Here is a 112,641-nt window from a genome sequence, read left to right as displayed (position 1 = left end):
GAGTGTGCGCGGGCGCATCCGCACGGCGAGGGGGCTGCCGGTCGGGTCCTTCTGCTGGCGTTCTTCTGCTGCGGCGGTGAACAGGTCGGGCTCCACGTCGGCAACCCTAAATGACCGCACCGACAACGCGGCGGGCCCGTCAGCTGGTCCAGAAATGCCACCAGCGGGTCAGGATCAGCATGCCGATGACGCCGATGTGCAACACCGGCATGACCCAGGTGAACTCGCCGAAGAAGCTCCTCAGCCAGCCGGGGGCGGGCAGGAAGCCCTTGCGGACGTTGAACGACGTCACGTACCAGAACATGATGATCGTGGCGACCCAGGCCAGGCAGCACCACAGGCACAGGGCGTTGATCCGGTACAGGGACTGGAACATCAGCCAGGCGCAGAAGCCGGTGCCGAACAGGGTGCCCGCGTTGAGGGTGAGCCAGTACCAGCGGGGGAAGCGGGCCCCGGCGAGCAGGCTCATGCCGACGCAGACGACGATGCCGTAGGTGACCAGGCCCAGCATCGGGTTGGGGAATCCGAAGACGGACGCCTGGTCGCTCTCCATCACGCTGCCGCAGGAGACCACCGGGTTGAGACTGCATCCGGGGACGAACGTCTCGCCCTTGACCTTGGCCTCGAGCAGCTTGAACTTGTCCAGCGTGATGACCCACGCGGCGAGTACGCCGGCCGCGCCGGTGATGACCAGGAGCAGGGCGAACGCACGGCCGGCGCCCTCGCGGGGCGGCCCGGCGGCGGGTCCCGCAGAAGACTCGGGCACGGTGGACACGTCCTTCACAGTCGTCTTGCTCATCACGCCGATTCCGTCGCTGGGGAGTGTGGACCTGCTTCGGGCAGGGCCATTGTGCCGTACCCACCCGTGCACCCACCGCCCACTGACCACAAGAACGTACGAGTCACCCCGGTGAGCGCTCGGTTTCGGCCGCCGTCTGTGCCATGACCGCACACACGCCCCAGCCGGCTCCCCCGTTCGGGCGAACCGGCGTTCCGGGGTTCCCGGGGTTCCCGGGGTTCTCGGGGTTCTCGGGGTTCCCGGGGTTCTCGGGGTTCCCGGCATTGACGCCGAAGGCGCCGGGTGCCGCAGGGGCACACCGGCACCTCCGTGGCGCGTGGTCCGCGCGTGGCCGCGTACGGAGATCAGCCGAGCCGTGCCTCCAGCTCGGCCACGATCTCGTTCACGCCGACCGCGGTCTGCTCGCCGGACTCCATGTCCTTGAGCTGGACGACGCCCTCGGCGAGGTCGCGCTCGCCGAGCACCAGGGCGTAGCGCGCGCCCGAGCGGTTGGCCGCCTTCATCGCCGCCTTCAGGCCCTTGCCGCCGTAGGCGAAGTCGGCGGCGACGCCGTTCTTGCGCAGTTCGGTGACCTTGGCGAACAGTACCCGGCGGGCCTCGTCGCCGAGCGGGACGGCGAACACGCGGGTGGTGGCGGGGAGCTCGAGTTCGACACCCTCCGCCTCCAGGGCCAGCACGGTGCGGTCGACACCGAGCGCCCAGCCGACGGACGGCAGCGCGGGGCCGCCGATCATCTCGGAGAGACCGTCGTAGCGGCCCCCGCCGCCCACCGCGGACTGGGAGCCCAGACCGTCGTGGACGAACTCGAAGGTGGTGCGCGTGTAGTAGTCCAGGCCGCGCACCAGCCTCGGGTCGTCCTCGAACGTGACGCCCGCGGCCGTGATCAGCTCGCGGACCTCCTCGTGGTACGTCTTGCAGGCGTCGCACAGGTAGTCGCGCAGCAGGGGGGCGCCGGTCAGCTGCTTCTGGACCGACTCGCGTTTGTCGTCCAGGACGCGCAGCGGGTTGATCTCCGCGCGGCGCAGGGTGTCCTCGTCCAGGTCCAGGCCGCGCAGGAAGTCCTGCAGCGCGGACCGGTAGACGGGGCGGCACTCCTTGTCCCCCAGGGAGTTCAGCAGGATGCGGAAGTCGCTGAGCCCCAGGGAGCGGTACGCCTGGTCCGCCAGGATGATCAGTTCGGCGTCCAGCGCCGGGTCCTCGGCGCCGATCGCCTCCGCGCCCACCTGGGAGAAGTGGCGGTACCGGCCCTTCTGGGGGCGTTCGTAGCGGTAGTACGAGCCGGAGTACCAGAGCTTGACCGGGAGGTTGCCGGCCTTGTGCAGGTTGGCCTCCAGGGCCGCGCGCAGCACGGAGGCCGTGCCTTCGGGCCGCAGGGCGAGGCGGTCGCCGCCCTTGGTCTCGAAGGCGTACATCTCCTTGGTGACGATGTCGGTGGACTCGCCGACACCGCGCGCGAACAGCTCGACGTTCTCGAAGCCGGGTGTCTCGATGTAGCCGTACCCGGAGTCGCGCAGCGGGGCGGCGATGGCCTCACGGACGGCGAGGTACTTGGCGCTGTCCGGCGGGATCAGGTCGTAGGTGCCCTTGGGGGCCTTGAAGGTGCTCACGGAAGGTCTTGTCACATTCCTCGTCGGGGAGCGTCCACATCCGCTCCCTGGCCGGCCGCCACCTGCCGCAGATACGGGTTGGTGGCGCGCTCCTGGCCGATGGTCGTCTGGGGTCCGTGTCCGGACAGCACCACGGTCGAGTCGTCGAGCGGCAGGCACACGCGCGCCAGCGAGTCGAGCAGGTCGGCCATGTCACCGCCGGGCAGGTCGGTGCGTCCGATGGAGCCGGCGAACAGCAGGTCGCCCGAGAAGAAGACCGGCGGGATGTCCGCCGCCTCGGGCAGGCCGAAGGTCACCGACCCCTTGGTATGCCCCGGGGCGTGCGCGACCGTCAGCTCCAGCCCGGCCAGTTCGAGTTTCACGCCGTCGGTCAGCTCCCTGACGTCGTCCGGCTCCCCCACGGTCAGCTCGCCCATCAGCGGCATCCCGATGGAGCGGCCCAGGGCCTTCTCGGGGTCGCTCATCATGTACCGGTCGTCGGGGTGGATCCAGGCCGGTACGTCGTGCGCCCCGCACACGGGGACGACGGAGGCCACATGGTCGAGGTGACCGTGGGTGAGGACGACGGCGACGGGCTTCAGCCGATGCTTGCGGACCGCCTCCTCCACTCCCGGGGCGGCCTGATGGCCGGGGTCGATGATCACGCACTCCTCACCGGCGGCGGGGGCGACGAGATAACAGTTCGTCCCCCAGGCCCCGGCGGGGAACCCGGCAATGAGCACGATCGTCCTTCGTTGTGTCGAGGGTCGTGTCGACGGTTGTGTCGATACGAGAGGCTTGCGACGGGCTCGCGCCCGTCGTCAGAGCCTACCGGCGCTGCCGATTCCACAGCGAACCCATATACGGTACGGGGCACACCCAGACGGTCGGTCCGCCGCAGGCACGCGTACCGGTCGGCACACGAGACGCATGAGGAGTGAACCCGGTGGTCAGCCAGGAACAGCGGCGGCGTCAGCTCGCGCGGGAGAAGTTCTTGCGGCAGCAGCAGCGGCGCACCCAGGCGCGACGCAAGGCGCGGATCCGCAACTCGGTGATCGCTTCCGCGCTCGGCGTGGTCCTGATCGGCAGCCTCGCGCTGTACACGACCGGGGCGTTCGAATCGGACGGGGACAAGGCCAACGCGAGCGCGGAGGTCACGCCGAGCGCCGAGGCGCCCAGCAAGGCGCCCGACCCGTGCGAGAAGCCGGCCGGGGGTGAGGTCGCGTCGAAGACCTGGAAGAAGGAGCCGGCGATCTCCATCGACAAGTCGGCGAAGTACACGATGACGCTCGAGACGACCTGCGGCACGATCGACATGGCGCTCAAGGCGTCGGCGGCCCCGCACACCGTCAACTCGTTCAACTTCCTCGCCGACAAGGGCTACTTCGACCACAGCAAGTGCCACCGGCTCACCACCAACGGCATCTACGTGCTGCAGTGCGGTGACCCGACGGGCACCGGCACCGGCGGTCCCGGCTACACGATCCCGGACGAGAACCTGAAGGACGAAAGCCTGAAGGACAACACGTACCCGGCGGGCACCGTCGCGATGGCGAACACCGGGCAGAAGGACAGCGGCGGCAGCCAGTTCTTCCTGGTGTACGAGGACAGCCCGCTCCCGCCGAGCTACACGCCGTTCGGCACCGTCTCGGAGGCCGGCATGAAGGTTCTGAAGAAGATCGCCGCCGCCGGTGACAGCACCGGAGCGGGTGACGGCGCGCCCAACGCGACGGTCGTGATCGACAAGGCGACCGTCACCGAATCCTGACCGCCCAACTGCGGAATTTCGGTCGCGCGGGATGCGGACAGGTGTCCCGTCGGTCGCCTATGTTGGCCGTGACGAAAACTGTGGACGATGCCCGGGGGCAGCAAAGCCCTCCGCAGGCATCATGTGGAGGAGGCGCTGTGAGCAGCGACCCGTGGGGCCGCGTCGACGAGACGGGCACCGTGTACGTGCGTACGGCCGACGGAGAGCAGGTCGTCGGTTCCTGGCAGGCGGGCTCCCCCGAGGAGGCACTGGCCTACTTCGAGCGCAAGTACGAGGGCCTGGTTGTCGAGATCGGCCTCCTCGAGAAGCGAGTGAAGACCACCGACCTGTCCTCGAAGGACGCCATGACGGCGGTCGAGCACCTGCGGGAGCAGGTCGACGCCCATCACGCGGTCGGTGATCTGGCCGCCCTCCGCGTGCGTCTGGACAAGCTCGTGGAGCTGGTGGACAAGCGTCGCGAGGAGCGCAGGGCGCAGCGGGCGAAACAGTCCGACGAGGCCCGTCAGGCCAAGGAGACGCTGGTCGCCGAGGCGGAGGAGCTGGCGGGCTCGGACCAGTGGCGGGCGGCCGGTGAGCGGCTGCGGGCGCTGGTGGACACCTGGAAGGGGCTGCCCCGGCTGGACCGCAAGTCCGACGACGAGCTGTGGCACCGCTTCTCGCACGCCCGGTCGGCGTTCTCCAAGCGGCGCAAGCAGCACTTCGCGCACCTGGACGCGCAGCGCGAGGAGGCCCGCAAGACCAAGGAGCGTCTGGTCGCCGAGGCGGAGGCCCTGTCGAACTCGACGGACTGGGGTGCGACGGCGGCACGCTACCGGGACCTGATGGCGGAGTGGAAGGCCGCGGGCCGCGCCCAGCGCGAGCACGAGGAGGACCTGTGGAACCGCTTCCGCGGCGCCCAGGACGTCTTCTTCGCCGCCCGCGGTTCGGTCTTCGCCGAGCGTGACGCGGAGCAGGCGGAGAACCTCAAGCTCAAGGAGGAGCTGGCCGAGGAGGCCGAGAAACTCCTGCCGGTCACGGACCTGAAGGCCGCCCGGGCCGCGTTCCGCGCGCTCAACGAGCGCTGGGAGGCCATCGGCCATGTGCCGCGGGACGCCCGGCCGAAGGTCGAGGGCCGGATGCAGACCGTGGAGCGGGCCATGCAGGAGGCCGAGGAGGCCGAGTGGCGCCGGACCAACCCGGAGGCACGCGCGCGTGCCGAGGGTCTGACCGGTCAGCTCCAGGCCGCCGTGGACAAGCTGAGGGGCCAGATCGAGCAGGCGCGGGCGCAGGGCAACGAGGCCAGGGCCCAGAAGCTCGAGCGGGAGCTGGAGGGCCGCCAGGCGCTGCTGGACCAGGCGCTGAAGGGACTCCAGGAGTTCGGCGGCTGACGACGGGCGCCGCGCGCTGAGAGGGGCTCCCGTACCGGGTGTACGGGAGCCCCTCTTCTGTGCTTTCCGTGCCTCGCGCTTCGTGCTTCGCGCCCCGTGGCTCGCGTGCCGTGCGCGTCCTTCGTGCGCGGCCGCGGGTCTACCGGTTGCGGGCCGAGGTCACCCGGTACACGTCGTAGACGCCCTCCACGCCCCGTACCGCCTTCAGGACGTGCCCGAGGTGCTTCGGGTCACCCATCTCGAAGGTGAAGCGGGAGGTGGCGACACGGTCGCGGGAGGTCTGGACGGCCGCGGAGAGGATGTTGACGTGCTGGTCGGACAGCACGCGCGTGACGTCCGACAGCAGCCTGGAGCGGTCCAGCGCCTCGACCTGGATGGCGACCAGGAAGACCGAGGACTGGGTCGGCGCCCACTCCACCTCGAGGATGCGCTCGGGCTCCCGGGACAGCGAGTCCACGTTCACGCAGTCGCTGCGGTGGACCGAGACACCGCTGCCGCGGGTCACGAAACCGATGATCGGGTCACCGGGGACCGGTGTGCAACAGCGGGCCAGCTTGACCCAGACGTCGTCGACGCCCTTGACGACGACGCCGGGATCGGCGCTGGTGCGGCGCTTGCGCCCGCGTCCGCGGGCCGGCGGCACCGACTCGTCGATCTCCTCGGTGGCCGCCTCCTCCCCGCCGAGGGCCTGCACCAGCTTCTGGACGATGTTCTGCGCGGCGACATGGCCCTCGCCGATCGCCGCGTAGAGCGCGGAGATGTCCGAGTAGCGCATCTCGTGCGCCAGCGTGACCAGCGAGTCGCCGGTGAGGATGCGCTGGATCGGCAGGTTCTGCTTGCGCATCGCGCGGACGATGGAGTCCTTGCCCTGCTCGATGGCCTCGTCGCGGCGCTCCTTGGAGAACCAGGCGCGGATCTTGTTGCGGGCGCGCGGCGACTTGACGAAGCCGAGCCAGTCCCGGGAGGGGCCCGCACCGGCCGCCTTGGAGGTGAAGACCTCCACCAGATCGCCGTTGTCCAGGGTCGACTCGAGCGGTACGAGACGGCCGTTGACCCGGGCTCCTATGGTGCGGTGGCCGACCTCGGTGTGGACCGCGTAGGCGAAGTCCACCGGGGTGGCGCCCGCGGGGAGCGCGATGACATCACCCTTGGGGGTGAAGACGAAGACCTCGTTGCGGGACAGGTCGAAGCGCAGGGACTCCAGGAACTCGCCGGGGTCCTCGGTCTCCTTCTGCCAGTCGAGGAGCTGCCGCAGCCACGCCATGTCGTTGATGGCGGCAGAATCCTTGCCGGCCTTGCCTGCCGCCTTGGGCGCGTCCGTGCGGACCTTTGAGGCTCCGGCGACGGCCTCCTGCTTGTACTTCCAGTGCGCGGCGATACCGTACTCGGCGCGGCGGTGCATGTCGAAGGTGCGGATCTGGAGCTCGACGGGCTTGCCGCCGGGACCGATGACCGTCGTGTGCAGCGACTGGTACATGTTGAACTTGGGCATCGCGATGTAGTCCTTGAACCGGCCGGGAACCGGATTCCATCGCGCGTGCACCGTGCCGAGGGCCGCGTAGCAGTCGCGGACGGTGTCCACGAGGACGCGGATGCCCACCAGGTCGTAGATCTCCGCGAAGTCCCGGCCGCGGACGATCATCTTCTGGTAGACGCTGTAGTAGTGCTTGGGTCGGCCGGTGACGGTGGCCTTGATGCGTGCGGCCCGCAGGTCCTGCTGCACCTCGTCGGTGACGACGGCGAGGTACTCGTCGCGTTTGGGGGCGCGCTCGGCGACCAGGCGGACGATCTCGTCGTACATCTTGGGGTAGAGGATCGCGAAGGCGAGGTCCTCCAGCTCCCACTTGATGGTGTTCATGCCCAGCCGGTGGGCGAGCGGCGCGTAGATCTCCAGGGTCTCGCGCGCCTTCTTCTCCTGCTTCTCGCGCTTGAGGTAGCGCATGGTGCGCATGTTGTGCAGGCGGTCGGCGAGCTTGATGACCAGGACGCGGGGGTCCTTGGCCATGGCGACGACCATCTTGCGCACGGTCTCGGCCTGCGCGGCCTCGCCGAACTTGACCTTGTCCAGCTTGGTGACGCCGTCGACCAGCAGGGCGACGGTGTCGCCGAAGTCGCGGCGGAGCTGCTCCAAGCCGTACTCGGTGTCCTCCACCGTGTCGTGCAGCAGGCCGGCCATCAGGGTGGCCGGGTCCATGCCCAGTTCGGCGAGGATCGTGGTCACGGCGAGCGGATGCGTGATGTACGGGTCGCCGCTCTTGCGCTTCTGGCCGCGGTGCCAGCGCTCGGCGACCTGGTAGGCGCTCTCGATCTGGCGGAGCGTGGCGTTCTCGATCTTGGGGTCGTTGCTGCGGACTATCCGCAGCAGCGGTTCCAGCACCGGGTTGTACGGGTTGGCGCGCTGCACACCGAGTCGGGCCAGCCGGGCGCGGACACGGTTGGAGGAGCCGGAGCGGGCGGGCTGCCCGGTGTTCGGGCGGACCATGGGGGCGGAGCGCTCGGGCGGCGGGGGTCCCCCCGCGCGAGCGGAGTCGAGCGGGGGGGCGGGCTTGGGACGCGGCTGCTCGGGCTTGTCCGCGGCGGCGGCCTGGGCATGCTGGACCGGCCCGCGCGTGTCGTTCTTCGCGTAGGGCGTGCTGAGCACGGGCTTGGCCGCGGCAGCCGAGTCGGACTCGGGCTTGTCTGCCGTCAGGTGCTGGGCCTCGTCTGGCAAGAGGACTCCTCGTGCGCTTTCCGGGTCCCCGGCAGGCTCCGGAGCCCCCATGGTAGCCATCCCCGGCCGGTGCCTGTCCTGCGGACCGGTGTGAGGACCGTCCACCCGTGAAACGCACGGGGCGGGCACCTGATTCCTCAGGTGCCCGCCCCGTGCGGTGTTCACCGCGCTCCACGCGCGTCCCGCGTCGCCGCTCAGAGCCTGAGCAGTGCCTCCAGCGGGGCCCCGGCCAGGGCCGGTTCCACCCTGGCCCGGCCTCCGAGGAAGCCGAGTTCCATCAGCACGGCGAAGCCCACGACCTCGGCGCCGGCCCTGCGGATGAGTTGCACCGACGCCTCGGCGGTGCCGCCGGTGGCGAGCACGTCGTCGATCACCAGGACGCGGTCGGCGGCGGTCAGGTCCTCGGCGTGCACCTCGATCTCGGCGGAGCCGTACTCCAGGTCGTACGCCTGGCTGAGGGTGGCTCCGGGGAGCTTGCCCGCCTTGCGCACGGGGATGAACCCGAGGCCGGCCTGGACGGCGACCGGGGCACCGAGGATGAAGCCCCGGGCCTCCAGGCCGACGATCTTGGTGGCGCCGGTGGCTTCGGCGATCCCGACGAGGGCGTCGCTGAGCACGGCGAACGCCTTGGGGTCGGCCAGGAGCGGAGTGATGTCCTTGAACAGCACACCCGGCTCCGGGTGGTCCTCGACGTCCCGGATACGGCTCAGCAGCAGTGCGGAGGCGTCGGTTGTTTCGGTCATCTGCGTTTTCCTGAGGGTCGGCCGCGCCCGCGGTTGCGGGACGCGGGTTGATGGCGTGGCCCCACGACGGCGGGGCCGGCGGGAACGGCGTCCGCCGGCCCGTCGTCGTGGCTGTCGTCGGGCACCCGGATCTCGGCCGGCTCGCCCGTGTCCGTGCCCTGGGCCCGCTTGGCCAGGACACGCTTCCTCAGGGTCCGCATCGACGGCTCGCGCTCCTTGAGGTCGGCGACGAGCGGCGTGGCGATGAAGATCGAGGAGTACGCGCCGGCGGCGAGACCGACGAACAGGGACAGCGAGATGTCGTTCAGCATGCCGGCGCCGAGGACTCCGCCGCCGATGAACAGCAGGGCACCCACCGGCAGCAGCGCGACCACCGTGGTGTTGACGGAGCGGACCAGCGTGCTGTTGATGGAACGGTTGGCGATCTCACTGTAGGTCCAGCGGGTCTGCTGGGTGATGTCGCGGGTCTGTTCCTTGAGGCTGTCGAACACCACGACCGTGTCGTAGAGCGAGTATCCGAGGATGGTCAGCAGACCGATCACCGTACCCGGGGTGACCTCGAAGCCCACGAGGGCGTAGATGCCGACGGTGATGGTGATGTCGTGGATCAGCGCGATGAACGCGGCGACGGCCATGCGCCACTCGAAGGCGACGGCCAGATAGATCACGACCAGGAACAGGAAGATGCCGAGGCCCAGCCAGGCCTTGTTGGCGATCTGCTCGCCCCAGCTGGGACCGACCAGGTCCGCGTTGATCTGATCGGGGTCGACCTTCAGGTCCTGGGAGAGCTCTGTCTTGATCTTGTCCGAGGTGCTGGTGTCGATGGCCGCGATCTGGATGCGCAGACTGCCGTCGCCGAGCTTCTGGACGATGGCGTCGTGGCCGGAGGCCTCTTCCGCGTAGGTCTCGGCCCGGGCGACCGAGGTGCTCATGTTCTTCGGGGTGGTGAAGACCGCCCCGCCCTGGAACTCGATGCCCATGTGGAGGCCGCGCACCGTCAGGCCGACGACGGCCAGGACGGTGATCAGGATGGAGATGCCGTACCAGATCTTGCGGCTCTTGATGAAGTCGTAGCCGACCTCGCCGTGGTGCAGCCGGGCGCTGAGATTACCGAGCTTCGACATCTCTCACGCCTCCTTCGGGTGGGAGGGGGCGGAGTGGTGGCGGGTGCGGCGCAGCGGCGGCTTGGCTCCCAGGGCCTTCGGGTCGAGACCGGACCACTTGTGACCGCTCGCGAAGAACTTCCGGCGGGCCATCAGCGTCAGCAGCGGCTTGGTGAACAGGAACACCACCACGACGTCGAGCACCGTGGTCAGCCCGAGCGTGAACGCGAAGCCCTGGACCTTGCCGACGGTGACGGCGAAGAGCACCGCGGCGGCGAGGAACGAGACGAAGTCGGAGACCAGGATGGTGCGCCGGGCGCGCGGCCAGGCCCGCTCCACGGCGGGGCGCAGGGTGCGGCCCTCGCGGATCTCGTCCCGCACGCGTTCGAAGTAGACGATGAACGAGTCCGCCGTGATGCCGATCGCGACGATGGCACCGCAGACGGCCGGCAGGTTCAGCGCGAAGCCGATGGTCGGGCCGAGCAGGGCCATGATCACGTAGGTGAGGGACGCGGACACCAGCAGCGAGGCGACGGCGATGAAGGACAGACCGCGGTAGTAGACCAGCAGGTACAGGACGACCAGGGCGAGGCCGATCGCACCGGCGATGAGACCGGCGTGCAGCTGGTCACCGCCGAGCGCGGCGGTGACGGTGGTGACGCTGTCCTCGTGGAACGTCAGCGGCAGCGCGCCGTAGGACAGCATGTTGGCGAGTTCCTCGGCCGACTTCTGCGTGAAGTTGCCGGAGATCTCCGCGTTGCCGCCGGTGAGGGCCTGGCTGACGTAGGGGGCGGAGACGACCTCGCCGTCCAGGACGATGGCGAACTGGTTCTGCGGGGACGGGTTCTGGGCCAGCTTGCCGGTGATGTCGGCGAACTTGCTGCTGCCCTTGTCCGTGAAGTCCATGGTGACGGTCCAGCCGGCACCGGACTGCGTGTTGAGGACGGCCTTGGCCTGGTGCACGTCCGTGCCGTCGACGGCGGCGGGGCCGAGGATGTACTTCTGCCACTGGCCCTGGGAGTTCTGGCCGCAGGCCACCGTCGAGTCGGTGGACTTGGCGCCGTCCCCGGCGGTGGCGCGGGCGCTCGCCCTGGTGCAGTCGAGCGCGGCGTACTGGGCCTGGAGCCTGCCGTCCGTCTCGCCCGGGGTACTACCCGTGGCGGACGGGGAGGGGGCGGCCCCGTCCTCGGCCGGGCCGCTGGGGGGCGCCGACGGCGTGGCGTCGGCCTTCAGGGCGTCGGTGACCGCGCGGCCCTGGCTGGTGGAACTCGCCGACGGGCTGGGGGAGGCGGACGGGGACCCCTCGTCGGTGGTCTTGTCCGTGGCCTTGTCGGTGGCCTTGTCCGCGCCGGTGCCCTGGCTCGAGGCGTCACCGGTGGTGCTGGGCGTGGGGGCGGTCTCTCCGGTGGCGAGCTCGGTCGCGAGGACCGGACGGAAGTAGAGCTTGGCGGTGGTGCCGACCTGCTTCCGGGCCTGCTCGGAGTTGGCGCCCCGGGGAATGTTGACGATGATGTTACGGTCGCCCTGCGTCTGGACCTCTGCCTCGGAGACGCCGAGACCGTTGACGCGGCGTTCCATGATGGAGACCGCGGTTGCCATGTTGGCGGGGTTGATCGCGGATTCCTGGCCGGCCTCGGGGACCGCCGCCAGTGTGATGCTGGTGCCGCCGGCCAGATCGATGCCCAGACGCGGGGTTTTGTGCCCGGAGGCGAACATGCCTCCGGTGAGCGCCACGATGGCGATCAGGATCAGGGTGAGCGAGCGCCACGGCTTGCTTGTGACGCTCGCTTTGTTTCCCTTTTTGAGTGCAGCCACCTTCGTACTCCCTCTCGGGCCGCCTCGGGCCCGGTCGATGGGCGGGCGGCCATGACTGGTCTGGGAATTCCGTGCGAACGGGGCGGGTCCCGGGGTGCGCGGACGGACCCGCGCACCCCGGGGATGGACTACTTCGTCCCGGAACCGCCCTCGGACTTCTTCGGCTGCTCGTCCGTCTTCGCCTTGTCGGCCGCGTCGGCGTCGGCCGGCTCGTCGGCCGTGTCAGCCGTTTCCTTCTCGTCTCCCTCGTCCCCCTGGTCCTTCTTACCGAAATCGACCGGCGTCTCGTCGGAGGCGGCAGCGCCGGGAGAGTCGTCGGTCTCGGTGAGGGAGGAGGCGTCGTCGGGGACGACGTCGGCGTCGGACTTCAGGTCGTGCTCGATGCCGTGGACGATGTGGTTGTACTCGTCGTCGCTCAGGACGGCACCGATGGAGTTCTTCGCGAACAGCAGTTCCACGCCGGGGCCGGCGTCGAGGAGGACCGTGTCCTCACTGACCTCCTTGACCGTGGCGTACATGCCCCCGATCGTGCGGACACCGGAACCCGGCTGCATCTGGTTCCGCATATCGATGGCCTGCTGCTGCTTCTTCTTGGCCGACCGGGTCATCAGGAACATGGCCCCGATGAGCACAATGAAAGGGAGGAGGGTCAGGAGACTCACGGGTCGGACTTCCTTCACATGACCGCGATGGTGAACGGCCTGTTGGTTGGGGGTATGTGATGCCGCCTCCAAGGGTGGCATCGGCGGAGTCTAGGCGAGTCCGCGCGCAGGGAACAACGCTCAGCGTGGCACCGGGGTTCCTCTCCCGGCCGGTGCCGACCCCTCATGCCCCGAACAGGTCCCCTTGTCCGTTTCCGGTTCCGCGGGAGCCGGGCGGGGTGAGGCCGAGATGCACCCACGCCGCCGGGGTCGCGACCCGGCCGCGCGGGGTGCGGGCGAGCAGGCCCTCCCGGACGAGAAAGGGCTCGGCGACCTCTTCCACCGTCTCACGTTCCTCGCCCACCGCGACCGCGAGCGTGGACAGGCCGACCGGTCCGCCGCCGAACAGCTTGAGCAGGGCCTCCAGCACTGCCCGGTCGAGCCGGTCCAGACCGCGGCCGTCGACCTCGTAGACCGCCAGGGCCGCCGTGGCGATCTCGCGGGTGATCCTCCCGTCGGCCCTGACCTGGGCGTAGTCCCGGACCCGGCGCAGGAGGCGGTTGGCGATGCGGGGCGTGCCACGGGAACGGCCGGCGATCTCGGCAGCGCCGTCGGTCTCTATCCCGACCTCCAGGAGGCCCGCCGAGCGGTGGATGACCCGCTCCAGCTCGGTGGGCTCGTAGAACTCCATGTGCGCGGTGAAGCCGAAGCGGTCGCGCAGCGGGGGCGGCAGCAGACCCGCCCGGGTGGTGGCGCCGACCAGGGTGAACGGGGGCAGCTCGAGGGGGATGGCGGTCGCGCCGGGCCCCTTGCCGACGATGACGTCGACGCGGAAGTCCTCCATCGCCATGTACAGCATCTCCTCGGCGGGCCGGGACATCCGGTGGATCTCGTCGAGGAAGAGCACCTCGCCCTCCTGGAGGGAGGACAGGATCGCCGCGAGGTCGCCGGCGTGCTGGATGGCCGGGCCCGAGGTGATGCGGATGGGGGCTTCCATCTCGGCCGCGATGATCATGGAGAGGGTGGTCTTGCCGAGGCCGGGGGCACCGGAGAGCAGCACGTGGTCGGCGGTGGCGCCCCGCGCGCGGGCGGCGCGCAGCACCAGGTCGAGCTGTTCGCGGACCTTCTCCTGGCCGATGAACTCGTCCAGGTCCTTGGGCCGCAGGGCGGCCTCGACGGCCTGGTCCTCCCCGTCGGCGACAGATCCCACCAACCGCTCCGCGGCGGCGGGGTCGGTCGTGTCGTCCCAGTTCACTGAAGTCTCCTAGCCGGGGTGGGGCGGGGCGGTACGAGGAATGCGGGGCTACGGGGGGGGGACGGCGGTGCGGGGCTAGCGGGCTCGGTTCAGAGTCTGCAGGGCCGCCTTCAGCAGCGGGCCCACCTGGGGGGTGCCCTCGGCCGCCTCGGCCTGCGGAGTGACGGCGGCGACCGCCTCGTCGGCCTCGCGCGTCGCGTACCCGAGGCCGATCAGTGCGGCGTGCAGCTGGTCGCGCCAGCCCGTGGTGCCGGGACCGGCCGTGGTCGCCGCCGCGCCCACCGGTGCGCCGAGGCGGTCCTTCAGCTCCAGGAACAGCTTCTGGGCGCCCTTCTTGCCGATGCCGGGCACGGCGGTGAGCGCCTTCTCGTCGGTGGTCGCGACGGCCCGCCGCAGCGCGTCCGGGGTGTGCACGGCGAGCATGGCCTGGGCCAGACGCGGACCCACGCCGCTGGCGGTCTGCAGCAACTCGAAGACCTGCCGCTCGTCGTCGTCCGCGAAGCCGTAGAGGGTGAGCGAGTCCTCGCGCACCACCAGGGACGTCGCGAGCCTGGCGGGCGCGCCGACGCGCAGCCCGGACAGGGTGTCGGGCGTGCACTGGACGGCCACGCCGACGCCGCCGACCTCGACGACCGCGGCGTCGGGGGCGAGCGCGGCGACCGTGCCGCTGACGAAGGCGATCATGCGGAGCGCCCCTTCGGTGAGTTCGGTGCTGTGGGTGTGTGCGAGGCGTGCAGTACGGCCGCCTGACGCAGCCGGTTCTGGGCCGGGGCCCGCCAGATGTGGCAGATGGCGAGCGCCAGGGCGTCGGCCGCGTCGGCGGGCTTCGGGGGCGCGTCGAGCCGCAGCAGCCGGGTGACCATCGCTCCGACCTGGTCCTTGTCCGCGCGGCCGGAGCCGGTCACGGCGGCCTTGACCTCGCTGGGCGTGTGCAGGGCGACGGGGATGCCTCGGCGCGAGGCGCACAGCAGGGCGACGGCGCTCGCCTGGGCGGTCCCCATCACCGTCCGGACGTTGTGCTGGCTGAAGACGCGTTCGACGGCGACGAGCTCCGGCCGGTGTTCGTCCAGCCACTGCTCCAGGCCCTGCTCGATGACGACGAGGCGGTGTCCGAGATCGGCGTCGGCGGGCGTGCGTACGACACCGACGCCGAGCATGGTGAGCGGTCGCCCGGCGACCCCCTCGACCACCCCGACACCGCACCGGGTCAGCCCCGGGTCGACCCCCAGCACCCGCACGCCGGCCTCCCCTCTCTCTGCGGCCCATCCGCCGCCGCTCTCGCGGACCTGGCTGATCGCCGTCGGGGTTCCTCGATCGAGGGTTGCGGTCCGCGTACGGTGATCTTTGACGTACGCCAGGCTATCGGCTGCCACTGACAGGGCTGCGGGCCGGTGAGGACATGCCCCCACCGGCCCGCTGGAATCGTCGCGCACGCAGCCGCGTCACACGTCGACCTTCTCCATGATCTCGTCGCTCACGTCGAAGTTGGCGAAGACGTTCTGCACGTCGTCGCTGTCCTCCAGCGCGTCGATCAGCTTGAAGATCTTCTTGGCGCCCTCCTCGTCCAGGTCGACCTGCATGGTCGGGACGAAGTTGGCCTCGGCGGAGTCGTAGTCGATCCCCGCGTCCTGCAGTGCGGTGCGGACCTCGACGAGGTCGGTGGCCTCGCTGAGCACCTCGAAGGACTCACCGAGGTCGTTGACCTCCTCGGCGCCCGCGTCCAGGACGGCGGCGAGGACGTCGTCCTCGCCCAGCTCACCCTTGGGGACGATCACGACACCCTTGCGGTTGAACAGGTACGACACCGAGCCAGGGTCGGCCATCGAGCCGCCGTTGCGGGTCATCGCGACCCGCACGTCCGAAGCGGCGCGGTTGCGGTTGTCGGTGAGGCACTCGATGAGCACCGCGACACCGTTGGGGCCGTAGCCCTCGTACATGATCGTCTCGTAGTCGGCGCCACCGGCTTCGAGACCGCCACCGCGCTTGATGGCGGAGTCGATGTTCTTGTTCGGCACCGACTGCTTCTTGGCCTTCTGCACGGCGTCGTAGAGCGTGGGGTTGCCGTCCAGATCGACACCGCCCATACGCGCGGCGACCTCGATGTTCTTGATCAGCTTCGCGAAGAGTTTGCCACGCTTGGCATCGAGGACGGCCTTCTTGTGCTTCGTCGTGGCCCATTTGGAGTGGCCGGCCATCTGACTCTCTCCTTCGCGTAACCCATCCCTGCAACAAACTCCCCCAGGGCTCGAAAGCCCGGGAGGTACCCAGGAATCCTACAAGGCGTCGGCCGCTCGGCACTCTCGTGTCATGGCGACGAACAGACCGTGCACGCGGTGATCGCCGGTCAGTTCCGGGTGGAACGACGTGGCCAGGGCATTGCCCTGGCGGACCGCGACGATGTGGCCGTCGTGCTCGGCGACCACCTCGGCTCCGGCTCCGACGGACTCGACCCAGGGAGCGCGGATGAAGACACCGCGCACGGGGCCGCCCACCACTCCCTTGACGTCGACCGCGGCCTCGAAGGAGTCGTTCTGCCGCCCGAAGGCGTTGCGGCGCACGATCATGTCGATCCCGCCCACGGTCTCCTGACCCGAGCGCGGATCGAGGATCTTGTCGGCGAGCAGGATCATCCCGGCGCAGGTGCCGTAGACGGGCATGCCTGCGCGCACGCGTGCGCGCAGGGGCTCCATCAGACCGAACAGGACGGCCAGTTTGGAGATGGTGGTGGACTCTCCGCCGGGCAGGACCAGACCGTCGACCTCGGCGAGTTCGTCGGGCAGGCGCACCGGCCTGGCCACGGCGCCGGCCGCGGCCAGGGCGACGAGGTGCTCCCGCACGTCGCCCTGGAGGGCCAGGACGCCTGTCACGACGTCGCTCATGCCTACCAGCCGCGGTTGGCGTAGCGCTCGGCCTCGGGAAGGGTGTCGCAGTTGATGCCGACCATGGCCTCGCCGAGGTTGCGGGACGCCTCGGCGATCACCTTCGGGTCGTCGTAGAAGGTGGTGGCCTTGACGATGGCGGCGGCACGCTTGGCCGGATCGCCGGACTTGAAGATGCCGGAGCCGACGAAGACGCCCTCGGCGCCGAGCTGGCGCATCAGCGCGGCGTCGGCGGGAGTGGCGACACCGCCGGCGGAGAACAGCACGACCGGCAGCCTGCCCAGCTCGGCGACCTCCTTGACCAGCTCGTACGGGGCGCGCAGCTCCTTGGCGGCGGCGTACAGCTCGTGGTTGTCGAAGCCGCGCAGCCGGGCGATCTCGTTCTTGATCTGGCGCAGGTGACGGACGGCCTCGACGACGTTGCCGGTGCCGGCCTCGCCCTTGGAGCGGATCATCGCGGCACCCTCGGCGATGCGGCGCAGGGCCTCGCCGAGATTGGTGGCACCGCAGACGAAGGGAGTGGTGAACGACCACTTGTCGGAGTGGTTGACCTCGTCGGCCGGAGTGAGGACCTCGGACTCGTCGATGTAGTCGACGCCGAGGGACTGCAGGACCTGGGCCTCGACGAAGTGGCCGATGCGGGACTTGGCCATGACCGGGATGGAGACGGCCCCGATGATGCCGTCGATCATGTCCGGGTCGGACATGCGTGCCACGCCGCCGTCCTTGCGGATGTCTGCGGGCACGCGCTCCAGGGCCATGACGGCGACGGCGCCCGCGTCCTCGGCGATCTTCGCCTGCTCCGGCGTGACGACGTCCATGATCACGCCGCCCTTGAGCTGCTCGGCCATGCCGCGCTTCACGCGGGCGGTGCCGGTCTCGGGAGCCTGGTTCTCGGAGAGCGTGCTGGACACGAATGACCTCACTGTGTACGAAGAGGGGATTTCTACAGCACTGAGGAAACGTGAACGGACCAGTCCACATCAAGAGCCAATGATGAGGCGGTGGATCCTTTTGGGCGGATCCTTCCGGACGGCTCCCCCGGTACGGCCCTCGGCACGACCGGCTCCGGGAGGGCTCCTGGTCTTCTCGGGCGGGGCCGCGCTAAGCGGCCCGCTCCGTCAGGGAGGCCGGTGGTTCGTCGTCCATTTCGAAGGCCATCGGGAACGGCGCGTGTCCCGCCAGCCGGAACCAGCGCACCTTGCGGTGCCGGCGCAGAGCACGTGCGGCCCGTACGGCGTCGTTGTGGAAACGCCGTGCCATGGGCACCTTGCGAACCGCCTCGGCGAGTTCCAGGGCCGCTTCCTCTCCCCCGGGCGCGTCCCTGACCGCGTCCACCTGCTGCGCCTCGGCGAAGACGGCGCGCAGCGCCTGGCTCAGTTCGCTCTCGGCGACCTCCCGTTGCTCCTCCACCGTCTGCCGCGCGGCGTGCGCGGCCTCGTAGAGCACGATCGAGGCGGCCGGGTCGAGCACCCCCGCGGTGGCCAGTTCCTGCGCCACCGAGGCGCGACGCAGCAACTGCGCGTCCAGCGCGGCGCGGGCGGCGTCGATCCGGGCGTGCAGCCGGTCCAGCCGCCCCGCCGTCCAGCTCAGATAGAGGCCGATCGCGGCGAGGACGACAAGGATCCAGATGAGGGTTGCGGTCACGGGCGGCAAGGCTACCGGGAGCCGCATCCGGACCCGAACGGGCCGGAGCCCGACCGACGGGTCGGGCCCTTCCCCGTCTCAGTCCCGCGTCAGGCCGAAGCGTGTCCACCGCTTCGTCGTCCGGTCGTCCGCCGCCACCGCGGCCGCGCCGGCGGTCACCGTCTCGTAGACGGACATGATGTCCGCGCCGACGGTCGACCAGTCGAAGCGGCGGACGTGGGCGCTGCCCCGTTCACGCAGCTTCGCGCGGCGCTCCGGGTCCTCCAGGAGGCGTATCGCGGCGTCGGCGAGCGCGTCGGCGTCCTCGTTGGGGAACAGTTCGCCCGCCGCCCCCCGGTCGAGGACCTGGGCGAAGGCGTCCAGGTCGGAGGCGAGCACCGGCGCCCCCGCGGACATCGCCTCGACCAGGATGATGCCGAAGCTCTCGCCGCCGGTGTTGGGGGCCACATACAGGTCGACGCTGCGCAGGAGTCGGGCCTTGTCCTCGTCGCTGACCATGCCGAGGAACTCGACCCGGGAACGGAGCTCGGCGGGCAGGCTCTCGACCGCCTCCTCCTCGTCGCCGCGTCCCGCGACCAGCAGCCGCGCCCGCGGGCGGGCGGCGAGGATCTTCGGCAGGGCCCGCATCAGCACCGGGAGGCCCTTGCGGGGCTCGTCGATACGGCCGATGAAGCCGATCGTCTCCCCCTGCCACCGCGGATCGGCCTCGGCGCGGGCGAAGAAGTCGACGTCCACACCGTTCGGGATCACCACGGCGTCCCCGCCGAGGTGTTCGACGAGCGTGCGGCGGGCGTACTCGCTCACCGCGATCCGTGCGCTGATCTTCTCCAGGGCCGCCTGCAGGATGGAGTAGGCGGCGATCATCGCCCTGGAGCGCGGGTTGGACGTGTGGAAGGTGGCCACGATGGGTCCCTCGGCGGCCCAGCAGGTCAGCAGGCCGAGCGAGGGGGAGGTCGGCTCATGGATGTGGATCACGTCGAAGGCGCCCTCGTGCAGCCAGCGGCGCACCCGGGCCGCCGACAGGAAACCGAAGTTGAGCCGGGCCACCGAGCCGTTGTACGGCACCGGCACCGCGCGGCCGGCCGAGACGACGTACGGCGGCAGCGGGGTGTCGTCGTCGGCCGGGGCGAGAACGGACACCTCGTGGCCGAGCCGGATGAAGTACTCGGCCAGGTCACGGATGTGGAACTGAACGCCACCCGGCACGTCCCAGGAGTACGGGCAGACGATGCCGATTCTCACGGAGTCGCCTCCCGTGCGGGATCGAGGTCCTTGAGCCACAAGCGCTGCAGCATGTGCCAGTCCTCCGGATGCTCGGCGATCCCCGCGGCGAAGGCGTCGGCCAGCGCCTGTGTCATCACGGACGTCTTCTCGGCGCGTGTGCCTGACTCGGGAATTGCGACCGGTGGATGGACCTGTCCCCGCATCACGGGCGAGTCGTCGTACCAGAGCGTCGCCGGCAGCAGCAGCGCGCCGGTCTGCTGGGCGAGCAGGGCGGGGCCGGCCGGCATCCGCGCGGTCTCGCCGAAGAAGTCGACCTCCACGCCGGAGGCCGACAGGTCGCGGTCGGCGACCAGGCAGACCAGTCCCCCGTCGCGCAGCCGCCGGGCCAGCGTGCCGAACGCGCTGCCGCCGTTGTGCGGGAGCACCTCCATGCCGAGGCCCTCACGGTAGGCGACGAACCGGTCGTACAGCGTCTCCGGCTTCAGGCGCTCGGCGACGGTGGTGAAGGGGATGCCGAGCCCGGTGGTGACCCAGGCTCCCGCCAGATCCCAGTTGGCGAGGTGCGGCAGTGCCAGGACGACGCCCTTGCCGGCCGCCATGCCGTCGGTCAGACGGTGGATGTCCTTGACGGCCACGCCGCCCGCTATGCGCTCCCGGCTCCAGGCAGGCAGCCGGAAGGACTCCATCCAGTACCGCAGGTACGAGCGCATGCCCGCGCGGGACAGTTCGGCGAGCCGCTCGGGGTCCGCGCCCGGCACCACGCGCGCGTAGTTGCCCTCCAGCCGCAGCACGCCCTTGCCCCGCCGCTTCCAGGCCAGGTCGGCGATGCTCCGGCCGAGTCGTACGGCGACGGGTTCGGGGAGTTTCCTGACGGTGGCCCAGCCGGCGCCGTACAGGGCGTCGGTCAGCCGCTCCTGGACGCTCACTTCGCGGTCTCGCTCCCCCTGGTGCGCTGGTCCTCGGCGGTCTCCCGCACCCCGGACTCCCGCGCTCCTGCCTCCCTCGCCCCGGACTCCCGTTCCGCGGCCTCGGCCTCGGCGGACTCCCGGCGTACGGTGACGACCCGCTGGATCAGCGTGATCAGGCTGCCGACGGCGACGATCCACAGGGCGATCGGCAGCAGGTACTGGATGCCGGGCACACCGAATGCGTGCAGGCCCGCCAGACCTGCCGCGACCAGCGAGATCACCAGCCGCTCGGCCCGCTCGATCAGCCCGTTCACGGCGACCGGCAGTCCGATCGACTCGCCGCGCGCCTTGGTGTACGACACCACCTGGCCGCTGGCCAGGCAGAAGATCGAGACGGCACACAGCACGAGGTCGTCGCCCCCGCCCGCGTACCACAGGGCAAGTCCGGCGAAGACGGCCCCGTCGGCGACCCGGTCGAGGGTGGAGTCGAGGAAGGCCCCCCAGCGGCTGGAGCGACCCAGCTGGCGGGCCATGTTGCCGTCGACGAGGTCGGAGAACACGAACAACGTGATGACGACCGTGCCCCAGAAGAACTCGCCCATGGGGTAGAAGACCAGCGCGCCCGCGACCACACCCGCGGTGCCGATGAGCGTGACCGTGTCCGGGCTGACCCCCCGCCGGATGAGAAACGCGGCGAACGGCGTGAGGACACGCGTGAAGAATGCACGCGCGTACTTGTTCAGCATGGCCTTCCCGACGGTCGGTGTGGCCGTGTGGCCCTGCTGGCCACCGGCTGGCCCATCGTAGTCACGCACGCGTACCGTCGTCGGCCGGGCACCCGAACGTCCGGCGCGCGGGCCGACGACGCACACGGTGGCGGACCGGGAGACGGGATCACGTCCCTCGTATGGACGCACCGTGACGGGAGTGCAAAGCTCGAAGGACCGCGGGCGTCGCCGGAGCCGTCACCGCTCGGGGTGCCCCCGGGTGAGCACCCGGAGGAGGATTCCGCGTGCCCGCGCCCACAGTGACCTCACCGTGCACGGGAGGCAGGACCATGGGCGACAAGGCGCACACACACCCCGGAGCCGCCGGAAGGGCACAGGCGGCCGACCATCCCACGTCCGTACGGAATGTGGTGCTGGTCGGTCACTCCGGATCGGGCAAGACGACCTTGGTGGAGGCTCTCGCGCTGACCGCGGGAGCGGTGAACCGGGCGGGCCGGGTGGAGGACGGCGGCACCGTCTCCGACTACGACGACATCGAGCACCGGCAGCAACGCTCGGTACAGCTCTCCCTGGTGCCCGTCGAATGGGACGACATCAAGATCAACCTGCTGGACACCCCCGGGTACGCCGATTTCGTCGGTGAACTCAGGGCCGGTCTGCGAGCGGCGGACGCGGCCCTTTTCGTCGTCTCGGCCTCCGACGGCGTGGACGGCTCGACCCGGATGGTGTGGGACGAGTGCGCGGCCGTCGGCATGCCCCGGGCCATCGTCGTCACGCACCTGGAAGCGGCGCGCGCGGACTTCCAGGAGATGACGCGCGTCTGCGCGGAGGCGTTCGGCGGGGACGACCCCGACGCCGTACTGCCGCTGTACCTGCCCCTGCACGGCCCTGCGGGGCCCGACGGGCACGCGCCCGTGACGGGGCTGATCGGCCTGCTGACGCAGAAACTGTTCGACTACTCCTCCGGGGAACGCGAGGAGTCCCAGCCCGGCCCGGACCGGCTGCCTCTGATCGAGGAGGCACGCAACCGGCTGATCGAGGGGATCATCGCGGAGAGCGAGGACGAGACCCTCATGGACCGCTACCTCGGTGGCGAACAGTGCGACGTCGAGACGCTGATCGAGGACCTGGAGCGCGCCGTCGCGCGAGGTGCGTTCTTCCCCGTCCTGGCCGCCGCTCCCGCGGCCGAGGGCGCCCGTCAGGGCCTCGGCACCGTCGAGCTGCTGGGGCTGATCACCGGCGGCTTCCCGACCCCGCTGGAGCACGTCACACCGCGGGTGACCACGGTCGACGGCACACCGCGCGAGCTGAAGCCGTGCGATCCCGACGCCCCGCTGGTCGCGGAGGTCGTCAAGACGTCGTCCGACCCGTACGTCGGCCGGCTCTCCCTGATCCGCCTCTTCTCCGGCACCCTGCGCGCCGACCAGACGGTGCACGTCTCCGGGCACGGACTGGCCGACCGGGGCCACGAGGACCACGACGTCGACGAGCGGATCGGCGCACTGTCCACGCCGTTCGGCAAACAGCAGCGGCCGGTGTCGCACGTCATCGCGGGCGATCTGGCGTGCGTGGCGAAACTGGGCCGTGCCGAGACCGGGGACACCCTCTCCTCCAAGGACGACCCGCTGCTCATGGAACCCTGGGAGATGCCCGACCCGCTGCTGCCGCTGGCCATCGAGGCGCACAGCAAACCCGACGAGGACAAACTCTCGCAGGGGCTGTCCCGCCTCGTGGCGGAGGACCCGACGATGCGCCTGGAGCAGAACCAGGACACCCACCAGGTGGTCCTGTGGTGTCTGGGCGAAGCACACGCGGACGTGGCCCTGGAGCGGCTGCGCAGCCGGTACGGCGTCCAGGTGGACGTCGTACCCCACCGGGTGCCGTTGCGGGAGACGTTCGGCGACCGGGCGGCCGGACGCGGGCGGCATGTCAAACAGTCCGGTGGCCATGGGCAGTTCGCCATCTGCGAGATCGAGGTGGAGCCGCTGCCGGGCGGCTCGGGCATCGAGTTCGTGGACAAGGTGGTCGGCGGCTCGGTGCCGCGGCAGTTCATCCCGTCCGTCGAGAAGGGCGTACGGGCCCAGGCCGCCAAGGGCGTCGCGGCCGGCCACCCGCTGATCGACGTACGGGTGACGCTGCTGGACGGCAAGGCGCACTCGGTGGACTCCTCCGACGCGGCGTTCCAGACGGCGGGCGCGCTGGCGCTGCGGGAGGCGGCCGCGGACGCGCGGATCCACCTCCTGGAGCCGGTGGCCGAGGTGAGCGTCCTGGTCGGCGACGACTACGTGGGAACGGTGATGAGCGATCTGTCCGGCCGACGCGGCCGAGTGCTCGGCACCGAGCAGTCGGCGGGTGGCCGCACCCTCATCCGGGCCGAGGTGCCGGAGATCGAGATCGGCCGGTACAGCGTCGACCTGCGGTCGCTCTCGCACGGCACCGCGCGCTTCAGCCGCCGGTACGCGCGGCACGAGCCGATGCCGCCGCAGGTCGCGGAGCGGGTGCGGGAGGAGGCCCGCAGCGCCTGACGGCGCCCGCGGTGCCCCGCCGGTCGGCGCCGGGCGCCCGGCGCCCGCCTTCACCCGCACGCGCCCCAGGAGCCCGCCGAACACGCCCTCGGAGCGTCGACCACCGCCCCGGCAGGCGGCTTTCGGCCGTCCACCGACGGACACCGGTGGCTGCCGATACTCTGAAGTCCAGATCAACAGGTGTGCGCAGCAAGGAAGTCGGGAAGGCCGCAAGACGACAGTCGCGGCGATCGGGGGCGGGAATGACCGTTGAGGGCGGTTACGCGGAGTTCTTCGGTCCGCAGGTGCCACGCACCGGTGACGAGGGACAGACTCCGACGTTCGCACTGGCCTCGGCGGCCTACCGGGACAACGAGGCCGAGGAGATACTCAAGGCCAACAACGAGTGGCACAAGTCGTCCGTGGACAAGCCCAGGATCGCGCTGTTCCGGCCGAACCTGGGCGAGGCGTTCTCCCGGGCGATCATCGACCGGATGCTGGGCTCCGGGCGGGCACCACTCATCCAGTCCTTCGGCGCCCACCCCCAGGTGGTGGTGGAGCACAGCCTCGCGGCGCACCGCATCCGGCGGGAGCGGGACAACTGGCTGAGTGCCGTGATGGTGCTGTGCGGCCTGCTGTTCCTGCCCGGACTGCTGGTGTGGCTGCTGGTATTCCAGATCCGCACCACCATCGCCAGACGCGAGGACAAACGGGCCGGCGCGCTCGCCACCACGCTCCTGGTCGCGGTGGGCGTCCTCGCGGTGATCTTCCTGCTCCGGATGCCCTTCGACGGGTTCTGGGGCTGGTACGCGCGCGCGTCGGTCGTCGCCCCGGTGGTGGGCTGGTTCTGGGCCAAGCGGATCTGCGAGCGCACGGCGCGGGACCTCAGGGAGCGCTGGAGCAGCCTGCTCTCCGGCGGCAGCGTGGGTGCCAAGGTGCCCGAAGCGGTGCCGAGCAGCCCCGGTGAGACGGCCGCCGAGCAGTTGCGTCAGTCGCTGGCCCGGCTCAGCGCCGAACAGCAGTCCAACTCCGTGTTCTACGCCGGCCCCAAGGGGATACTGGGCATGGGCACGCGCTGGGGCAGCTGGCAGCTCGCCGAGGAGCTCGTACCGATCGACCCGGACCGGGAGATCAACCCGTTCCGCAGCTGGGACGTGATCAAGGCCATCCACGACCGGCTGCGCATGCTGGAGCGCGGTCCGCTGCACACCGGCGGCTTCACCAAGCCGTCGGTACGGCACTGGATCGTCACCCCGATCGGGGAGAACGCGGACGGGGTGTCCCGGCCCGAGGGCACCGACGTCGAGGCGTACCAGGTCAAGCAGCACGCCATACAGGAGATCTGCAACAACCAGCAGTTCGGCGCGGGCGACCGGCACTACCTGGGCGTGCAGTGGACGCTGTGGGACGGCCAGTTGGTCCTCACCATGCTGATCACGGTGACGGTGCTGCACGAGACGCTGCGCATCGAGGTCACCGGGCATGCTCTGGGGCCGGTGCACTCCCTGTTCACGACCAAGCCGGCGGCCAAGGAGAAGACGGTCCAGAAGTCGGTCAGGTTCTGGGAGACCCGGACGGTGAAGCTCCCCCTGGTCGACGCGGACGAGGTGGTGCGCCTGGCCGCCCGGGCGCCGCTGACCTGGTACCCGCCGCTGCTGTACTGGCTGGGCGGAAAACTCTCGCTGCCCGAGCCCTTCGGCCTGCGGCACGCCTGGGCCGACAAGCCGTGGCGGCACCGTTTCATGGCCGACGACGCGCTGCGCGCCGCCACACCGGTCCTGCGGGCGGTGCACTCGGCGGCGATCAAGGTGCTGAAGGAGAACGGCGTGGACACGGAGAAGTTCGGTGCCCGCTCGGCGGGCCTGAGCGGAGTCATCCAGGAAGCGGTGCCCAAGAAGGCCGACGTGTACGACGCGTAGGTCTCCGGCGGTGCGGTCGGAGACGTACGCGTCCGCCGGTGCGGGCGTCCGCCGCGGATCAGTCCGTCGGCCAGGCTTCCGCGAGCATCTTGCGGGTGTCGCCCAGCAGTTGCGGCAGCACCTTCGTGTGGCCGACGACCGGCATGAAATTGGTGTCGCCGCCCCAGCGGGGCACGACGTGCTGGTGCAGGTGGGCGGCGATGCCCGCGCCGGCCACGGTGCCCTGGTTCATCCCGATGTTGAAGCCGTGGGCGCCGGAGGCACTGCGCAGGGCACTCATCGCCTGCTTGGTGAGCTCGGCGAGCTCCGCCGTCTCCCCCGCCGTGAGGTCCGTGTAGTCGGCGACGTGGCGGTACGGCACCGTCATCAGGTGACCGCCCGTGTAGGGGTACAGGTTGAGCACGGCGTAGACCAGCTCGCCGCGCTTGATGATCAGCCCGTCCTCGTCGGACTTGGCCGGGATGGAGCAGAAGGGACAGCCGTCGTCGGCACCCGGGCCGCTCGGCTTGTTCTCGCCCTGGATGTAGGCCATCCGGTGGGGCGTCCACAGACGCTGGAACGCGTCCTGCGTGCCCACTCCCAACTGCTGCTCCGGCTCACTCGTCATGCGTGCAGCATATGGCGTCGCCGTGGGGGAGCGGCAAAGGCCCCCGGGGGAACACCCGGGGGCCGATCCCCGCGCAGGTGGTCGGCAGGTGCGGACCACGGCAGAGGTCGGGACCATCCCCGCTCAGGCGGGGACCACGTCACACCTGAACGCGACGCTCCACCACGTCAACGAGCTTCGCCAGCGCTTCGTCACGCGGAATGCCGTTCTCCTGCGAACCGTCGCGGTAGCGGAACGACACCGTGCCCGCGTTCATGTCGTCGTCGCCGACGATGATCATGAACGGGACCTTGAGCTTCTGCTGCGTGCGGATCTTCTTCTGCATGCGGTCCGAGGAGGAGTCCACCTCGACCCGCAGGCCCTGCTTCTTCGCGTCGGCGGCGAACTTCTCCAGGTACTCCACGTGCGCGTCGCCCACCGGGATACCCACCGCCTGCACCGGCGCCAGCCATGCCGGGAAGGCGCCCGCGTAGTGCTCGAGGAGCACCGCGAAGAACCGCTCGATGGAACCGAACAGCGCGCGGTGGATCATGACCGGGCGGGTCTTGGAGCCGTCCGCGGCGGTGTACTCCAGGTCGAAGCGCTCCGGCAGGTTGAAGTCGAGCTGGATCGTCGACATCTGCCAGGTGCGGCCGATGGCATCGCGGGCCTGCACCGAGATCTTCGGTCCGTAGAAGGCGGCGCCGCCCGGGTCCGGGACCAGCGGCAGGCCCTGCTTCTCGGCGACCTGGCGGAGGGTCTCGGTGGCCTCCTCCCACGCCTCGTCCGTGCCGACGAACTTCGTCTCGTCCTTGGTGGACAGCTCCAGGTAGAAGTCGGTCAGGCCGTAGTCGCGCAGCAGGTTCAGGACGAAGGTGAGGGTCTTGTCGAGCTCCTCGGACATCTGCTCGCGGGTGCAGTAGATGTGCGCGTCGTCCTGGGTGAAACCGCGGGCGCGGGTCAGACCGTGCACGACGCCCGACTTCTCGTACCGGTAGACCGTGCCGAACTCAAAGAGCCTCAAGGGCAGTTCACGGTACGACCGGCCGCGCGCGTCGAAGATCAGGTTGTGCATCGGGCAGTTCATGGGCTTGAGGTAGTAGTCCACGCCCTCGTCGAGCTGCATGGGCGGGTACATGCCGTCGGCGTACCAGTCCAGGTGACCCGAGGTCTCGAAGAGCTTCCCCTTCGTCGCGTGCGGGGTGTAGACGAACTCGTAGCCCTCCTCCTCGTGCCTGCGCCGCGAGTAGTCCTCCATGACCCGGCGGATGATGCCGCCCTTGGGGTGGAAGACGGCGAGACCGGAGCCGATCTGCTCGGGGATGGAGAACAGGTCGAGCTCGGAACCCAGCTTGCGGTGGTCGCGCTTCTCGGCCTCGGCGAGGAACTCCAGGTGCGCCTTCAGCTCGTCCTTGGTCGGCCAGGCGGTGCCGTAGATCCGCTGGAGCTGCTTGTTCTTCTCGCTGCCGCGCCAGTACGCCGAGGCGTTGCGCATCAGCTTGAACGCCGGGATGTTCCGGGTGGTCGGCAGATGCGGGCCACGGCAGAGATCCCGCCAGCACAGCTCGCCGGTCTTGGCGTCCAGGTTGTCGTAGATCGTCAGCTCGCCGGCGCCGACCTCGACGTCCGCGCCGTCGTCGTGCGACGCGGCACCCTTGAGGCCGATCAGCTCCAGCTTGTACGGCTCGTCGGCGAGCTCCTCGCGGGCCTCGTCGTCGGTGACCACGCGGCGGGAGAAGCGCTGGCCGCGCTTCTGGATCTCCTGCATGCGCTTCTCGATGGCCTTGAGGTCATCGGGGTGGAAGGGCTTGTCGACGTCGAAGTCGTAGTAGAAGCCGTCCCGGACCGGCGGGCCGATGCCCAGCTTGGCCTCGGGGAACAGTTCCTGTACGGCCTGCGCCATGACGTGCGCGGTGGAGTGGCGCAGGATGTTCAGGCCGTCCTCGGAGGAGATCTCGACGCCTTCGACGGTCTCGCCGTCCTTGACCTCGTAGGCGAGGTCCTTGAGCTCACCGGCCACCCGCGCCGCGATGATCGAGCGCTCGCCTGCGAAGAGCTCGGCGGCCGTGGTGCCCGTCGTCACCACGCGCTCGTCCCGCTCGGAATCGCGTTGGATGATCACACGGACGTCTGACACCGGTCTCTCCTGACTGAAGGCTTTGGCTGCGGCGCCATACCTGAGCGCACGCACGGGTGCGATCGTACCGACCCGAACCGGTCGGGTGCGAAATCATTCCTCGCGGCCGGCCTGCTCGGCCTCGCCGGCCCGTACCGGGTGCGGCACCGGCCCTCACCGAGAGTGATCGGCGCGTATCCGGCCAGGATCCCGCGAGCGCCCACGGCCGCACGGAGCCGGGCGGCGACGGGCGGCGACGGGCGGCGACGGAGCGGTCGGTGCCCGCGTACGGCGCGCACCGACCGGGTATCACCGGAGCGGGCAGCGGACTGGGCGTCAACTGCCGATGGTGCGCGAGGGGTTGGTGGGTATGAGGTGCTGGTACGAGGGGCCGCTGGCCGCCTTCGACACGGAGACGACAGGGGTGGACGTCGAAACCGACCGGATCGTGTCGGCAGCCGTCGTCGTCCAGGACTCGCCGGGCACCCGGCCGCGGGTCAGCCGCTGGCTGGTCAACCCGGGGGTGCCGGTGCCGGCCGCGGCGACGGAGGCACACGGGCTGACGGACGAGCATCTGCAGCGCAACGGCCGCTGGCCGGCACCGGTGATGTACGAGGTGGCGGAGGCGTTGGCCGAACAGGCGGGGGTGGGCCGGCCGCTGGTGGTGATGAACGCCCCGTTCGATCTCACCCTGCTGGACCGGGAGTTGCGCCGCCATCGGGCCGCGCCGCTGAGCCGCTGGTTCGAGCGGACGCCACTGCTGGTGCTGGACCCGCAGGTCCTCGACAGGCAGCTGGACCGCTACCGCAAGGGCGGCCGCACGCTCACCGACCTGTGCGCGCTCTACGGCGTCCCGTCGGAGGACGCGTCCGGCGTGGAGGCGGGCGCGGCGGCGGCGCTGGAGGTCACCCGCGCGGTGGGCCGCCGCTTCGCGTCCCGGCTGGAGCGCCTGTCCCCCGGCGAGCTCCACACGTTGCAGGCGGTGTGGCACGCGGGCCAGGCCCGGGGCCTGACCTCCTGGTTCGCCCGTACCGGCACGCAGGAGGCGGTGGACCCGGCCTGGCCGCTGCGTCCGGACCTGCCGACGGCCGCGTGAGGCCCGGCCAGGAGCGCGTGAACACGGGTCGGGGCACACAAAAAGCCGGTCCGCCTGCGGCGGACCGGCTTTCCCGGTGGGCGATACTGGGTTCGAACCAGTGACCTCTTCGGTGTGAACGAAGCGCTCTCCCACTGAGCTAATCGCCCGGGAACGGACTGAACAATACAGGTCCGGGCGCGCTTGGTTCAAACCGCTTGCAGGTGGGCGGCCAGGCCGCGCCGCCCGGCCCGCATCATGAGTGCGTGGTTCGCGCGGAAGACGGGCCGTCCCGGCCTGGCGAGTCGGCGCAGCAGCGGTTTACGGACGTCGACCTCCTGGGCGTAGCGGGCGAGAGTGCCGCCGGAGCCTTGGGGGACGACGGTCCAGCGGGCCCAGCCGTCGATGTCCCCGGACAGGGCGACTTCCAGGAGTCCGGCCGCGGGGTGGCGCCTCGTCTCCCGCACGGTCGCCACCAGGGAGAAGGGCAGCACGGAGCGGATCCGGAGGATCCCGGCGCCCCCGCCGGCGGTGTCGGCGAGCCGCGTGGCCTCCTTCACCTGCGGCCACCAACGGGGATAGTCCTCGACGCGTTCCAGGGCGCGGTACACGGCGGGCGCGGGCGCCTGCGACAACGGCTGCCTTCGGGAGGGACCTGCGGGGACGGGGGGCATGGCCTTTCCTTTCCGTGCGGACGCATCGCAATGTCAAGGGCGTGACAAACAGAGACGCGACGCCGGGGTGTCGGCCCCGGCACGAAAGGCACCGCCGCGTCAGCGGTGCCGGTAGCGCTCTTCCGTGGCTATGACCGCCGCCGCGACGGCTCCCAGGACGGGGAGCGCGAGCGGCGCGCTGAGCCGGGCGGAGCAGACCACCACGGCCAGCCCGCCGACGATCAGGAAGGATCCGGCCGGGTCGAGCACGGTGCGGCGACCGGCCCGCGCTAGCAGCGACCGCCAGGGGGCGCCGGGTTGCCACTCGGCCGCCGCGCGCAGCCCGGCGACGACCGCCGCGATCAGGGCGAACACTCCGACGGCGGCCACGAGCGCACCACCGGGCAGCCCGGCCCGTACGGCCCGTACGTCCACCCACACCACGGCGAGGACGGCCCATCCGGCGAGTCCGACGAGCCACCCGCCGCGCAGTGCCGACCGGAAGTCGGCCGCGAACTCCCGCAGCCCGCCGCGCTCGTGGGCGAGCCGGCGCCCGAGGTGCCGCGCACCGGCCGCGAACGCGGCGGGCCAGGTGACGAGCGGCAGTGACGCCAGCGCGATCCACACTCCGGTGAGCAGACACTCGGCGAACAGGGCGAACCGGCCGGTGAACAGCGACTCGCCGCGTTCACGGAGGACCTCGGCCCGCGCCTTGGCCATGATCGGTTCAGTCATGCTCGGTTCACCTCAGCCCTTCAGGCCGGACGTGGCCATGCCGTCGATGAGGTAACGCTGGAAGGCCAGGAAGAAGGCCAGTACCGGCAGGAGCGCGACGAGGGACATGGCGATCATGCCGCCGTAGTTCGCCAGCGCCTCCTGGTCGACGAACATCTTCAGGCCGAGGGAGACCGTGTACTTGCCGGGCTCGTTGAGGTAGATCAGCGGGCCCATGAAGTCGTTCCAGGCGTTGATGAAGGTGAAGATGGCACTGGTGATCAGCGCGGGACGGCACAGCGGGAGCACGATCGACCAGTAGATGCGGAAGTGCCCGCAGCCGTCGAGGCGCGCCGCCTCGTCGAGTTCCCTGGGCAGGTTGCGCATGAACTGCACCATCAGGAAGACGAAGAACGCCTCCGTGGCCAGGTACTTCCCCAGCAGGAGCGGGGTGTACGTATTAATCATGTCCATGTTGCGGAAGAGCACGTACTGCGGGATGAGCAGCACGTGGTACGGCAGCAGCAGCGTGCCGATCATCAGTGCGAAGAGCAGATTGCGGCCGGCGAACCCGATCTTCGCGAAGGCGTAGGCGGTCAGCGAGCAGGACACCACGATCCCGATCACCGAACCGACCGCGAGGAAGAGCGAGTTGAAGAAGAACGTGGAGATCAGGATGTCCGCGATGCCGTCGGCGAGGCTGGTGTAGTTCGAGGTGGTCGGGTCGCCCGGGAAGAGGTCCAGGCCGCCGACGATGTCCTCGCTCTTCTTGAACGACCCGCCGATGACCCAGATCACCGGGTAGAGGATCACCGCGAGAATCGCCAGCGACCCGAGGTGCCAGGCCAGTGAGCCGGGCAGTCCGCGCCGGAAGGCCGTCGTCCGCGGGGAGCGGGCCGGTGTGCTGTCGGCGGTCGAGGGGGGCACCCCCTGATCGAGCGAGGTCGAGAGACCGGGGGAGCTCATCGGCCGCCCTCCTCGTAGTGCACCCAGCGTTTCTGGGACCAGAACAGCACCGCGGTGACCAGGGCGACCGCGACCAGCAGCATCCACGCCATGGCGGAGGCCAGGCCCATCCGGCTGTTCTCGAAGCCCTGGACGTACAGATAACAGGTGTAGACCATCGTGCCGTCCGCCGGACCGCAGGCGTTGCCTCCGGCGCCGCCGCCGACGATGTAGGCCGAGCTGAAGATCTGGAAGGAGTGAATGGTCTCCAGCAGGACGTTGAAGAAGAGCACCGGGGAGGTAATCGGCAGGGTGATGTTCCAGAACTGCCGCAGCCCGCCCGCCCCGTCGACGTCGGCCGCCTCGTACAGCTCGCGCGGCACCTGCTTCAGGCCGGCCAGGAAGATGACCATGGGGGCGCCGAACTGCCAGACGGTGAGCGCCACCAGGCTGTAGATGATCAGGTCCGGGTCACCGGTCCAGCCGCCGACGTCGATGCCGAAGAGCTTCTGCGTGCGGTCGACGATCGCGTCGTCGGAGAAGATCGCCTTCCACACGATGGCGACGGAGACGCTCGCCCCGATCAGCGACGGCGCGTAGAAGGCGGCCCGGTAGAAGGCCTGCCCGCGCCGCTTCTGGGCCAGCAGCAACGCCACCCCGAGCGCGGCGATCAGCTTGATCGGCGTGCCGACGGCCACGTACCAGAGCGTGACCTGCACCGAGTGGTGCCAGCGCGGGTCGGCGAACATCTCGGAGAAGTTGTCCAGGCCGATCCCCCGGGGGCGTCGAACAGGTTGTAGTCGGTGAACGCGAAGTACAGGGAGGCGATCATCGGGCCTGCCGTCAGCAACAGGAACCCGGCGATCCAGGGGGACATGAAGAGGTAGCCGGCCAGGTTCTCCCGGCGGCCCCGCTGCTTCAGGGCGGCGGGGCGCGGGGACTTCACCGGACCGTGCCGCGGCTCGGAGTCCCGGGTCGGGGCCTCCGGCGCAGGGGCGTGTGTCACGGCGGTTCCCATCAGCCGGCGAGAGCCGTCTTCGACTCGGTGAGGAACTGCTTGACCGCGTCCGCCACGGAGCGCTTGCCCAGGCCCAGTTCCTCCGCGATGCGCAGGAACGCGGCCTCGCAGATGTCGGCACCGTTCGGGTGCGGGGTGATGGGCTCCAGGACGCCCGCGTCGACGAGGGACTCCTCGTAGGCGGCGATCGCCTTGTTGACCGGGTCGGTCGGCCGGTACGCGTCGTACTGTGCCTGCGTGGTGGGCACACCGCGGTCGTATCCCATGATCTTGGCAACCTCGGGATCGTGCACCATGAAGTTGATGAACCGGGCGACCTCCTCGGGGTGCCGGGTGCGCTTGGACGCGCTCAACATCAGGGAGCCGAGGTACTGGCCGGTCCTCTTGCCGTCCGTGGTCGGAATGGGCGCGAGACCGTACTCGCTCTTGCCCTCGGAGGTGTAGCGCACGGTGAAGTTGTCCCAGGTGAACTCGGATCCGGCGAGTTCGGCGGAGAGCGCCGCCTTGGGCTTGATCTGGGAGACCTTCCTCGGGTCGGCGAACAGGCCGGACTTGACGCCCTTCTCGGCCTTGGTCCACCACTGGCTGAGATCCGCCTCGGTGAATCCCAGACCGTCCTCGCTGAAGAACGCCTTGCCGTTCTGCCGCAGATACAGGTCGTAGAGGTACATGACCCCGTACATGCCGCTGTCCCCGGCCCGTCCGGTTCTGTCACGGATCTTCGCCATCGCCTCGTCGAAGTCGTCCCAGGTCCAGCCCTGTTCGGGCTGGACACCGGCCCGGGTGAAGACGGGCTTGTCGATGGCCAGTGCCATCGAGTTCGAACCCACGGGCACGCCGAGGAGCTTGCCGTCGATCTCACCGAACTTCTCCAGGCCCGCCCGGAACCCGTCCATGGAGAGGTTGCCGGCCTCGACCTGCCCGCTGAGGTCGAGCAGAACGTTCTTTGCATCGTATTTACGCAGAAATCCGATGGCATTCTGGAAAACGTCCGGTGGATTCCCCCCGGAGGCCTGCGTGTTGAACTTCTTCCAGAAGTCGGTGTACGGCTGGAAGTCGGTCTCGATCTTCATCTTCGGGTGCTTCTCCTCGAAAAGCGCGATGGTCTTGTTGATGCGTTCGGCCCGGTCCTCGGCACCCCACCACGAGTAACGGAGCGTCACCGCCCCGCCTCCCGAGCTGCTGCCGCCACCGCAGGCGGTGGCGGTGGCACCCAGTCCCGCGACGGTCAGCGAGGCGCCCGCCGCCTTGAGGACCACCCGCCTCCCGACCCACCCTCCAGCCCGCCTTCCGACCCGCATCGCCGCGTTCTCGCCATTTTCGCCGTTCTCGCTCTGCTGCATACGAGCCTCCCCGCGACATCGAGTCCGCCCCGTGAATCGTTTCAAGTAAGCGCTTGCTGGCACAAGGTACGAAGGGCCCACGGACGCGTCAATGATTCGGACAGGAATTGCCGGGCGTGACGATCGGGCGCGGCCGGCGACGCCCCCCGGCTCCCCACGTGGGCGGGGGCGGAAAGGCCCAGGTCTGCGCGGGCGTGACCGACGGACCGAACGCCGGAGGGCCCACCGGAACACGGGCCCCGGAAGGTCACGGTTGAATGAAGGGCGCCGCAGACGACACGAACGGGACGGTCGCACCGCCCCCGTGCGCGAACGCGGTACGGCCCGACTCACTGTCTGCGAGTCGGGCCGTACCGCGATCCGGTGGGCGATACTGGGTTCGAACCAGTGACCTCTTCGGTGTGAACGAAGCGCTCTCCCACTGAGCTAATCGCCCGGACGCAGGAAGAACATTACCCCATGTCAGCCAGTGCCCGTGACGGGTGGGGGAACGGTCGCCGCGCCCCGCCCCGACTCACTGGTTCTCGATCTCCCAGGGCATCACCAGGCCGAACTTCCACAGGTAGGCCCCGGTCAACGCGGCCGCGATCAACAAGCCGATCGAGGTCAGGATGATGTTCCGGCGCCGCACCCGTGGATCGAGGGCGCGCTGCGCCGCCTCGGTGACCTTGCGCTTGGTCCACCGGAGCACCAGCTGGGCCCAGACGAACTCCGTCGCCCAGATCGCCATGCCGGCGAAGATCACCACCCACCCCGGCCCGGGCAGCACCAGCATGGCGGCGCCGGCCGCCACCACCGCGAGCCCCACGATGAAGACGCCGACCTGCCAGCTCACGTGCAGGGCGCGCCGCGCCTGGACGAACGCGGGCGCCCGCGAGCCCAGCGCGCGCTCGTCCTTCACCTGGTCCGCCCCGTCCGTCCCCGCCCGATCCGCCGTCATGGCCGCCTCGCCGGGTGAGTCACTCCCCGTGTTCATACCGCCAAACACTACCGGAGCCGATCCGGTCACCGGAACGGGCGCACCGGGCGAACAATCCCTCAGCCGGTTGAGTTACGTATACCGACGCAAAACACCCAGAGGGGTTTACAACGGCACCGTAGGTGGCATGTCGATTTCGCCGACGTGCGAATCCCCGAGCGCACACTGAGCGAAAGGCCCTGGCGCTTATGAACACCACGGTCAGCTGCGAGCTGCACCTGCGCCTCGTTGTGTCGAGCGAGTCCTCCCTGCCTGTCCCCGCAGGCCTGCGGTACGACACGGCCGACCCCTACGCCGTGCACGCCACTTTTCACACTGGAGCCGAGGAAACCGTCGAGTGGGTTTTCGCCCGCGACCTCCTCGCCGAGGGACTTCACCGCCCCACGGGCACCGGCGACGTCCGTGTCTGGCCATCGCGCAGTCATGGTCAGGGCGTCGTCTGCATCGCCTTGAGCTCCCCGGAGGGGGAGGCCCTGCTCGAGGCCCCGGCACGGGCTCTGGAGTCCTTCCTGAAGCGCACGGACGCCGCCGTGCCTCCCGGCACGGAACACCGGCACTTCGATCTCGATCAGGAGCTCTCACACATCCTGGCGGAAAGCTAGGGAGGGTTCACCGAACCGCCCGGCGCCGTCGACTCGGGGAGACGGCGCGGGCCCTGACAGCCGTGCGACGGCACACACCGGCGCCGACGCCGCGGGGCACCGCGGGCGGCGCCGGTGTGTTGCGCTCACGTCCCGGCCGAGCGGGTGATCGGGAGTCCCGGCTGGGTTTCCCTCGTTGCGTTTCGAAGCCATGTGCGGGCCGAACAGCGGTCGGGGGTCGCGGGAGCCACTACCATCGGCCAGCATCGACGGGCGCCCGCCCGACCCTCAGGCCAGGGAGCGAATCGTGCTGATCACCCACGACACCCGGTGCGCGCTGGACACCGTGGTGGATCTGGTGAACACCGCACCGGAGGAGGACGCGGCACCGGACGGGCTGCCGGACGTCGCGGCGCTCGAGAGCTTCGTGCACTCGCATCAGGTCAGTGAGGTCGGGGTACTCACGGAGTTCGACCTGTCGGCGGTGCGCAGACTCCGCGGGCGGTTCGCGGCGGTCTTCGCCGCTCCCGACGCCCACGCCGCCGCCAAACTGATCAACGAACTGGTCGCGGCCGCGGGCACCACGCCCCGGCTCACGAACCACGACGGCTACGACTGGCATGTGCACTACTTCGCCCCCGGCGCCTCGATCACCGACCACCTGGCCGCGGACTGCGGAATGGCGCTGGCCTTCTTCGTGGTCGCCGGTGAGCAGGAGCGGCTGCGGCGCTGTGAGGCCCCGGACTGCCGGCACGCCTTCGTCGACCTTTCCCGCAACCGTTCGCGCCGCTACTGCGACAGCCGTACCTGCGGCAACCGCCTGCACGTCGCCGCGTATCGCGCGCGGCGCAAGGAGGCGGCGAACTGACCGCCGGGCTCCCCGGGCCGGACGGGCGGCGGGCCCGGCACACGGGCGGGCCTGATGGACCCGGCAGGCCCGGCGTAGGGACGGGGAGGAGATCGATACCGTGCCGACGCGGTCCCGACGGGTGGCGCCGGGTACCGCGGGTACGGCTCACAGCCACAGCAGGTCGTGCAGGGCAGCCGTGAGCAGCAGACACCCGATCACCGCAAGGAAGATCATCAGCGGTGGCTGGGAAAGGGCGAAGAGGCATCCGCGCGGCTCTTCCTGCGGCGGCGCGGCCTCGCTCTGTGTCGTGTCCAGCATCTCGCGGCGATCATGACGCATCGGAAGCGCCCGACGCGATCACCACTCAGGGAGTGAACGCGAGTTCACCGATTCCGTGGCCTACAGCCCGAATCGCGATCGTTTACGGGCGCTCCGGGACTGACTGTGACGTTTCAACCGTCCCCCGACCCAGCCCCCCGCGTCGCACCCGTCACCTGCGGAGCGGCACCTTCATATGCCGTGCTTCTTGAGGATCGCCTCGATGTCGCTGAAGTCGTCGTCGCCCCCGGCCGCGGGCCGGGACGCCGGGCGGGAGCCCTGGCCCAGTGAGGGCGCCGAGGCCTTCGAGGCCACCGCCCCGGGCTGAGCGGCCGCCTCGGCCGAGCGGCGCTCCTTGCGGCCCTTCCGCTCCTCGCGTGTACCGCCGCGACGGCGCTCCACCGCTCGTGTGGTCATGAACAGCACCCAGGCCAGGCCCAGCAGCCCGAAGCCGGCCCAGGCCGTGGGGCTGAAGGCGGTGTCGGCCAACCACTCGACGACGCCTGTCATCACCAGGCCGATGGGAACGAGGGAGTAGGCGGCGATGCGGGTCGCGGCGAGGAAGCGCTTGCGCCACGCCGTGACCAGCGCGATGCCCAGGCCTGCCGCGGAGACGGCGGCACAGACTGTCTCGGCGATCATCCGGTCCTCCAGGCAGGGTCGGTTCGGTGGCGACGGGCACGTGACAACAAGCACTCCGTGCCCTTCCATCCTGCACCTTCCGGGCCCCGTCGGGCCATGTTCCGATCGCAGATCAGGGACATCTCCGGGTCGGCTCCTCCCCAGGTGCCGGTGCGCCGTACACCCTCGTCGGAGCCGGTACGGACGATCGTCCGAGGTCCGATTGGGTGCTGTGGGGCGGGGCTGGGAGACTGTCGGCCATGAGTGACTCCTCCCCCGACCGCGTCGCCGTTCCCGTTCTCGACGTGTGGTGCGAGCTGCAGTGCCCGGACTGCCGCGGTGCCCTCGACGATCTCCGCGCCCTGCGTGCCCGCTACGGCGACCGTCTGGAAGTGCGGCTGCGGCATTTCCCGCTGGAGAAGCACAAGCACGCTTTCGCCGCCGCGCAGGCCGTCGAGGAGGCGGTCGAGCAGGGGCAGGGCTGGGCGTATGTCGAGACCGTGCTGGGGCGGGTCGAGGAGCTGGCCCGCGAGGGAGAACCCTTCCTGGTCCAGGTCGCCCGGGAACTCGGACTGGACGCCGAGGAGTTCGACACCGCGCTGATCGACGGTCGGCACATCCTGATCGTGGACGCGGACCAGGCCGAGGGCAAGGCGATCGGGGTGACCGGCACTCCGACCTACGTCATCGGCGGCGAGCGCCTCGACGGCGGCAAGAGCCAGGAGGGCCTGCGCGAGCGCATCGAGGAGATCACGGACCGGCTGCTGGCCGAGCAGTAGGGGTGGACCGGGGCCGCTCGGCCTCCGCGAGCCGGCCCCACCTGCCACGTGGCCCCGTCACAGCAGGTGCTTGTACATCGCGTACCGCGTCGTCCGGTAGCCGAGTGACGCGTAGAGCCGCTCCGCCGGGGTGTTGCCCGTGAAGACGTTCAGTCCGACGGCCCGTTTCCCGGCGGCGACCGCCTGGGCCTCGGCGAGCCTCATGAGGGAGCGCCCGTGCCCCTGCCCGCGGTGCGCGGCGCCGACCTCGAGGTCGAACACGAACGCACGCTCCCCGCGCACCGCGAGCCACAGTGTGCCCACGGGTGCGCCCCGGTGTTCGAGGACGCTGAGGAGCATGCCCTCGGTCCTGAGCCCGTCGGGCAGCAGGGCGGCACGGTCCCCGGCCGCCTTGGCCCGCGCCTCGGCCTCCGGCAGGCCGCGCTCGGCCCAGCTCTGCGCGTAGTCCGCCTCGCTCTTGACGGACCACGGGCCGTACTCGGCATCGGTCATCGGCCGTGCGTGACTGCCCTCCGGCAGGACGGGCGGAGTGTCGCCCTGCCCCAGCACCTTCGCCATGGCGTAGTTGCGTACGACGTAGCCGAGCGCCGTGGCGAGGCGGAAGGCGGCGTCGGCACCGGGGTCAGCGGGGACGCTCGCCTCGATGCGGCGGCAGCCCCAGCTCCGTGCGATCTCCTCGGCGGCGAGCGCCGCCACCGTGCCCCGGCCGCGTCTGCGGTCCGGCTCCTCGATCCGCAGGCTCATGATCCGGGCCACGGCGTCACCGAAGACGGGCTCGGTGCCGAGTCGTACGCGGCCGACGGGACGGCTGTTCACGCACACCTGGTAGCGGCGGGAACGCGTGCCGTCGGGATTCTGCTGGAGCGGCTCGGCCGGCCGCAGGGTCGTGGTCATCACCGGTGTTCTACCCACTGCGGCCCGTCGGGTCAGCCGAATTTCCGCGCGCTCACGGATCGAGCTCGGCCGTGGCGTGCTCGTCGAAGATCCGCATGGCCTTGGCGGTCACCGGGCCCGGCGCGCCCGGCAGTTCACGGTCGTCGACACGGTGCACGGCCTGCACGTCCCGCAGGGTGGAGGTGAGGAAGATCTCGTCGGCCCGCTGGAGGACGTCCATCGGCAGATCGGTCTCGGCGGCTCCGGTCCACTCGACGGCCAGCGCCCGGGTGATGCCCGCGAGGCAGCCGGAGGCGACCGGCGGGGTGTGGATCTCGCCGTCCAGGACGACGAAGACGTTCGAGCCCGTGCCCTCGCAGAGCCGGCCGACCGTGTTGCCGAACAGCGCCTCGGAGGCACCTTGTTCACGGGCGCGGGCGAGGGCGACCACGTTCTCGGCGTAGGAGGTGGTCTTCAGGCCGGTGAGCGCGCCGCGTTCGTTGCGGGTCCAGGGGACGGTGATCACGGCGGTGGAGTCGGGGCGGCGGGTGGTGTCGCCCAGGGCGACGAGAAGCGTCGGGCCGTGTTCGCCGCGGTCGGAGCCGAGGGGGCCGCGGCCGCCGGTGTAGGTGATGCGCAGCCGGCCGAGCGGCATCGGGTTGGCCTCGAGGACGGCCGCGCAGGCGTGACGGACCTCGTCGGCGTCGGGTTCGGGCAGTCCCAGGCCGCGGGCCGAGCGGGCCAGCCGGTCCAGATGCCGGGTCAGCGCGAACGGCCTGCCGTTCACGGCCTTCACCGTCTCGAAGATGCCGTCGCCCACGGTCAGTCCGTGATCGAAGACGGAGACGCGGGCGGACTCGGTGTCCTGCAGCCCGCCGTCGAGCCAGATCTTCACCTCTAGGTCCCTTCACTCACCTCGTACCTGCCCGACGCTACCGCGAGCAGCCGGGACGCCTTCAGTTCGGTCTCCCGCCACTCCCTCTCCGGATCCGATCCCCAGGTGATGCCGGCGCCGGTGCCGAACCGGAGCACGGCGGCGCCGTCCGCCCGCCGGTCGATCCAGAAGGTACGGATGCCCACCGCCAGCTCGGCGGTGCCCCGGTCGGCGTCGACCCAGCCGATGCCGCCGCAGTACGGACCGCGGGGCGCCCGTTCCAGGGCGCCGATGATCCGCAGGGCGCTCGACTTGGGCGCGCCGGTGACGGAGCCGGGCGGGAACGCGGCGGCGAACAGGTCGGGCCAGCCGGCCCCGGGCCGCAGTTCGCCCTGCACCGTGGACACGAGGTGCACCAGCCCCGGATGCTTCTCGACGGCGCACAGGTCGGGCACCGTGATGCTGCCGGTGGTGCAGACCTGTCCGAGGTCGTTGCGGACGAGGTCCACGATCATCACGTTCTCGGCGTGGTCCTTGTCCAGGAGGTCGGCCTCGGTCCGCCCGGTGCCCTTGATCGGCCCGGACTCGACGGTCCGCCCCGCGCGGCTCAGGAAGAGCTCGGGTGACGCGGTGGCGATCTCCACACCGTGTCCGGGCAGGCGGATCGTTCCCGCGTACGGGGCCGGGTTGCCGCGTGCCAGCAGGGCGGTGAGGGCGTCCACGTCGGCGTCGGCCGGGACGGGGGCGGAGAGCACCCGGCAGAGGTTGGCCTGGTACACCTCGCCGGCGGCTATGTGCTCGCGGATGCGCCGGACGCCGGCCACGTACGCCCCGTGGTCGAGGGAGGACGTCCAGTCGCCGGCGGCGGGCCCCCGCCAGTCGCCGGGCACCGGCGCGGGCACCGGCTGCTCGCGGACGTCCCGGAAGCGTGCGCAGGTCAGACGGCCCTCGAAGTCCGCGCAGACGGCCCAGAAGCCACGGGAATCCAGTGCCGCGGGGTCGTCGGTGACGTCGAGGAGTCCGGTGGCCACGCGGCTGCCGAAACGGGCGAGGGGTGGGAGATCGAGCACGTCGTCGAGTCTATGGCGGGGACGCCGAGGTGGCCTGGCCGTGTCCGTGGGCGGGCGCAACGCAGCACGCTGCACAAACGGGTTTTTGTACTGGCCCCGGAATCCGCTAGAGTTCACCACGTCGCCGGGACGCGGAAGCGGACCGGACCGACAGGCGGACGTAGCTCAGTTGGTAGAGCGCAACCTTGCCAAGGTTGAGGTCGCGAGTTCGAACCTCGTCGTCCGCTCGAAGGAACGGGGGCCTCCCGGGCCCCCACGCTCCTGGTGGAGTGGCCGAGAGGCGAGGCAACGGCCTGCAAAGCCGTCTACACGGGTTCAAATCCCGTCTCCACCTCCATGGACGATTAGCTCAGCGGGAGAGCGCTTCCCTGACACGGAAGAGGTCACTGGTTCAATCCCAGTATCGTCCACTGGATCTTCGGATCCTCCGCGCGATTAGCTCAGCGGGAGAGCGCTTCCCTGACACGGAAGAGGTCACTGGTTCAATCCCAGTATCGCGCACGCACCGTCCATGATCCGCTCCTCGGAGCGATCGTGGCCCCGAGGACGATTAGCTCAGCGGGAGAGCGCTTCCCTGACACGGAAGAGGTCACTGGTTCAATCCCAGTATCGTCCACCACCCCGGAACCCCGGCCGCTGAGCGGCCGGGGTTCCGTCGTCCTCTGGGTGTGATCAGGACGAGAACAGCATGCGCCCGAAGCCCTTGTTCCGGTGGTGGCCGTAGTGGTGACCGCCGTGCGGGGCGCCCCAGGCGGGCTGTGGCGCCGCCGGGTACGCCTGCGGGGCTGCGGGCGGCGCGGGCGGCGGCGCGGACTGGGACCACTGGGCTTCCAGCCGGGTCAGCGACTCGAGTTCGCCGTAGTCGAGGAAGATGCCTCGACAGCCGCTGCACTGCTCGATCTGGACACCGTTGCGGTTGTAGGTGTGCATCGGCGCACGACACTTCGGACACTGCATGTTCGGTCAACTCCTCGCCGGTCGGCCCTGCTTCGTGTTTCGCCAGGACAGACTCTGTCCGGCTGCGGTCGGTTGCACCCTACTTCGTCGACTTGTGCGTCAACCGGCCCGGGATCGCGGCCATTCGCCGGCAGGCGTCGACCACGGCACGGTCCAGCTCGTCCAGGTCCCGCCCCTCCGCCACCGCCTTGGTGACCGTTCGCGCGGCGGTCTGCACGGTGAGGGCGCGGGCCGGGACGTCCAGGACGCTCCAGGGGTCGTCCCCCGGGCCGAGCGCGGTTCCGCCCGCGGCCCGGTAGGCGTCGAGGAACCGTGTCCATTCCTCCCCCGACAGCAGCCCGCAGGCGAACCAGGCCGCGGGGCGTGCGAGGTCCCAGGCCGGGACGCCCGCGCCCAGATCGTCGATGTCTATCAGCCGCCAGGGCCCCTCGGGCAGGCGTACCAGCTGGCCCAGGTGGAGGTCGCCGTGGCACAGGGCGGCCGGCTGCGGCATGGGGGCCTCGGCGCGCGCCCAGGCGGGCAGGGCCGCCCAGGCCCGCAGCACGGGAGCCGCGGCCGGGTGATCACCGACGGCGCGGAGCCCGGCGACGGCACGGGCCGCCTTGAGGGGACCGCGCATCTTCGGCGCCGACTCGGGCACGGGTGCGCGGTGCAGCAGGGCGAGCAGGGTGCCGACGGCCTCCCAGGGGGCGGCGTCGGGATCGTCCGGGTCGACCGGACTGCCGTACGGCCAGAAGGTCACGAGGCGTCCGCGCAGGTCGACCGGTGCCGGTCCCAGCGAGGGCAGGAAGACGTCCGGGAGCCCGGCGGAAATGGTGAGGCGCCGGGTCAGCTCACCGGCGTCGGCGTCCGGGGCATGGGCCTTCGCGACGGTGTCCGCGTGCCGGACGACGGTGCCGTCCGGGCGGTCGGCCAGGGTGCCGGCCGCCCCGCAGGGGCAGGTGAGGGTGCGGGTGTGGGCGATGTCTTCGGCCCGGGCGGCGAGTTCGGGAAGGAGGGTGGTGACTGTCACGGGACTCCCTGGATGCGGCCTGGGGAGAGGGTACGCGGGGGCGCGGCCGGCGTCGGCCCCGGTGGCGCGAGGGCGGAAGCAGAGAGAAGCAGAGACACGGCTCACCGCAGTGACGAGGCACCGACGAGCGGCGGCAGCTGCGCGAGCCGGCACGGGCGCAGAAAAGTGCCGGCGCAGCTCCCCAGCTGCGCCGGCATTTGTGCCGTCCGCCGCACCCCCGTCCCCACGGGGTTTCATGGGTGGATGTCCCCGCCCGGACCGCTCTTCCGGGCCTGGGGTCGCCGCTCAGCGCCCCAGCATCTCGCCCACGGACGACGCCTGTGTGGCCACCGTCTCCCACCCGTCGAAGACGAGGAGGAGCAGGACCGCCAGGGGCAGGGCCATGAGCGTCGCCACCACGGGGTGGCGACGGCCCTCGCGGCGCGGGCGGAACGCGGCGGTGCCCGCCTGCTGTACCCGCGTGCGGACGAGTGTCCGCGGTGCCGTGTGGGCCATGACCCCTCTCCTGACCGTTTCTGTTGTCGTGCTGCTTCAGGTGCCTTTGTGCGCCTTGGGCAGCGGCGGGTGTCCGACCTCGGGGGACGAGTACCGCACCCGCCGCTCGACTTCAAATCTAGGGGCCCGGCGCCGCCCGGACGTCATGCCCTCGTACCGATTACCGGGCCTCCCGGAGGATGAGCCATGCCCTGCGGTGTACTCCCCTGGGTGGAGACGGGCTCCTCCATGTCAGGGACATCCCCGAGGGGACGGCCGCTCCGGGCCGCCCCGCCCGTCCCTTCGCCTACTCGGAGTCGTCCACCCTCGGCACCGGCTGCTCGACCAGCGCGAGCACGCGGTTCGCCATGAAACGGGCGGTCCGCACCACCGATCCCGTACGCGTGACTTCACTCACCTCCACCACTCCCCGGCGCACCGCTGTCTCCACCCTGCGGCCCGCCCTGCTCGCCACCACCTCGTACGTCCGCGTCGTGTCCCCCGCGTCCACGACTATCTCCACACGATCACCCTTCACTTGATCAATCCCCCTTCGGCGTCAAGTGGTTGGGATCATGCTCGGGCGCGGGCCCGGCCTGCTCGCGCCTTTCCCGACCACTCTTCGAGTTTCCCACCCACCACTGACAATCCGTCGTCGCGAGAGGGCGCGGCCTCTGCGCACGGGCGCCCGGGGAAACGTAAGCTGAGGCACGTCACAGGACCGGGCAGCGGGGATGAACATGGCGATGATGCGCCTGAGGCGCGAGGACCCGCGCGTCGTCGGCTCTTTCAGACTTCACCGACGGCTCGGTGCGGGCGGGATGGGCGTCGTCTACCTGGGCTCCGACAAGAAGGGGCAGCGGGTGGCGCTGAAGGTCATCCGGCCCGATCTGGCGGAGGACCAGGAGTTCCGTTCGCGGTTCGCCCGCGAGGTCTCCGCCGCGCGCCGGATCCGCGGCGGGTGCACGGCCCGCCTGGTGGCCGCCGACCTGGACGCGGACCGGCCGTGGTTCGCCACGCAGTACGTGCCCGGCCCGTCGCTGCACGACCGGGTCGCCGACGAGGGGCCGCTCGGCGCGGCCGAGGTCGCCGCGGTCGGCGCGGCCCTGTCGGAGGGGTTGGTCGCCGTGCACGAGGCCGGGGTGGTGCACCGGGACCTGAAGCCGTCCAACATCCTGCTGTCCCCGAAGGGGCCCCGGATCATCGACTTCGGCATCGCCTGGGCCACCGGCGCCTCGACGCTCACCCACGTCGGTACGGCGGTCGGCTCCCCCGGCTTCCTCGCCCCGGAACAGGTGCGCGGCGCGGCCGTCACTCCGGCCACGGACGTGTTCTCGCTGGGTGCCACGCTCGCGTACGCGTCGATGGGCGACTCGCCCTTCGGGCACGGCAGTTCCGAGGTGATGCTGTACCGCGTCGTGCACGAGGAGGCTCACCTGCACGATGTCCCGGACGCGTTGGCGCCGCTCGTCCGCGCCTGTCTGGCGAAGGACCCCGAAGAGCGGCCCAGCACCCTCCAGTTGTCGCTGCGGCTCAAGGAGATCGCCGCGCGGGAGAGCCAGGGATTCGCCGACATCCGTCCGCCCGCACCCCGTGGCGCGGAGCCGGAGCGGATGACCGGGCGGCAGTCCGGCACCTATCCGGACCGCGTGCAGCGGCGGGCCCCGGGCCAGCAGGGCACGTCCGGGGGCCAGGCCACTCCCCCGCCGTCCGGGGCGTCCGCCGGACGCGGTGCCGCTCCGGCCGGGAGCGGGCCGTCGCCGCGGCGCGGCGACCGGCGGGTGCCCGCGGCGCGCGGGGGCGGCGCGTCACGCGGGGGCGCCTCGCGTGGTGGTACGCCGTCCCGGTCCGGCCCGCGGTCCACGTCGGGGGCGCGGAACCCGACCCGGTCGGGCACCGGCTCCCGTCGTCCCGGGCCCCGGACGGCGGGTGGCGGGCTGCGGCCGGCCAATCCGCGGCTGCTCCGGCAGCGGCTGTTCGTGTTCGTCGTGGTGACGCTGGTCGTCGCGGTCGGCATCGCCCTGGTCCAGGGCTGCCAGGGCTCGGCACACGGACTCGGTGACGACGGCAACAGCGGCGGCAACGGCGTGCGGGCCCAGCAGGAGCAGGGGCGGAGCGGCTAGGGCCTGTCCGGCGGATCACGTCGCAGGAAAGCGACGACGCCCTCATCAGCGCCGGTGAGCGGGGGCGATGGGGGTGCCCCCGCTCATGGGGTCCCCCCTGCTCGAAGAGCTTGGGGGAGTGCGTGCCAGAGCCCGCGTCCGCGGCATGACCCGCCGGACAGGCCCTGGAGCCGGCCGGTGCGGGGCGAGTTCGTGTCCGAGCGGTACGTGTCGAGGGCGGGCCGGGACGGCTGACCCGGCAGGGTTCCGGATCCGCGCTCGCCGAGTTCCCCGTCTTCGGATCGGTCCCCGGCTCGTGCTTCGGCATCCCTCACGGGACCGGTCGGCCCGTCGCCACCGCGTAGAAGGCGACCGCGGCCGCGGCGCCCACGTTGAGGGAGTCGACGCCGTGGGACATCGGGATGCGGACCCATTCGTCGGCCGCGACCAGGGCCTGGGTGGACAGCCCGTCGCCCTCCGCGCCCAGCATGAGGGCGACCCGCTCCATCCGGTGCGGGGCGGCCTCGTCGAGGCTTCGGGCCTTCTCGTCGGGTGTCAGGGCGAGGAGTGTGAAGCCCGCCTCGCGGACCGTTTCCAGGCCCTTGGGCCAGTTGTCCAGCCGGGCGTACGGGACGGAGAAGACCGCGCCCATGGAGACCTTGACGCTGCGGCGGTAGAGCGGGTCGGCGCAGTCCGGGGAGAGCAGGACGGCGTCCATGCCGAGGGCCGCCGCCGAGCGGAAGACGGCCCCGATGTTGGTGTGGTCGTTGACCGACTCCATGATCACCACCCGGCGGGCGGTGCGGAGGAGTTCGGCCGCCGTGGGCAGTGGCTTGCGCTGCATGGAGGCGAGCGCGCCGCGGTGCACGTGGTAGCCGGTGACCTGTTCGGCGAGTTCTGGGCTCACGGCGTAGACCGGCGCGGGGAGTTCGTCGATGACGTCGCGCATGACGTCGACCCACTTGGCCGAGAGCAGCATGGAACGCATCTCGTAGCCCGCGTCCTTGGCGCGTCTGATGACCTTCTCGCCCTCGGCGATGAACAGGCCCTCGGCGGGTTCGCGGGTGCGGCGCAACTCCACGTCGGTCAGGCCCGTGTAGTCGTGCAGGCGCGGGTCGTCGGGGTCCTCGAGGGTGATGAGATCGGCCACGGGGGTGATACTGCCTTGTCCTGGATGGGGTGCCAACGGCCGGGGCCGGCCATGTTACCGAAGGTTACTTCCGGAGGACTTTCCCGGGGTCACCGCGAGACCCGCGAAGGCTTCGGAACCTGCGCGGACGGGGGGCCGACGTTCACGACCTCCCCGATGACGATCACCGCCGGCGGTTTGACCTCCTCGGCGCGGACGGTCTCGGCGACCGTGGCGAGGGTGGCGTCGACGCGGCGCTGCGCCGCCGTGGTGCCCTCCTGGACCAGGGCGACCGGGGTGCCCGGGGACCTGCCGTGCGCCACGAGGGTCTCGGCGATCCGGCCGATCTTGTCGACGCCCATGAGGACCACCAGAGTGCCGGTCAGCTTCGCCAGGGACGGCCAGTCGACCAGGGAACGCTCGTCGTCGGGCGCGACGTGGCCGCTGACCACGGTGAACTCATGGGCCACACCGCGATGGGTGACCGGGATCCCGGCAGCGCCCGGCACCGAGATGGAGCTGGAGATGCCGGGGACGACCGTGCACGGGATGCCCGCCTCGGCGAGCGCCTGAAGCTCCTCCATGCCGCGGCCGAAGACATACGGGTCGCCGCCCTTGAGCCGGACCACCGACTTGCCCTGCCTGGCGTGTTCGATCAGCGCGTTGTTGATGGCCTCCTGCGCCATGAACCGGCCGTACGGGATCTTCGCCGCGTCGATCACCTCGACGTGCGGCGGGAGTTCGGCCAGCAGGTCGCGCGGGCCGAGCCGGTCGGCGATGACGACGTCCGCCTCGGCGAGCAGCCGGCGCCCGCGCACGGTGATCAGGTCCGGGTCGCCGGGACCGCCGCCGACCAGGGCGACGCCCGGGGTGCGGGTGCGGTGGTGCGGGGCGACGAGGGTGCCGTCGCGCAGGCCCTCGACCACGGCGTCACGGATGGCGGCGGTGCGGCGGGGGTCGCGGCCCTTGGCGTCCGTGGTGAGGACGGCGACGGTGACGCCCTCGCTGTGCCCGGTGGCCGGGGTCCAGGCGGTGGCCCGGTCCGCGTCGTCGGAACGGACGCACCAGACGCGGTGGCGTTCCGCCTCGGCGGAGGCCCGGGTGTTGGCCTCGTCGTCGCCGGTGGCGATCAGGGCGTACCAGGCGTCCGCGAGGTCGCCCTCGGTGTACCGGCGCCGCTGCCAGGTGATCTCGCCGGCGTCCGCCATCGCCTCCACCGACGGCGTCGCCTCGGGGGAGATCAGGAGGATGTCGCCGCCGGCCGCGATGAGGGCGGGCAGGCGGCGCTGGGCGACCTGGCCACCGCCGAGCACGACCACTCGGCGGCCGGTGAGGCGGAGGCCCACGGGGTAGGCGGGGTGTTCGGCCATGAGGTGCGGCTCCTCGTACGGGCGGCGTGCGCGGGCGCTACGGCACTGGAGCGGCCCTGACGTGCGGTGTGCGGATGGGGACTTCAGCGTACGGTGGGGGCGGGGCGGCGGTCGCCGCCCCGCCCCCACCGGGTGCCTGCTACTTCTCGGTGACGCCCGCCGAGTCGAACGTCGCCACCTCGTGCATGGCGCGCGCCGTGCTCTGCACCATCGGCAGGGCGAGCAGCGCGCCCGTGCCCTCGCCGAGTCGCAGGTCGAGGTCGACCAGCGGGCGCAGGCCCAGCTTGTTGAGGGCGGCCACATGGCCGGGCTCGGCGCTGCGGTGTCCGGCGATGCAGGCGGCCAGCACCTCGGGGGCGATGGCCCGGGCCACCAGGGCCGCGGCCCCGGCGCTGACGCCGTCCAGGATCACCGGCGTACGCAGCGACGCACCGCCGAGGAGCAGGCCGACCATGGCCGCGTGCTCGAAGCCGCCTACGGCGGCGAGGACGCCGAGCGGGTCGGCCGGGTCCGGCTGGTGCAGTTCGAGGGCACGGCGCACGACCTCGGTCTTGCGGACCAGGGTCTCGTCGTTGATGCCGGTGCCCCGGCCGGTGACCTCCGCCGGGTCCGCGCCGGTGAAGACCGAGATCAGGGCGGCGGACGCGGTGGTGTTGGCGATGCCCATCTCACCGGTGAGCAGGGCCTTGTTGCCGGCCGCGACCAGGTCGCGGGCGGTCTCGATGCCCACCTCGATGGCTTGCTTGGCCTCCTCGCGGGTCATCGCGGGGCCGGCGGTCATGTCGGAGGTTCCGGCCCGGACCTTGCGCGGCAGCAGTCCGGGGGTGGCCGGAAGGTCGGAGGCCACCCCCACGTCGACGACGCAGACCTCGGCGCCCACCTGGGTGGCGAAGGCGTTGCAGACCGCTCCCCCGCCGAGGAAGTTGGCCACCATCTGGGCGGTGACCTCCTGCGGCCACGGGGTGACGCCCTGGGCGTGCACGCCGTGGTCGCCCGCGAAGACCGCGACGGCCGCGGGCTCCGGGACGGGCGGCGGGCACTGGCGGGACAGCCCGGCCAGCTGCGCGGAGATGATCTCCAGCATGCCGAGCGCGCCGGCCGGCTTGGTCATGCGCTTCTGCCGCTCCCACGCCTCGCCGAGCGCCTTGGCGTCCAGCGGACGGATCTGCGCGACGGTCTCCGCGAGCAGGTCGTGCGGGTCCTCGCCGGGCAGCGCACGCCTGCCGTAGGTCTCCTCGTGCACGACCCAGGACAGCGGGCGGCGCTTGGACCAGCCCGCCTGCATCAGCTCGGGCTCGTCCGGGAACTCGTCGACGTAGCCCACACAGAGGTAGGCGACGACCTCGAGGTGCTCGGGCAGGCCCAGCGCGCGGACCATCTCGCGCTCGTCGAAGAAGCTGACCCAGCCGACCCCGAGTCCCTCGGCGCGCGCGGCGAGCCACAGGTTCTCGACGGCCAGCGCGGAGGAGTACGGCGCCATCTGGGGCTGGGTGTGCCGCCCCAGGGTGTGCCGGCCGCCGCGGGTCGGGTCGGCGGTGACGACGATGTTCACCGGGGTGTCGAGGATGGCCTCGATCTTCAGTTCCTTGAACTGCTTCGCCCTGCCCTTGGGCAGGGACCTGGCGTAGGCGTCGCGCTGACGCGTGGCCAGTTCGTGCATGCCGCGCCGGGTCTCGGCGGAACGGATGACGACGAAGTCCCAGGGCTGCGAGTGGCCCACGGAAGGCGCCGTGTGGGCGGCCTCCAGAACACGGAGCAGGACCTCGTGCGGGATGGGGTCGTCACGGAAGCCGTTACGGATGTCCCGGCGCTCTCGCATGACCTTCAGTACGGCCTCGCGCTCGGCGGCGTCGTAGCCGGGAGCGGGGGGACCGGTGGGACCGGCGGGCGGTGCGGTGTCGGGCACTCCGGCGCCCTGGGTGTCCAGTTCGTCCGGGTTCTGGGCCGGTTCGTTCAGCGCCGGTTCGTTCAGCGCGGGTTCGTTCTGGGCCGGCGTGGTGGGCACCACGTCGGTGTCGGCGGCATCGGCCGGGCGGGGTGCGGGCACCGGGGTGGCGGCTCCCGGCGCGGGCTGTTCCTCGGTGGGGAGGGTCAGGGTCTGCGGCGGCGTCGGCGCGAGGTGCGGGGTGGCCGGAACGCTCCCCTCCACGGAGGTGAGCTCCCCCGGTGTCTGCTCCGGCTGGGCCTCCGGGAGAACAGTGCCGTCGGGGGCCGCCCCGGGTCCGGCGGGAGGGGCCGCCTCCGCAGTGGGGGCCTCGGCGCCCGAGGGGGCCGGGGACCCGGAAAGCGGCGCCCACGCCTCCTGGACGGGCGGGGCGAAGGGGGCGGTCGGAGCCTGGGGCTGGGACACGACCGGGTGGTGCCCGCTGTTCGGGCTCTCGGCGGCCGGCTCGGCCTCCGTCCGCCCGAGGAGCGGTTCGGCTGCCGTGGCGGGAGGAGGCACCGTGGCAGGGGCGGGTGCGGCAGGTTCGAGGGCTTCGCCCGTCTCCGCCGGGCCGGGAGCGGGCGCGGGCGCCGGAACCGGCTGCTCCGTTTCCGTTGCGGAGATGTGCCCGGGTACCGGAACACTGTCAGCTGCGGCCAGGGGTACGGAGGCTGACGCCTCGTCGTCCCCGACAGCGGTCGCGGCAGGGGCGGCCACATGCGGGTCGGCCAGGTCGGCGACCGGGCCGTGGGGCTCGTGGGCCCCGGTGTCCGCCTCGCCGGTCGCTGCGGGGACGGCGGCGTCACCGGTCGTCGTCCCCGCCTCGGGGGCGGCGGCATCCGCTGCGCCCGCGTCGGGGGTGACGCTCTCCGGCGTCCGAGCGGACACGGGCTCCTGGTCCGGAGCTTCCGGCACCACGGCAACGACGGGGGTGAACGCCTCCTGCCCCGCGGCATCGGCCCCGGTGGCCACGGCGTCGGCCGCCTCGGCGGCCTGCCCGTCGACAGCCGGTGCCGGAACGGTCCCGGTGCCCTGCCCGGCCTCCGGAGCCACGGGAGGTACGGCGTCCGCGGCAGGACCCGCGCCGGACCCGTTCGCCTCGGCCGCCGTCGGTGCGGGCGCACTCTCAGCGCCCACAGCACCTTCAGCTCCCTCAGGACCCACAGCGCCCCCGGGGGCCTGTGCCCCCTGCCCGGAACCGGTGTCCGTGCCGGAGGCCACCGCGTCGCCCTGCCATGTCTCCGCGGCCGCTGCCGCCACTGGCGCAGGGGGCTTCGGCACCGCAGGGATCTCCGCCGCAGGCGCCGCCGGTGCCTGCGCCGTCGCCGGCACAACGTCCTGCGGCGTGACCTGCGCCCCGGCGGTGCCGTCCGCCTCCGTCGAGACGCGGGTGACGAGCGCCTGGGCGGCGCCCACCGGCAGCGGCGACGGAGCAACCGTTTCCGCTTGGGCCGCCGCGCCCGCGCCCACCGGCGCCGCGGCGCCCCAGGCCTCCGCCACCTGCGGGGCCGTCTCCCGGGGCCGCGGCACGTCGAGGTACTCGGGGCCGACGGTCGGCGGGCCGACCTGGCGCACCGGCACGTCGGCCGGGCCGCGGTCGGCGAGCGAGCGGACCGGGCCGGTGGTGGCGCTGGGGATGGGCGGGCCGAGGTGCAGCGGACGGCGCGGCGCCACCGGCTCGCGCGTGAACGCGCGGCCGGGTGCCTGCGCCCGCTCCGGTTCGGGGAGACGGACACCGCCGAGGTCGACCGAGCCGGTGTCCCGGCCGGCCGTCTCGTGCGGTCCCGGCTCGTGCACGGTCTCGACCACCGGCTCGGGCGCGGGTGGGGCGACCTCGTTGCCCCAGGCGCCCTGGGCGCCGGGCAGCAGCAGCTCTTCGTCTTCGACGGAACTCTCGGAGAGGTAGGCGTACGGGGCGGGCGCGGGGACGCCCGGCTGCTCCACCATGCCTGCGTTCTCCGGCAGTCCCTCGCCCGGGACCTGGCCGGTGTCGGTCATGCGTACCCCTCGCCCATCGGTTAGTGCTCCTACGACCAGCTCACCCGGAACGGCGCACCGACCGCCCCACACTGAAGAACGAGCGTGCGTCCCCAGCGGCACGAACGGCCTGCCGAGAAAAGGCGACAAAGCCATTCACTGGCATTGTCGCTGCCGTACTGCCGTCGCGTCAGCTTGATCGGCGACGGTTCCGCTGTGGACTGCGCCACGTTGCGCGTCCTTGGGTTCCGCCGTACCACACACACCCCGGAACGGGCGTGTTTTCGGGACATCGGCCGACGAATCGGCGAGCGTCCGAGTTGCGGTACAACGATCGGCCAGCCTACCGCGAGCGGTACGACAACCCGATCACGGGGACGGCATCGGAACCGGGGGACGCGATCAGGGGGTGCGCGCGGGCAGTACGCCGCTGAGCAGGAACGCGACGCTCCGCTCCGTCTCCGTCCAGGCCCTGGTGTCGAGTTCGACGGACTGCAGGAGGGCGCACTCCACGGTGTAGCCGTGTTCCGTCAGTTCCCGGCCGATGCGTTCGGCCGCGTCGCGGGTGGCGGCGTGCGTGACGATGCGCTGCGGGCGGCGGTCGGCGACCGCCGTGACCACGGCCGCTCCCCCGCCGCCGACCCGGACGACGTCCGGTTCGGGAAGGTCCTCCAGGACGTGCGGGGCGGTGCCGTGCACGACCTGGAGCTGGACGCCGTACCGGCGGGCGGTGGACTCGGTACGCGCGCAGGCCCGCGGGTCGCTGTCGACGGCGATGACCGCGGCACCGGCCCGTGCCGCCTCGGTGGCGAAGGCACCGCTGCCGCAGCCGATGTCCCACACGAGGTCGCCCAGCCGCGGTCCGAGCCGGGCGAGTTGGGAGACGCGCAGCGGCTCCCGCTCGCCCTCTCCGAGTTCACCGCCGTAGGCCTCGGCCGGCAGCGACCAGCCGCGCGGGCCGGCGGCGGGGTCGCGTCCGGCGATCCAGCCGCCGGACTCGCCGGCGGCGGCCGGGCCACCGATCACGATGACGACGTTGGGGTCGCGCCAGGTGTGGTCGGCGGCCTTGTCGGAGGTGACGACGCTGACCTGTTCGCGGGCGGTGCCGAGTTCCTCACAGATGACGAAGGTCCGGTGGACACCCTCCATGAGCAGGCCCAGTTCGGCGGGGCCTGCGCCGGGAGAGGTGAGAACCGCCACTTTGGTGTGGGCTCGGCATACGTTCACCGCGCGTCGCAGGGTTCGGGAGTGTGCGACGACCACCTGCGCGTCGTCCCAGGGCATTCCGGCCCTGGCGAAGGCGGCGGCGACCGAGGAGACGGCGGGGACGACCTCGACCTCCAGGCCGAACTCGGGTGCGCGCAGGGTCCGTACGACGCCGAAGAAGCCGGGGTCGCCGTCGGCGAGGACCACCGCCGTGCCGCGGTGGCCGGCGACCCGGCGGGCGGCCAGGGCGGCACTGCCGAGCCGGACGCGCTCGGCGCCCGCGGGTACCTCGGGGAGTTCCAGGTGGTGCGGGGCGCCCGCCACCAGGGTGGCGGCGCCCAGTGCGGCGCGGGCCGCTGCGGTCAGCGGCGAACCGTCCCAGCCGATCACCGTGACCCGGTCGGCCATCGTCGTCAGTCTCCTGGGTTGTGCTCGGATCGTCTGGGGAGTGTGCGCGGGTCCGTCGTCGGCCGCTCCGCCCGCGGACGGGCGGGCTTGGTGAGAGTACCTGGTACGGCCACGCAGTGAATGGACGGTACCGCCGGCCGCGGGTTCGCGGAGGATCAGCTCCAGTCGGTGAGGGTGGTGAACTCGCCGGTGTCGGTCAGGGGTCCGGACGCGCCCTCGAGGTCCTCCGGCAGCAGGCTCCAGACGATGAAGTCGGTGCGGACGTCCGTCCAGCCGCCGTCCTCGGTGCGGACGTGGGCTATGCAGGCGTTGCGCAGGACGCCCTCGCTGATGCAGCCGATCTTCTGGGCGACCTGTTGCGAGGCGGTGTTGTCGGCGGCGGTGCGCAGCTCGACGCGCTCCAGCTTCTGGTCGCCGAAGAGCCACTGGGCGGTGGCGAGCGCGGCCTCGGAGGCGTATCCCTCGCCCCGGGCCCAGGGGGCGACGATGTACGACAGTTCGGTGGACCGGATGTGCCAGTCGGTGCCGGTGAGCCGGATGACGCCGACCAGGCGCTGGGTGAGGAACTCGGTGACGGCGAGGTCGAGCCCGCGTCCGGCCATCCGTTCGGCGGGGGCCTCCTCGGTGATCCAGGTGCGGACGGCCGGTTCGGTGAAGGGCCGGGGAACGTCGGTCCAGGCGGCGACCTGTTCGTCGTTCATCATCTCGGCCAGGGCGGGGACGTCGTCCTCGTCGAGGGGACGCAGCACCAACCGCTCCGTGCTGATGGAGATGTTGGGGAAGGTGCTGCTCGTCATGCGCCGCTCCGTAACCTTCGAGACCTTCGAGACCATCAGGTCCTGCTGAACTGCCCAGCATGCAGCATGAAAGCACCGAACCGCACCACGGGGGCCACTCCGTGTACCGGAGTGGCCCCCGTGGGTGCCGGACGGGCCGTGCCCGTGGTGCTCGCGTCCCTCGGATCAGAAGGCGGCGACGACCGAGCCGGCGTACTTGTCGTCGATGAACTTCTTGACCTCGTCGGAGGTGAGGAGCTCGGCGAGCTTCTTCACGCGCGGGTCGTCCTCGTTGCCCTCCTTGACGGCGAGGAAGTTGGCGTGCGGGTTGCCCTCGGCGGACTCGAGGACGAGGGCGTCCTCGGCCGGCTTGAGGTCGGCCCCGATGGCGTAGTTGCCGTTGACGACCGCGGCGTCGACGTCGGCCAGGGCGCGCGGCGTCTGGGCCGCCTCCAGCTCCTTGAACTTGAGCTTCTTCGGGTTCTCGGTGATGTCCGAAGGGGTCGCCTCGAATCCGACGCCGTCCTTGATCGTGATGATCTTGTTGGCAGCGAGCAGCTGCAGCGCGCGTCCCTCGTTGATGGTGTCGTTGGGGATGGCGATGGTCGCACCGCTCTTCAGCTGGTCGGCCTCCTTGACCTTCTCGGAGTAGAGGCCGAGCGGCTCCAGGTGCACGTCGCCGGCGGGCACGATGTGCGTGCCGTTCTTCTTGTTGAAGTCGTCGAGGTACGCCTGGGTCTGGAAGTAGTTGGCGTCCACCGAGCCGTCCTCCGTGGAGGTGTTCGGCGTGACGTAGTCGGTGACTTCCTTGACCTCCAGGTCGAGCCCGGCCTTCTCGGCCAGGTTGTCCTTGACGAAGTTGAGGATCTCGGCGTGCGGCACGGGGCTCGCGGCGACGGTCAGCGTGCCGGAGGCGTCGGACCCGGATTCCTCCTCCGAGCCGCAGGCGGTGAGGCCGAGGCTGAGGGCTCCGGCGGCGAGGACAGCGGTGGTGATCTTGATGGTGTTACGCACGAAAAGTGCCTTTCCTTCAGGGTGGTGCGGCCCCGGCTCGGGGTGGTGCGGGGCCTTCGGTGAAGTGGGGATCAGGGGGCGGGAGGCCGAGGGCGGGCCGGGGTCACCCGGCCTTGCCGACGTCGGCCGCCGCCGGTTCCTCGGCCTTGAGCAGCCGCAGCTTCGGCCCGGCGCCCGGGCGTCCGCCGCGGTGGTGCAGGGAGCGGGCCGCGTAGTCGCCGGCGAACTGGATGAGGGAGATGACCACAGCGAGGATCGCGACGGTGATCCACATCAGCCCGGTCTCGAAGCGCTGGTAGCCGTAACGGACGGCGAGGTCGCCGAGGCCGCCGCCGCCCACGGTGCCGGCCATGGCCGAGTAGCCGATGAGGGCGATGATCGTGGTGGTGGTGCTGGCGATCAGCGAGGGCAGCGCCTCGGGCACGAGGACCCTGCGGACGATCGTCCAGGTGTTGCCGCCCATGGCCTGCACGGCCTCGACGAGTCCGTGGTCCACTTCACGCACGGCCGTCTCGACGAGCCGGGCGAAGAAGGGGATGCCGCCGATGGCGAGCGGCACGATCGCGGCCTCGCTGCCGATGGTCGTCCCGGTGATCCAGCGGGTGAAGCTCATCAGGGCGACCATGAGGATGATGAACGGCATCGAGCGGCCGACGTTCACGACCTGGCCGACAACCTTGTTCACCAGGCTGTTCTGCAGCAGCCCGCCCCTGTCGGTGAGGACGAGCAGCACGCCGATCGGCAGACCGACGACGACGGAGATCAGGGTGGACCAGCCCACCATGACCAGCGTTTCCCAGCACGCCTGTTCCAGCAGGGGCTGCATCTGGGACCAGGTCACTTGGCCGCCTCCTTCACCAGGGTCCGCGCGCCCGGTTCCGCCTGCGCCGCCCGTGCTGCCTGTTCGACGACGTCGATCTGCAGCCCCTGCTCCCGCAGGAAGCCGACCGGTACGACGTTGTCCTCGTAGCGGCCCGGGAGTTCGATGCGCATCCTGCCCACCTGGAGACCTCCGACGGTGTCGATGGCGGCACCGAGGATCGATATGTCGATGTTGTAGGTACGGGCCAGCTGGGAGATGACCGGCTGGGTCGCACTCTCGCCCTGGAAGGTGACGTCCAGAACGGTGCGGTTGTCGTCCGAGGCCTCACCGGCGACCGGGAACAGCGCGGAGGCCAGTTCGGAGCCGGGGGTGGCGAGGAGTTCGGTGACCGTGCCGGACTCGACGATCCGGCCCTTCTCCATCAGCGCGGCCGAGTCGCAGATCGTCTTCACGACGTCCATCTCGTGCGTGATGAGCAGGACGGTCAGGCCGAGCTGGCGGTTCAGGTCGCGCAGCAGCGCCAGGATCGAGCGGGTGGTCTCCGGGTCGAGAGCGCTGGTGGCCTCGTCGGACAGCAGCACCTTCGGGTCGCCGGCCAGCGCGCGGGCGATGCCGACGCGCTGCTTCTGGCCGCCGGAGAGCTGGGCGGGGTAAGCCTTGGCCTTGTCGGCGAGGCCCACCAGGTCGAGCAGTTCCAGCGCCTTGCGGGAACGTTCCTTCCCCGACCGCCCGAGGATCTCCAGCGGCAGTTCGACGTTGTCCTGCACGGTGCGCGAGGAGAGCAGGTTGAAGTGCTGGAAGACCATGCCGATACGGCTGCGCGCCTGCCGCAGTTCCCGTCCGGCGCGCGGGCCGCGCCCGGCCAGGGCGGTGAGGTCCTGCCCGGCCACGGTCACGGTGCCCGAGGTGGGGCGCTCGAGCAGGTTGACGCAGCGGATGAGCGAGGACTTGCCGGCGCCGGACTGGCCGATGACGCCGTAGACCTCGCCTTCGCGGACGTGCAGGTCGACGCCGTCCAGGGCGGTGACCTCGCGTCCGCGGGAGCGGTAGACCTTGGTGAGGCCCGAGGTGGTGATCACGTGAACATCCGTCACTGTCGAGTGCGCGACACGTCGTGGCGCCGGCACGAGGCATTCAGGGTCGAAAGCAGCCCGTACGCGACACGGCTTCTCCCGAGCTCGGCGGAGGTGAACCGTGGAGAGACGTGCGCGGGGGCGTGGTTCCGTGACGCATGCGGGACCCGGAGGACACGCGGGCGGACGGGAACCGGCTCTCGCTTCGGGGCGCGAGGCTCAAGTGGTGCGGGGGCCCTCTAGAAGGCGCGCATTCGGAGCGGACACATACAACCGGCGCCGGGCTGCATGTGCACCTCGGTCGCGGGGATGCTGTCGCTCATCGTGGTCATGCGGCCAGTAAAGCAGACCTTTACCGCTGACCGGACACCCATGTCCACATTCTGGACAGCCGTGGACACGAGTGACCGCACGTCAGGGGCGTACGGCGATCTCCACTCCCGCGTCCGTGACCAGTGCGGACAGGGCCGACAGGTCCTTCACCACCAGGTCGGCGGTCAGCTCGTGGGCCTGGTGGGTTGTGGCCAACGCCACGGTGGTCATGCCGGCGGCCCGGCCCGCCTGGAGCCCGGCGGGGGCGTCCTCGAAGACCACGCAGTGCGCGGGGTCCACGCCGAGGGTCCGGGCGGCGAGCAGGTAGGGCTCGGGGTCGGGCTTGCCCCGGGTGATGTCGTCGGCGGCCACCAGGGTCTTGGGCAGGATGCCGGCCGCGGCGAGGCGGGCTTCGGCCAGCCGCCGGGTGGCCGAGGTGACGACGGCCCAGCGCTCGGCCGGCAGCGCGTCGAGGAGGTCCCGGGTGCCCGGCAGCAGAACGGCCCCGCCGTTCGGCACGTCCTCCACCTCCAGGTCCTCGATCCGCGCGACGGCCTCCGGCACGACGTGGGCGGGCAGCAGGTCGGCGGCTATCTCGACGGCCGGCCTGCCGTGCAGCTCGACCCGTCCGAACTCCTCGGCCGTGATCCCGTACTCCACGGCCCACCGCGTCCAGCAGCGCCGCACGGATTCGAGGGAGGACACGAGGGTCCCGTCGTTGTCGAACAGGAGAGCCTGCGCATGGATGGTCATGCCATCGACCATACGGTGCAGGCGGGGCCGGGCACGGTGGGGCCGTTCCGGCGTAATAAGGTCGCTGACATGCTTGATGTCCTGACGCTGACGACCGGCGTCGCCGCGCTGCTGCTCGCCGCCTGGTGCGGCTGGGCCGCCTACCGGGATCAGCCGACGAAGGACTGGCACTTCATCGGCATGGCCGTGGTCACGCTGCTGACGCTGGTTCAGCTGATCGTCGGGATCGTGCAGCTGGCCCGGGGCGAGAAGCCGGAGCAGGGGACGACGATCTTCCTCGCGTATCTGCTGGGCTCGTTCGCGTGTGTCCCGGCGGCGGGCTTCATGTCGCTGGCCGAGCGCACCCGGTGGGGCTCGATCACGGTGGCCGCGAGCGGTGTCGTCCTGGCCGTGCTCGAGGTCCGGCTCTATGACATCTGGGGGGCCTGAGATGGCCGCGCCGGAACGGGAGCCGACCGGGACCCGGCTGATCGGCGGGCCCGGGCTGCTGCTGGTGTGGCTGTACGGGGTGATGGTGGTCGGTGCCGTGTCGCGCTCCGCGTACCAGATCGCCACCGAGTTCGACCGGGCACCGCTCGCCTACTCTCTCTCGGCGGTCGCCGGGGTGGTCTACGGATTCATCACGTACACCCTGGTGCGCGGCGGGGAGACGGCCCGCAGGGCGGCGCTGGTGTGCTGCGCCGCCGAGCTGGTGGGCGTCCTGACGGTCGGCACCTGGACCCTGGTCGATCCGTCCGCCTTCCCCGACGCGACGGTGTGGTCGGACTACGGGATGGGGTACCTGTTCATTCCCGTGCTGCTGCCCCTCACGGCCATGTACTGGCTGCGCAGGGCACGCACGGCGTGACGCCCCCCGGTCAGGCGGTGGTCGCGTACGTCTCGGCCGACTTCTCCAGGACGATCTGCGGTACGCCGTCCGCTCCCCGGGACGTCCCGACCCGCTGGTAGCCGACCCGGCTGTACAGCTGGAGGTTGCTCTCGCTGCGGTGCCCGGCGTGCAGACGGAAGGTCCTGGCGCCCCGCTCGTCGGCGAGGGCGGCTTCGGCGACCTTCAGGAGCCGGGCTCCGATGCCGTGCCCCTGGAGGCGGGGGTGGACACAGAGCTTGCCGATGGCCGCGGCGGCGTCCTCGGTGCTCCTGCCGTGCACCGAGCCGACGATCTCGTCACCGAGGCGGGCGACGAAGACCAGGTCGGCGGCGACCTCCTCGCGGACCGAGTCCAGACTCTGGACGAGCGGGTCGATGCGGTAATTGCCGTACAGCGCCGCTTCGCTCTGGAAGCACAGGTACTGCAACCTGAAGATCTGCTCGGCGTCCTGCTCGGCCGCCGCAGAGATGGTCACGCTCATGCCCATGTGCGCACGCCTCCCGCTCACCTGATCACCTGTGGTCCCTCACTCCTATCCCCGTCCTCAACGCGACGCAACCTCCGGCGCGAGCAATCGACGCAGACATCCCAGGCATCTGGAACGTTCCGGACCCATGCTGCCTTGTGAGATACCCAACTCCCCCGCGATTTCCCGGTATGTCGGGTCGTGCGGGGCCAGCAGCGCCTCCAGCAGCCGGGGACAGCGGCCGGGCAGCCGGCGCACCGCGTCCCGCAGGGCGCGGCGGCGGGCGGCGGCGACGGCGAGAAGTTCGGGGTCGCGGTCGCGGGGGTCGCCGGGATCGACGGGGTCACCGCCCCACGGCCTCTCGTGCCGGACGGCGCGGCGGCGGCGACGGGCCTCGGTGCGGACGGCCCTGCGGAGCCAGTCATGGGGGTCGTGCGGCGGGCCGTGGACGTCGAGGCGTTCCAGGAGGCGCAGCCAGACCGCCTGTTCCAGGTCGGCGGGTTCACCCCCGGACGCGTACGCCTCGGCGGAGGCCTCCGCGGTGAGCAGCGGACGGAGAGCGGCGACCAGGTCATGGGTCATATGCACAACGACACGGCCGCCTCGGGACCGGTTGCCCGGGGCGGCCGGAAATCACCCCGAACGGGGACGGAGAGTCTCAGCCGTTGACGAAGTCCTCACGGGCGAGCAGAGCGGTGTCCGGGTGGTCGGTGAAGACGCCGTCGATGCCGGTGGCGAAGTAGGTGCGGAAGGCGCCGAAGACGTCGCCGTAGGCGTCGGGGTCGCCGCCTCTGCGGAAGTTCGCCGGCAGGAAGGGGTTCTCGTTGCGCATCGTGTACGGGTGCAGGATCAGTCCGGCCCGGTGCGCGTCACGGACGAGGCCGGTGGGCTCGGTGAGGTTTCCGGCCGCGTCCCGGGGGATGACCAGGTCCAGGGTGGGGCCGATGCCCTGGGCGTAGGAGGCGATCTCCTTCAGGCCCTTCGGCGTGATGAGGTCGGCCACCGTGCGCGGGTCACCGTTCTCGACGAAGTCCCAGGGGCGGCTGTTCGCGCCGGAGAGCAGCACGGCGAGCGGGTTGCCGACGAGCCTGCTCATCCGCTGGATGCTGGTGGGTTCGAAGGACTGGACGATGACGGGCGAGTTCTTCTTGTCCTTGCCGTACGCGCGCAGCAGCCGGGCGAGACGCTCCTCGGTGCCCAGGCCCAACCGGCGGAAGTAGGTGGGGTGCTTGAGCTCGGGGTAGATCCAGACCTGCTTGCCGCGCTTGCGGGTCTGCTCGTTCTGCCAGCGCAGCACCTCTTCGAAGGTGGGGATCTCCCAGCGTCCGTCATAGAGGGTGTTGTGCGGGCGGTTGGCCGGGATGCGCTCGACGGCGCGGAGCGTCTTGAGCTCGGCGAGGGTGAAGTCCTCGGTGAACCAGCCGGTGACAAAGACGCCGTCGAGTCGCTTCGTGCGCTTGCGGTCGGCGAACTCGGGACGGCTCGCGACGTCCGTGGTGCCGCCGATCTCCGGCTCGTGCCGGCAGACGAGGTGGCCGTCCCTGGTGGGCACCAGGTCACCGGCCTCGACGATGTCGGCACCCATGTCGAGGGCCAGTTCGTAGGCGCCGAACGTGTGCTCGGGCCGGTGGCCGCTGGCCCCCCGGTGGCCGATGACGGTCGGGACGGGCAGGCCCTTGACGCCCCGTCCGCCGCCGCTGCGTCCCTCGGCGTGCCGGGCCTCGGCCGCTCTCGCCGTACCGCCCAGCCCGAGGACGGTGCCGCCCGCGCCGAGCACCGCCGCGCCCAGGAGCGCCCGCCGCCCGGTTCCGCCGTCCGCGGCCTTGCCCGTCCGCTCGTCCGACTCCTGCGTTCCCATGAGGTGCCTCCTGCCGTCGACCGTCAGTGCGGGGTGATCGTAGGGGCGCGAGCATGACGAACGGGAGACCGCGACCGGAACACGCGGGGGCCACCGGATGGCGTACGGCCCGGGCCCGGCGCGTCGGGCTCCGGACGGGTGTGCCGGGCGGGAGTCTGACGACCCGCCGGCTTCGGAGGCGCCGTACCGGGTACTCGTGGACATGCCGCCGACGGCGCGCCTCCCGCGGTCCGCGGGTCGCGCGTGCTTCGATCCGGCCGTGTCCGCACCCCGGACCGACGAGGCCGCGGACCGCCCTCCGCGGACGCGACGTGCCTCACATCACGTCGTGCGCGTCACGACCGTACGACACCACGTCACCGCAGGTGAAAATGTGCCTGCACCGCGTGACACCTCGGTGGACCCGACGTGCGCGTCCCCCTCGCCCGCGAGTAATGTCCTTACCTGCACAGACTCATACCGCATTCCCGACACCGGAGGACCCGTTGTCCCGCTTCGCGCTCATCAAGGCAGTGCTCGGCCCGGTCATGCGCCTGATGTTCCGCCCACGGGTGGAGGGTGCGGAGCACATCCCGGGTGACGGCCCGGTCATCCTGGCGGGCAACCACCTCACGTTCATCGACTCGATGATCCTGCCGCTGGTCTGCGACCGTCAGGTCTTCTTCATCGGCAAGGACGAGTACGTCACCGGCAAGGGCCTCAAGGGCCGGGTGATGGCCTGGTTCTTCACCGGCGTCGGCATGATCCCGGTCGACCGGGACGGCGGCCGGGGCGGGGTCGCGGCGCTGATGACGGGCCGTCGGGTGCTGGAGGAGGGCAGGATCTTCGGCATCTACCCCGAGGGCACCCGCTCCCCCGACGGCCGCCTCTACCGGGGCCGCACCGGTATCGCGCGGCTCACCCTGATGACCGGCGCGCCCGTCGTCCCGTTCGCCATGGTCGGCACCGACAAGCTGCAGCCGGGCGGCGCGGGCCTGCCCCGGCCGGGCAGGGTCACGGTCCGCTTCGGTGAGGCGATGGAGTTCTCCCGCTACGAGGGCATGGACCGCGACCGCTACGTCCTGCGGGCCGTGACCGACTCGGTGATGGCCGAGGTCATGCGCCTGTCCGGGCAGGAGTACGTGGACATGTACGCCAGCAAGGCGAAGGCCGCCTGACCTCGCCCGCCGCGAGGACCACGCACGCCGACGGCGGACCGCTGCTGAAGCGGTCCGCCGTCGGCGTGTCAGTGCCAGGCCAGTTGCCCGCGTCGTTCCCAGTACGCGTGCGGGTCCTCGGGCAGCGCGGCGAGGCGGGAGAGCTGGTCGTCGTCGAGGTCGACGGCCGCCGCTCGCAGGTTGGAGGCGAGCTGGACGACGGTGGCGGCACCGGAGAGGACGACACCGGCCCAGGGCCGGCGCAGCACGAGCGCGAGGGCGACGGCGTCGCAGTCCAGTCCGGTCTCCGCGGCGACGGCTTTGAGCGCGTCGGGCGCGTGCGCCGCGGCCAGCCGCCCGTTGGCCATGCCCTCCTTGACGATCACCGTGAGCCCGGCGTCGTGGGCCTCGGCCAGCGCGGGCTCGGCGGACGTCTCCAGCGCGTTGTACGTGGACTGGACGGTACGGAAGAGGGGTTCGCCCTCGACCGTGACGGCGAGCGCCGCCCGGACGGCGTCCGCCTGGGCCGGGCCGCTGGTGGAGAATCCGACCGTGAGGCCCTGGGCCGCCGCCTCGGCGAGCCGGGCGTGGAGGTCCTTGTCGGTGAGGGCGGGGCTGTCCGGGGTCACCGAGTGGATCTGGTACAGGTCGAGCCGGTCCCCGAGCAGTGCGTCGGACTCGGCGCGCTGACGCTCGTACGCGGCGAGGGAGTGCTCCTTGACCTCGTGCCGCTCTGCGTCGGTGGACCAGTCCGCGGTGTACGTGTAGCCCCATTTGCTGCCGATGACGACGTCGTCGGCGTCGGGCCTGCCGCTCAGCCAGTCGGCGAGGAACTCCTCGGACCGGCCGTAGGAGCGGGCCGCGTCGAAGTAGCGGACGCCCTGGGCGTAGGCGGCGTCTAGGAGGTCGTGGGTGCGGGTGCGCAGGGCCTCGACGCTGCGGTCGCCGCCGAGGTCGGTGTCGCGGTCCAGGTTGATGTAACCGGGCCGGCCGACGGCGGCGAGTCCCAGGCCGATGTGGCAGGTGGGGGTGGTGGCTGTGGCCAGACGTGCGAAGGGCATCGGGGCTCCGTTCGGTCGGCTCCTTGCGGCTGCCCGACCAACGTAACCCGCGATGCCCCTGCGACACCCGCTCCCTTACTTCTTGGCGTTCGCCCACGCGTGCTGGACGGCCAGGTCCGCCTTGACCTCGGTGAGCTGCGTGGCGACCGCGCTCGGTGCCGTGCCGCCGCGGCCGCCGCGGGAGGCGAGGGCACCGGGGACGTTGAGGACGGTGCGCACCGCGGGGGTGAGGTGGGCGGAGATCTTCGCGAACTGTTCGTCGGTCAGCTCGTCGAGCTCCTTGCCCTCCGCCTCGGCGGCCTTGACGCACTCCCCCGCCACCTCGTGCGCGACCCGGAACGGCACGCCCTGCTTGACCAGCCACTCGGCGATGTCGGTGGCCAGCGAGAACCCGGCCGGGGCCAGCTCCTCCATGCGCTCGCGGTGCACGGTGAGGGTGGCCATCATGCCGGTGAAGGCCGGGAGCAGGATCTCCAGCTGGTCGATGGAGTCGAAGACCGGCTCCTTGTCCTCCTGGAGGTCGCGGTTGTACGCGAGCGGGAGCGCCTTGAGGGTGGCCATCAGGCCGGTCAGGTTGCCGATCAGCCGGCCCGACTTGCCGCGCGCCAGCTCCGCGATGTCCGGGTTCTTCTTCTGCGGCATGATCGACGAGCCGGTGGAGAAGGCGTCGTGCAAGGTCACGAAGGAGAACTCCTTCGTGTTCCAGATGATGACCTCCTCGGCGATCCGGGAGAGGTTCACGCCGATCATCGCGGTGATGAAGGCGAACTCGGCGACGAAGTCCCGGGAGGCCGTGCCGTCGATGGAGTTGGCCGCGCTGCCGTGTTCGAAGCCGAGGTCGCGGGCCACCGCCTCCGGGTCCAGGCCGAGGCTGCTGCCGGCCAGTGCGCCCGAGCCGTACGGCGACACCGCGGTCCGCTCGTCCCACTGGCGCAGCCGCTCGGCGTCCCGGGACAGTGACTGGACGTGGGCGAGGACGTGGTGGGCGAAGAGCACCGGCTGGGCGTGCTGGAGGTGGGTGCGGCCGGGCATGGCCACGTCCGGGTGGGCCTCGGCGAGGCCGACGAGGGCGTCCTGGAGATCGGCGATCAGGTCGCCGAGCGTCCGGGCGTGATCCCGCAGGTACATCCGGAACAGGGTCGCGACCTGGTCGTTCCTCGAGCGGCCCGCACGCAGTTTGCCGCCGAGGTCGGGGCCGAGGCGCTCCAGCAGGCCGCGTTCCAGAGCGGTGTGCACGTCCTCGTCGGCGATGGTGCCCGTGAACGAGCCGTCGGCGACGTCCGCCTCGAGCCGGTCGAGGCCCTCGATCATGCGGGTGAGTTCGTCCTCGGTGAGCAGGCCCGCCCCGTGCAGCACGCGCGCGTGCGCACGCGATCCGGCGATGTCGTAGGGCGCGAGCCGCCAGTCGAAGTGGACGGACGCGGACAGCTTGGCCAGGGCCTCGGCGGGACCGTCGGCGAAACGGCCGCCCCAGAGCCGTACGTCACCGCTGTTGCTGCTCAATTGCGTTGCTCCTCGAAGACAGGCAGGTCGTGGATGTGCCACCGCCTCCTCACTCAGGCGCAGGGGAGTGAGGAGGCGGTGTCAGAGTAGTGCGTGACGGGCCGTCAGGCGGTCAGGCCGGCAGGGCCTGTCCGGCGGTCAGCCGAGGTCGCGCCTGGCGGCGATCTTCGACGACAGGCTGTAGATGTCGATGAAGCCCTTGGCCGCCGCCTGGTCGAAGGTGTCGCCGGTGTCGTAGGTGGCGAGGTTGAAGTCGTACAGGGACGACTCGGAGCGCCGGCCGGTGACGACGGCCCGGCCGCCGTGCAGGGTCATCCGGATGTCGCCGTTGACGTGCTGGTTGGCCTCGGTGATGAAGCCGTCCAGGGCACGCTTGAGCGGGGAGAACCACTGGCCGTCGTAGACCAGTTCGCCCCAGCGCTGCTCGACCTGCCGCTTGTAGCGGGCGAGTTCACGCTCGACCGTGACGTTCTCCAGCTCCTGGTGGGCCGTGATCAGCGCGATGGCGCCGGGCGCCTCGTACACCTCGCGGGACTTGATGCCGACGAGGCGGTCCTCGACCATGTCGATCCGGCCGACGCCCTGGGCGCCCGCGCGCTCGTTGAGCTGCTGGATGGCCTGGAGGACGGTGACGGGCTTGCCGTCGATGGCGACCGGCACGCCTTCCTTGAAGGTGATGACGACCTCGTCGGCCTCGCGCGCCACGGCGGGGTTCTGCGTGTACTCGTAGACGTCCTCGATCGGCGCGTTCCAGATGTCCTCGAGGAAGCCGGTCTCGACGGCGCGCCCGAAGACGTTCTGGTCGATGGAGTACGGCGACTTCTTCGTGGTCGCGATCGGCAGGCCCTTGGCCTCGCAGAAGGCGATGGCCTTGTCGCGGGTCATGGCGTAGTCACGGACCGGGGCGATGCACTTCAGGTCGGGGGCGAGGGCGACGATGCCGGCCTCGAAGCGGACCTGGTCGTTGCCCTTGCCGGTGCAGCCGTGGGCGACGGTGGTGGCGCCGTGCTTCTGCGCGGCGGCGACGAGGTGCTTGACGATCGTCGGCCGGGACAGCGCGGAGACCAGCGGGTAGCGGTCCATGTAGAGGGCGTTGGCCTTGATCGCCGGGAGGCAGTACTCGTCGGCGAATTCGTCCTTGGCGTCGGCGACCTCGGCCTCGACGGCACCGCAGGCGAGCGCGCGCTTGCGGATGACGTCCAGGTCCTCGCCGCCCTGGCCGACGTCGACCGCAACGGCGATGACCTCGGCGCCCGTCTCCTCGGCGATCCAGCCGATGGCGACGGAGGTGTCCAGACCGCCCGAGTAGGCGAGTACGACGCGCTCGGTCACGGGATTCTCCTTACAGTGCATTCGCTGATATGCATGAGTATGCAGGAGAGCGCATGATTCGTCAATCCACCTCCGCGTGAGTGTCGATTCCGGGTGCGATTGAACGCGGGAAACCGCTTTCCCGCAGCTCCGCAGGACGCAGGCGCCGCGTCGGCACGACCGAGACATCACGCGAGACCCGCGAAACCCGACCCCGCCCCCTCGATCCGAGTGAGGCATCCGCACGTCCTGGGCTCTTCCGAAGTGCGACAAGCGTCGCGTCGGCCTCATCGGCGGTGCCGCCGCCGTGGCGCTGTCCGGCGCGGTGACCGCCGGATCCGCCCTCGCCGGCGAGTCGTCCGAGGACAGCGCCGCGAACGCCCGGACATTCGCGGGCCCTGGCACGATCAGCTGTCCCGACGTCGCCCCGCGGCTCCCCGCCGTCCCCGCCTCCGCCCAGGCCGAGGTCGAGGTCGAGGTCGACCGCAACCTCGCCGACCTCGACACCCGGATCAACGAGGCCGACAAGCGACTCGTCGACACCGTCGGACAGGGCGGACCCGACTTCACCCAGAACGCCGTCCTCAGCCCCTCGAGGACAAGCGCGTCGCCGCCATCAACCGCATCGCCACCGCCATCGGCCGCACCGCCGAACGCCCCGCCGGACTGGACACGCCGGCCGCCTGCATGCTCCCGAAGTGACGTGACAGGCGCCGTGGCCGCCCCGTATTCGCGCCGGCCGGGGCGGCCGGGGCGGCCACGGACGATAATCCTTAGACAGGCGAAAGAAGTGCGCCCATAATCGGTGCCCATGGGAAAGACCTATGAGCGCATAGACGGCCGGCTGCGCACGTTCATCGAGGCGCAGCCGGTCTTCTTCACCGCCACCGCCCCCCTGTCCGCCGACGGCACGGTCAACCTCTCGCCCAAAGGCCTCAAGGGCTCCTTCGTCGTCCTCGACGAACTCAGCGTGGCCTACCTCGACTTCGCCGGTTCCACCGCCGAGACCATCGCCCACCTGCGGGAGAACGGCCGTATCACCCTGATGTGGTGCGCCTTCCAGGGGCCGCCCAACATCGTGCGCGTCCACGGCCGCGGTGAGCCCGTCTTCCGGGACGACCCCCGCTTTCCCGAACTGCTCGCCCGCTTCCCCGACATCGATCCGACGCTCCACGGCCTGCGCGCGATCGTCGTCGTGACCGCCGAGCTCATCCGTGACACCTGCGGCTACGCCGTCCCGTTCATGGCCTACGAGGCGGAGCGCGACCTGCACGGGAAGCGGTTCGCACGGGAGGACGACGCCTCGCTGGACGCGTACTTCACCAAGAAGGAACACGTCGCGACGAGCCTGGACGGCCTGCCCGGGCTGCCCTTGCCGCTGCCCCCGTCCCCGGCCTGAGCCGTCCGCCCGGACGCCTCGGTCTCCCGAGGAACGTCCCGGGGCGTTTTTCCTCCGCACGCCCCGCCTTTTCGCTGAACGCTCCCGAGTCACGGCACGTATGTGTGGGCCAAGGGTCAAGTCCCACGGAGGAACCGTGACCACCACGCTCGCAGGCGGACGTGCCGCCCGCCGTCAGACGATGCGCCGCATCCGTCCGCGCCGCTCCCCCGCCGTGCCCCTGCTGCTCGCCGTGGGGGCGGGCGCGGCGGCCGTGCTGTGGTTGTGGTGGGACAACACACCGTCCATCTCGGACACCACCGGAAAGATCGTCGCCGCGGGCCGCATCACCGGCCTGCTGGCCGGCTATCTGATGGCCCTCGTGGTGCTGCAGATGGCCCGGGTCCCCGCGCTGGAACGCCGGGTGGGCTCGGACCGGGTGGCCCGCTGGCACGCGATGAGCGGGCGCTACACCGTCAGCCTGGTCGTCGCCCACGTCTTCCTCATCATGTGGGGCTACGCCCTCCAGGCCGGCAAGGGCCTCGGCGACATCGTCCGGCAGACGATCACCTCCGTCGACCAGCTGCCGGACATGGGCAAGGCCGCCATCGGCACGGGCCTGCTGTTCGTGATCGCGCTCATCTCGATCGGCCCGATCCGCCGCCGGCTGCCGTACGACGGCTGGTACCACGTGCACCTGCTGACGTACGCGGCGATGTACCTGACGTTCTGGCACCAGATCACCACCGGCAACGAGTTCGCCGTCGAGCCGGCCGCGAAGACCTTCTGGTACGGGCTCTACGGCACCGTGACCGCGCTGGTCCTCTGGTACCGGGTGCTCACCCCGATCCGGCTGAACCTGCGTCACCGGATGCGGGTCGAGGCGGTCATCGAGGAGACGCCGGGCATCACCTCGGTGCTGATCAGCGGGCGCAAGCTGCACCGGATGGGCGCGGAGGCCGGTCAGTTCTTCCGCTGGCGGTTCCTGGCGCCGGGGATGCGGTTCAGCTCCCACCCGTACTCGCTCTCGGCGGCTCCCCGCCCCGACATGCTGCGGATCACCGTGAAGGCGATCGGCGACCACACCGCCCGGCTGCGCGAGCTGGAGCCCGGCACCCGGGTGTGGGCGGAGGGACCCTACGGGGCGATGACCGCCCAGCGCCGCAGCCGCGGCAAGGTGCTCCTGGTCGCGGGCGGGGTGGGGATCACCCCGATGCGGGCCCTGTTCGAGACGCTGCCCGGCGCCTCCGGGGACATCACCCTGCTGTACCGGGCCAACACCACCCAGGACCTGGCCCTGTGGGGTGAGCTGGCCAAGATCGCCGATGAGCGCGGTGCGCGCCTGATGTACGCGGTGAACAGCCCCGAGGGGGAACGCCCCGACATCTCGGCGGACAGCCTGCGGCGGAAGATCCCCGACATCGACGACCACGACGTCTTCATGTGCGGCCCGCCCGGGTTCGCCCAGTCGGTGTACGACGCACTGCGCGGCGCCGGGGTCCCCGCCCGCCGTATCCACCACGAGTCGTTCGAGATGTGAGCGACGGGTCATCCACACCCATCAGGAGCTTGAGAAACGATGAGGAAGAGTCACCCCGTCCGGCGTGCTGTGCTGGCCACCGCAGCCACCGTCTCCGGGATCGTGCTGCTGCTGACGCTGAAGCCGGATTCCGACCCGGGCGCGGCGGACGCGGTCGGCGGCACGGTCCCGCCCGCGGCCGCGCAGTCCCCGCAGGGCGGCGCCCAGGCCCTCGGCGACGGCACCGTCACCGGTGACGCGGCGCAGACCCAGTACGGAGCCGTGCAGGTACGGATCACCGTCCAGGGCGGAAAGATCACCGAGGCCGAGGCCGTCCAGTCCCCCAAGGGCGGCCAGAGCGACCAGATCAACGCCAACGCCGTACCCAAGCTCAACCAGGCCGTGATCGCCGCCCAGAGCGGCGAGATCGACGCGGTGTCCGGCGCCACCTACACCAGCACCGGATACAAGAAGTCGCTGCAGTCCGCGCTCGACAAGGCCAGGGCCGCCGCACCGGCCGGGAGCGGACAGGGCGCGGAAAACGCCCAGGCCCTCGGCGACGGCACCGTCACCGGTGACGCGGCGCAGACCCAGTACGGAGCCGTGCAGGTACGGATCACCGTCCAGGGCGGAAAGATCACCGAGGCCGAGGCCGTCCAGTCCCCCAAGGGCGGCCAGAGCGACCAGATCAACGCCAACGCCGTACCCAAGCTCAACCAGGCCGTGATCGCCGCCCAGAGCGGCGAGATCGACGCGGTGTCCGGCGCCACCTACACCAGCACCGGATACAAGAAGTCGCTGCAGTCCGCGCTCGACAAGGCCAGGGCCGCCGCACCGGCCGCGTCCGGCAACGGGTCCGCCGGGAAGAAGGAGTCCGCCGACGAGGAGCCCGCCGGGAAGGAGTCCGCCGGAAGCGGGCAGGGCTCGGGGGGCGGGCAGACCCTCGAGGACGGCACCGTCACCGGTGACGCGGTGCAGACCGAGTACGGGGCGGTACAGGTACGGATCACCGTCCAGGGCGGGAAGATCACCAAGGCCGAGGCGGTGCAGGCACCCAAGGGCGGTCAGAGCGACCAGGTCACCTTCTCGTCCGTGCCCCGGCTCAACAAGGCCGTCGTGGAGGCCGGCAACGCGGACATCGACGCGGTGTCCGGCGCCACCTACACCAGCGCCGGATACAAGAAGTCGCTGCAGTCCGCACTGGATCAGGCCGGTGGCTGACACCGTGGCCGAGTCCGCACAGGCTCCCGCCGCGGTGCGTCGTACGGAGGAGACGATGGGGACCGTCTTCTCCTTCGACGTCCGCGGCGGGGAACCCGCTGCCGTACACGCGGCACTGGAGGAGGCGGTCGCCGGGCTGCGCCGCGTCGACGAGGTGTTCAGCACGTACCGCGACGACTCCCAGATCTCGCGGCTGGCACGCGGCGACCTCACGGTCGAGGAGTGCGATCCCGAGGTCACCGAGGTGCTGGAGCTGGCCGCGGAGGCGGAACGGGTGAGCGACGGCTGGTTCAGCCCGCGCTACCGGGGCCGGCTCGACCCGACCGGCATCGTCAAGGGCTGGGCCACCGAGCGGGCCGCGCGGCGGCTCGCGGAGGCCGGGGCGGTCGGCGTGAGCCTCAACGGCGGCGGTGATGTTCAGTTGCTGGGCTCCCCGGGGGCCGGGCGGCCGTGGCGGGTGGGCGTGGCGGATCCGCTCCGGCCGGGCGGTCTCGCGGCCGTGGTCTCCGCGGCCGGCGTGGACGAACTGGCCGTCGCCACCTCGGGCACCGCCGAGCGCGGCGACCACATCGTCGACCCGCGCACCGGCCGTTCCGCGGTCACCGACCTGGTCTCGGTGACGGTGGTGGCATCCCGACTGGTCTGGGCCGACTGCTGGGCCACCGCCGCCTTCGCGATGGGCTCGCGGGAGGGGCTCGCCTGGCTGGAGACGCTGCCCGACGTGGAGGCGCTGCTGATCACGGCGGGCGACGAGGTGCGCTGCACGGGGGGCCTGGCGGACCGGCTGGGGTGATCGGGCTGCTCGGGCGCCGCGCGCCCCGGCCGGTCCGGCCCGCGCTCAGTGTCCGTTCTGGGCCAGCCGCAGCATGTGCTCGGCCAGGGCCGGCCCGCCCACCGGGTCGCGGCTGATCAGCATCAGCGTGTCGTCACCGGCGATGGTCCCCAGGATGTCGTGCAGTTCGGCCTGGTCGATGGCCGAGGCCAGGAACTGCGCGGCACCCGGAGGGGTGCGCAGGACCACGAGATTGGCGGACGCCTCCGCGGAGATCAGCAGCTCCTGGGAGAGCCGCCGCATCCGCTCCTCCTTCGCCGACTCCCCCAGCGGTGCCCGCGGGGTGCGGAAGCCGCCCTCGCTCGGTACCGCGTAGATGAGGTCGCCGTCGGTGTCGCGGATCTTCACCGCGTTCAGCTCGTCCAGGTCCCGGGAGAGTGTCGCCTGGGTGACGGTCAGTCCGTGGTCGGCGAGCAGCTTCGCCAACTGGCTCTGGGAACGCACCGGTCGCCGGTTGAGGATGTCCACGATCCGGCGGTGGCGGGCGGTGCGGGTCTGCGGTACGGCAGGCCCGACAGGCTGTCCGTGGTCCTGATCGTGGCTCATCGTCGTCTCATTCTCCGGTCGTCCTCGGGGCGTTCCCCGGCTCGTGGTCCGGTTCATCGCCCTGTTCGTCGTCCGGGTCTCGCCCGGCTCGTGATCCGGCTCACCGTCCGGCTCGCCCTTCCCCGTCCGCCGCCCGGCCGGCGGCGTCCAGGACGCCGGGCAGTGCCCCGAGGAAGGCGTCCACCGCGTCGTCCCCGAGGATCAGCGGCGGCATCAGCCGTACGACATCGGGGGCGGGCGCGTTCACCAGGAAACCGGCGTCCTGAGCCGCCTGTTGCACCCGGGGCGCGAGCGGCTCGGTGAGCACGATACCCAGGAGGAGGCCCGCACCCCGGACATGGCTGATCAACGGGCTGCCGAGCGCCTCGATTCCGTCGCGGAGCCGCTCGCCCTGCCGCTTGACGTTCTCGAGCAGTCCCTCGTTCTCGATGGTGTCGAGGACGGCGAGGCCGGCGGCGCAGGCGACCGGGTTGCCCCCGAAGGTCGTGCCGTGGTGGCCGGGGTGCAGCAGTTCGGCGGCGCGTCCGAAGGCGACGGCCGCGCCGATCGGCAGCCCGCCGCCGAGTCCCTTGGCGAGGGTGACGACGTCGGGCAGGACGCCTTCGTGAGCCTGGTACTCGAACCAGTTGCCGGTGCGGCCGATGCCGGTCTGCACCTCGTCCAGGACGAGCAGCGCGCCCGTGGCGGCCGTGATGGCGCGGGCGGCCTTCAGATAGCCGGGCGGGGGCACCACGACCCCGTTCTCGCCCTGGATCGGCTCGATGACGACCAGCGCCGTGTCCTCGGTGACCGCGGCGGCCAGGGCCTGCGCGTCGCCGTAGGGGACATGGGTGACGTCCCCGGGCAGTGGTGCGAACGGCTCCCGCTTGCCCGGCTGGCCGGTCAGCGCGAGGGCGCCCATGGTGCGGCCGTGGAAGCCGCCGTCGGTGGCGACCATGTGGGTCCGCCCGGTCAGTCGCCCGATCTTGAACGCGGCCTCGTTGGCCTCGGCGCCGGAGTTGCAGAAGTACACCCGGCCCTCGCGGCCGAAGAGCCGCAGGAGCCGTTCGGCGAGTGCGACGGGCGGTTCGGCGACGTACAGGTTGGAGACGTGGCCCAGGGAGGCGATCTGCCGACCGACGGCCTCCACGACGGCCGGGTGGGCGTGGCCGAGCGCGTTGACGGCGATACCGCCGACGAAGTCGGTGTACTCCTTGCCGTCGGCGTCGCGGACGGTGGTGCCCGCACCGCTGACCAGGGACAGTTTCGGTGTGCCGTAGTTGTTCATGAGCGCGCCCTGCCACCGCGCGCTCAGCTCCTCGTTGCTCACGACTCCCCCCGTCCTTCCTGCACGTCCTGCACGTCCTGCACGTGCGGTGTTCCGTCGGGTACGGCCTCGGTGGCGTCTGCGGGGTCGTCGGGCACGACCATGGTGCCGATGCCCTCGTCGGTGAAGATCTCCAGCAGGATCGAGTGCTGGACCCTGCCGTCGATGACGCGGGCCGTGGTCACGCCGTTGCGTACCGCGTGCAGGCAGCCCTCCATCTTCGGCACCATGCCGGAGGACAGCTCCGGCAGCAGCTTCTCGAGCTGGGACGCGGTGAGACGGCTGATCACCTCGTCGGAGTTCGGCCAGTCCTCGTAGAGCCCCTCGACGTCGGTGAGGACCATGAGGGTCTCGGCGTCCAGAGCAGCAGCGAGTGCCGCAGCCGCCGTATCAGCATTGACGTTGTAGACATGGTGGTCGTCCTGGCTCCGGGCGATGGACGAGACGACCGGGATACGGCCGTCGGCGAGCAGCGCCTCGATGGCGCCGGTGTCGATCTCGGTGATCTCCCCGACCCGCCCGATGTCGACCGGCTCTCCGTCGATCTCGGGCCGGTGTTTGGTCGCGGTGAGGGTGTGCGCGTCCTCGCCGGTGAGGCCGACGGCGAACGGGCCGTGCCGGTTGAGCAGCCCGACCAGCTCACGCTGCACCTGTCCGGCCAGCACCATCCGTACGACATCCATGGCGTCCTCGGTGGTGACCCTGAGGCCGGCCTTGAACTCGCTGACGATGCCGTGCCGGTCGAGCGCGGCGCTGATCTGCGGGCCGCCGCCGTGCACGACGACCGGTTTGAGGCCGGCGTGCCGCAGGAAGACGACGTCCTGGGCGAAGGCGTTCTTCAGTTCCTCGTTCACCATGGCGTTGCCGCCGAACTTGATGACGACGGTCTTGCCGTGGTGCCGGGTCAGCCAGGGCAGCGCCTCGATGAGGATCTGTGCCTTGGGCAGGGCGGTGTGCTTGCGGGTGGTGGTCATGAGGAGTAGGCGCTGTTCTCGTGGACGTAGTCGGCGGTGAGGTCGTTGGTCCAGATGGTGGCGGTCGCGTCACCGGCGCCCAGGTCGGCGACGATGTGGACCTCGCGGTAGCGCATGTCGACCTTGTCGCGGTCCTCGCCGACGCCGCCGTTCTTGCACACCCAGACGCCGTTGATGGCGACGTCGAGTTCGTCGGGTTCGAAGGCGGCCTTCGTGGTGCCGATCGCGGACAGCACCCGGCCCCAGTTGGGGTCCTCGCCGTGGATGGCGCACTTGAGGAGGTTGTTGCGGGCGATGGAGCGGCCCACCTCGACGGCGTCGTCCTCGGTCGCGGCGCCCACCACCTCGACCTTGATGTCCTTGCTGGCGCCCTCGGCGTCGCCGATGAGCTGCCGGCCGAGGTCGTCGCAGACGGCGCGTACGGCCTCGGCGAACTCCTCGTACCCGGGGGTGACGCCGGTGGCGCCGGAGGCGAGCAGCAGCACGGTGTCGTTGGTGGACATGCAGCCGTCGGAGTCGACGCGGTCGAAGGTGACCCGGGTGGCGGCGCGCAGGGCCCGGTCCAGCGTCCCGGCGTCGACGTCGGCGTCGGTGGTGAGGACGACCAGCATGGTGGCGAGGCCGGGGGCGAGCATACCGGCGCCCTTGGCCATCCCGCCGACGGTCCAGCCGCCGTCCGCCGAGGTGGCGACGGCCGTCTTGTGCACACTGTCCGTGGTCTTGATGGCGATGGCGGCCTTCTCGCCGCCGTGCTCGGACAGCCGGCCGGCGGCCGCCTCGACCCCTGGCAGCAGCTTGTCCATGGGGAGCGTGACGCCGATGAGCCCGGTGGAGCAGACGGCCACCTCGCCCGCGCCGGTCCCGAGCACCTCGGCGGCCTTCTCGGCGGTGGCGTGGGTGTCCTGGAAGCCCTTGGGGCCCGTACAGGCGTTGGCGCCACCGGAGTTGAGGACGACGGCGGCGACCTGGCCACCCTTGAGCACCTGCTCGGACCAGAGCACGGGTGCGGCCTTGACGCGGTTGGCGGTGAAGACGCCCGCCGCGGCGCGGCGCGGCCCGTTGTTGACCACGAGGGCCAGGTCCGGATTGCCGTTCTCCTTGATCCCGGCGGCGATACCGGCCGCCGTGAATCCCTTTGCTGCCGTCACACTCACTGCGTCTCCTTGATCGTTTCTCCGCCCGTGCAGCGCAGAGGTGCGGGCATCGTGCTCGTCTGCGGCCCGGCGGCTGCACGTGCGTCACTCACGGAGCGACTCCGATCGTCGTCAGTCCGGTGGACTCGTCGAGCCCGAGGGCGATGTTCATGCTCTGCAGAGCGCCGCCCGCGGTGCCTTTGGTGAGGTTGTCGATGGCGCTGATCGCGATGATCCGTCCCGCGGCCTCGTCGTACGCGACCTGGATCTGAACGGCGTTGGAACCGTAGACGGACGCCGTCGCCGGCCACTGGCCCTCGGGGAGGAGACGGACGAAGGGTTCGTCGGCGAACGCCTTCTGGTAGGCGGCCCGGACGGACTCGGCGGTGACCCCGGGCCTGGCCTTGACACTGCACGTGGCGAGGATGCCGCGGGGCATCGGCGCGAGGGTCGGCGTGAAGGAGACGGAGACCCGCTCCCCCGCCGCCGCGCTGAGGTTCTGGATCATCTCGGGGGTGTGCCGGTGGGTGCCGCCGACGCCGTACGGCGACATGGACCCCATGACCTCGCTGCCCAGCAGGTGCGGCTTGGCCGCCTTGCCCGCGCCGGAGGTGCCGGAGGCGGCGACGATCACCGCCTCGGCCTCGGCGAGGCCCGCCGTGTAGGCCGGGACGAGGGCCAGCGAGACGGCGGTCGGATAGCAACCGGGCACCGCGATGCGCTTGGACCCCTCCAGCGCAGCGCGGCCACCCGGCAGTTCGGGCAGGCCGTAGGGCCAGGTGCCGGCGTGCGGGGAGCCGTAGAACCGTTCCCAGTCGGCGGCGTCGGCGAGCCGGTGGTCGGCGCCCATGTCGACCACGAGCACCTCCGGCCCGAGCTGCTCGGCGACGGCGGCGGACTGCCCGTGCGGCAGGGCGAGGAAAACCACATCGTGCCCGGCGAGCACTTCGGCCGTGGTCGCCTCCAGCACCCGCTCGGCGAGCGGCACCAGATGCGGCTGCAGGCTCCCGAGCCGCTGCCCGGCATTGGAGTTCCCGGTCAGCGCACCGATCTCCACTCCCGGGTGCGCGAGCAGCAGCCTCAAGAGCTCCCCGCCCGCATATCCGCTGGCCCCGGCCACAGCTACTCGTACGCTCACGGAAACCTCCTCCTTGATGGCATGACTATACGTATACCCGCAGGTTTATGCAATGCCGCGCAGGGAGCACCCTGCGACGGCGTCGCGGTGGAGCCGGCATGCGCACCCGATCCGATCGGGCACAGGATGTCGGGTCCGGCAGGATGCCTGCTGCCTAGCGTGTTGATCGCAAGCAAGAAGGAAGGAGGCCGGGCGTGCTGGAGCGGCTCAACCAGGCCATGGAGCAGATCGAGCACGGTCTCGACCGGCCCGTCGATGTGGCGGGGCTGGCACGCACCGCGATGACCTCGGAGTACCACCTGCGTCGGATGTTCTCCGCGCTGGCGGGCATGCCGTTGTCGGAGTACGTCCGGCGTCGGCGGCTGACCGTCGCGGGGGCCGAGGTGCTCGCCGGGCGTGAGTCGCTGCTGGAGATCGCGGTGCGCTACGGCTACGGCTCGGGGGAGGCGTTCGCGCGGGCGTTCCGCGCCATGCACGGTGTCGGTCCGGGCGAGGCACGGCGCACCGGCTGCGCGCTCGTCTCCCAGCCCCGGTTGACCTTCCGCCTCACCGTCGAAGGGAGCAGCAGCATGCGCTACCGCGTGGTCGACCGTCCGGCCTTCAGCGTCGTCGGCCTCAAGGCCCGGGTGCCACTGGTGCACTTGGGGCCGAACCAGGCGATCATCGACTTCGTCCGCGGCATCGAACCGCGGACCGTGGAACGCCTGGAGCAACTGTCGGACCAGGAGCCGCAGGGCATCGTCGCGGTCTGCGACGACCTGGACCCCAGCCGCGCCGAGGGTACCGAGCTCGACTACTACCAGGGGGTGATCACGTCGGCGGCCGCTCCCGAGGGAACGACGTCACTGGCCGTCCCGACCGGCACCTGGGCAGTCTTCACCACCTCCGGACCGGCCCCGCAGGCCATCCAGGAGCTGTGGCGGGACGTGTTCACCCAGTGGTTCCCGTCGAACCCGTACCGCAGCCGCCCCGGCCCGGAGATCCTGCGCACCCGCCTGTCCCCGGACAAGACCGAAGCCGACGCCGAGTTGTGGCTCCCGGTGGAGCGGGAACGGGATTGAACACAGCACCGGACTCGTAGCCGCCGAACGGGATGAGTGCCTCAGCCGACAGCACACGCCGGCCGAGGCACTCGGTCCGGACGTGGACGGCCGGCCACGCATCACATCAGGCTGACCTGCATGCCGCCCTCGGCCAAGACGTCGAGGGCCTCGGCGAACAGGTCGAAGGGCCGGCCGCACGGTGCCAGCTTCCGGGAGAGGTGTTCGCGTGCGGTGGCGGCGTCCCGCCAGAGCAGGGTTGCGGGGGCCGTGTAGCCGAAGGAGCCACGCAGGCAGTCCGTGAGGGCGTCGAGACAGCCGCCGAAGTAGCCTCCCGGCCCGTTCACCGCTTCACCGAGCGCCAGGTAGAGGCCCGGTTCGTCGGTGATCTGCCGGCCGTCGAGCTCGTAGGCGTGCCCGGCCGACCGGTCACGATGGGCACGACGGCAGGCATGCTCCTGGACGAGGTCGAGCCAGACCTCGCGACGGCGCGTGTCGAGGCGGGCCCAGGCCCCCGGGGTGTCCGGCGGCCCCTCGAGCCATTGCTCCCACACGGGCTGGGCGTACCCGGGAACGGGTGTGAAGAGCTCTCCATCGAGTTCCAGGTCGATCAGGTCCGCCCCGTAGGAAGACGGGCCCCACTCACGGACGGTGGTCCACAAGAACCGATCGGTGAGCGGCTCACCTCGGTCGTCGCGTATCTCCAGAGCGGCCTGCTCCAGATCCAGTGCCCGCCGGGTGCCCGTCCTCAGCGCCGTTCGCAGTCGATCACCCTGGGCGAGCCCTCGCAGGATGAGCGGCGGCGCCGCCCGCTCCGGCGGCAGGACACGGGTGTATTCCCGGCAGGAGCCCAGCCACCGGCTCCCGTCATGCACACGTACGGGACCCCGGTGTCCCTCGGGCGGACCTTCATGGTCGTCCCGGCCGGTGAGAACAAGGCTGTCCGACCCAGGAAGCAGCCCGAGGCTCTCCGCGTCCTCCAGCAGCCAGGGTTCGATTGCCTCGTCGTCCGGCACCAACCACACCCGACTGCCGACCCAGCCCCACCCCCCTACGCCTTCCGGAACCCAGCCGAACAGTTCGTACGTCCCGCGCCGGGGCTCCCCGAACAGCCCGTCCACTGCCTCGCACACACCCTAGATGTGGCCATGGTGCGTGTCCGTGAGCGCGTACCGCTAACGCCCTCGACGGCCGCTTCCTCCGTACACTTGGGGAATCATGCCCGCACCGGGCTTTGCCGACGAAGCCGTTTTTGCCACAGCGGGCTGACGTGGTTCAAGGCTGAGCACTCCGGTGGGTGGACGACCCTCAAACGGGGGAGGTCGAGCGGTCGGCAGGGCGGGCGGGGCATTCACAGCTGGGGACGAGGGCTGACATCACGGCAAGCGGCAGCGCCGGGTTGGCCGCCGCCGCTTCCCCCACCTGCGAGTCGGTATCGGCGAGCAGGTCCACGACGACCGATGGCGGGAGGGCCTGATGGCCGGCTGCCACGGGTCTCGCTCGTCTGTCTGCCAGGCAGGCGAGCAGCGCTCGCACTGTCGCGTTCCGGTGCCGGGCGATCTCGCGGAACGCCTTCTGCGCCGGTGGTTCGTGCCGGGTCAGGTACTCCAGCAGTGCCGGACTCGCGTCCGGGTTGGTCGCCACCTCGGCCAGGACCCGGACTCCGTGGCGGTCGACCATGGCACGCAACTCAACTTCGGTGAGGCCCGGGTGCGGAGCAACGGATTGGGCCACTTTCGTGTCGACGTCACCGGCCAGCGCGTCGCGGATCTCGGGCGGCAGGTCGCGTCGTTGCCCCACGAGCATGCGCACGGCCGGGTTCGGTGACTGGGCCATCTGCCGGACCTCACCGGGCGACGCGGCAGCGATCCGCGGCAGCAGGGTGGCGCCGATCCTGGTGTCGCCGGCCAAGTGGACGAGTACATCGAGCGGCACGTACGGGTTGCCCGCGAGCCTGCGCCGTACGCCGTGGTCACGGTCGTCGGCCAGAGTGCGCATCAAAGCGGCGCCGATCACGGGATTCCCGGCAAGGTCGGCCCGGACACCGGGAACAGGGTCTGCGGCCAGTCGCCGGTACACCTCCGCGGGCAGACCGGGGCGCGCGGCAAGGGTCCAGCGCAGCAGCGTCGAAGGATGGTCCACGAAACCGACCACCGCTTCGGTGGGTGTCCCCGGATTCCGCAACGCGGCCTTCTGGATCTCATGCCTCGTGGACTCGTGGGACCCGTCACAGGAGGCGCCCGGCGGCAGATCACAGTCGGACCGCGGACACTGCGGCTCGTGCACGAAGGGCGGCACTTCACGGTCGCAGACCAGGCATCGGTGCGCCGGAGGCAGTTCCTCGCCGATGAGCGCTGCAAGTACGTCCGGGGGCGTCGTCTCGTTGGCGGCCACCGCACGGCGGACCTCGGCGTGCGGATGGCCGGCAAGTCTGGTGGCCATGTCGGGCGTGGTCCACAACGCCAGCTCCGTGACGACGCGGACATCCGGGTCCGCGGCGAGAATCTCCCTCACATCCTCCGGAAGGCCGGGGCAGGAGGCCAGTTTCTCCCGGTGCTTCAGAACCGGATCGGCTGCGAAGTGGCGTGCCCATTCCGGAGTACCGGCTCGCTCGTCGAGCAGGGCGAGGGCGGCGTGCGGCTGTGTCACCGGATCGACGTCGGCGACGGTCAGCAGGCCTTCGTACGCAAGCCGCACACCGCTCTCCGGAACGCGCGCGGCCAACGCGACCGCCTGCGCACGGCTGAGATCCTTTTGAACCGCGAGGCTCTCGGCGATGTCGGCGTCCGCGACCGCGATCAGCCGGTCGACCAGCTCGGCCGGAAGGGCCGGATTGGCGGCGAGCCCGCACAGGACATGATCCACGGAGGTCATCCTGCCTCTGCCCCTGACACCGCGCCAGGGGCAGAGGTCGACAGACCACAAGAACAAGCCCTGTCGGGGCGTGAAACCGACGAACGCCGGCCAGGCTGCGGGGTGGACCGAGACACCGGGGCGACGTATGTCCTCGGAGTCGCATACATGGATCGTGTGCAGGCAGGACGCCGCCTCGACGCACTCGCCGCCTTCCTCACCGCCGCAACTGCTCATGCCCCACAGAGGCCCAGACGTGTGCGCGCCGTTCGCCTCGTCGCGCGGGCACTCTTCCGCGCCCGACTTGATAGGCAAGCCGTCACTTGCCTATCGTGTCGGCCATGGCGGAGGACGTCTTCAAGGCGTTGGCCGACCCGACCCGTCGGCGCATCCTCGATGAGCTGGCGGAACGGGACGGCCAGACCCTGTTCGAGATATGCACACGGCTGGTGACCAAGCACGGCCTGGGACTGTCCCGCCAGGCCATCAGCCAGCACCTGGCCGTACTGGAATCCGCGGGACTGGTCCGTTCACGGCGCCAGGGCCGCTACAAGTTCCACGATCTGGACACCGAACCCCTTGAGCACATCGTGACCCGGTGGCTCAGGCCCGACACACCGGAGAGCACCCCATGAGGATCCACCTGACCAGCGCCTTCGTCGACGACCAGGAGAAGGCCCTGCGCTTCTACACCGAGGTGCTGGGCTTCGTGAAGAAGCACGACGTCCCGCTGGGCGAGGACCGGTGGCTGACCGTGGTCTCGGCGGAGGAGCCCGACGGGACCCAGCTACTGCTCGAGCCCTCCCGCCATCCCGTCGTGGCGGCGTACAAGGCGGGACTGGCCACGGACGGCATCCCGGCCGTCTCCTTCGCCGTGGACGACGTCCACGCGGAGTACGACCGGCTGCGCGGGCTCGGAGTGCACTTCACCCAGGAGCCGCTGGAAATGGGCCAGGTCACCACCGCGGTCCTGGACGACACCTGCGGGAACCTGATCCAGCTCGTGCACAGCGAGTAGGGACCCGGAGAAGGTCGGCGGCGCGCCCTCCCCCACCGCCCCAAGCCCTGCCCCTCAGGCCGCACCCTCCCACGCGCGCCGCAGGAAGGCCGAGGCGTCGGCCAGTTCCGGGAGGGCGATGGCGTGACCCAGGCCCGGGTAGCGGCGCTCTTCGAGGTGGGCGCCGGATTCCTCGCGGAGCCAGGTGCCGGTCCGGGTGACGAGGTCGGCGGGGATCACCTGGTCCGCGGTGTCGCGGCCCCAAAAAACCGGCATGCCGGTCAGGCGGCCCTGCTCCTCGGGCAGGTCCGCGTCCCACGGCAGGGTGCCGGACAGGAGGACTGCGGCGGCGAACCACTCCGGGCGGGCGAGCAGCAGGCCGCCTGCCATGGCCATGCCGCCGGAGAAGCCGAGCAGTGAGACCGACGTGTGGCCGGCGGCCTCGGTGTCGAGCCAGCGGAAGAGCCAGTCGGCGGTGGCCGCGATGGAGTCGGGCAGGGGACGCCCGATCCCCCGGTTGGCGAACCACGCGTATCCGCCGCCCTCGGCCAGCGGGGCGCGCACGAAGGCCATCGTGGCCTCCTGCGGCAGATGCGGCGTGAGCTGCGCGAACGACGCCTCGTCCGCTCCCCGCCCGTGCAGGGCGACGACGAGCGGCGTGCCGGGCCTGCGGTCGGGTTCGACGGACCAGTCGACCGTGGGTGCGGCGGTGTAGGGCATGGCAGCGGCTCCTTGGGCGGCGTGGGGCAGACACAGGTTTCGGCTCGGGACTGAGCACGGTCGAGCGTACTCGCACTGCTTGAAAGTTGAAGCAAGGGCCATGATTGGTTTAGCTTGAAGCTTCAAGTTTGCCGGGGCGGGGCGTCGCTCAGTGCCGCGCGGCGCCCCCACCGTCTTCGCCGTCCCCTTCCGAGGAGTCCCCCCATGGCCAGTGCCACCACCTTGTCCCGCCCCGCCGCCGCGACGTCCGGCCAGGAGGGCCCCGCCGCCCCCGCCCGCGCCTACGACATCGGTCTGCTGGTCCTGCGTCTCGTGCTCGGCCTGACCATGGCCGTGCACGGCGCCCAGAAGCTGTTCGGCTGGTTCGGCGGTGGCGGTGTCGAGGGCACCGGAATGTTCTTCGAGTCCCTCGGCTACCCCTCGCCCGAGGCGTTCGCCGTCGTGGCCGGGCTCACCGAGACCCTCGGCGGGCTCGGCCTCGCGCTCGGCCTGTTCACCCCGCTCGCCGCAGCGGCCGTCGCCGGCACGATGGTCAACGCGATCGCCGTGAAGTGGGGCGGCGGCTTCTTCGCCCCGGAGGGCGTGGAGTACGAGCTGCTCCTCACCCTGGCCGCGGTGGCGCTCGCCCTGACCGGCCCCGGCCGGATCGCCGTGGACCGGCTGCTGCCCTGGCTGCGCACGCACCGCCTCGCTTACGGCGTCGCCGCGGTCGTGCTCGGCGCCGTGGTGGCCGGTGTCACCCTGCTGCTGCGCCACTGACACGGCGGGTGGCTTCCCGGTCGGCGCCGGGTGCGGGCCGCCGTCTCCGTGACGGCGGCCCGCACGCCACCGAGGCCGATCACCGTGCGGGCCTCGGCCTCGCACCGGGCTCGCCCCGAGAAGTCGTACGCTTGCCCTTCTCCCTCCGGAGGCCGGTTTCGAACGGCAGGACAGGAGAAGGCAGAAGCACGTCAATGGTTCGTGCGGCGACGGACACGAGGGGGAAGGCAACGGGATGGACGAGTTCCGGCCGGTACCGGACGCACTCACCTATCTCGGCGGACGCTGGCGGGTGACCCGGACCGTGCGGGACCTCGCGAGCGGCGACCCGGGGCGTTTCGAGGGAACCACGCTTTTCGGCCCGCTCGAGGGCGGCGGCCTGCTGCACCGGGAGTCCGGCACCTTCACCTGGCGGGGCGTCCCCCGGCCCGCCGAACGCACCCTGCGTTTCCTCCCCGGACCCGGCGGCACGGTGGACGTGCGGTTCGCGGACGGCCGGCCGTTCCACGACCTGGACCTCTCGACGGGCCGGTACGTCGCCGACCACCCCTGCGCCGCGGACCTCTACCGGGGCGAGTTCACCGTCCACGACGAGGACCACTGGCGGACCCTCTGGCGGGTGCGCGGCCCGGCCAAGGACCTGGAGCTGGACACCGGCTACGTCCGTGTGCGCTGAGGGGAGACACCCTCGATGCGCAGGCTCCAGCGGCCCGCCCGCCCGGTGACGCTGACCCGCGACAGCGCGCGGACGTCGATGTTCCAGTAGGTCGCGGGCGGCGCCTTCAACGCGTACACCAGCGCGGCGCGGATCACGGAGGGTTCGGCCACCGCGACGACCCGGAAGTTCTCCTCCAGCGGCCGGGTGTCCAGCCAGCCGCCCACGCGGGTGATGAAGTCCAGCAGCGATTCCCCGCCGTGCACGGTGGCCCGCGGGTCGGCGAGCCAGGCGTCCACGGCTTCCGGCTCCCGGGCCATCGCCTCGCCCAGGCTCAGCCCGCGCCAGCGGCCCATGTCGCAGTCGCGCAGGGCGAGCTGGACCAGCGGGGCATAGCCGAGCCCGTCCCCGGTGGCACGGCTGCGCGGGTTCGGCGAGCAGTACCGCAGATCGGCCGCGGCGAGCGGCAGCAGCTCATGGGCGACGCGCTGCACCTCGCTCCACCCGGCCCGGTCGAGTGGCCGGTCGTCCTCGAAACGCTCGGTCAGCCGCGAGGAGCTCCCCGCTGCGGCAACGAACGTGACCCGAAGTGCCATGCGGCGATCGTCGGCCCCCCGGGGCGGGCAAATCAAGGGGTCCGGCCGGGGTGTTACCGAGCGTCCACCAGACCTTGAGCGCAGATCACGACCTACCGGGCAAGTGACGCGAAACGCCCGCCCCTTCGCCTCACCGCCCTCACTCGAACTCGAGGGGGAGCGCCATGAAGTGGTCGGGCCGGTCCAGTGCCCGGAACCCGAGCCTGGCGTAGACACCGTGCGCGTCGTGCGTGGCGAGCAGGATGCGCCGCAGTCCGCACGGCCGCAGTTCCTCCCGTACGGCGGCCACCAGGGCCGTGCCGAGCCCCTTGCCCCGCACCGACGGGCCGACGTAGACATCGCACAGCCACGCGAAGGTCGCCCGGTCGGTGACGACCCTGGCGTAGGCCACCTGCTCCCCCGACAACCTCTCGTACACACCGAAGTTGAGCGAGCCCTCGATCGCCGCGTCATGCTTCTGACGGGACCGTCCGAGGGCCCAGTACGCGTCGGTGGACAGCCAGTGGTGCACACGTCCTGCGTCGATACGGGCGGGGTCCGTGGAAATCTCGTAGCCCTCGGGCAGGCTCGGCATGGCGCTCATGGCCGAATATTCGCAGGTCGAATCCGGCTGGAGCGAGCGCTTTCCCCGGTACCCCGGTCAGCCCAGTACCTCGTCGCAGGCGGTGCGCAGTCGTCGTACGCCCTCCGTGATCTCGCCGGCGCCCGCGACCGCCGCGAAGCTCAGCCGCAGATGGGCGGCCGGGGGCTCAGCGCTGAAGTACGGGCGGCCGGGGGTGACGGCGACGCCCGCGCGCAGGGCCGCCGCGGTGAGCGTGGACTCTCCTCCGGGGCCGAAAGCCTGGGAGGTGCCCCCGGTGCCGTCGGGCAGGCGCAGCCAGAGGTGGTAGCCGCCCGCCGGGACGTGCGGCAGGACGAGTTCGGGCAGGCGGAGCCGGAGCGCGGTGGTCATCGCGTCCCGACGGGCCCGCAACTCGGCCGAAACCGACCGCAGATGGCGCGGCCAGGCGGGCGAGCCGACGAGTTCCAGCGCGGCCTCCTGGAGGGGTCGGGGGACGAAGAAGGTGTCGACGATCTGGATGGCCCGCAGCCGTTCCAGCACCGGCCCGTGCGCGGCGAGGGCGCCCACCCGGAAGCTCGGCGAGGTCGCCTTGGTGAGCGAGCGGACGTGAACGACGACGCCGTCGGGATCGTCGGCGGCCAGTGGGCGCGGCACGGGGCCCGCGTCCTCGTGGACCAGGTGCCGGACGAAGTCGTCCTCGACGACGAACGCGCCGGCCCGGCGTGCGATGTCCAGCACCTCACCGCGTCGTTCGGGCGCGAGCACGGCACCGGTGGGGTTCTGGAACAGGGGCTGGCAGACGAGGACCCGGGCGCCGGTGGCCCGGAACGCGTCGGCGAGCAGCGTCGGCCGCACCCCGTCGGCGTCCACCGGAACGGGCACCGGCCGCAGTCCGGCGGCGCGGGCGACGGCCAGCATGCCGGGGTAGGTGGGCGACTCCACGAGGACCGGGGCACCGGGCGGGGCGAGTGCGCGCAGGGCGGTGGTCAGCGCGGACTGACCACCCGCGGTGATCAGCACCCCCGCCGCGGTGACCGCACCCCCGACGCCGCGCGCGAACCACTCGCGCAGTTCCGGCAGCCCTTCCACGGGCGGCCTCCCCCAGGCGCCCGGCCTGCGCCCGGCCCGGGACAGGGCCGCCGCCATCGCTCGCTCCGGCTGCAACGACGGATGCAGATAGCCGCCGTTGAACTCGATCACCCCGGGTGCCGGAGCGGCGAGGGAGACCAGGACCCCGGAGGCGTCCACCGAGCGCGGCACGAGGTCGGCGGCGCCGTCCGCGCTGAGCGCGACCTCCTGCCAGGAGGTGTCTCCCGCCGCGGCGGCCGGGGCCACAGGCCGGTCGGCGCGGAACGCGCCCGCGCCGGGCCGGGTCACCACCAGCCCCTCGGCGGCGAGCTGCGCCAGCGCCCGCGAGACGGTCACGGGACTCACCCGGAACCGCTCCACAAGGGCTCGGCTCGACGGGAGCTTTCCACCGAGAGAGTAGCGGTCCAGTTCCCCTCTCAGCTTTTCCGCCAGTTCAGCGACACTGCTACGCTCATGCATGAGAACACAGAGTAGCGCTACTGCCGAGGCCCCGATAGCGGTCACCGGCCGTCGGGAACGTGTCGGCTTCGGCACCCTGCAGGCCGCCCTCGGCGTCATCGCCTTCTCGCTCACCTTCCCGGCCACCGCCTGGGGACTGGAGGGCTTCGGCCCCTGGTCGCTGGTGGCCGTACGCAGCATGCTGGCGGGGCTGATCGCCGGCGGCTGTCTGCTTGCGGTGGGGGCACGGGGCGGGGGGCCGGGCGCGGCAGGAGGGTCCTCGCCCGGGCGGGTTCCGGCGCGGTGGCGCGTGCGGCGTGTTCCGCTGCCCGCCCGCCGGCACTGGCCGGGGCTCGCCGTGGTGGCCATCGGCGTCGTCCTCGGTTTCCCGCTGCTGACCACGCTGGCCCTGCAGACGTCGACCACCGCGCACGCGGCCGTCGTGGTCGGGCTGCTCCCGCTCACCACCGCCGCGTTCTCCGCCCTGCGCGTCGGTTCCCGCCCCTCGCGCACCTTCTGGGCGGCCGCGTCGGCGGGTGCCGTAGCGGTGCTGGCCTTCACCCTGCGGCAGAGCGGCGGCGCGCTGACCACTGCCGACCTGTACCTCTTCGCGGCACTGGTGGTGTGCGCGGCCGGGTACACGGAGGGCGGCAGGCTGGCCGGGGTGATGCCGGGATGGCAGGTGATCGGCTGGGCGCTGGTGCTGTGCCTGCCGCTCGCCGTACCCGCCGCCGCCCTCGCGCTGGCCGTCGAGCCGGTGCGACTGACCGCGCACAGCGTGGCCGGGGTGCTGTGGGTGGCGGCGGGTTCGCAGTTCCTGGGCCTGGTCGTCTGGTACCGGGGCATGGCGGCGATCGGCATTCCCCGGGCCAGCCAGCTGCAGCTGGCCCAGCCGCTGCTCACGCTGGTGTGGTCGGTGCTGCTCCTGGGCGAGCATCTGACGGCGGCGGCCCCGCTGACGGCGGCCGCTGTGCTGGTGTGCATCGCCGTCACCCAGCGGGCGCGCGCCTGAGGAGCGGTACGGGCCGCGGAGGCGCGGCCCGCCGACGTACGGACCCCGGGAGCGCGGGCCCGTTCCCGTGCGGGGCGTGCCGGGTGGTGCGCTGCGCCGTAGACTCGGAGCCACGGACCGCTGCTCCCGCACTTGGTGAGGAGACCCCTATGCGCGCAACCGTGGGCGACCAACTTGTCCAGCACGGCAGGGTGGTCGGTCAGCACGACAAGGTGGCCGAGATCGTCGAAGTGATGGGCCAGAAGGGCGATCCGCCCTACCGGGTCCGCTTCGAGGACGGGCACGAGGCCGTGTGCTCACCCGGCCCCGATTCCGAAATCCGGCACAAGAACCGTCAGCGATAGCCCGGCGACCGCCGGGGTGGATCAGCGTGGAGGTGGCGCCGGCCGCCCGTAGTGGTCGGCGACCACCCTCGCCATCGCGCCGACCGGATCGGTGCTCAGTTCCCGGGCGGCGAAGAAGACGTGCCCGCGCACCTGCGGGTGATCCTCGGCGAGCGTGAGGTGCCGGGAGAGTTCGGCCGGGTCCTGCCAGGGGGCGGGCTGCGCCGGGTCGCCTGCCTTGTAGAGCGCCTCGCCCGCGTACAGCTGTGTCCCGGAGCCCTCCACCACCGCGGACCACCAGGCCAGCAGCTTCGCGTAGTCGGCGGCGGCGAGGCCGATGTTCCAGTAGAGCTGCGGACAGATGTAGTCGATCCAGTTCTCCCGCGACCACCTGCGGGTGTCGGCGTGCAGGTCGTCGTAGGTCTGCACGCCGGCCCGGGTGTCCGAGCCGAGCGCGTCGGCGGCGGCGTTGCGCCACACTCCGAAGGGGCTGATGCCGAAGCGGGTGCCGGGCCGGACCTCCCGGACGCGGGCCGCCGTCTCGCGCACCAGCCGGTCGATGTTGTCCCGCCGCCAGGCCGCCCGGTCGGGGAAGGCGCCGCCGTGGATGTCGTAGGCGGTGTCGTCGTCGAAGGTCTGCCCCGCCACGGGGTACGGGTAGAAGTAGTCGTCGAAGTGGACCGCGTCGACGGGATACCGGCGCACCGCGTCGAGCATCGCGTCCACGACGAAGGCGCGGACCTCGGGCAGCCCGGGGTTGTAGTAGAGCTTCCTGTCGTACGGGACCACCCAGTCGGGGTTCCGGCGGGCCGGGTGCGTGGCGGCGAGCCGGGCGGGGTCGGTGTGCGGGGCGACCCGGTACGGGTTGAACCAGGCGTGCAGTTCCAGGCCGCGGGCGTGGGCCTCGGTGACGGCGGTGCCCAGCGGGTCCCAGCCGGGATGCGTGCCCTGGGTGCCGGTGAGGTAAGCGGACCAGGGTTCGTACGGGGACGGCCACAGGGCGTCGGCCGTGGGCCGCACCTGGAGGATCACGGTGTTGAGCCGGTTGCGGACAGCGGTGTCGAGGTGGGCGATCAGCTCGGCCCGCTGCCGGTCGGCGCTCAGTGCCGGACGCGACGGCCAGTCCCGGTTGGCCACGGTCGCCAGCCACACGCCCCGCATCTCCCCCGACGCCGCTCCCCGGCCCCCCGCCGCACCCGAGGGACCGGGCCCCGGCCGGGCCCGGCCGGCCGGGGCGGCCGTCATCATCGTCACGGCCGACAGCGTCACCGTCGCGAACACCCTGCGTGACATGCGTCTCATCGCACGCCTCCCGACATCCCGTCGAGCCGTCCGGTCCCGCGGCCCGTTTCACGCTCAGGATGCCCACCCCTGCGATCGATCATCGATACTTCGGGGTAACGTGCACGAACGGAGCAGGCCCGGAACAGTGCCGGGCCTGCTCCAGCCCCAAGGAGTAGCGAAAGGGACGATTTAAACCCTCCCCCGGCTGAAGCGGGGGATTCCTGACTCAAGCTGCTCATTCGCTCGGCGAGCGAGCAAGTCTGACGCTCTCAGCACCAGCCGGGACGGAACCTGCCCGGTTGTCCGTTTAGACAAAGGAGTTGCGCGTGCTTGGTTCTCGCGACGCACACCGGCCACCCTACCCAACCATGTGGGCGATCTCTCATACTTGGGGCAAGACTCCTCCCTCGGCTGCGGCCGTGGCCGCCTTCGGAGGTTCCCGGTGACCGACATCGAACGCGTCGGAGTGGTGGGCTGCGGTCAGATGGGCGCGGGAATCGCCGAGGTGTGCGCTCGCGCCGGACTGCACGTGATGGTCGCGGAGACCACCGGCGAGGCCCTGGAGATCGGCCGTACCCGGCTGTACAACTCCCTCACGAAGGCGGCCGAGCGCGGCAAGATCACGGCGGAGGAGCTGGAGGCCGCCCAGGCCCGGCTGAGCTTCACCACGGACCTCGGCGAGTTCGCCGACCGCGACCTGGTGATCGAGGCCGTCGTCGAGAACGAGCAGGTCAAGACGGAGATCTTCCAGGTACTCGACCAGGTGGTGACCCGGCCGGACGCGATCCTGGCCTCCAACACCTCCTCCATCCCGCTGGTGAAGCTGGCGGTCGCCACCTCGCGGCCCGACCACGTCATCGGCATCCACTTCTTCAACCCGGCCCCCGTGCAGCAGTTGGTCGAGCTGATCCCGGCGCTCACCACCTCCGAGGGCACGATCAGCCGGGCGCAGATCTTCACCGAGAAGGTGCTGGGCAAGCACGCGATCCACGCCCAGGACCGTTCCGGGTTCGTGGTGAACGCGCTGCTGATCCCGTATCTGCTCTCCGCGATCCGGATGTTCGAGTCGGGCATCGCCAGCCGTGAGGACATCGACAACGGCATGGAGATGGGCTGTGCCCACCCGATGGGCCCGCTGAAGCTGTCCGACCTGATCGGTCTGGACACGGTGGCCTCGGTCGCGCACTCGATGTACGAGGAGTACAAGGAGCCGCTGTACGCCGCTCCCCCGCTGCTCCAGCGCATGGTCGACGCGGGCCGCCTGGGCCGCAAGAGCGGCTCCGGCTTCTACAGCTACGGCTGAGGGACGCTTCGTGGGCCCGGCGCCCCGAGGGGGTGCCGGGCCGTCGGCGTCAGGGCCTGCCGTCCTGGCCGAGCCGGAGATGGTGCAGCAGCAGTAACGCGGCCGCCATGTTGGCGGCCGGGACCTCGCCGCGGGCGACCAGGTCGGGGACCACCTTCAGCGGCACCCACTCCCGGCGGTCCGACTCGAAGTCGTCCACCGGGTGTCCGACGTACTCGCCCTCGTCGGCCCAGTAGATGTGGTGCCGGGCGTCGGTGAGCCCGTTGGACGGCTCCACGCTCATGAGGTGGTGCAGGGGCCCGGGCCGCCAGCCGGTCTCCTCCTCCAGTTCCCGGGCCGCCGCCCTGACGACGTCCTCGCCGTCCTCGACCACACCGGCCGCGAGCTCCCACCCCCAGCTGTCGGTGATGAAGCGGTGGCGCCACAGGAGGAGGACCTCGTTGGCCTCGTTCACCACCGTGGCCACGGCGACGGGCCGCAGCCGGATGAGGAAGTGGTCGAGATGCCGACCGTCCGGTAGTTCGACATCCGCGAGATTGACGCTGAACCAGCGGTTCGAGTACACAATGTGTTCGTTCTGCTTCGTCCACTGCACGGTTATGCCACCTTCCGCTGAGTAAGGGGCAATATCGCAGCAGCAGTGGTCCGGCAGCAGGCGCACAGGAGGCCGCCCGCGACGCAGCGGACGGCGCGACGCGGGCGCACTCCGCGGCCACCTGCGGCGGGCCACCCGGGCCACCGTGCGCGCCGACGAGCCACCGGGCACGCGCGGCGGGCTACAGCGGTACACGCAGGGCACCGTCGATGAGTTCGGCCGCCTCACCGGTGCCGGCGCAGCCGTTGCGCACCAGGTGCTCGCGCACGGCGCGCAGTCTGTCGCGCAGCCGCTGCGACTCCATTCCACGGGCCTGCTCGGCCATCTGCACCGCGATGGCGACCGCTTTGTCGGCGTTGCCCTGCCGTAGTTCGATGGTGCTCAGCATGGCGAGCCGGTGCACCCGTCCCCGGTCGTGCGCGGGGTTGTCGACGGCGGCGGCCGCGTGCTCGCCCGCCGCGGCCAGCTCGCCGAGGCTGAGCAGCGCCTCCGCCACCTGCACGTTGACCAGGCCGGGTTGGACATAGCCGGTCTCGTCGGGTTCGTGGCCGCGCCGGATGCGCTCGGCGGCCTGCTCGGCGCGGCGGATGCAGGACAGTGCGCTCGTGCCGTCGCCGAGGTGTGCGTACGCCTTCGCCTGCATCGCGTACAGGTCGGAGGCGAGGGCGGGGGTGATGTGCTTGCCCGCGGCGCGCAGCGCGGCCTCCGCGAAGGCGACGGCCTGCCGGTGCTCCCGCATGAACAGCGACTGGTTGACCAGAAGCGCGATCACGTACGCGCCAAGTCCGCGGTCCCCGCTGGCTTTTGCCAGCCGGAGCGCCTGATGGAAGTAACGCTGGGCGAGCCCGTGCGCGTCGGAGTCGTACGCGCAGATCCCCGCGACCGCCACCAACCCGCCTGTGGCCCGGTGGAGTTGACGGCCGGTGGAGTCGGTGTAGCCGCCGCGCAGCAGCGGGGCGGCCTCGGTGTCGAGGAAGCCGACGATGCGGGCGCGGGTCGCGACACCGCCGGCCTTGCGGTACATCTGCTCGTAGTGGGAGCGGGCGGAGCGCAGCATGTCCAGGTCGCCCGGCGTGACCCGGTGCCGGCCACCGCGTGAGACGTCCACGTCCTCGGGCGGGTTCTCCCACTCCCAGACGGGCATCACGGCGGGGGTGCCGGTGACCGCGGGCGCGCCCCGTATGTGCGGGCGCCGCTGCTGGTCGGAGCGCCACAGCGCGGTGGCCCGCTCGACGAAGCCGGAGAGCGAACCGGGGTGCGGGGCGAACGGTCCGCCGGGGACACCGAGACCGATGTCGTCGAGGGTGACCTGGCGGCGCAGCCGGACGGCCAGGACCTCGCAGATCAGGTCGGGCACCTGGCCGCGGGGCCGCTGCCCCTTCAACCAGCGCGCCACGGCGGTGTGTTCGTACCTGAGTGACAGTCCGCGTGCCCGGCCGGCCTGGTTGACGTGCGCGGCCAGACCGGCGTGCGAGATGCCGGCCTCGTCCAGGACCGCGTCGAGCAGAGTGTTGGGCTGCATGAGGTCCCCCGCAGGATCGGTGTCGACAGAGTAGTGGCCGGGCGTTCACACGGGGTGTGAACGGAGTGCCCGAATCCGCGGTGTGCGCGCGCTGTCGCGGAGAGTTTCCGGGCGGTTGACTGAGGTGCCTCGAAAGAGGCCGGCCGGGCCGCCGGCTCCCCCTCGTACAGTGCGGCGGCCCGTATCCGCGCCGTCCGCCCAGCTGCCTGCCCGACACTCCGCGGCGGGGCGGACGGCCCCGCCGGCCGTCCGCGCACGGCGGGGACGCGCACTATGCGGGGAACTGCTGGTGGCTCGCCGCATGCGGGTCCGTCGTGATCGACCACGGGGATTCCGGCACGATCGAGGGGGCGCGCGGAGAGGGGCGCTCGTTCCTGAGGACCATGAGGGCGATGTCGTCCTGGGGCGAGCCGCCGGTGTGGCGGGTCAGCGCCGTGAGGACCGCGCGCAGGACCGCCTGCGGTGTGCGCGGTGCCTCGCGCGCGGCCGCGGCAAGCACCTCCGGCAGCGGGAAGAAGCGGCCGTCGGCGTCCCGTGCGTCCTCAGCTCCGTCCGTGTGCAGGACGAGCATGTCACCGGGCAGCAGTCGTCCGCAGGGGACGGTGGGGAGCTCGGCGGGCAGCGGGAACGGGCCCAGCGGCGGGTGCGGATCGGCGCGGGCGAGCGGTTCGGCCCGTGCGCCGCTCAGCAGATGGGGCCAGGGATGTCCGCAGTTGAGCGCCCGGACCTGCCCGTCCGGGAGGATCTCGAGGAGCAGTACGGTGACGAACTCCTCGGCGACCTGATGGCCGTCGGCGGCGCCGGCGGCTGCCGGAAGCTGCTCGGCGCGGGCCCGCTCCCGCAGGTGCCGGTCCATCGCCCGCTCCAGCCTGCGCAGCACTCCGGCCAGGTCGGGTTCGTCGTACGCGGCCGCGCGGAAGCCGCCGAGGACGGCGGTGACGGTGGGGACGGCACCGAGCCCGTGCCCACGGACGTCGCCGATGACCGCCCGTACGCCGTACTCGGTGGCGACCGCCTCATACAGATCGCCGCCGAGCCGGGCACCCCGGTCGGCGGAGAGCTGGATGGCGGCGACCGTCAGTCCGCCGACGCGCGGCGGCGGCCGCAGCCTCCGCTGCGCGGTGCGGGCGAACGTGCGGGTCCGCCGCAGCTCCCGCAGCAGGCTCTGCCCGACGTGCAGCGCCAGTCCGGTGCCGACGGCGCTCAGGGCGGTGGGTGGCAGTCCGCGTGCGAGCGCCCGGCGCAGCGGGCAGCGGTCGGGATTCCATGAGGTGGTCCTGGGCCGCCCCGTGCGGGGTGCTCCAGCCTTGAAGCGGATCATGCCGATGGCCCCCCATCGTGGCCCAGACAGCGCAGACCGGCCTCGGAGAGGCCGGTCTGATTCTTTCGACCACACGGTCCGATCCGGATGTATCGCCCGAAAAGTCACCCGAACGAGTGAGGTGACTGTCGGTAACAGATGCGTGAGAGACCTATGTGACCTCAGGGGCGCACGGGAACACGAGCACCCCACGAGAGCCCGAGGACCGGCCCCGAAGGGCCGGTCCTCAGGAGGAGCCACTAGCCGCGAAGGACCGCCCCGGTGCGCTCACCCGCGAGGGCGACCGCCGTCTCCCGGGCCGCGGACGCCTCGTCGACCGTCAGCGTCCGGTCGGATGCTCGGAACCGCAGCGCGTACGCCAGGGACTTGCGTCCCTCACCCAGCTGCTCGGCGTTCTCGTACACGTCGAACAGGCGGATGGACTCCAGCAGTTCACCGGCGCCCTCGCGCAGTGCCGCCTCGACGTCCGACGCCGGCACGAACGCGTCGACGACCAGCGCGACGTCCTGCGTGGCGACCGGGAAGGTGGAGATGCCCGGCGCCTGCGGGGTCTCCTCGCCGGCCTGCTCCAGGACGTCCAGGTCGAGCTCCATCGCGCAGCTGCGCGCGGGCAGGCCCAGGGTCTTCAGCACACCCGGGTGCAGCTCTCCGGCGTGCCCGATCACCCGCTCGGTGCCGTCGACGACGACCACCAGCTCGGCGCAGCGGCCCGGGTGCCACGGGCCGTACTGGCCCTTGCGCACGACGAGTTCGGCGCCCGCCTCGGCGGCGACGGTGCGGGCGGCCTCGATCGCGTCGGCCCAGTCGGCCGGGCGGCCCGCGCCCCACCAGCCGGCCTGCTCGCGGGCGCCGGCGAGGACCGCGGCCACGTGCCGCGGCTGGTCCGGCAGTGCCGCGTCGAGGCCGGCCAGCTCCTCGTCGGTGGGCCGCCGGTCCACCGGCAGCCGGACGGCGGTCCGCTGCTCCTCGCGCGGGAAGAAGACCAGGCCGGTCTCGAACAGGGCCAGGTCGTGCGAGCCGCGTCCGTCGTTGCGCCGCAGCGCGCCGAGCAGGCCGGGCAGCAGCGAGGTCCGCAGCGCGGGCTCCTCGTCGCTGAGCGGGTTGGTCAGCTTCACCACGCGGCGGGCCGGGTCGTCGGCGTCCAGGCCGAGCTGGTCGAAGACCTGCTCGGCGATGAACGGGTAGTTCGGCGCCTCGACGTATCCGGCGCCGGCCAGGGCCCGGCCGATCCGGCGGTGCAGCCGCTGCCGGGAGGTCAGCCCGCGGCCGGCGGGCGGCCTGGGCAGCGTGGCGGGCAGGTTCTCGTAGCCCTCGAGCCGGATGACCTCCTCGGCCAGGTCGTTCGGGTCGGTCAGGTCGGGCCGCCAGGACGGCACCGTGACGACCAGCTCGTCCTGGCCGTGGACGTCGCAGCCGACCTGCTGCAGGCGGCGTACGACGGTCTCGCGGCCGTAGGCGACGCCCGCGACCTTGTCCGGGTGGTCGGCCGGGATGGTGATGGTGTGCGGCGCGGTCGGGGCGACGACCTCGGTGACACCGGCCTCGGCGGTACCGCCGGCGAGCAGCACCAGCAGGTCGACCGTGCGCTGCGCGGCAGCTGCGGCGGCCTGCGGGTCGACTCCCCGCTCGAAGCGCCGGGACGCCTCGGAGGACAGCTTGTGCCGGCGGGCCGTGCGCGCGATCGACACCGCGTCGAAGTGCGCGGCCTCGATCACCACGTCGGCCGTGGCGTGCTCGACGGTGGGGGTCCCCCCGGTCGAGTCTGTCCGAGACTGGGGGAGGTCGGCGATCTCCGTGTTGGCGCCGCCCATGACGCCGGCGAGCCCGATCGGGCCGCGCTCGTCGGTGATCACCAGGTCCTCGGCGTCGAGGGTGCGCTGCACTCCGTCGAGGGTGGTGAGCTTCTCGCCCGGCTCGGCCCGGCGGACGCCGATGGTGCCCTGGACCAGGGTGCGGTCGTAGGCGTGCAGCGGCTGGCCGAGCTCCAGCATCACGTAGTTGGTGATGTCCACGGTGAGGGAGACCGGGCGCATGCCGGCCTTCTGCAGCCGGCGCCGGAGCCAGATCGGGGAGCGCGCGTCGGGGCTCAGGCCGGTCACCGTACGGGCGGTGAAGCGGTCGCAGCCGGCCGGGTCGGAGACCTTCACCGGGTAGCCGAAGGCGTTCGGTCCGGGCACGTCGAGCAGCGCCGGGTCGCGCAGCGGCAGACCGTAGGCGGTGGCGGTCTCGCGGGCCACGCCGCGCATCGACAGGCAGTAGCCGCGGTCCGGGGTGACGGCGATGTCGAGGACCTCGTCGACCAGCTCCAGCAGCTCGATCGCGTCCTTGCCGACCTCGGTCTCCGGCGGCAGCACGATGATGCCCTTGCTGCCGTCGTCGCCCATGCCCAGCTCGTCGCTGGAGCAGATCATGCCGTGCGAGACCTTGCCGTAGGTCTTGCGGGCGGCGATCGCGAAACCGCCGGGGAGCGTGGCCCCGGGCAGGACCACGACGACCTTGTCGCCGGCCGCGAAGTTGCGGGCGCCGCAGACGATCTCCTGGGGCTCACCGGTGCCGTTGGCCCGGCCGACGTCGACGGTGCAGAAGCGGATCGGCTTCTTGAAGCCCTCCAGCTCCTCGATGGTCAGTACCTGGCCGACGACCAGGGGACCCTTGAGGTCGGCTCCGAGGTGTTCGACCGTCTCGACCTCGAGGCCGGCCGAAATGAGTTTGGCCTGGACGTCGCGGCCGGTCTCCGTTGCCGGCAGGTCGACGTACTCCCGCAGCCAAGAAAGCGGGACCCGCATCAGATCTCCATCCCGAACGGCCGGGTGAACCGGACGTCACCCTCGACCATGTCTCGCATGTCCTCGACGTTGTGGCGGAACATCAGCATCCGCTCGATGCCGAACCCGAAGGCGAATCCGCTGTACTTCTCGGGGTCGACGCCGCAGGCGGTGAGCACCCGCGGGTTGACCATGCCGCAGCCGCCGAGTTCGATCCAGCCCTCGGAGGAGCAGGTGCGGCAGGGGCGGTCGGGGTTGCCGACGGATTCGCCCTTGCAGACGTAGCAGAGCATGTCCATCTCGGCGCTCGGCTCGGTGAACGGGAAGAAGTTCGGCCGCAGCCGGGTCTTCATGCTCTCGCCGAACAGCGACTGCACCATGTGGTCCAGGGTGCCCTTGAGGTCCGCCATGGTCAGGCCCTCGTCGACGGCGAGCAGCTCCACCTGGTGGAAGACGGGGGTGTGGGTCGCGTCCAGCTCGTCGGTGCGGTAGACGCGGCCGGGGCAGATCACGTAGACCGGCAGCTCGCGGTCGAGCAGGGTGCGGGCCTGCACGGGCGAGGTGTGGGTGCGCAGCACGACGCCGGATTCGGTGCCGCCCTGCGGGCCCTGCACGAAGAAGGTGTCGTGCTCGCCGCGGGCCGGGTGGTCCGGGCCGATGTTCAGGGCGTCGAAGTTGAACCACTCGGCCTCGACCTGCGGGCCCTCGGCGACCTCGTAGCCCATGGCCACGAAGATGTCCTCGATGCGCTCGGACAGCGTGGTCAGCGGGTGCCGGGCGCCGGCCGGTACGCGGTCGTGGGGCAGTGTGACGTCCACTGCCTCCTCCACCAGTACGCGCGCGTCGCGCTCGGCCTCGAGCTCGGCCTGGCGGCCGGCGAGGGCCTTGTTCACGGCACCGCGCGCCTGGCCCACGCGCTTGCCCGCGTCGGCCTTGGCGTGCGGGGGCAGGGCGCCGATCTCGCGGTTGGCGAGGGCCAGCGGGGAGGCGGCGCCGGTGTGGGCGACCTTGGCCTCGTGGAGCGCGTCGAGGGAGTCCGCGGCGGCGAAGGCGGCGAGCGCCTCGTCCCGCATGCGCTCGATCTCTTCCGGTTTCAACGCCTCGACCTCGACTGGGTCGTACGACTTATTGGGTGCCGACATCTCTTCCCGTACTTCCGTTTGTCCCCCAGCTACCGCTGGGAGGTGCCCCCTGGCTGATGGTCCCCGTCACCGGCTCGTGGACGAAGCGTCTCCGTCTGCGGGACACAATGGTGGCCAGAGGCCGAGTCTAACGGGGTGAGGGCGGGCGAATGCGTCCGTGGGGCCCTGGGTGCGCTCTAGGTGAGATACGCCGGGGCCGCCACGGGCAACGTAAATCGGAGCTCCGCGCCGCCGCCGCGGGCACGGCCGACGGTGATGGTGCCGCCGTGGGCCTCGACGATGCCCTTCACGATGTAAAGCCCGAGGCCGGTGCCGCCGCGCTTGCTGCCCCGCCAGAAGCGGGTGAATACGCGGTTCATGGACTCCTCCGGGATACCGGGACCCTCGTCGCTCACGGTGACCGACGTGGCCGCGTGCTCGCCGTTCTCCCGGTCTCGGGGGGACGCCGAGGGCGTGATGTCGATGGTGACGGTTCCCTCGCCGTGGCGCACGGCATTTTCCAGCAGGTTGCTGAGCACCTGGTCGACCTTGTCGGGGTCGGCCCACAGGGCGGGCAGGGGGTGCTGGATCCGCAGCAGGAACCGGTCGGCGGGCTGTCCGGCGGCGACGTACGCCTGGATGTGCCGTCCGACGGCCGTGCCGATGTCGACGGGCTGGCGGCGCACCTCGAGGCGCCCGGAGTCGATGCGGGAGATGTCGAGGAGTTCGGCGATGAGCCGGGTGACGCGGTCGGCGTCGGCGTCGACGGTCTCCAGCATCAGCTGTTTCTGCTCGTCGGTGAAGCGCTCCCACTTCGCGAGCAGGGTGGCGGTGAATCCCTTGACGGAGGTGAGCGGGGAGCGCAGTTCGTGGGCGACGATGGCGATCAGCTCGGCGTGGCTGCGTTCGGTGCGGCGCCGGGCCTCGGTGTCGCGCAGGGACACCACGACCCGGTGGACCGGGCCGGTGGGGCGGGTGCGGACGTAGCGTGCCGAGACGAGGACCTCCCGGCCGCCGGGCAGCAGCAGATTGCGCTCGGGCTGGCTCACCCGGATGGCGAGGCCGCCGTAGGGGTCGGTGAGCTGCCACCAGCGCCGGCCCTCCAGGTCCTCCAACGGCAGGGCCGCGTCGAGGCGTTGCCCGAGGGCCTGCTCGGCGGGGACGGCGGTGATCCGGGCGGCCGCCGCGTTGAAGCAGATCACCCTGCCGTGCTCGTCGGCGACGACGAGTCCGTCGGGCAGCTGGTCGGGATCGATGCCGAGCTCGGCGGGGCCGGCGGACCGGGGTGCGGGCGGGCGCGCCGCTTCCGGTGCTCCCGGTGCGCTGCTCGTGCCGACGGTCATCCCCGTACCCCACCTCTCAGAACTCCCTCGGGGTGCCCCGTGCTCACGGCGGGTGCCCCGGTCCGGGCGAAGCCGGGGAACCTGGGGCACGGCCGAAAGCTTGGGGAAGGGTCCCCGGGCAGGTCACCCTACTAGCTCTCGGTGACGGAGCGGCACCCTCCGGCGGCACGCTGTGCACGCGCCGACGCGTAGAGACATACGGCGGCGGCGGTGGCGAGGTTCAGACTCTCGGCCTTTCCGTGGATCGGGACGCGGACGACGGCGTCCGTGAGCGCGCGGGTCTCCTCGGGGAGACCCCACGCCTCGTTGCCGAAGACCCAGGCGGTCGGCCCGCCCATGGTGCACCGGTCGAGTTCGTCGTCGAGGTCGCGGTCGCCCGCGCCATCCGCCGCGAGCACCCGTACCCCGGTGTCCCTGAGGGCGGCCACGGCCCGCTCGACGGGGACGCCCACGGCGACGGGCAGGTGGAACAGCGACCCTACGGAGGCGCGTACGGCCTTGGGGTTGTACAGGTCGACGGAGGCGTCGGTCAGGACGACGGCCTCGGCGCCGGCCGCGTCGGCGCACCGCAGTACGGTGCCCGCGTTGCCGGGGTCGCGTACGTGCGCGAGAACGGCGACGAGCCGGGGCCGGGCGGCGAGGATCTCCTCGAAGGGGGTGTCCAGGAAGTGGCACACCCCGACGAGGCCCTGTGGGGTGACCGTGGTGGAGATGTCGGCGATGACCTGTTCGGCCGCGAGGTGGACGCGGGCGCCGGCGTCCCGCGCGGCGCCGATGATGTCGGCGTACCGCTCGGCGGCCTCCGGCGTGGCGAACAGCTCGACGAGCGTGGCGGCGCCGGCGGGCCGGTGACCGCCGTCCCGGCCGGCCGCGGCCCGGTGGACGGCTGCCTCTCGTACGGACTGCGGCCCCTCGGCGAGGAACAGCCGCTCCTTGCCCCGGAAGTTCCGCTTGGCCAGCCGCCGCGCGGCGGACACGCGGGGCGAGCGGGAGGAGATCAACTCGGGGGTGGCGGGGGGCATTCGGTTCACTTTCGCTCGCAACTTCCGCACATACGACGGACCCGCAGGCAGCGCCTACGGGTCCGTTGGATCACGCCGGATCAGGGCCGGCGCGGCGTCACGCGGCCTTGGGCGCGTTCACGTCGGACGGCAGCGCCTTCTGCGCGACCTCGACGAGCGCGGCGAAGGCGGTGGCGTCGTTCACGGCCAGCTCGGCCAGGATCTTGCGGTCGACCTCGATGTTCGCGGCCTTCAGACCCTGGATGAAGCGGTTGTACGTGATGCCGTTCGCGCGGGCAGCGGCGTTGATGCGCTGGATCCACAGCTGGCGGAAGTCACCCTTGCGCTTCTTGCGGTCGTTGTAGTTGTAGACCAGCGAGTGGGTGACCTGCTCCTTGGCCTTGCGGTACAGGCGCGAACGCTGACCGCGGTAGCCGGAGGCCTGCTCGAGGATCGCCCGGCGCTTCTTGTGGGCGTTGACTGCCCGCTTGACGCGTGCCACTTGTTAACTCCTTGTAGCGGGGCCGCGGTCGTTGCTCACACGGCCCGAAATCGATTGGGTCCCGGTCCTGACGTACCTACGGCGCCTGGGCGCCGTGACGTCACTTGCCGAGAAGCTTCTTGATCTTCTTGGCGTCGCCCGGGGCCATCTCGGCGTTGCCGGTGAGGCGACGCGTCACACGGGACGACTTGTGCTCGAGCAGGTGGCGCTTGCCGGCGCGCTCGCGGAGCACCTTGCCGGAGCCGGTGACCTTGAAGCGCTTGCGGGCACCGCTGTGCGTCTTGTTCTTCGGCATAGCGCCGTTATCTCCTCGTCGGTGGCGCTCCGATGCCCGGTCACGAAAACCGGGCACGGTGGAGCGTCGTACTTGTTTCGGTTATGTCCTGGGGGCGGACCCCCGGGATCACGCCTCGGCGGCGGCCTGGGCCGGAGCTTCGGTCTCCGCGTCGTGGTCACCCTCCGCGGCGTTCTGCGAGCGGCCGGGGTGGGCCTTCGCGTCCGCCTTGCGGGCTTCCTGCGCCTGGCGGGCCTCGGCCATCGCCTCGGTCTTCTTCTTGTGCGGACCGAGAACCATGATCATGTTCCGGCCGTCCTGCTTCGGGTTCGACTCGATGAACCCGAGGTCCTGGACGTCCTCCGCGAGCCGCTGCAACAGCCGGTAGCCCAGCTCGGGCCGGGACTGCTCGCGACCACGGAACATGATCGTGATCTTGACCTTGTCGCCCTGCTTGAGGAACCGGACGACGTGACCCTTCTTGGTGTCGTAGTCGTGCGGGTCGATCTTCGGCCGGAGCTTCATCTCCTTGATGACCGTGTGCGCCTGGTTCTTGCGCGCCTCACGGGCCTTCATGGCCGACTCGTACTTGAACTTCCCGTAGTCCATGAGCTTGCAGACGGGCGGACGGGCGTTCGCCGCGACCTCGACCAGGTCCAGGTCGTACTCCTGCGCAAGCTCCAGTGCCTTGGCCAGCGGGACGATGCCCACCTGCTCGCCACTGGGACCGACAAGTCGCACCTCGGGAACGCGAATCCGGTCGTTGATGCGGGGCTCGGCGCTGATGGATCCTCCTCGATAAGCACCACGCGACGGTCTGGCGGACAGCCGCGTAACGTCTGTTTTCGTTAGACCTAACCGCGCCGAAGCAACAAAAATGCCCCGGACGATCACAGGCGGGGCTCCTCGAACTACCGGAACACCGCCGCGGTCACCGCGGGGCGCACTTTCGGGCGGATCGCCGCCGAACGGCACCGCCTGACCGGTGACCTGTCATCCCCAGAGACGATCAGGTGGGAGTTCGAAAGCCTCCACTTGTGGGCCGGGCTCGCATGCCGTGGGCAGACGGGTCCGACCGGTCGTTACACAAGGTTAGCAGCTTCCGCAGGGGTGCGCTAACCGTCCGTCCCGCACTTCTCCGCCGCGCCTCCTGCTGTCAAGAGGACACGCGCCTGGCCCTATCGTGTGGGGCATGAGTGAGACCTCCCCCTCGGACACCCCCGAGACCCCCGAGAACACCGCGGCTCTCGAGACCCCCGAGATCACCGACAACCCCGACTTCGACACCATGACCCGGGACATCGCCGAGGTCCCGGCGGTCGAGGTGATCGTGACCGTCGCCGTCAACCTGATGAGCGCCGCCGCGGTGAAGCTCGGCCTGACCGAGGAGGGCGACCAGCACAAGGACCTGGACGAGGCCCGCAAGCTGGTGCACGCGCTGGCCGGCCTGCTGGACGCGTCCGCGACCGAGATCAGCTCCTTCCACGCGGCGCCGCTGCGCGACGGCCTGAAGTCGCTCCAGCTGGCGTTCCGCGAGGCCTCGCACGTCCGGGACGAGCCGGGGCAGGGCCCGGGTGAGAAGTACACGGGCCCGCTCTACGTCTGAGGGGCCCGGCGTCCGAGGGGTCCGGCCCCGTCAGGGGCGTACGTAGAAGGGCTCGCCCGGCGGCGTCGCCTCGGCCGGCAGCACTGCCAGGTCGAGGCCGCGCACCAGGCGGGCCCTCAGTGTCTCGTCGGCGGCGAGGCGCTGTGCCACGGACCTGGCCGCCTCGGCCACGGGTGCGGCGGGGTCGAGGACCAGGGCGAGGGTGCCGTCGGCCTGCCCCGGCCCGAGGTGGGCGCGCAGCACGGCGGGTTCCGCGGCGACGACCGCGCGCAGGGCCTCGGTGACCGCGGGGTCGGCCAGCGGATCGGTCGTCGTGCGCCCCTCGGCGAGCGCGAGCAGCAGCGGCCCGGTCAGCTCGAAGGGCACGGGCCCTGCCAGGTCGAGTACGACCGTGTCGGCCTTCTCGTGCGCGGCGGCCTGCAGTGCCTGGTGCAGCGGTACGGCGACGGGGCGGGCCTGCGGATCCCAGCGGGCGAGCGAGTCGGTGGAGGTGAACGCGGGCAGCGCGGTGCGGTGGCCCGCCTTCAGGGTGGGTACGGCCATGTCGCTGGTCTTCTCGCGGCGCAGCCCCCGCTCGTCCTCCTCGACCTCGCCGAGCACGGCCACCACCGGGACCAGCAGCCGGGTGTCCTTGAGCGCTTCGAGTACCGGGGTGACGGCGTTGCCGTCCTCGGCCCACGCGGCGAGTGCCGCGCTCAGCCGGGGGTCGGCGGAGCCGTCGTCGTCGCGGTAGACCGAGTCGGGGATGTTCTTGTTCGCCACGGTCCTCGAGCCTAGCGGCCGTCGGTGGCAGGCTCGGACGGGGGCGGCCGAGAAGCGGAAGGGGCAGGAGGCGCGGGAGGTGCCGGTGAGGTCCGACGGGCTGGGGACACGGCTGACAGCCGCCATGACGGCGGTGCCGGTGGCGGACGGCGCCGAGGTGTCGGTGGGGGTCCTCGATCCGGTCACCGCGGTCGGCGTCTGCCACGGTGACCGGGCGTTCGTCACCGCGAGCATCGTGAAGGTCGACATTCTGGCGGCGCTGCTGCTCGGGGCGCAGGACGCGGGACGGGAACTCACCGGGGAGGAGCGTGCGTACGCCGCCGCGATGATCGGGCACAGCGACAACGACTCGGCGTCGGCGCTGTGGCGCTCGATCGGACGGGCGGCCGGGCTCGACGCGGCGAACGCCCGCTTCGGGCTCACCCGGACCGCGGGCGGCGACGGCCCCCGGTGGGGGCTGACCCGGACCACCGTCGCCGATCGACTCCTGCTGCTGCGGCAGGTGTTCGGGGCCGGGGCGGACTCGGAGCTGACCGGGGCCTCGCGGGCGTACGTGCGAGGGCTGATGGAGGGGGTGGTCGCGGACCAGGCGTGGGGGGTGCCGGTCGTGGCGGACGGCGTCCTGGCGGGCAGAGGTCCGGGGGACGGTTCGGCGTGGGCGGTGAAGAACGGCTGGGTGCCGCGCGACGCGACCGGGCTGTGGGTCGTGAACAGCGTCGGACGCGTCACGGTCGACGGCCGGGACCTGCTGGTGGCCGTGCTGTCCGACGGCAACGCGACGATGGCTCGGGGCGTCGCGCTGGTGGAGGCGGCGGCACGGGCAGCGGTGTCGGTGTTCACGAGGACCTAGCGGTGTCACCGGGCACCGTGCCGGCTGACTCCCGGTGACACCGCTCGGTCCTCGTGGCACCGGACGTACGGGCGGGCCCGGACGTCCTCGCGCGTCTAGACGTCCTCGCGGCTCGTGCGGCGGCCGCGCCACAGGACGACCGTGGCGACCAGCAGGACGCCGCCCGCGCCGCCCGCCAGGGGTGCGGCCCAGTCGGCGGTGTCGCCGTCGGAGTCGGCGGTCGTGGGGCCGGGGCCGAAGTGCTTTTCGCCGTGGGCCGCCACCTTCAGGCCCTCGGGTTTCAGCCGGGCCGCGGCCTCGATGGCGGCGGCCGGGTCGACGAAGCCGAAGCCGCGGGAGTCGTCGCGGCCGTCGGCGGGGGCGTTGCGGGCGGTGTCCTCCAGGAGGCTCTTGAGCTGGGCCGGGGTCAGGTCCGGGTGGGCCGCCCTGACCAGGGCGACGGCGCCGGAGACGAACGCCGCGGCGGCGCTGGTGCCCCAGCCCTCGTAGTACTTGCGGTCGGGGTCGGCGATGATCACGTCGACGCCCGGGGCGCTGACCGTGGCGTACCAGCGCCGGGTGGAGAACGGGGCGCGGGTGCCGTAGCGGTCGACGGCGGTGACGGAGATGACGCCCGGGTAGGCGGCCGGGTAGGAGACGCGGTCGCCCTTCTCCCCGCCGTTCCCGGCGGAGGCGACGACGGCCACGCCTTTGCGGAGGGCGTACTGGATGGCCTCGTCCTCGCCGGGCTCGGGGTGTGCGGAGGCCGAGTCGTCGCCGAGGGAGAGGTTGATGACGTCGGCGCCGTGGTCGGCGGCCCAGCGGATGCCCTCGGCGAGGGCGTTGCCGCGGGTGCGGCGGGCCTCGGCGCGGGACGGGTCGCCGTCCTCCAGGATCACCCGGACGGGGAGGATCTTCGCTCCGGGCGCGATGCCCAGGACACCGTCGGCGTTCCCGGGGCCGTGTCCGTGACCGGCGATGATGCCCGCCATGGCGGTGCCGTGCCGGGCCCAGGCGCGGTCGCCGGCTTCGGCGCCGAAGCCGACCAGGTCCTTGCCCTCGAGGACGTTGCCGTCGAGGTCGGGGTGGTCGGCGTCGACCCCGGTGTCCAGGACGGCGACGACGACGCCGTCGCCCTGGGTGGTGCGCCAGGCCTCCTGGGTGTGCAGGGCGTCCAGGCTCCACTGCCGGGCACGGATGCCGTCGGCGTGCGCGGCGGTGACGGGGAGCAGGGCGAGGGTGGCGGCGAGGAGGGTGCTCAGGGTCGCGGCCCTGGCGGTCGCGGACCTCATGACGGCTGCTCCGTGGTCGTGCCGACGTTCTTGCGCAGACCGCGTTCGACGCGGTCGGCGAGGCCCTGTGCCTCGTGGCCGAGGCCCGCCTGGGCGGGGGCGCTGGTGGCACCGGCCTCCATGGCGTCCTCGGCGGGCTGCGGGGTCTCGACGGTACGGCCGTCGGCCCAGCCGGAGACGGCGTAGACGACGACGGGGGCGTCGGTGAGGACGGAGATCGCCCAGGAGGCACGCTGCCCGGCACCGAAGTCGGCGGCGGCGGTGCCCTTCGCGGGGTACGGGAGGGGCACCAGGTCGGTGCGGCGGTCCAGGCGTTCCTTGTCGACACGGTCGGCGAAGGAAGCCATTCCGGCGGCGTCGGCCTTGGTGAACAGCAGGCCGACGGTGGTGACGTGGCTCTGGGTGGCGTCGGTGTAGGTGGCGCGCAGCAGGCGTTCGCAGCCGAGGGGGGCGAACAGCTTGCGCAGCAGGGGGTCGAAGGCGTCCTCGCAGCCGCTGTCCGGGGCCACGGCTATCCGGGTCCAGAGCCGGTCGGCGTCGCCGGGACCGGCGCCCTTGCCCTGCACGGTGGGCGGGAACAACTCGTCGACCGGGACGCTGTGCCACAGGCTTCCCGCGGCGGTGAAGCCGCTGCGGGCACCTGTCTCACCGGAGTCCCCGGCGAGCCAGCTCCCGGTGACGGCGCCGCCCATCAGCCCCACCCCGAGGACGAGGCAGACCGCGGCGGCCACGATCTGGGACCGGTCCCGCTGTCCGAGGAACCGTGGCCGGACGTTCTCGTCGTACCCCTCGGCCCCCGTCGGCCCGAACGGCACGACGGGCCGGTGGGGCCCGAAGGCGCCGCCGGGTGTCATGGGACCGCTCCAGGAGAGCGCGGGGTCGGGGGAGCCCGGCCGCGGGGCCGGAGCCCAGGCGTCGTCCGATGCCGGGCGGGGCGGCGGCATGGCCGACCGGAGCGGGGTGGCCGTGCGGGGGGTCGGTTCGGCGGGTGCGGCTGTCGGGCGCAGGCGGGTGGTCGTCTCCGACGGGGTTTCGGCGGGGGTGTCCCGGTGCCGGACGGTGGGGCGGTGGGCGGGCTGCCGCGGTACGGCGGTCGAGCCGTCCGGGGCGGTGCCCGCAGACGGTGCCCCCCGGCCGACGGTCGGTGGCGTGTCCGGGAAGCGGGCGGAGGCCTGCGGCGGCGGAGGCGTGCCGTCCGGGCCGGGCGTACCGGCTGTCGGCCCGCCGGTGTCGAAGCGCGGGAACCGGGGCCGGGACGGCGCGGAGTCGGAAGGCGAGAGGCCGGAACGCGAAAGGCCGAAGGAGGAGGAAGCATCGGGCGAGGAAGCGGCGGGCGACGGTGCCGTCGGCCGCCGTATGTCGAACGCGCCCGTTCCGCCCGCGGTCCTGCCCTTGGGCTGGACCGGCACGGTGTCGTTCGCCGGCCCCCCGGCGGGTGCCTCCGGGGACGTCCCCTCGGCGCCGGTTTCCGGCTGCCGCCGGTGCGGCTCCCGGGTGCCGTCCGGTCTGCCCGGCGGATGGGGCGGGCGCGGAGGCGTGGACGACGGCGGAGGGGTCGTGGGGCGCGGAGGGTGGGAGGCGCGCTGCGCTTCCGTGCTCATGCACCCCCCGTTTCGTCGTGCCCGGACCGTTTCCTCGCGGCGGGCCGGTGTCTGCCGCCGGACCCGGTACGAAGTCGTCCCGGGCAGAGATACCCGTACGGGTGGAGCGTCATCCCGGCACGAGCCTTCGTCCGGCGTGATTCTGCCGGGCGTGCGCGTCACTCTACGGCGTGATCCCGATCGAACGGGAACCAGTCGGCAGGGCCGCGGCATCTGCCCGGAACATCCCCCTACCCTGCGGTAATCCTGTCTGGCAGGCTTCGTTCATGACTGTGCTCGCCTCCGACCGGGCCCGTTACGACCAGGCCACCGCCCATCTCGACGCCCCGCTCGCGATCGTGGATCTGGACGCCTTCGACGCCAACGCGGACGATCTGCTCCGCCGGGCCGGCGGGAAACCGGTCCGGGTGGCGAGCAAGTCCGTGCGCTGCCGCCCCCTGCTCGAACGGGTCCTCGCCCGGGACGGTTTCGCGGGGATCATGTCGTTCACTCTCGCCGAGTCCCTGTGGCTGGCCCGCTCCGGTTTCGACGACGTCCTGCTCGCGTATCCCTCCGCCGACCGCGCGGGCTACGCCGAGTTGGCCGCCGACCCCGAAGCCGCCTCCGCCGTCACCGTCATGGTCGACGACCCGGCGCAGCTGGACCTGATCGACGCCGCACGCGCGGGCGGCGGCGAAGTGGTGCGGGTCTGCCTGGAGTTGGACACCTCGCTGAAGCTGCTCGGCGGCCGGGTGCGGGTCGGGGCGCTGCGTTCCCCGCTGCACTCCCCCGCGCAGGTCGCCGAGACGGCGCGCGCGGTGGTCCGGCGCCCCGGGTTCGAACTGGTGGGGATCATGGCGTACGAGGGTCATGTCGCGGGCGTCGGTGACGCGGTGGCCGGGCAGCCGCTGCGCTCCCGGGCCGTGCGGCTGATGCAGGCCGCCGCACGGCGGGAACTGGCCGGGCGGCGTGCGGCGGTGGTGCGGGCGGTGCGGGAGGTCGCACCCGGTCTGGAGTTCGTCAACGGCGGCGGTACGGGCAGTGTGCAGTTCACTGCCGAGGAGGACGCGGTCACCGAGGTCGCGGCGGGTTCGGGGCTGTATGTGCCGCGGCTGTTCGACAACTACACGTCGTTCACCGGGCGTCCGGCTGCGCTCTTCGCCCTGCCCGTCGTACGGCGGCCGGGTGTGGGCGTGGTGACGGTGCTCGGCGGCGGGTACCCGGCCTCCGGCGCGGCCGGCGCCGACCGGCTGCCGGTGCCGTATCTGCCCGAGGGCCTGCGCTACGACCCGCGGGAGGGACCCGGCGAGGTCCAGACGCCGCTGTCGGGCCCGCCGGCCGACGATCTGCTGATCGGCGACAAGGTGTGGTTCCGGCACGCCAAGGCGGGCGAGTTGTGCGAGCGGTTCGAGGCGCTGCGGCTGATCGAGGGCGGCGAGGTGACGGCGACCGTACCGACGTACCGCGGCGAGGGCATGACGTTCCTCTGACACCGGAGATCCGGCCCGCGCGGGTCACGAGCGGGGGCCGACACTGCTGCCCACGCCGCCGCCCGGGTCCGTGTCGCCGACCGCGCGGATGCCCTCGGTGATGCGGTCCATGTCGGACAGGGGCGGGGCGTCCTCGCCGCTCTCGAAGACGTAGCGGACGACGATCGGCGCCTCGGTGCCGACGCTGGACGGGAAGACCAGCGACTGCACATGGCCGCCGGGCCCCTTGCCGGTCGTGACGCGCCAGCGGACGAGGTACCCGGCGCGGCCCGCCACCGCGACCGGGCCGGACCTGACGACCGCGTGGGACGCGATGCCGCCGTAGGGGCTCTGGTCGAGGGCGTCCTCCTCGAAGGCGTCCTCGGCGGCGTCGGAGATGTCCTCCTTGGCGAGCAGTTCGGGGGACGTCTCGTCGGTCGCGGTCACCGTGCGGGAGATGACCATGCCGGAGCGGCAGACACTGCCCTCGCCGGGGCAGTCGTGGGTGCCGGGGGTGGTCATGACGACATCGTGCCGGCTGACGTGCCGCGGCCGGACCCAGCCGTCGAGGAGCGGGAAGGTGACGCCGTTGAGCTGGTCCTCGACGACGGTGGGGTCGCCGGCGGACTCGGACGCGGACTCCGGTGCGGACCGTGAGGGGGTCTCACTGTCCGGTGCGTGAGCGGACGCCGTGCCGGTGGGGCCGGTCCTGGTCTCCGGGTCGCCGTCGTCGCCCAGTAGTACCGCGCCGGTGACGACCGCGGTGACGAGCACGGCCGCCGCCGTGGTGAGGGCGATGGCCCGGGCACGGCCGGTGCCGCCGGGAGACGGGGGCACCGGCCCGCCGGAGGCTTCGGGGGCACGCCGGTGCTCGGTCCAGGCCGCGCCGTCCCACCAGCGTTCCAGGTGCGGGGCGTGCGGGTCGGGATACCAGCCTGGTGCGGGCGTCATGCTCATCCGGGCACTGTAGGGGGAAAGCCGTCGCAGGCCCTAGTGCGATGGGACGTACACCCCCGGGATTCCGCCGTCCACGAGGAAGCCGGTGGCGTCGACGAAGGAGTACGGCACGGTGGCCAGGCCGCTGATCGGCATCAGCACATAGGTGGAATCCGGGGTCCGTCGGGGCGTGTGGCAGCTGGACGCCGCACTGCTGCCCCTCGGGTACCCGCGGTTGGTGCAGCGGGCGGGGGGACTGGCCGCGATGCTCCCGCCGGACGTACGGGCACGCCGCGACGGCCGTGGCCAGGCTCGACGGGCCGGTCGTCGCGGGCGGTCCGGACGTGGAACCGGTCCACTACGGCGCCGAGCCCGACCCGCGCACCGGGCCGCCCGCCCGCGCCCGGGACGCCTGGGAACTCGCCCTGATCCGGGTGGCCCTCGACCGCCGTGTCCCACTGCTCGGGATCTGCCGGGGCATGCGGTTGCCGAACGTCGCCCCGGGCGGCACCCTCGTCCAGCACCTCGACGGCCACGCGGAGGCGCCGGGGGTCTTCGGCCACCACCCGGTCAAGCCGGTGCCGGGCACCTTGTACGCCGGTGCCGTCCCGGAGGAGACCTCCGTGCCGACCTTCCACCACCAGGCCGAGGCGATCGAACTCCCGTCCGCCGACTGGGTACTGGGCGTGCAGTGGCACCCGGAGATGGGCGAAGACCCACGCGTCGTGCGCCACCTGGTCCGAGCGGCCACGACACTCTGACCCGCCCACCCACCCGCCATGCCCCTCGGCTCTCGCTCCCCCGGTGTACGGCGGGCCGGTGCTCAGCCGCGGGTCAGGGTCAGCAGGTCGCGGGCGGGGCCCGTGGGGCGGTGGCCGGTCGGCCAGACCGCGCGGAGGTCGCGGGCCAGGGCTACGCCGTGTACGGGGATGCGGATCAGACGGCGCATCGCCAGCTCCTCGCCGACGGCCAGTTCGCTGAGGACGGCCGGGCCGGCACCGCTCACCGCCGCGGCCTTCACGGCGGTCGTGGACGACAGTTCGATCAGCGGGCGGGCCAGACCGCCCAGGGCGGTGTCCAGGACCTGCCGAGTGCCGGAGCCCTTCTCGCGCAGGATCAGCGGGGTGGTCGCCAGTTCCTCGGTGGCGAGCGGACGACGGCGGCGGGCCCAGGCATGCGTCGGTGCGGTCACCACGATCAGCCGGTCATGGGCGATCACCGTGGAGTCCAGGCCCGACGGCACCGTCACCCCCTCCACGAAACCCACGTCCGCCTCGTCCGACAGCAGCCGCCCCGCGACCGACGCGGAGTTCCCGGCCAGCAGCGACACCGCCGTGTCCGGCCGCTGCGAACGCAGCGCGAGCAGCCAGCCCGGGAGCAGATACTCGGCGATCGTCATGCTCGCCGCCACCCGCAGCCGTGAGTCCCGGCGGTCCCGCAGTGCCTGCGCCCCCGCGTCGAAGGCCTCCGCCGCCGCCACGATCCGCCGGGCCCAGTCGGTGACCAGCGCGCCCGCGTCGGTCAGCCGCGACCCCCGCGGTGAGCGGTCCACCAGTGCCACGCCGAGCTGCCGCTCCATGGACCGGACCCGGCTGCTGGCCGCGGGCTGGGTGATGCCCAGTTCGCGTGCCGCGCCGCCCAGGCTGCCGAGCCGTGCCACCGCCAGCAGCAGCTCCAGCGCCCCGAGGTCCGGCACCCGGTGGGCCAGGGTTCCGGCGGTCACGGACCTGGGTCCCGCACGGCCGTCGTCCGTTGCGCTCATAAGGTCAGCTTATGCCCTGACGGTGGTGCGTCAGTGGCGCGCTGCCCGCAGCTCCCGGGGCAGCACCGTCGCGGCTTCCGCCAACGACGGCCCGTACCAGGTGAGATGCCGGCCGCCGACCAGCGCGCACGGCGCTCCCGGGAAGGCGTCCGGGCCGTCGTCGGCGGTGAAGCGGTAAGGCTCGTCGGGCAGCACGACGAGGTCGGGGGCCGCCGCGCGCAAAGCGTCCAGGGGGACGCGGGGATAGCGTTCCCGGTGATCCGCGTAAAGGTGGTCGACGCCGAGGCGGGACAGCAGATCGCCGGCGAAGGTGTCCCGGCCCAGCACCATCCAGGGCCGCCGCCAGATGGGCACGACCGCGCTCCGGCGCGTCTTCGGGGACGCCACGGCCTCCCAGGCCGCTTCGGCGTCGTCCAGCCACCGGGGGCGCGCGTCCACGCCGCACGCCGTGAGCACCCTGGCCAGCTCGCCGAAGGCCTGGGGCAGCGTCCGCACCTCCGTCACCAGCACCTCGAGGCCGGCCGCGCGCAGGTCGGCGAGGTCGGACGGACGGTTCTCCTCCTCGTTGGCGATCACCAGGTCGGGGGCGAGGGCGGCGATCCGCTCCACCTTCGGGTTCTTCGTGCCGCCGATCCGCACGACGTCGAGATCGGCCGGGTGGGTGCACCAGTCGGTGGCGCCGACCAGGGCGCCGGGGGCGGAGAGCGCCACGGCCTCGGTCAGGGACGGGACGAGGGAGACGATCCGTGCGGAACTCATCGGCGGGGCTTGTCCCGGACCGCTTCGATGTGCTCCGCGACGGCGACCACGATCAGCCGGGTCTCCGCGACCGTGGCCCGCCACCGGTGCCGGACGCCTCCGGTGAGGTACAGGGTGTCGCCGCGGCCGAGGCGGTAGGCGCGGCCCTCCGCCTCGATCTCCACGGCGCCGTCCGCCACGTACATCAACTGGTCGTTGCGGAACTGGAATTCACGTCCGGCGTCGTGGTCGCCGGTGAACTCGGAGGCGTGCATCTGGTGATGACCGCGCACCAGGGACCGGACACGCGGTTCGAGCAGCGGCTCGGTGTCCTCCGCGCGGACGACGTCGACGCTGCACGCCGGGTCGGCGGCGGCGAGCAGTTCCACCGCGGTGGTGCGCAGGGCGTCGGCGACCTTCTCCAGGGAGCTCTGGCTGGGGCGCGCGCGCTCGTTCTCGATCTGGCTCAGGAACGGGACCGACAGCCCGCTGCGCTCGGCCACGACGGCAAGGGTGAGGTCCAGCGCCCGGCGTCGCCGCCGCACGGCCGCGCCCACCCGCAGAGGCTGCTCTTTGTGGTCGCCCATCGCTCCGGCTCCCTCCTTCGCCCGTCGTCCCGTACCCGGTGCGTGCGCCGCTGTCCGGCGCACTCCTTCTTTTGAGCTGTCTGCACCCTACGCATGTTCGGCAAACCGTTTCAGGCGCCTGTCACGTCGGCGTCATGAGCGATCGCGCACGACCCCACAGTCCACGCCGGCCGGCGCCCGGTCTGTTCGGTTCGATGTGCGCAGAGTGCCAGGTGTTTCCGCCATTGTCGCCCGAAGTGGGGCGGGAGGTCACGGGGAGGGGTCCCGAGGTTCGGTGGGGGTCTCGCGGTGGGTGATTGTCCGGATCCCCACCGTGTTCCGGACGTGCCCGAGGGGCGGGCCCGGCCCGCTGTCAGGTGCGGGGCCGGGCCCGCCCCTCGGGGCGGGCGGTGGCGGCCGGCGCGGTGGTCACCGCAGCGGCGTCGCCGTCACTGCGGGGTCATGCGCTCCGGCA

The 112,641-nt window shown here is 71.6% G+C and carries 106 protein-coding genes, 7 tRNA genes and 4 pseudogenes (1 of these 117 only partly in view); 34 read left to right on the top strand and 83 right to left on the bottom strand.

Annotated features, from left to right (window positions below):
* The 4 genes from JL475_RS08230 to JL475_RS08215 form a co-directional block, all read right to left on the bottom strand.
* A protein-coding gene (locus JL475_RS08230; protein ID WP_202276768.1) for a replication-associated recombination protein A crosses the window boundary here: on the bottom strand, window positions 1-96 show its 5' portion. Its footprint begins 1,260 nt before the window's first position; 96 of the gene's 1,356 nt are visible here — the first part of the coding sequence; the start codon lies at window positions 94-96; the stop codon falls past the left edge of the window.
* A gap of 43 nt (window positions 97-139) precedes the next feature.
* A complete protein-coding gene (locus JL475_RS08225) occupies window positions 140-799 on the bottom strand; it encodes a vitamin K epoxide reductase family protein (protein WP_202276767.1) in 660 nt (219 codons plus the stop codon).
* 344 nt (window positions 800-1,143) lie between these two features.
* A complete protein-coding gene (gene hisS / locus JL475_RS08220; protein WP_202276766.1) occupies window positions 1,144-2,406 on the bottom strand; it encodes a histidine--tRNA ligase in 1,263 nt (420 codons plus the stop codon).
* An 11-nt stretch (window positions 2,407-2,417) separates the two neighbouring features.
* Window positions 2,418-3,128 (bottom strand): MBL fold metallo-hydrolase, encoded by a 711-nt coding sequence (locus tag JL475_RS08215; protein WP_202276765.1) that lies wholly within the window; start codon window positions 3,126-3,128, stop codon window positions 2,418-2,420.
* Window positions 3,129-3,331: 203 nt separating this feature from the next.
* Between JL475_RS08215 and JL475_RS08210 the strand changes: the two genes are divergently transcribed.
* Together JL475_RS08210 and JL475_RS08205 are read left to right on the top strand one after the other, a co-directional pair.
* On the top strand, window positions 3,332-4,153 hold the full coding sequence (locus tag JL475_RS08210; protein WP_202276764.1) for a peptidylprolyl isomerase: 822 nt from the start codon (window positions 3,332-3,334) through the stop codon (window positions 4,151-4,153).
* Window positions 4,154-4,290: 137 nt separating this feature from the next.
* Window positions 4,291-5,520 (top strand): DUF349 domain-containing protein, encoded by a 1,230-nt coding sequence (locus JL475_RS08205; RefSeq protein ID WP_202276763.1) that lies wholly within the window; start codon window positions 4,291-4,293, stop codon window positions 5,518-5,520.
* A gap of 139 nt (window positions 5,521-5,659) precedes the next feature.
* Here the strand turns inward: JL475_RS08205 and JL475_RS08200 are convergent, their stop codons facing one another.
* The 15 genes from JL475_RS08200 to pgsA form a co-directional block, all read right to left on the bottom strand.
* On the bottom strand, window positions 5,660-8,230 hold the full coding sequence (locus JL475_RS08200) for a bifunctional (p)ppGpp synthetase/guanosine-3',5'-bis(diphosphate) 3'-pyrophosphohydrolase (RefSeq protein ID WP_202276762.1): 2,571 nt from the start codon (window positions 8,228-8,230) through the stop codon (window positions 5,660-5,662).
* Window positions 8,231-8,424: 194 nt separating this feature from the next.
* On the bottom strand, window positions 8,425-8,973 hold the full coding sequence (locus JL475_RS08195) for an adenine phosphoribosyltransferase (RefSeq protein WP_202276761.1): 549 nt from the start codon (window positions 8,971-8,973) through the stop codon (window positions 8,425-8,427).
* Window positions 8,970-10,097 (bottom strand): protein translocase subunit SecF, encoded by a 1,128-nt coding sequence (secF, locus tag JL475_RS08190; RefSeq protein WP_202276760.1) that lies wholly within the window; start codon window positions 10,095-10,097, stop codon window positions 8,970-8,972. Before secF ends, JL475_RS08195 begins: the two co-directional genes overlap by 4 nt.
* A 3-nt stretch (window positions 10,098-10,100) precedes the next feature.
* On the bottom strand, window positions 10,101-11,891 hold the full coding sequence (secD, locus tag JL475_RS08185; protein ID WP_202276759.1) for a protein translocase subunit SecD: 1,791 nt from the start codon (window positions 11,889-11,891) through the stop codon (window positions 10,101-10,103).
* Between the two features lie 128 nt (window positions 11,892-12,019).
* On the bottom strand, window positions 12,020-12,553 hold the full coding sequence (gene yajC / locus JL475_RS08180; protein WP_202276758.1) for a preprotein translocase subunit YajC: 534 nt from the start codon (window positions 12,551-12,553) through the stop codon (window positions 12,020-12,022).
* Between the two features lie 163 nt (window positions 12,554-12,716).
* The gene (ruvB, locus tag JL475_RS08175) at window positions 12,717-13,787 is read right to left on the bottom strand and encodes a Holliday junction branch migration DNA helicase RuvB (RefSeq protein ID WP_202276757.1); all 1,071 of its coding nucleotides are present in this window, start codon (window positions 13,785-13,787) and stop codon (window positions 12,717-12,719) included.
* 75 nt (window positions 13,788-13,862) lie between these two features.
* Window positions 13,863-14,471 carry a Holliday junction branch migration protein RuvA gene (ruvA, locus tag JL475_RS08170; protein ID WP_202276756.1) on the bottom strand — a complete coding sequence of 203 codons (609 nt, stop codon included), beginning with the start codon at window positions 14,469-14,471 and terminating at the stop codon, window positions 13,863-13,865.
* Complete coding sequence (ruvC, locus tag JL475_RS08165) at window positions 14,468-15,025, bottom strand: crossover junction endodeoxyribonuclease RuvC (RefSeq protein WP_202276755.1); 558 nt, start codon at window positions 15,023-15,025, stop codon at window positions 14,468-14,470. Before ruvC ends, ruvA begins: the two co-directional genes overlap by 4 nt.
* A 204-nt stretch (window positions 15,026-15,229) precedes the next feature.
* On the bottom strand, window positions 15,230-15,982 hold the full coding sequence (locus JL475_RS08160; RefSeq protein ID WP_202276754.1) for a YebC/PmpR family DNA-binding transcriptional regulator: 753 nt from the start codon (window positions 15,980-15,982) through the stop codon (window positions 15,230-15,232).
* A gap of 78 nt (window positions 15,983-16,060) precedes the next feature.
* Complete coding sequence (gene pdxT, locus JL475_RS08155) at window positions 16,061-16,666, bottom strand: pyridoxal 5'-phosphate synthase glutaminase subunit PdxT (RefSeq protein ID WP_202276753.1); 606 nt, start codon at window positions 16,664-16,666, stop codon at window positions 16,061-16,063.
* A gap of 2 nt (window positions 16,667-16,668) precedes the next feature.
* Entirely contained in the window at window positions 16,669-17,580 is a 912-nt protein-coding gene (pdxS, locus tag JL475_RS08150; protein ID WP_202276752.1) for a pyridoxal 5'-phosphate synthase lyase subunit PdxS, read from the bottom strand.
* A gap of 190 nt (window positions 17,581-17,770) precedes the next feature.
* On the bottom strand, window positions 17,771-18,313 hold the full coding sequence (locus tag JL475_RS08145) for a hypothetical protein (protein ID WP_202276751.1): 543 nt from the start codon (window positions 18,311-18,313) through the stop codon (window positions 17,771-17,773).
* A 78-nt stretch (window positions 18,314-18,391) separates the two neighbouring features.
* The gene (locus tag JL475_RS08140) at window positions 18,392-19,555 is read right to left on the bottom strand and encodes a glycosyltransferase family 4 protein (RefSeq protein ID WP_202276750.1); all 1,164 of its coding nucleotides are present in this window, start codon (window positions 19,553-19,555) and stop codon (window positions 18,392-18,394) included.
* Window positions 19,552-20,463 (bottom strand): phosphatidylinositol mannoside acyltransferase, encoded by a 912-nt coding sequence (locus tag JL475_RS08135; RefSeq protein ID WP_202276749.1) that lies wholly within the window; start codon window positions 20,461-20,463, stop codon window positions 19,552-19,554. The genes JL475_RS08140 and JL475_RS08135 overlap by 4 nt, the downstream gene beginning before the upstream one ends.
* Window positions 20,460-21,191, bottom strand: coding sequence for a phosphatidylinositol phosphate synthase (gene pgsA, locus JL475_RS08130; RefSeq protein WP_202276847.1), 732 nt, complete (start codon window positions 21,189-21,191; stop codon window positions 20,460-20,462). Before pgsA ends, JL475_RS08135 begins: the two co-directional genes overlap by 4 nt.
* A 311-nt stretch (window positions 21,192-21,502) precedes the next feature.
* On the opposite strand from pgsA, the gene JL475_RS08125 reads away from it, so the two are divergent.
* Window positions 21,503-23,698, top strand: a complete 2,196-nt coding sequence (locus tag JL475_RS08125; protein ID WP_202276748.1) for an elongation factor G-like protein EF-G2 — start codon at window positions 21,503-21,505, stop codon at window positions 23,696-23,698.
* A 242-nt stretch (window positions 23,699-23,940) separates the two neighbouring features.
* A complete protein-coding gene (locus JL475_RS08120) occupies window positions 23,941-25,596 on the top strand; it encodes a hypothetical protein (RefSeq protein WP_202276747.1) in 1,656 nt (551 codons plus the stop codon).
* Window positions 25,597-25,654: 58 nt separating this feature from the next.
* On the opposite strand, the gene JL475_RS08115 is transcribed toward JL475_RS08120, so the two are convergent.
* Together JL475_RS08115 and thrS are read right to left on the bottom strand one after the other, a co-directional pair.
* The gene (locus tag JL475_RS08115; RefSeq protein ID WP_202276746.1) at window positions 25,655-26,203 is read right to left on the bottom strand and encodes an HIT domain-containing protein; all 549 of its coding nucleotides are present in this window, start codon (window positions 26,201-26,203) and stop codon (window positions 25,655-25,657) included.
* Window positions 26,204-26,342: 139 nt separating this feature from the next.
* Window positions 26,343-28,319: a threonine--tRNA ligase gene (thrS, locus tag JL475_RS08110; protein ID WP_202276745.1), complete on the bottom strand. Its 1,977-nt coding sequence runs from the start codon at window positions 28,317-28,319 to the stop codon at window positions 26,343-26,345.
* Window positions 28,320-28,668: 349 nt separating this feature from the next.
* Here thrS and JL475_RS08105 point away from each other — a divergent pair, with 349 nt between their 5' ends.
* Window positions 28,669-29,394 carry a 3'-5' exonuclease gene (locus JL475_RS08105; protein ID WP_202276744.1) on the top strand — a complete coding sequence of 242 codons (726 nt, stop codon included), beginning with the start codon at window positions 28,669-28,671 and terminating at the stop codon, window positions 29,392-29,394.
* 77 nt (window positions 29,395-29,471) lie between these two features.
* Here JL475_RS08105 and JL475_RS08100 read toward each other — a convergent pair.
* The 8 genes and pseudogenes from JL475_RS08100 to JL475_RS08065 all read right to left on the bottom strand — a co-directional run bounded on the left by JL475_RS08100 (window position 29,472) and on the right by JL475_RS08065 (window position 35,022).
* A tRNA-Val gene (locus tag JL475_RS08100) sits at window positions 29,472-29,543 on the bottom strand.
* Between the two features lie 39 nt (window positions 29,544-29,582).
* A complete protein-coding gene (locus JL475_RS08095; RefSeq protein WP_202276743.1) occupies window positions 29,583-30,047 on the bottom strand; it encodes an SRPBCC family protein in 465 nt (154 codons plus the stop codon).
* 99 nt (window positions 30,048-30,146) lie between these two features.
* Window positions 30,147-30,746: a hypothetical protein gene (locus JL475_RS08090; RefSeq protein ID WP_202276846.1), complete on the bottom strand. Its 600-nt coding sequence runs from the start codon at window positions 30,744-30,746 to the stop codon at window positions 30,147-30,149.
* Between the two features lie 27 nt (window positions 30,747-30,773).
* Window positions 30,774-31,706 (bottom strand): carbohydrate ABC transporter permease, encoded by a 933-nt coding sequence (locus JL475_RS08085; protein ID WP_202276742.1) that lies wholly within the window; start codon window positions 31,704-31,706, stop codon window positions 30,774-30,776.
* Window positions 31,703-32,703 (bottom strand): annotated as a pseudogene (locus JL475_RS08080) (carbohydrate ABC transporter permease). Before JL475_RS08080 ends, JL475_RS08085 begins: the two are co-directional and overlap by 4 nt.
* Window positions 32,703-34,004 (bottom strand): ABC transporter substrate-binding protein, encoded by a 1,302-nt coding sequence (locus JL475_RS08075; protein ID WP_202276845.1) that lies wholly within the window; start codon window positions 34,002-34,004, stop codon window positions 32,703-32,705. The pseudogene JL475_RS08080 and the gene JL475_RS08075 overlap by 1 nt, the downstream one beginning before the upstream one ends.
* A gap of 406 nt (window positions 34,005-34,410) precedes the next feature.
* Window positions 34,411-34,482: transfer RNA gene (locus tag JL475_RS08070), tRNA-Val, on the bottom strand.
* 78 nt (window positions 34,483-34,560) lie between these two features.
* The gene (locus JL475_RS08065) at window positions 34,561-35,022 is read right to left on the bottom strand and encodes a TIGR02611 family protein (RefSeq protein ID WP_202276741.1); all 462 of its coding nucleotides are present in this window, start codon (window positions 35,020-35,022) and stop codon (window positions 34,561-34,563) included.
* A gap of 191 nt (window positions 35,023-35,213) precedes the next feature.
* On the opposite strand from JL475_RS08065, the gene JL475_RS08060 reads away from it, so the two are divergent.
* Together JL475_RS08060 and JL475_RS08055 are read left to right on the top strand one after the other, a co-directional pair.
* Window positions 35,214-35,627: an SsgA family sporulation/cell division regulator gene (locus JL475_RS08060; protein ID WP_004002642.1), complete on the top strand. Its 414-nt coding sequence runs from the start codon at window positions 35,214-35,216 to the stop codon at window positions 35,625-35,627.
* A 286-nt stretch (window positions 35,628-35,913) separates the two neighbouring features.
* Window positions 35,914-36,474 carry a CGNR zinc finger domain-containing protein gene (locus tag JL475_RS08055; RefSeq protein ID WP_202276740.1) on the top strand — a complete coding sequence of 187 codons (561 nt, stop codon included), beginning with the start codon at window positions 35,914-35,916 and terminating at the stop codon, window positions 36,472-36,474.
* A 147-nt stretch (window positions 36,475-36,621) separates the two neighbouring features.
* Here JL475_RS08055 and JL475_RS08050 read toward each other — a convergent pair whose 3' ends face one another.
* Entirely contained in the window at window positions 36,622-36,774 is a 153-nt protein-coding gene (locus JL475_RS08050; protein ID WP_181383571.1) for a hypothetical protein, read from the bottom strand.
* A gap of 192 nt (window positions 36,775-36,966) precedes the next feature.
* Entirely contained in the window at window positions 36,967-37,416 is a 450-nt protein-coding gene (locus JL475_RS08045; RefSeq protein WP_202276739.1) for a hypothetical protein, read from the bottom strand.
* 239 nt (window positions 37,417-37,655) lie between these two features.
* On the opposite strand from JL475_RS08045, the gene JL475_RS08040 reads away from it, so the two are divergent.
* The gene (locus JL475_RS08040) at window positions 37,656-38,174 is read left to right on the top strand and encodes a DsbA family protein (protein ID WP_202276738.1); all 519 of its coding nucleotides are present in this window, start codon (window positions 37,656-37,658) and stop codon (window positions 38,172-38,174) included.
* A gap of 57 nt (window positions 38,175-38,231) precedes the next feature.
* Here the strand turns inward: JL475_RS08040 and JL475_RS08035 are convergent, their stop codons facing one another.
* The 3 genes from JL475_RS08035 to JL475_RS08025 are packed head-to-tail and all read right to left on the bottom strand — an operon-like array spanning window position 38,232 to window position 40,991.
* The gene (locus JL475_RS08035) at window positions 38,232-39,068 is read right to left on the bottom strand and encodes a GNAT family N-acetyltransferase (protein ID WP_202276737.1); all 837 of its coding nucleotides are present in this window, start codon (window positions 39,066-39,068) and stop codon (window positions 38,232-38,234) included.
* 52 nt (window positions 39,069-39,120) lie between these two features.
* A complete protein-coding gene (locus JL475_RS08030) occupies window positions 39,121-39,942 on the bottom strand; it encodes an aminotransferase class IV (RefSeq protein WP_202276736.1) in 822 nt (273 codons plus the stop codon).
* A 2-nt stretch (window positions 39,943-39,944) separates the two neighbouring features.
* On the bottom strand, window positions 39,945-40,991 hold the full coding sequence (locus JL475_RS08025) for a chorismate-binding protein (RefSeq protein ID WP_202276735.1): 1,047 nt from the start codon (window positions 40,989-40,991) through the stop codon (window positions 39,945-39,947).
* A 154-nt stretch (window positions 40,992-41,145) separates the two neighbouring features.
* Here JL475_RS08025 and JL475_RS08020 point away from each other — a divergent pair.
* From JL475_RS08020 to JL475_RS08000, 5 genes are all read left to right on the top strand, one after another.
* Window positions 41,146-41,218: transfer RNA gene (locus tag JL475_RS08020), tRNA-Gly, on the top strand.
* 36 nt (window positions 41,219-41,254) lie between these two features.
* Window positions 41,255-41,328 (top strand) — tRNA-Cys (locus JL475_RS08015).
* A gap of 1 nt (window position 41,329) precedes the next feature.
* Window positions 41,330-41,401, top strand: a tRNA-Val gene (locus JL475_RS08010).
* 19 nt (window positions 41,402-41,420) lie between these two features.
* Window positions 41,421-41,492 (top strand) — tRNA-Val (locus JL475_RS08005).
* 43 nt (window positions 41,493-41,535) lie between these two features.
* A tRNA-Val gene (locus JL475_RS08000) sits at window positions 41,536-41,610 on the top strand.
* Between the two features lie 53 nt (window positions 41,611-41,663).
* Here the strand turns inward: JL475_RS08000 and JL475_RS07995 are convergent.
* From JL475_RS07995 to JL475_RS07980, 4 genes are all read right to left on the bottom strand, one after another.
* A complete protein-coding gene (locus JL475_RS07995) occupies window positions 41,664-41,948 on the bottom strand; it encodes a zf-TFIIB domain-containing protein (protein ID WP_202276734.1) in 285 nt (94 codons plus the stop codon).
* A gap of 79 nt (window positions 41,949-42,027) precedes the next feature.
* Window positions 42,028-42,960 (bottom strand): aminoglycoside phosphotransferase family protein, encoded by a 933-nt coding sequence (locus JL475_RS07990; RefSeq protein ID WP_202276733.1) that lies wholly within the window; start codon window positions 42,958-42,960, stop codon window positions 42,028-42,030.
* A gap of 285 nt (window positions 42,961-43,245) precedes the next feature.
* The gene (locus tag JL475_RS07985; RefSeq protein WP_109379504.1) at window positions 43,246-43,455 is read right to left on the bottom strand and encodes a hypothetical protein; all 210 of its coding nucleotides are present in this window, start codon (window positions 43,453-43,455) and stop codon (window positions 43,246-43,248) included.
* A 286-nt stretch (window positions 43,456-43,741) separates the two neighbouring features.
* Window positions 43,742-43,972, bottom strand: a complete 231-nt coding sequence (locus tag JL475_RS07980) for a hypothetical protein (RefSeq protein ID WP_202276732.1) — start codon at window positions 43,970-43,972, stop codon at window positions 43,742-43,744.
* Between the two features lie 196 nt (window positions 43,973-44,168).
* Between JL475_RS07980 and JL475_RS07975 the strand changes: the two genes are divergently transcribed.
* On the top strand, window positions 44,169-45,557 hold the full coding sequence (locus tag JL475_RS07975; RefSeq protein ID WP_202276731.1) for a serine/threonine-protein kinase: 1,389 nt from the start codon (window positions 44,169-44,171) through the stop codon (window positions 45,555-45,557).
* A gap of 310 nt (window positions 45,558-45,867) precedes the next feature.
* Here the strand turns inward: JL475_RS07975 and JL475_RS07970 are convergent, their stop codons facing one another.
* The 9 genes from JL475_RS07970 to JL475_RS07930 form a co-directional block, all read right to left on the bottom strand.
* Complete coding sequence (locus tag JL475_RS07970; RefSeq protein ID WP_202276730.1) at window positions 45,868-46,686, bottom strand: RNA methyltransferase; 819 nt, start codon at window positions 46,684-46,686, stop codon at window positions 45,868-45,870.
* Between the two features lie 89 nt (window positions 46,687-46,775).
* Complete coding sequence (cobA, locus tag JL475_RS07965) at window positions 46,776-48,035, bottom strand: uroporphyrinogen-III C-methyltransferase (RefSeq protein ID WP_202276729.1); 1,260 nt, start codon at window positions 48,033-48,035, stop codon at window positions 46,776-46,778.
* A gap of 139 nt (window positions 48,036-48,174) precedes the next feature.
* A complete protein-coding gene (cobT, locus tag JL475_RS07960; protein WP_202276728.1) occupies window positions 48,175-51,957 on the bottom strand; it encodes a nicotinate-nucleotide--dimethylbenzimidazole phosphoribosyltransferase in 3,783 nt (1,260 codons plus the stop codon).
* A 381-nt stretch (window positions 51,958-52,338) separates the two neighbouring features.
* Window positions 52,339-53,550, bottom strand: a complete 1,212-nt coding sequence (gene cbiE / locus JL475_RS07955) for a precorrin-6y C5,15-methyltransferase (decarboxylating) subunit CbiE (protein ID WP_202276727.1) — start codon at window positions 53,548-53,550, stop codon at window positions 52,339-52,341.
* A 155-nt stretch (window positions 53,551-53,705) separates the two neighbouring features.
* Window positions 53,706-54,347 (bottom strand): GNAT family N-acetyltransferase, encoded by a 642-nt coding sequence (locus JL475_RS07950; protein ID WP_202276726.1) that lies wholly within the window; start codon window positions 54,345-54,347, stop codon window positions 53,706-53,708.
* Window positions 54,348-54,512: 165 nt separating this feature from the next.
* Entirely contained in the window at window positions 54,513-55,340 is an 828-nt protein-coding gene (locus tag JL475_RS07945; RefSeq protein WP_202276725.1) for a MetQ/NlpA family ABC transporter substrate-binding protein, read from the bottom strand.
* A gap of 103 nt (window positions 55,341-55,443) precedes the next feature.
* Window positions 55,444-56,181: a methionine ABC transporter permease gene (locus JL475_RS07940; RefSeq protein ID WP_202276724.1), complete on the bottom strand. Its 738-nt coding sequence runs from the start codon at window positions 56,179-56,181 to the stop codon at window positions 55,444-55,446.
* Window positions 56,178-57,242, bottom strand: coding sequence for a methionine ABC transporter ATP-binding protein (locus JL475_RS07935; protein ID WP_202276723.1), 1,065 nt, complete (start codon window positions 57,240-57,242; stop codon window positions 56,178-56,180). Before JL475_RS07935 ends, JL475_RS07940 begins: the two co-directional genes overlap by 4 nt.
* A 408-nt stretch (window positions 57,243-57,650) precedes the next feature.
* Complete coding sequence (locus JL475_RS07930; RefSeq protein WP_202276722.1) at window positions 57,651-58,301, bottom strand: HAD family hydrolase; 651 nt, start codon at window positions 58,299-58,301, stop codon at window positions 57,651-57,653.
* 69 nt (window positions 58,302-58,370) lie between these two features.
* Between JL475_RS07930 and JL475_RS07925 the strand changes: the two genes are divergently transcribed.
* Both JL475_RS07925 and JL475_RS07920 read left to right on the top strand, forming a co-directional pair.
* Window positions 58,371-58,730: a hypothetical protein gene (locus JL475_RS07925; RefSeq protein ID WP_202276844.1), complete on the top strand. Its 360-nt coding sequence runs from the start codon at window positions 58,371-58,373 to the stop codon at window positions 58,728-58,730.
* 1 nt (window position 58,731) lies between these two features.
* On the top strand, window positions 58,732-59,148 hold the full coding sequence (locus JL475_RS07920; protein ID WP_202276721.1) for a hypothetical protein: 417 nt from the start codon (window positions 58,732-58,734) through the stop codon (window positions 59,146-59,148).
* Between the two features lie 10 nt (window positions 59,149-59,158).
* Here JL475_RS07920 and JL475_RS07915 read toward each other — a convergent pair whose 3' ends face one another.
* The 3 genes from JL475_RS07915 to JL475_RS07905 all read right to left on the bottom strand — a co-directional run bounded on the left by JL475_RS07915 (window position 59,159) and on the right by JL475_RS07905 (window position 61,493).
* On the bottom strand, window positions 59,159-59,656 hold the full coding sequence (locus JL475_RS07915) for a GNAT family N-acetyltransferase (RefSeq protein ID WP_202276843.1): 498 nt from the start codon (window positions 59,654-59,656) through the stop codon (window positions 59,159-59,161).
* A 57-nt stretch (window positions 59,657-59,713) separates the two neighbouring features.
* Window positions 59,714-60,217 carry a sigma-70 family RNA polymerase sigma factor gene (locus JL475_RS07910; protein WP_202276720.1) on the bottom strand — a complete coding sequence of 168 codons (504 nt, stop codon included), beginning with the start codon at window positions 60,215-60,217 and terminating at the stop codon, window positions 59,714-59,716.
* A 76-nt stretch (window positions 60,218-60,293) separates the two neighbouring features.
* The gene (locus JL475_RS07905; RefSeq protein ID WP_202276719.1) at window positions 60,294-61,493 is read right to left on the bottom strand and encodes a glycerophosphodiester phosphodiesterase; all 1,200 of its coding nucleotides are present in this window, start codon (window positions 61,491-61,493) and stop codon (window positions 60,294-60,296) included.
* A 485-nt stretch (window positions 61,494-61,978) separates the two neighbouring features.
* Here JL475_RS07905 and JL475_RS07900 point away from each other — a divergent pair, with 485 nt between their 5' ends.
* Complete coding sequence (locus JL475_RS07900) at window positions 61,979-62,650, top strand: 1-acyl-sn-glycerol-3-phosphate acyltransferase (RefSeq protein WP_202276718.1); 672 nt, start codon at window positions 61,979-61,981, stop codon at window positions 62,648-62,650.
* 68 nt (window positions 62,651-62,718) lie between these two features.
* Here the strand turns inward: JL475_RS07900 and JL475_RS07895 are convergent, their stop codons facing one another.
* The 3 genes from JL475_RS07895 to JL475_RS07885 form a co-directional block, all read right to left on the bottom strand.
* Window positions 62,719-63,690, bottom strand: a complete 972-nt coding sequence (locus JL475_RS07895) for an aldo/keto reductase (RefSeq protein ID WP_202276717.1) — start codon at window positions 63,688-63,690, stop codon at window positions 62,719-62,721.
* Between the two features lie 75 nt (window positions 63,691-63,765).
* The gene (argH, locus tag JL475_RS07890) at window positions 63,766-65,193 is read right to left on the bottom strand and encodes an argininosuccinate lyase (RefSeq protein WP_202276716.1); all 1,428 of its coding nucleotides are present in this window, start codon (window positions 65,191-65,193) and stop codon (window positions 63,766-63,768) included.
* Between the two features lie 138 nt (window positions 65,194-65,331).
* Window positions 65,332-66,525, bottom strand: a complete 1,194-nt coding sequence (locus JL475_RS07885; RefSeq protein ID WP_202276715.1) for an argininosuccinate synthase — start codon at window positions 66,523-66,525, stop codon at window positions 65,332-65,334.
* A 217-nt stretch (window positions 66,526-66,742) separates the two neighbouring features.
* Here JL475_RS07885 and JL475_RS39855 point away from each other — a divergent pair.
* The 5 genes and pseudogenes from JL475_RS39855 to JL475_RS07865 all read left to right on the top strand — a co-directional run.
* Window positions 66,743-67,176, top strand: a pseudogene (locus JL475_RS39855) (hypothetical protein); the annotation flags it as partial.
* A 139-nt stretch (window positions 67,177-67,315) separates the two neighbouring features.
* Window positions 67,316-67,903, top strand: a complete 588-nt coding sequence (locus JL475_RS07880; RefSeq protein WP_202276714.1) for a pyridoxamine 5'-phosphate oxidase family protein — start codon at window positions 67,316-67,318, stop codon at window positions 67,901-67,903.
* A gap of 136 nt (window positions 67,904-68,039) precedes the next feature.
* Window positions 68,040-69,422: a ferric reductase-like transmembrane domain-containing protein gene (locus tag JL475_RS07875; RefSeq protein ID WP_202276713.1), complete on the top strand. Its 1,383-nt coding sequence runs from the start codon at window positions 68,040-68,042 to the stop codon at window positions 69,420-69,422.
* Between the two features lie 39 nt (window positions 69,423-69,461).
* Window positions 69,462-70,622: an FMN-binding protein gene (locus JL475_RS07870; RefSeq protein ID WP_202276712.1), complete on the top strand. Its 1,161-nt coding sequence runs from the start codon at window positions 69,462-69,464 to the stop codon at window positions 70,620-70,622.
* Complete coding sequence (locus JL475_RS07865; protein ID WP_307824997.1) at window positions 70,615-71,415, top strand: FAD:protein FMN transferase; 801 nt, start codon at window positions 70,615-70,617, stop codon at window positions 71,413-71,415. Before JL475_RS07870 ends, JL475_RS07865 begins: the two co-directional genes overlap by 8 nt.
* 45 nt (window positions 71,416-71,460) lie before the next feature.
* On the opposite strand, the gene JL475_RS07860 is transcribed toward JL475_RS07865, so the two are convergent.
* The 5 genes from JL475_RS07860 to argC form a co-directional block, all read right to left on the bottom strand.
* On the bottom strand, window positions 71,461-72,000 hold the full coding sequence (locus JL475_RS07860) for an arginine repressor (RefSeq protein ID WP_202276711.1): 540 nt from the start codon (window positions 71,998-72,000) through the stop codon (window positions 71,461-71,463).
* A gap of 100 nt (window positions 72,001-72,100) precedes the next feature.
* Complete coding sequence (locus JL475_RS07855; protein ID WP_202276710.1) at window positions 72,101-73,309, bottom strand: acetylornithine transaminase; 1,209 nt, start codon at window positions 73,307-73,309, stop codon at window positions 72,101-72,103.
* A complete protein-coding gene (argB, locus tag JL475_RS07850; protein ID WP_237406552.1) occupies window positions 73,306-74,280 on the bottom strand; it encodes an acetylglutamate kinase in 975 nt (324 codons plus the stop codon). The genes JL475_RS07855 and argB overlap by 4 nt, the downstream gene beginning before the upstream one ends.
* Entirely contained in the window at window positions 74,277-75,434 is a 1,158-nt protein-coding gene (argJ, locus tag JL475_RS07845; protein WP_202276709.1) for a bifunctional glutamate N-acetyltransferase/amino-acid acetyltransferase ArgJ, read from the bottom strand. Before argJ ends, argB begins: the two co-directional genes overlap by 4 nt.
* 88 nt (window positions 75,435-75,522) lie before the next feature.
* A complete protein-coding gene (gene argC, locus JL475_RS07840) occupies window positions 75,523-76,551 on the bottom strand; it encodes an N-acetyl-gamma-glutamyl-phosphate reductase (protein ID WP_202276708.1) in 1,029 nt (342 codons plus the stop codon).
* Window positions 76,552-76,745: 194 nt separating this feature from the next.
* Here argC and JL475_RS07835 point away from each other — a divergent pair, with 194 nt between their 5' ends.
* Window positions 76,746-77,612, top strand: coding sequence for an AraC family transcriptional regulator (locus tag JL475_RS07835; RefSeq protein ID WP_202276707.1), 867 nt, complete (start codon window positions 76,746-76,748; stop codon window positions 77,610-77,612).
* Between the two features lie 101 nt (window positions 77,613-77,713).
* Here the strand turns inward: JL475_RS07835 and JL475_RS07830 are convergent, their stop codons facing one another.
* From JL475_RS07830 to JL475_RS41170, 3 genes and pseudogenes are all read right to left on the bottom strand, one after another.
* Window positions 77,714-78,724 (bottom strand): barstar family protein, encoded by a 1,011-nt coding sequence (locus JL475_RS07830; protein WP_307824996.1) that lies wholly within the window; start codon window positions 78,722-78,724, stop codon window positions 77,714-77,716.
* A 175-nt stretch (window positions 78,725-78,899) separates the two neighbouring features.
* Entirely contained in the window at window positions 78,900-80,456 is a 1,557-nt protein-coding gene (locus JL475_RS07825; protein WP_202276841.1) for a hypothetical protein, read from the bottom strand.
* A 96-nt stretch (window positions 80,457-80,552) separates the two neighbouring features.
* Window positions 80,553-80,681 (bottom strand): annotated as a pseudogene (locus JL475_RS41170) (DUF397 domain-containing protein); the annotation flags it as partial.
* Between the two features lie 104 nt (window positions 80,682-80,785).
* On the opposite strand from JL475_RS41170, the gene JL475_RS07815 reads away from it, so the two are divergent.
* Window positions 80,786-81,079, top strand: a complete 294-nt coding sequence (locus JL475_RS07815) for a helix-turn-helix transcriptional regulator (protein WP_202276706.1) — start codon at window positions 80,786-80,788, stop codon at window positions 81,077-81,079.
* Window positions 81,076-81,462 (top strand): VOC family protein, encoded by a 387-nt coding sequence (locus JL475_RS07810; RefSeq protein WP_202276705.1) that lies wholly within the window; start codon window positions 81,076-81,078, stop codon window positions 81,460-81,462. Before JL475_RS07815 ends, JL475_RS07810 begins: the two co-directional genes overlap by 4 nt.
* Before the next feature lie 54 nt (window positions 81,463-81,516).
* Here JL475_RS07810 and JL475_RS07805 read toward each other — a convergent pair whose 3' ends face one another.
* On the bottom strand, window positions 81,517-82,161 hold the full coding sequence (locus JL475_RS07805; protein ID WP_202276704.1) for an alpha/beta hydrolase: 645 nt from the start codon (window positions 82,159-82,161) through the stop codon (window positions 81,517-81,519).
* A 204-nt stretch (window positions 82,162-82,365) separates the two neighbouring features.
* On the opposite strand from JL475_RS07805, the gene JL475_RS07800 reads away from it, so the two are divergent.
* On the top strand, window positions 82,366-82,920 hold the full coding sequence (locus JL475_RS07800) for a DoxX family protein (RefSeq protein ID WP_202276703.1): 555 nt from the start codon (window positions 82,366-82,368) through the stop codon (window positions 82,918-82,920).
* Between the two features lie 235 nt (window positions 82,921-83,155).
* Complete coding sequence (locus tag JL475_RS07795) at window positions 83,156-83,596, top strand: DUF6314 family protein (RefSeq protein WP_202276702.1); 441 nt, start codon at window positions 83,156-83,158, stop codon at window positions 83,594-83,596.
* Here the strand turns inward: JL475_RS07795 and JL475_RS07790 are convergent.
* The 3 genes from JL475_RS07790 to JL475_RS07780 all read right to left on the bottom strand — a co-directional run bounded on the left by JL475_RS07790 (window position 83,578) and on the right by JL475_RS07780 (window position 86,281).
* Complete coding sequence (locus JL475_RS07790; protein WP_202276701.1) at window positions 83,578-84,171, bottom strand: histidine phosphatase family protein; 594 nt, start codon at window positions 84,169-84,171, stop codon at window positions 83,578-83,580. The genes JL475_RS07795 and JL475_RS07790 overlap by 19 nt on opposite strands.
* Window positions 84,172-84,310: 139 nt before the next feature.
* The gene (locus JL475_RS07785) at window positions 84,311-84,754 is read right to left on the bottom strand and encodes a GNAT family N-acetyltransferase (RefSeq protein ID WP_202276700.1); all 444 of its coding nucleotides are present in this window, start codon (window positions 84,752-84,754) and stop codon (window positions 84,311-84,313) included.
* 57 nt (window positions 84,755-84,811) lie between these two features.
* Window positions 84,812-86,281, bottom strand: coding sequence for a PLP-dependent aminotransferase family protein (locus JL475_RS07780; protein WP_202276699.1), 1,470 nt, complete (start codon window positions 86,279-86,281; stop codon window positions 84,812-84,814).
* Between JL475_RS07780 and JL475_RS07775 the strand changes: the two genes are divergently transcribed.
* Window positions 86,280-87,272 (top strand): DMT family transporter, encoded by a 993-nt coding sequence (locus JL475_RS07775; protein WP_202276698.1) that lies wholly within the window; start codon window positions 86,280-86,282, stop codon window positions 87,270-87,272. The genes JL475_RS07780 and JL475_RS07775 overlap by 2 nt on opposite strands.
* Before the next feature lie 149 nt (window positions 87,273-87,421).
* Complete coding sequence (locus JL475_RS07770) at window positions 87,422-87,616, top strand: DUF1918 domain-containing protein (RefSeq protein ID WP_109380432.1); 195 nt, start codon at window positions 87,422-87,424, stop codon at window positions 87,614-87,616.
* Window positions 87,617-87,637: 21 nt separating this feature from the next.
* On the opposite strand, the gene JL475_RS07765 is transcribed toward JL475_RS07770, so the two are convergent.
* On the bottom strand, window positions 87,638-88,897 hold the full coding sequence (locus tag JL475_RS07765; RefSeq protein WP_202276697.1) for a glycoside hydrolase family 10 protein: 1,260 nt from the start codon (window positions 88,895-88,897) through the stop codon (window positions 87,638-87,640).
* A gap of 424 nt (window positions 88,898-89,321) precedes the next feature.
* Between JL475_RS07765 and JL475_RS07760 the strand changes: the two genes are divergently transcribed.
* Complete coding sequence (locus JL475_RS07760; RefSeq protein ID WP_109380433.1) at window positions 89,322-90,182, top strand: 3-hydroxybutyryl-CoA dehydrogenase; 861 nt, start codon at window positions 89,322-89,324, stop codon at window positions 90,180-90,182.
* Between the two features lie 49 nt (window positions 90,183-90,231).
* On the opposite strand, the gene JL475_RS07755 is transcribed toward JL475_RS07760, so the two are convergent.
* From JL475_RS07755 to infC, 10 genes are all read right to left on the bottom strand, one after another.
* Complete coding sequence (locus JL475_RS07755; RefSeq protein WP_202276696.1) at window positions 90,232-90,777, bottom strand: NUDIX hydrolase; 546 nt, start codon at window positions 90,775-90,777, stop codon at window positions 90,232-90,234.
* Window positions 90,778-90,958: 181 nt separating this feature from the next.
* Window positions 90,959-92,299 carry a transcriptional regulator gene (locus tag JL475_RS07750; RefSeq protein ID WP_202276695.1) on the bottom strand — a complete coding sequence of 447 codons (1,341 nt, stop codon included), beginning with the start codon at window positions 92,297-92,299 and terminating at the stop codon, window positions 90,959-90,961.
* Window positions 92,300-92,570: 271 nt separating this feature from the next.
* Complete coding sequence (locus JL475_RS07745; RefSeq protein ID WP_202276694.1) at window positions 92,571-93,620, bottom strand: PP2C family protein-serine/threonine phosphatase; 1,050 nt, start codon at window positions 93,618-93,620, stop codon at window positions 92,571-92,573.
* Window positions 93,621-93,859: 239 nt separating this feature from the next.
* Window positions 93,860-96,406, bottom strand: a complete 2,547-nt coding sequence (gene pheT, locus JL475_RS07740) for a phenylalanine--tRNA ligase subunit beta (protein ID WP_202276693.1) — start codon at window positions 96,404-96,406, stop codon at window positions 93,860-93,862.
* The gene (gene pheS / locus JL475_RS07735; protein ID WP_202276692.1) at window positions 96,406-97,527 is read right to left on the bottom strand and encodes a phenylalanine--tRNA ligase subunit alpha; all 1,122 of its coding nucleotides are present in this window, start codon (window positions 97,525-97,527) and stop codon (window positions 96,406-96,408) included. Before pheS ends, pheT begins: the two co-directional genes overlap by 1 nt.
* A 176-nt stretch (window positions 97,528-97,703) precedes the next feature.
* Window positions 97,704-98,849 (bottom strand): ATP-binding protein, encoded by a 1,146-nt coding sequence (locus JL475_RS07730; protein WP_202276691.1) that lies wholly within the window; start codon window positions 98,847-98,849, stop codon window positions 97,704-97,706.
* A gap of 131 nt (window positions 98,850-98,980) precedes the next feature.
* Window positions 98,981-99,871: an RNA methyltransferase gene (locus tag JL475_RS07725; RefSeq protein WP_202276690.1), complete on the bottom strand. Its 891-nt coding sequence runs from the start codon at window positions 99,869-99,871 to the stop codon at window positions 98,981-98,983.
* Between the two features lie 97 nt (window positions 99,872-99,968).
* A complete protein-coding gene (rplT, locus tag JL475_RS07720) occupies window positions 99,969-100,352 on the bottom strand; it encodes a 50S ribosomal protein L20 (RefSeq protein ID WP_055470307.1) in 384 nt (127 codons plus the stop codon).
* Window positions 100,353-100,452: 100 nt separating this feature from the next.
* Window positions 100,453-100,647, bottom strand: coding sequence for a 50S ribosomal protein L35 (rpmI, locus tag JL475_RS07715; protein ID WP_109380440.1), 195 nt, complete (start codon window positions 100,645-100,647; stop codon window positions 100,453-100,455).
* Window positions 100,648-100,755: 108 nt separating this feature from the next.
* Window positions 100,756-101,412 (bottom strand): translation initiation factor IF-3, encoded by a 657-nt coding sequence (gene infC, locus JL475_RS07710; protein ID WP_202276840.1) that lies wholly within the window; start codon window positions 101,410-101,412, stop codon window positions 100,756-100,758.
* 406 nt (window positions 101,413-101,818) lie between these two features.
* Here infC and JL475_RS07705 point away from each other — a divergent pair, with 406 nt between their 5' ends.
* Window positions 101,819-102,232: a DUF1844 domain-containing protein gene (locus JL475_RS07705; protein ID WP_202276689.1), complete on the top strand. Its 414-nt coding sequence runs from the start codon at window positions 101,819-101,821 to the stop codon at window positions 102,230-102,232.
* Between the two features lie 30 nt (window positions 102,233-102,262).
* Here JL475_RS07705 and JL475_RS07700 read toward each other — a convergent pair whose 3' ends face one another.
* Window positions 102,263-102,994 carry an SseB family protein gene (locus JL475_RS07700; RefSeq protein ID WP_202276688.1) on the bottom strand — a complete coding sequence of 244 codons (732 nt, stop codon included), beginning with the start codon at window positions 102,992-102,994 and terminating at the stop codon, window positions 102,263-102,265.
* A 124-nt stretch (window positions 102,995-103,118) separates the two neighbouring features.
* Here JL475_RS07700 and JL475_RS07695 point away from each other — a divergent pair, with 124 nt between their 5' ends.
* Entirely contained in the window at window positions 103,119-103,844 is a 726-nt protein-coding gene (locus tag JL475_RS07695) for a hypothetical protein (protein WP_202276839.1), read from the top strand.
* 95 nt (window positions 103,845-103,939) lie between these two features.
* Here the strand turns inward: JL475_RS07695 and mycP are convergent, their stop codons facing one another.
* Both mycP and JL475_RS39845 read right to left on the bottom strand, forming a co-directional pair.
* Window positions 103,940-105,115 (bottom strand): type VII secretion-associated serine protease mycosin, encoded by a 1,176-nt coding sequence (gene mycP, locus JL475_RS07690; protein WP_202276687.1) that lies wholly within the window; start codon window positions 105,113-105,115, stop codon window positions 103,940-103,942.
* A complete protein-coding gene (locus JL475_RS39845) occupies window positions 105,112-106,716 on the bottom strand; it encodes a hypothetical protein (protein ID WP_237406550.1) in 1,605 nt (534 codons plus the stop codon). Before JL475_RS39845 ends, mycP begins: the two co-directional genes overlap by 4 nt.
* A gap of 266 nt (window positions 106,717-106,982) precedes the next feature.
* Between JL475_RS39845 and JL475_RS07680 the strand changes: the two genes are divergently transcribed.
* Entirely contained in the window at window positions 106,983-108,185 is a 1,203-nt protein-coding gene (locus tag JL475_RS07680) for an amino acid deaminase/aldolase (RefSeq protein ID WP_202276686.1), read from the top strand.
* Window positions 108,186-108,209: 24 nt separating this feature from the next.
* On the opposite strand, the gene JL475_RS07675 is transcribed toward JL475_RS07680, so the two are convergent.
* Entirely contained in the window at window positions 108,210-109,115 is a 906-nt protein-coding gene (locus tag JL475_RS07675) for a DUF2510 domain-containing protein (protein ID WP_202276837.1), read from the bottom strand.
* Window positions 109,116-109,266: 151 nt separating this feature from the next.
* Between JL475_RS07675 and JL475_RS07670 the strand changes: the two are divergent.
* Window positions 109,267-109,861: pseudogene (locus JL475_RS07670) on the top strand (gamma-glutamyl-gamma-aminobutyrate hydrolase family protein).
* Window positions 109,862-109,923: 62 nt separating this feature from the next.
* On the opposite strand, the gene JL475_RS07665 reads toward JL475_RS07670, so the two are convergent.
* The 3 genes from JL475_RS07665 to JL475_RS07655 are packed head-to-tail and all read right to left on the bottom strand — an operon-like array spanning window position 109,924 to window position 112,187.
* Window positions 109,924-110,862, bottom strand: a complete 939-nt coding sequence (locus JL475_RS07665; RefSeq protein ID WP_202276685.1) for a LysR family transcriptional regulator — start codon at window positions 110,860-110,862, stop codon at window positions 109,924-109,926.
* Window positions 110,863-110,892: 30 nt separating this feature from the next.
* Window positions 110,893-111,621: a helical backbone metal receptor gene (locus tag JL475_RS07660; RefSeq protein WP_202276684.1), complete on the bottom strand. Its 729-nt coding sequence runs from the start codon at window positions 111,619-111,621 to the stop codon at window positions 110,893-110,895.
* Complete coding sequence (locus JL475_RS07655) at window positions 111,618-112,187, bottom strand: helix-turn-helix domain-containing protein (protein ID WP_109380448.1); 570 nt, start codon at window positions 112,185-112,187, stop codon at window positions 111,618-111,620. The genes JL475_RS07660 and JL475_RS07655 overlap by 4 nt, the downstream gene beginning before the upstream one ends.
* Window positions 112,188-112,641 lie beyond the last annotated feature (454 nt).

Source organism: Streptomyces sp. M2CJ-2, from assembly GCF_016757295.1.
In the GTDB taxonomy this organism is placed as follows: domain Bacteria; phylum Actinomycetota; class Actinomycetes; order Streptomycetales; family Streptomycetaceae; genus Streptomyces.
This window is presented reverse-complemented; position numbering and strand designations above follow the sequence as displayed.

Bases quoted from the DNA above. Each gene is read 5' to 3' on its own strand.
- JL475_RS08060 (WP_004002642.1), top strand. From the start codon at position 35,214: ATGAACACCACGGTCAGCTGCGAGCTGCACCTGCGCCTCGTTGTGTCG.
- JL475_RS08095 (WP_202276743.1), bottom strand. From the start codon at position 30,047: ATGCCCCCCGTCCCCGCAGGTCCCTCCCGAAGGCAGCCGTTGTCGCAG.
- JL475_RS07790 (WP_202276701.1), bottom strand. From the start codon at position 84,171: ATGGCACTTCGGGTCACGTTCGTTGCCGCAGCGGGGAGCTCCTCGCGG.
- JL475_RS07920 (WP_202276721.1), top strand. From the start codon at position 58,732: ATGGCCGCGCCGGAACGGGAGCCGACCGGGACCCGGCTGATCGGCGGG.
- JL475_RS08225 (WP_202276767.1), bottom strand. From the start codon at position 799: ATGAGCAAGACGACTGTGAAGGACGTGTCCACCGTGCCCGAGTCTTCT.
- JL475_RS07665 (WP_202276685.1), bottom strand. From the start codon at position 110,862: ATGAGCGCAACGGACGACGGCCGTGCGGGACCCAGGTCCGTGACCGCC.
- JL475_RS07705 (WP_202276689.1), top strand. From the start codon at position 101,819: ATGAGTGAGACCTCCCCCTCGGACACCCCCGAGACCCCCGAGAACACC.
- argB (WP_237406552.1), bottom strand. From the start codon at position 74,280: ATGACCACCACCCGCAAGCACACCGCCCTGCCCAAGGCACAGATCCTC.
- JL475_RS07660 (WP_202276684.1), bottom strand. From the start codon at position 111,621: ATGAGTTCCGCACGGATCGTCTCCCTCGTCCCGTCCCTGACCGAGGCC.
- pheT (WP_202276693.1), bottom strand. From the start codon at position 96,406: ATGCGGGTCCCGCTTTCTTGGCTGCGGGAGTACGTCGACCTGCCGGCA.
- JL475_RS08085 (WP_202276742.1), bottom strand. From the start codon at position 31,706: ATGAGCTCCCCCGGTCTCTCGACCTCGCTCGATCAGGGGGTGCCCCCC.
- JL475_RS07975 (WP_202276731.1), top strand. From the start codon at position 44,169: ATGAACATGGCGATGATGCGCCTGAGGCGCGAGGACCCGCGCGTCGTC.
- JL475_RS07680 (WP_202276686.1), top strand. From the start codon at position 106,983: ATGACTGTGCTCGCCTCCGACCGGGCCCGTTACGACCAGGCCACCGCC.
- JL475_RS08065 (WP_202276741.1), bottom strand. From the start codon at position 35,022: ATGAACACGGGGAGTGACTCACCCGGCGAGGCGGCCATGACGGCGGAT.
- pdxT (WP_202276753.1), bottom strand. From the start codon at position 16,666: ATGAGCGACGTCGTGACAGGCGTCCTGGCCCTCCAGGGCGACGTGCGG.
- JL475_RS07770 (WP_109380432.1), top strand. From the start codon at position 87,422: ATGCGCGCAACCGTGGGCGACCAACTTGTCCAGCACGGCAGGGTGGTC.
- cbiE (WP_202276727.1), bottom strand. From the start codon at position 53,550: ATGGCCGACCGGGTCACGGTGATCGGCTGGGACGGTTCGCCGCTGACC.
- JL475_RS07930 (WP_202276722.1), bottom strand. From the start codon at position 58,301: ATGACCATCCATGCGCAGGCTCTCCTGTTCGACAACGACGGGACCCTC.
- JL475_RS07805 (WP_202276704.1), bottom strand. From the start codon at position 82,161: ATGCCCTACACCGCCGCACCCACGGTCGACTGGTCCGTCGAACCCGAC.
- pheS (WP_202276692.1), bottom strand. From the start codon at position 97,527: ATGTCGGCACCCAATAAGTCGTACGACCCAGTCGAGGTCGAGGCGTTG.
- cobA (WP_202276729.1), bottom strand. From the start codon at position 48,035: ATGGCCGAACACCCCGCCTACCCCGTGGGCCTCCGCCTCACCGGCCGC.
- JL475_RS08125 (WP_202276748.1), top strand. From the start codon at position 21,503: ATGGGCGACAAGGCGCACACACACCCCGGAGCCGCCGGAAGGGCACAG.
- JL475_RS07880 (WP_202276714.1), top strand. From the start codon at position 67,316: ATGGGAAAGACCTATGAGCGCATAGACGGCCGGCTGCGCACGTTCATC.
- JL475_RS07725 (WP_202276690.1), bottom strand. From the start codon at position 99,871: ATGCCCCCCGCCACCCCCGAGTTGATCTCCTCCCGCTCGCCCCGCGTG.
- JL475_RS07895 (WP_202276717.1), bottom strand. From the start codon at position 63,690: ATGCCCTTCGCACGTCTGGCCACAGCCACCACCCCCACCTGCCACATC.
- JL475_RS07765 (WP_202276697.1), bottom strand. From the start codon at position 88,897: ATGAGACGCATGTCACGCAGGGTGTTCGCGACGGTGACGCTGTCGGCC.
- JL475_RS08075 (WP_202276845.1), bottom strand. From the start codon at position 34,004: ATGCGGGTCGGAAGGCGGGCTGGAGGGTGGGTCGGGAGGCGGGTGGTC.
- cobT (WP_202276728.1), bottom strand. From the start codon at position 51,957: ATGACCGACACCGGCCAGGTCCCGGGCGAGGGACTGCCGGAGAACGCA.
- JL475_RS07985 (WP_109379504.1), bottom strand. From the start codon at position 43,455: ATGGCCCACACGGCACCGCGGACACTCGTCCGCACGCGGGTACAGCAG.
- JL475_RS08195 (WP_202276761.1), bottom strand. From the start codon at position 8,973: ATGACCGAAACAACCGACGCCTCCGCACTGCTGCTGAGCCGTATCCGG.
- JL475_RS07695 (WP_202276839.1), top strand. From the start codon at position 103,119: ATGACGGCGGTGCCGGTGGCGGACGGCGCCGAGGTGTCGGTGGGGGTC.
- JL475_RS08045 (WP_202276739.1), bottom strand. From the start codon at position 37,416: ATGATCGCCGAGACAGTCTGTGCCGCCGTCTCCGCGGCAGGCCTGGGC.
- JL475_RS08120 (WP_202276747.1), top strand. From the start codon at position 23,941: ATGACCGTTGAGGGCGGTTACGCGGAGTTCTTCGGTCCGCAGGTGCCA.
- JL475_RS07655 (WP_109380448.1), bottom strand. From the start codon at position 112,187: ATGGGCGACCACAAAGAGCAGCCTCTGCGGGTGGGCGCGGCCGTGCGG.
- rpmI (WP_109380440.1), bottom strand. From the start codon at position 100,647: ATGCCGAAGAACAAGACGCACAGCGGTGCCCGCAAGCGCTTCAAGGTC.
- JL475_RS07950 (WP_202276726.1), bottom strand. From the start codon at position 54,347: ATGACGAGCAGCACCTTCCCCAACATCTCCATCAGCACGGAGCGGTTG.
- JL475_RS08115 (WP_202276746.1), bottom strand. From the start codon at position 26,203: ATGACGAGTGAGCCGGAGCAGCAGTTGGGAGTGGGCACGCAGGACGCG.
- JL475_RS07915 (WP_202276843.1), bottom strand. From the start codon at position 59,656: ATGGGCATGAGCGTGACCATCTCTGCGGCGGCCGAGCAGGACGCCGAG.
- JL475_RS07870 (WP_202276712.1), top strand. From the start codon at position 69,462: ATGAGGAAGAGTCACCCCGTCCGGCGTGCTGTGCTGGCCACCGCAGCC.
- JL475_RS07860 (WP_202276711.1), bottom strand. From the start codon at position 72,000: ATGAGCCACGATCAGGACCACGGACAGCCTGTCGGGCCTGCCGTACCG.
- JL475_RS07730 (WP_202276691.1), bottom strand. From the start codon at position 98,849: ATGACCGTCGGCACGAGCAGCGCACCGGGAGCACCGGAAGCGGCGCGC.
- secF (WP_202276760.1), bottom strand. From the start codon at position 10,097: ATGTCGAAGCTCGGTAATCTCAGCGCCCGGCTGCACCACGGCGAGGTC.
- JL475_RS08035 (WP_202276737.1), bottom strand. From the start codon at position 39,068: ATGACCACGACCCTGCGGCCGGCCGAGCCGCTCCAGCAGAATCCCGAC.
- JL475_RS07745 (WP_202276694.1), bottom strand. From the start codon at position 93,620: ATGATCCGCTTCAAGGCTGGAGCACCCCGCACGGGGCGGCCCAGGACC.
- JL475_RS39845 (WP_237406550.1), bottom strand. From the start codon at position 106,716: ATGAGCACGGAAGCGCAGCGCGCCTCCCACCCTCCGCGCCCCACGACC.
- JL475_RS07775 (WP_202276698.1), top strand. From the start codon at position 86,280: ATGAGAACACAGAGTAGCGCTACTGCCGAGGCCCCGATAGCGGTCACC.
- JL475_RS07750 (WP_202276695.1), bottom strand. From the start codon at position 92,299: ATGCAGCCCAACACTCTGCTCGACGCGGTCCTGGACGAGGCCGGCATC.
- JL475_RS07800 (WP_202276703.1), top strand. From the start codon at position 82,366: ATGGCCAGTGCCACCACCTTGTCCCGCCCCGCCGCCGCGACGTCCGGC.
- ruvA (WP_202276756.1), bottom strand. From the start codon at position 14,471: ATGATCGCCTTCGTCAGCGGCACGGTCGCCGCGCTCGCCCCCGACGCC.
- mycP (WP_202276687.1), bottom strand. From the start codon at position 105,115: ATGAGGTCCGCGACCGCCAGGGCCGCGACCCTGAGCACCCTCCTCGCC.
- JL475_RS07780 (WP_202276699.1), bottom strand. From the start codon at position 86,281: ATGCATGAGCGTAGCAGTGTCGCTGAACTGGCGGAAAAGCTGAGAGGG.
- JL475_RS07815 (WP_202276706.1), top strand. From the start codon at position 80,786: ATGGCGGAGGACGTCTTCAAGGCGTTGGCCGACCCGACCCGTCGGCGC.
- JL475_RS07795 (WP_202276702.1), top strand. From the start codon at position 83,156: ATGGACGAGTTCCGGCCGGTACCGGACGCACTCACCTATCTCGGCGGA.
- JL475_RS07905 (WP_202276719.1), bottom strand. From the start codon at position 61,493: ATGGGAACGCAGGAGTCGGACGAGCGGACGGGCAAGGCCGCGGACGGC.
- JL475_RS07785 (WP_202276700.1), bottom strand. From the start codon at position 84,754: ATGAGCGCCATGCCGAGCCTGCCCGAGGGCTACGAGATTTCCACGGAC.
- JL475_RS08050 (WP_181383571.1), bottom strand. From the start codon at position 36,774: ATGCTGGACACGACACAGAGCGAGGCCGCGCCGCCGCAGGAAGAGCCG.
- JL475_RS08090 (WP_202276846.1), bottom strand. From the start codon at position 30,746: ATGGCCAAGGCGCGGGCCGAGGTCCTCCGTGAACGCGGCGAGTCGCTG.
- JL475_RS08040 (WP_202276738.1), top strand. From the start codon at position 37,656: ATGAGTGACTCCTCCCCCGACCGCGTCGCCGTTCCCGTTCTCGACGTG.
- JL475_RS07675 (WP_202276837.1), bottom strand. From the start codon at position 109,115: ATGACGCCCGCACCAGGCTGGTATCCCGACCCGCACGCCCCGCACCTG.
- JL475_RS07810 (WP_202276705.1), top strand. From the start codon at position 81,076: ATGAGGATCCACCTGACCAGCGCCTTCGTCGACGACCAGGAGAAGGCC.
- JL475_RS08105 (WP_202276744.1), top strand. From the start codon at position 28,669: ATGAGGTGCTGGTACGAGGGGCCGCTGGCCGCCTTCGACACGGAGACG.
- JL475_RS07995 (WP_202276734.1), bottom strand. From the start codon at position 41,948: ATGCAGTGTCCGAAGTGTCGTGCGCCGATGCACACCTACAACCGCAAC.
- JL475_RS07910 (WP_202276720.1), bottom strand. From the start codon at position 60,217: ATGACCCATGACCTGGTCGCCGCTCTCCGTCCGCTGCTCACCGCGGAG.
- pgsA (WP_202276847.1), bottom strand. From the start codon at position 21,191: ATGCTGAACAAGTACGCGCGTGCATTCTTCACGCGTGTCCTCACGCCG.
- JL475_RS07925 (WP_202276844.1), top strand. From the start codon at position 58,371: ATGCTTGATGTCCTGACGCTGACGACCGGCGTCGCCGCGCTGCTGCTC.
- JL475_RS08160 (WP_202276754.1), bottom strand. From the start codon at position 15,982: ATGGCCGGCCACTCCAAATGGGCCACGACGAAGCACAAGAAGGCCGTC.